We start from the raw sequence: 114,121 nt of genomic DNA, 5'->3' as shown, positions 1-114,121 counted from the left end.
GGGCGTTTATTCACGGCCGGGGCAGGGCACACAGTTCTATATGGCGCTGGCGGTCTGAGTCGGTTCAGGCCTCATCGTCCAGGCGTCGCCCCAACAGGCGCCGGCCGCGGGTAATCAGCTCGATCAACTGCACGGCACTGAGCGCATGGGCAAACAGCCAACCCTGCCCGAAAGTCACGCCTTCGCTGCTCAGGTAAGACGCCTGGGCTTCATGCTCGATGCCCTCGGCAATCACCTTGAGCTCTAACGCGTGGGCCATGCGGATAATATGCGGGGCCACACCGCTGCTGGCGGCATCGTGCCCCAAGGCGTCAATGAAGGCTTTGTCGATTTTCAAGCAGTCCACCGGCAAGGTTTGCAGGTAGGCGAGGCTGCAATAGCCCGTGCCGAAATCATCGATCAACACCTGATGCCCGACATCGCGCAGCGATTGCAGATTATCCCGGGCGACCAGGACATCGACCAATCCGCGTTCGGTCACTTCAAAGGCTATCTGGTGCGCCGACACCCGATGCAACGCCAGCAGGCGGGCGATCACTTCGCCGATACGTGGCACCATGACGTCGCACGCTGCCAGGTTCACCGAGATGTACAGCTGCGGATTGGCCCGCAGCAGCTGACCCAACTGGTCGAACAGGCGTTGCAGCACGAAGTCTGTGATCTGACGGATCTGCCCGGTGTTCTCTGCCATCGGAATGAACAGATCCGGGCTGGTGAGGGTGCCGTCCGGGCGCCGCCAGCGCAACAGGGCTTCAGCACCGACGCAATTGCGACTGCGCAGGTCGAAGATCGGCTGGTACAGCACCTGCAATTCCCCGCGCCGGATGGCCCCGTGCAGTTCGGCGTCCATCGATTGGCGCTGACGCGCCAGCAGGAATACCTGGAAACCAATCCCCAGGCCCAGCATCAGGCTGATGGGCAGCAACCACCAGGCGTTGGAGGGAATATTGAAACCATTGCGTTGAGCAATCAGCACCAGTTGATATTCCGGGCTGTCGGTCTGCATCCGATAGATCAGGCGGTTCTGCGTCACTTGCAATGCATTGCGGCTTTTCGAGGGCCAAGGCTCCGTGGGCGGCCAGTATTGATCGGTACCCAGCACCGGTATCGCCCGCTCGCCATGATCGAGCACTACAAGCAGGCTACTGCCGGGGGGCAGGTCGACCACGTCGGTCAGATGCCCGCGGGAAGTCGCAACGCGAAAATTGCCACGCCCCAGCATCAATGCAGCACGGTTTTCATCCGGCTCGGTGGTGGTATTGAGCCAGTAGCTGTAGGTCGGCCCCCGGATGTCAGGCGGTCGGATCACCGATAACCCGCTGCGGCGTGGACGATTGGAACAAACCCCGCTGCTATCGATATACGCCGCTTCGTAGACGAAACGGTAGTTGAAGCTGACCTGCTGCAACGTCGCGATCATGTCGTCGTCGCATCTGCGCAACGGCTGGTTTTGCAGATCGTCGAGGCTTTCGCGCAACTGTCCGAAAAGCTGCTCGAGTCGCTGCAGAAAGCGCTCGCCCTGAGCATTCATCTGGTCGCTTTCGCGCTGCTGGATTTGCTGCATCACCACGAACAGACTGGCGCCCAGCAATAGCACGGTACTCAGGACAGCCGCCATCATCGCCAGGAGAAACGGGCGATGGAGCCAGCTTTGCAGGGTTTCGCGGGCAGGCGTCATCATTGGTAATCCGAAAGTTACCAATGAGTTATAGCTTCTGATTTGGATTTAGCCCTGACCGTCGGACGGGCGTCATTATTTTGTCTGGTTGAGCACCTGCAGGATAGCCGCACTTTGCGCATCCGGCATGCCGTCGAACCGGGTCGGCCGGAAGCGCATCTGGAAGGCAGCGAGCACATGATGAGTGGCCACATCCCATTCGCCGGTGCGGGGCGTCGGGTAACCGAAACGGGCCAGCTCGGCCTGGAACCAACTGGCGTTCGGTACCTGCGCCGCGAAAACCGCCTGCTGGCGGATTACCGCCTGCTCGTCTGGCCAAATCCCCACCCCAGCTTGCGCCAGGCGCTTCCAGGGAAACAGCGGCCCAGGGTCAAGCTTGCGCATCGGGGCAATATCGCTATGCCCAATGATGTTGCGCGGGTTGATCCCATTACGCTGGGAGATGTCCTTGAGCAAGGCGATCAAGGCCTGGACCTGAGCTTCGCTGTAGGGATACCAGAGGCGCCCGGTGGGCGTATCGACGAAACCGGGATTGACGATCTCAATGCCGATGGAGCTGGAATTGAGCCAGGTCCGGCCATCCCATTCACTGTCTCCGGCGTGCCAGGCGCGCCGGCCTTCATCTACCAGCTTGTAGACGGTCGCGTTTTTATCATCGCCGATCAGGTAATGCGCACTGACTTCGCCGTGGGTGAGCAGAGCCAGGGACCGCTCCAGGGACGCGGAAGTGTAATGCAGCACCACGAACTGGATACGGTTGTCATGATTGACTGAAGGGTGGCTGGTATCGAGCCTGGGGCCGCTGGCGCAACCGGCCAGAACCAGTAAGAAGGCAATGAGCGAAAAAAATTTCATGGCAGGTGCATTACACGCTGGGGGTAATGCAACAGTGTAACGTATCGCGTTGCGATGATCTGGCTCGGATAACGGGATTCACAAAATGGAACAATTGCCTTCAGCCCCATTCCACTCGATTGCGCCCAGCATTTTTGGCTCTGTATAGCGCCTGATCGGCTCTTTTAAGCACCGAATCGCTGTGCTCCCCGCTTTTGAACGCGGTCATGCCCACAGACACGGTGATCGTGACCGGCTCACCCTTGAAGTGAAACGGGCAGGCCTCGATGGCTGCGCGCAGGGACTCGGCCAGTCTTGCTCCGGCCGCCAGCGGCGTGTCGGGCACCAGCAGGACAAATTCCTCACCGCCAAAGCGGGCGATAAAATCGCTGCCACGCAAACGTCTGCGCAGCACCGAAGCGATGATCTTCAGCACCCGATCACCTGCCAGGTGGCCGTAGTTATCGTTGATGCGCTTGAAGTGATCCAGATCGAGCATGGCCAGCAGCAGACTGTTGCCGTGCCGCTGCCATTGGGCAACTTCCTGTTCGAGACGCTCAGACCAGGCGGCGCGGTTAGGCAGCCCAGTGAGCGGATCGATAAGCGCTTTTTGCCGCTGCTCTTCAAGATTATCCCGGACAACCTGGGCATCCTGCTCCATCAGCGCGACGCGCTCGGCCAGGCTTTTGAGGCGAGCCGACACTTCCTGCTCGCGCTGATCGCGCTGCTTCTGGTGCTGGTCCATCGTGCCGAGCAGGCCTTCGAGGTGGTTCTCCAGCACTTGCTTGAGACCTTCCAGGTCATCAGCTTCCTGCACGCTGCTTTGCAAGCCATCCACCTGCTCGCGAATCTGCGTGTCCATTTCCCGGGAGGCCGACTGGTTATCGGCATGGTCTTCACTGGCTGCCCGTAAACTGCTCTGGAAGGACTCAAGCCGGTCATTGAGGCGCTGCAGGTACGCTTCGAATTCATGTTGGCCGGTGTCGGTAATTGCCAGCATGAGCACGGCAAGATCGTCGAGAATTGGCAGTAATTCATACCAGTTCAAGCCATTTTGCAGCCGTTCGCGCATGGCCTCGGCCTGGGGACGATGACGCTCGGGCAGGGTCAGGTCGCCCAGCAGGCCCAACAGGGTGTCTTCTATATGCCTGGCCACCGAACTGTAGGACGGCTCGGGTGAGTCGGGCAGTTCATAATGGTCGTCCTCCGGCTCAGACGCTGCCGGCTCGACCGCGGCCGAGGGTTCGACGGGCTCTTCCGGGAGGGGCAGCGACTCGTCCAACGCTTGCGGCGGCTCCTCGGGCATCAGCTCATCAGGGTTCCCAAGGGCGGGTACCGGCACCGCCTGTTCCGTGGGAATCGGCGCCGGCTCGGTTGCCTCCTCCTGCTCGGTAGCTTCATCTCGTTCCAGAGTCGGCTCGGCAGCTTCGGATACCGGTGACGGAGAGCGTTCTGGATCGGGATCGACCATTGGCGGAATGAACGCGACCGGTTCAGGCGCTTCATCGACCGTTGCCGCGGGTCCGGCTAACACTGCCGGGGCTGGAACTGGAGTTATGACAGGCGCAGCGTCAGTCGCTAACTGTGCCGGTGCCGGCGGTGTCGTTTCCAAAACCGGCACCGCGCTGCGCTGGGCAGGTTCGTGCGGCGGAGGCGCCGCTTCTTCCTGGCCGTGGCCACCAAACAACCGTTGCAGCAGGCCGGGACGATTCGGTTCAGTGGGCGCTTCCAGCACACTCAGCGCCTGGCCCTGCAAGCTGCTCAGTTCACTGAGCAGCAAAGGAATCTCCCGAGCCTGGTCCACCCGGTCTTCCAACTGCTTGGAAAACTTTTTCAAGGGCCGGCTGACTTCCTTTGGCAGCGGCAAGGTTTGCAACTGAGCGACCAGGGAAGTCAATGCGGCGCTCACCTGTTCGACCCGAGTCTCGCGACGCTGCTCGGAATCAAGCACAGCTTTTTCCAGGCGGGGCAAAAGAGCGGCGAGGGCGGCATCCATGTCATCGCTGCGTACCACTTCGCGCATTTCTTTCATGCACTGATCGACCGCCCGGTCAGTGCCTTCGGCGGCCAGCGTACTGCGCACCAGGCCGCGACGCAGCAAGTCGAGCCGAGCCGCCCAGCGGCGCTCGAGCTTTTCTTGCTGTTCGATGCTCTTGAAGTACTTCTCTCTCCAGCGTTCGGCTTCGTCGCTCATTCATGGGATCCGCGAGGGGCAGGACTCAGTGCGGGGAATGCATCCGCCGTGAGCGAACCCGGCAGACGAATTTCGACCGCGACAGGCAGGTGGTCGGAAATGGGGTGAGCCAGCACCTCGAACCGTTCGAGGGTCAAGGTGGGGCTCAGCAGAATATGGTCCAGACAGCGCTGGGGGCGCCAGCTGGGGAATGTGGCTTCGAGTTGTGGGGCGAGCAGCCCAAGATCACGTAACGGCGAATTTTGCAGCAAGTCGTTGGCATGGGTATTCATGTCGCCCATCAATACCTGGTGCTTGTAGTCACCAATCAGCTCGCGGATGTAGGCCAGTTGCATCGTTCGGGTACGAGCCCCAAGGGCCAGGTGCATCATGACCACGATCAACGCCTCTGGACCTTCGCCAAAGCGCGCCAGGATCGCTCCGCGCCCCTTGGGACCGGGTAACGGGTGGTCTTCTATCGCCCACGGCCGCAGGCGGCTCAACACACCATTGCTGTGCTGACCCAGGCGCCCGAGGTTGCGATTGAGTTGTTGGTACCAGTAGGGGAAAGCACCCAGTTGCGCCAGATGCTCCACCTGATTGACGTAGCCCGATCTCAGGCTCCCACCGTCAGCCTCTTGCAAGGCCACCAGGTCGAAATCTTTCAGCAGGTCGCCGATCTTCTGCAGGTTGACGGCGCGTCCGGTGTGCGGCAGCAGATGTTGCCAGCCACGGGTCAGGTAATGCCGGTAACGCTCTGTGCTGATGCCCACCTGAATATTGAAACTGAGCAGCCGCAGGCAGTTGTCGGCAGGCAGGCCCGTGGAGGCGATATGATGCTCATTGACCCGCGGTTCATGCAGGCCAACGACGCGTTCGGTGCTCCAGCGGGCCATGGTCAGCGCCGCGCTTAGTTAGCGGCGGCCTTGGTTGCCGCTCGTTCTTTGGCAATCAGTTGGTCGGCCAGCTCCAGCGCCTGGTTAGCACCACCGGCCGAACCGATATCAAAGCGGTATTTACCGTTGACGACCATGGTGGGTACGCCAGTGATCTCGTATTTCTTGGCAAGTTCTTTGGCTTTGTTGATCTGGCCCTTGATGGCGAAGGAGTTGAACGTCGCCAGAAACTTGTCCTTGTCCACACCTTGGGTGGCGAGGAATTCAGCCATTTCTTCAGGATCGGTCAGACGCTTCTTCTCAACCTGGATCTCATTGAACACTGCAGCGTGAACCTTGTGCTCGACGCCCATGGCTTCGAGGGTCAGGAACATCTGGCCGTGGGCGTCCCATGGGCCGCCGAACATGGCCGGAATGCGTACGAAGTTAACGTCCGAAGGCAGTTTCTCGACCCATGGGTTGATGACCGGCTCGAACGCGTAGCAATGCGGGCAGCCGTACCAGAACAGTTCCACCACTTCGATCTTGCCAGGCACGGCCACCGGAACGGGATTGCTCAATTCGACGTAAGGGGCTTTCGATTCCTCGGCGTTGGCTTGGGCGGCCATGCCGAACAGGCTGACAGCGGCGAGCGCGGCGCTGATGATCAGATTACGCATGCTTTACTCCTGGACAATGAGGTGACCTCGCGAGGCGTGTTTTTCAGACAGGCCGTGACGGGTTCAAGTTCGCTAGTGTAACGGTAGCGGCCACAAAAAAGGGCGGCCAAAGCCACCCTTTTGATGTTCGCATCGACAGATTAATCGAGCGTTAACGTTGCAAGAGATGTAAACCCTCACAACGCCCGGCCAACGGTCTTAGTGCAGGCCCTGAATGTAGCTGGCCACCGCCGCGATCTCTTCGTCGCTCAGCTTGCGGGCAATGGTGCGCATCATCGCCTCGCCATCATTGTTACGACCGTCTGCTTCCTTGCGGAAGTCAGTCAGCTGCTTGGCAATGTACTGAGCGTGCTGGCCCCCAAGGTGCGGGAAGCCGGCCGCTGCGTTACCTTTGCCGTCAGGCGAGTGGCAACCGGTGCAAGCTGGAAGCCCCTTTTCCAGGTTGCCTCCGCGAAACAGCGCTTCACCACGTGCGACCAGTTTTGGATCGGCGGCGCCAACGCTGCCCTTCTGGCTGGCGAAATAAGCCGCCATGTCCGCCAGGTCCTGATCGTTCAGGTTGGTCAGCAGGCCGGTCATTTCCAGCACGACACGCTTGCCGTCCTTGATGTCCTTCAACTGCTTGGTCAGGTAACGCTCGCCCTGGCCCGCCAGTTTCGGAAAGTTTGGTGCCATGCTGTTGCCATCCGGACCATGGCAGGCCCCACATACGGCGGCTTTCGCCTGGCCGGCGGCGGCATCGCCAGCGGCATGGGCTACGCCGGATATCCCCAATGTCAACAGCAGACTCACGATCAGTTTGTTCATCAGCTAATCCAACTACGGCTAAGGGTTAAAGAGTTATGGACCGGGTTTACTCGCTCATCCACTGGATGATGGCTCGGTAATCCTCGGCACTGCAGTCCATGCACAAACCACGCGGCGGCATCGCCTTGAAACCCTGGGTCACGTGTTGCACCAGCGTCTCCATACCTTTCGCCAACCTCGGCGTCCAAGCTTCCTGATCACCCTTGCGGGGTGCCATGGGGAGTTGGCCGGAATGACAGGCACCACAAACACGGTTGTACACAGCTTCCGGATCCTGTGTAGCCTGAGCGCTGTAAAGCGGCATCAAGACACCGGCAGCTAGCAGCCATTTCGTCATAAAACGACCTTTTCAGGGTTGAGAGCGAGCTGCGTTCTAGTGCGCAATTTCAGTCGGTCGCTCCCGTGAGCTTCATCCTACGCTGGGACAAAGCGCACACAAAATCTGCGGCATTATATACTGGCGTCACTGAAACGGAAACGACACAGCTTGCCGCGTCCATTCCCGACGCCACCCACATCGGAAATCCCATGCAACTGAAGAACCCCATCCTCGGCCTGTGCCAACAGTCCACCTTCATGCTCAGCGCCGCCAAAGTCGATCAATGCCCCGACGATGAAGGCTTTGAAGTGGCTTTCGCCGGGCGTTCCAACGCCGGTAAATCCAGCGCACTGAACACCCTGACCCATGCAAGCCTGGCACGCACCTCGAAAACTCCGGGCCGCACGCAGCTCTTGAACTTCTTCAAGCTAGACGATGAACGCCGTTTGGTCGACCTGCCCGGCTACGGCTACGCGAAAGTACCGATCCCGCTCAAACAACACTGGCAGCGCCATCTGGAAGCCTACCTGGGCAGCCGCGAGAGTTTGAAAGGCTTGATTCTGATGATGGACATCCGCCATCCGATGACCGACTTCGATCTGCTGATGCTCGACTGGACTGTCGCCAGCGGCATGCCGATGCACATCCTGCTGACCAAGGCAGACAAGCTCACCTACGGCGCAGCCAAGAACACCCTGCTCAAAGTGCAGTCGGAAATTCGCAAAGGGTGGGGCGAGACGATCACCATCCAGTTGTTCTCGGCGCCCAAGCGCATGGGCCTGGAAGAGGCCTACACTGTATTGGCCGACTGGATGGAATTGGCAGACAAGGGCAGCGAAGAGGCGGAATAAGCCAAATCGCGGGCAAAAAAAACCCCGGACTTCGTATGGGGAGGGGGAAGTTCGGGGTCCAAGTTCCGGACCGCTAGGGCGGGGTCCAGATATCTGCCAACACTTAACACAACATAGGAGCATTGAAGGGCTTCACCAGCCTTTCAGAAACTCTGAGTAGCAATTCACGGTTTTAGTTCAGATTATTTTTGGAAATAACCTTAGGAATTTTCCGAACTAATGAGGCCAGGATTCGATTTGGCGAGGGGATTTCCCTCGCCACAGGGCCAACCATATCCTCCCGACCCACACAGGTCCCCGCAATTTCAGCAGTTGAGACTCAGTGAGCCTCATCCCAGTTATTGCCCACGCCCACTTCCACCAGAAGCGGCACATCCAGCGTGGCGGCGGCGCTCATGTGCTGGCGAATTTCCTCGCGCACCTGGTCGACCAGATCCTCGCGCACCTCCAGCACCAATTCGTCGTGGACCTGCAGGATGACCTTGGCATCCAGCCCCGACGCAGTCAGCCAGCGATCCACCGCCACCATGGCTTTCTTGATGATATCTGCCGCTGTGCCCTGCATCGGCGCGTTGATGGCCGTGCGTTCTGCGCCTTTGCGCAAAGCAGGATTTTTCGCGTTGATATCCGGCAGGTACAACCGACGCCCGAAAATGGTCTCGACGTAACCTTGCTCAGCTGCCTGGGCGCGGGTGCGCTCCATGTAGGCCAGTACGCCTGGGTAGCGGGCAAAGTAGCGGTCGATGTAAGCCTGGGACTGCTTGCGATCCACACCGATCTGCTTGGCCAGACCGAAAGCACTCATGCCGTAGATCAGGCCGAAGTTGATCGCCTTGGCGCTGCGGCGCTGGTCATGAGTGACGGCGTCCAGCTCTACGCCGAAAACCTCGGCGGCGGTGGCCCGGTGCACATCCAGATTATTGCGGAAGGCGTGGAGCAGGCCTTCATCCTTGGCCAGATGCGCCATGATCCGCAGTTCAATCTGCGAGTAGTCCGCCGCCAGCAGCTTGTAGCCTTTCGGCGCAACGAATGCCTGACGAATCCTGCGGCCTTCGGCGGTGCGAATCGGAATGTTCTGCAGGTTGGGGTCGATCGAGGACAGTCGCCCGGTAGCGGCGACGGCTTGCTGATAATTGGTATGAACGCGGCCCGTGCGGCTGTTGATCTGCTCCGGCAGGCGGTCGGTGTAGGTGCTCTTGAGCTTGCTCAGCGAGCGGTACTGCATCAATACCTTGGGCAGCGGATAATCCTGCTCGGCCAGCTCGGCCAGCACCGCTTCGGCGGTAGACGCCTGGCCCTTGGCGGTTTTGCTGAGCACCGGTAAGCCAAGTTTTTCGTAGAGGATCACCCCCAGTTGCTTGGGTGAACCCAAGTTGAATTCCTCCCCGGCGATGGCAAATGCCTCGCGCTCCAGGGCCACCAGCTTCTCGCCCAACTCAACGCTCTGCACCCCCAGCAGGTTGGCATCGACCAGCGCACCCTGGCGCTCAATGCGTGCCAGGACCGGCATCAGCGGCATTTCGATTTCGTTGAGCACCTTGCCCAGACTTGGCGTGGCAGCCAGTTTTTCCTGCAAGGCCTGGTGCAGGCGGAAAGTCACGTCCGCATCTTCGGCGGCGTAAGGGCCGGCCAGTTCCAGGGCAATCTGGTCAAAGGTCAGCTGTTTGACGCCTTTGCCGGCGATGTCCTGGATATCGGTCTTGCTTTGTCCCAGGTACTTGAGCGCCAGGCTGTCCATGTCGTGACGGGTTGCTGTGGAGTCCAGTACGTAGGACTCAAGCATGGTATCGAAGGCAATGCCTTGCACAAGAATGCCGTTGTTTTGATCACCACCGATGGCGCAGTTGGCCAGGATGTTGGTTTCGAATTTGGCATGCTGGCCGACCTTGAGCTTGTTCGGGTTCTCCAGCAATGGCTTGAGCGCCTTGAGCACCGTGTCGCGATCCAGTTGCTCCGGCACGCCCATGTAGGAATGGGTCAAGGGAACGTAGGCCGCCTCAAAGGGCGCGACGGCAAACGACAACCCTACGAGTTGCGCATGCTGGGCGTCGTTACCATTGGTTTCGGTGACGAAAGCAAACAGCGGCGCCTGTTCAAGCTTGGCGAGCCAGGCGTCGAAACGTGCCTGGTCGAGAATGATCTCGTACTTGGCCTCAGCGGCGCCGGGTTGTTCGTCGGCAGCTTCGACGATCTCCTGACCGGCACGCTTGGCATCGCGCTGGTTTTCTTCGAACCAGCTCTTGAACTCCAGCAGGGTATACAGCTCGGCGAGTTTCTCGTGATCCGGCTGGCCCATTTGCAGGTCGTCGAGACCGACATCCAACGGCACGTCGGTCTTGATGGTCGCCAGTTCGTAGGAGAGGAGGGCCATTTCCTTGTGTTCTTCGAGTTTGGCGGCCAGGGTCTTGGCGCCACGAATCGGCAAGGTGGCGACGATGTCCAGTTGCGCATACAGCTCGGTCAGGCCGCCATTGACGCCCACCAGCAGGCCGGAGGCGGTCTTCGGCCCGATGCCCGGAACACCGGGGATGTTGTCGGAAGAATCGCCCATCAATGCCAGATAATCGATGATCTGCTCCGGAGCGACGCCAAACTTCTCCTTCACGCCAGCCACGTCCAGGGCGCTACCGGTCATGGTGTTGACCAAGGTAATGTGCCCGTCGACCAGTTGCGCCATGTCTTTGTCGCCGGTGGAGATCACCACCGGCCGGTCGGCTGCGGCGCTGCTACGGGCCAGGGTGCCGATCACGTCATCGGCTTCGACGTTGTCCACGCACAGCAGCGGGAAGCCCAGGGCCTTGACGCTGGCATGCAGCGGCTCAATCTGCACGCGCATGTCGTCGGGCATGCTGGGGCGGTTGGCCTTGTATTCGGCGTACAGCTCATCGCGAAAGGTCCCACCCTTGGCATCGAACACCACGGCGAACGGGCTGTCCGGATACTGCTTGCGCAGGCTCTTGAGCATGTTCAGCACGCCCTTGACCGCGCCTGTCGGCAGGCCTTTGGAGGTGGTCAACGGTGGTAGCGCGTGAAAGGCGCGATAAAGATAAGAAGAACCGTCCACCAGGACGAGGGGGGCTTGGCTCATGAGCAGGATCAACCTTTTCGGCGGGTCCGGGGCTAGAATAGCGGGACCGTTGACGACAAAGGGACAAGGTTATCATGCGTACACTAAATCGCCTGTTACTGGCTGGCTTGTTTGCAATCACCCCGCTGGCCGTCATGGCGGCGGACGACGCCCCCTCGGCGGACCCGGATGTCACCATCCGCACCGAAGGCGATAGAACCATTCAGGAGTACCGGCAAAACGGCTTTTTGTACGCGATCAAGGTCACGCCCAAAAACGGCAAGCCTTATTTCCTGGTCCGTGCCGATGGCAGCGACGGGAATTTCATCCGCTCGGATCAGCCGGATATGCTGATTCCATCGTGGAAAATCTTTGAGTGGTAATACCGCTCTCGACTTCAACCGGCGCTCACTGATGGGCGCCCGTACTGGCAGTTTTTAACCATGTCTGTGTTCACTCCCCTGGCTCGGCCCGAGCTGGAAACCTTTCTCGCCCCGTATGGGCTTGGCCGCCTGCTTGATTTCCAGGGGATCGCCGCCGGCAGCGAAAACACCAATTTTTTTATCAGCCTGGAGCAGGGTGAATTTGTCCTGACCCTGGTGGAACGCGGCCCGGTGCAGGAAATGCCGTTCTTCATCGAGCTGTTGGATGTGCTGCATGACGCCGACCTGCCGGTGCCTTACGCCTTGCGTACCACCGACGGCGTTGCGCTGCGAGAGCTGGCCGGCAAGCCGGCGCTGCTGCAACCGCGCCTGGCCGGCAAGCACATCAAGCAGGCCAACGCACAGCATTGCGCCCAGGTAGGGGAGTTACTGGCCCATCTGCACCTGGCGACCAAGGACAACATGATCAAGCGCAAGACTGATCGCGGCCTGGACTGGATGCAGGAGGAGGGCGCGAAGCTGTTGTCGCACCTGGATGCCGAACCCCGTCGGTTGCTAGAGGCTGCGCTGGATGAAATCGCCCAACAGAAGGTAAAAATTCTGGCGCTGCCCCGAGCCAACATCCACGCGGACCTGTTCCGCGACAATGCGATGTTCGAGGGCACACACCTGACCGGGCTGATCGACTTCTACAACGCCTGCTCCGGGCCAATGCTGTATGACGTTGCCATCGCCCTGAACGACTGGTGTTCGGATGACAACGGTGTGCTCGATGGCCCACGGACGCGGGCCTTGTTGGGGGCTTATGCGGCGCTGCGCCCATTCACGGCCGCCGAGGCCGAGTCATGGCCGACGATGCTGCGCGTGGCATGCGTGCGCTTCTGGCTGTCACGGTTGATCGCCGCCGAGTCTTTTGCCGGGCAGGATGTACTGATCCACGATCCGATGGAGTTTCAGCAGCGGTTGGCGCAGCGGCAGACGGTCAGTGCGATGTTGCCGTTCGCCCTCTGACGCAACTGAATGCCTCTGTGGCGAGGGAGCTTGCTCCCGCTGGGGTGCGCAGCAGCCCTAAGATTTTGCGGTCGCTGCGCAACCGAGCGGGAGCAAGCTCCCTCGCCACAGGGTTTGCGCTCGGCAGTTATAGCGACTCCAGGCACCCAGCCAAGTCATTCCCCAACTTCTCCAGCAACTGCTCATACCCTTGCGCCGTCGCAGGGGTATAGCCGCCCAGCGCATCCAGCTCCGCCAATTTCACCGGTAACCCGGCCACCAGGGTTTCGGCCAGGCGCGGGCGCAGGGGCGGTTCGCTGAAGACGCACGTCTTGCCCACGGCCTGCAAGCGATTGCGCATCGCCGCCACGTGTTGGGCGCCGGGCTGGACTTCGGTGGCCACGGCAAAAACTCCGGCGTGCTTGAGGCCGTAGTGGTCTTCGAAATAGTCGAACGCTTCGTGGAACACGAAATACGGCTTGCCCGCGACGCCGGCCAGACGGGTCTTCAAACGCGCATCCAGCGCATCGAGACGCTGGTTGAAACTCTTGAGGTTGCTTTGAAAGCGGCTGGCATTGGCCGGATCGGCCGCGCTCAGGTCGGCAGCCATCTTGGCGGCAATCACCCGGGCATTGGTTGGCGAGAGCCACAGATGGGCATCGATGGTGCCGGGGCGATGGTCGTGATCATGCTCATCGGCGTCATGCTCATCTTCGGCGTGGGAATGACTGTCCTGGGCGAAGTGACGCAACTTGAGCCCCGGCACGTCCTGCACCGCGACGGACGGCAACGTACGACCGTTCAGCACGCGCGGCAGGAAACTTTCCATGTCGGGGCCAATCCAGTAGAGCAAATCCACCGACTGCACCTTCCGTACGTCGGAAGGCCGCAGGGCGTAATGGTGAGGTGAAGCGCCGGGCGGCAGCAGGACCTCAGGAACCGCCACGCCGTCCTGCACCGCGGCGGCAATCAGTTGCAATGGCTTGATGCTGGTAAGCACTTTGACTTCGGCCTGGGCCGGGCCGATCAGCAGAAAACTGGCGACAAAAGCGACAAAGATCGAAAAATTTCGGGACACGATGACCACTCGAAGAGGCGAGAACGGGTAACATAATAACGTCTCTCACTAAAATCGTCGCTGCCCATGCCTATTACGCCCCTTGCCAGTCGTCCCCATGACCATTCTCACTGCGTGCACACCGCGCTGTCCGAGGCCGACGCCATCTGCGCGCGCCAAGGGTTGCGCCTGACCGCTTTGCGTCGACGCGTGCTGGAGCTGGTCTGGCAAAGCCACAAGCCGCTGGGCGCCTACGACATACTCGCGGTGCTCAGTGAGCAGGACGGCCGCCGCGCCGCGCCGCCCACGGTTTATCGGGCGCTGGATTTCCTGCTGGAAAACGGCCTGGTGCATCGCATCTCGTCGTTGAATGCCTTCGTTGGCTGCAATCATCCGGAACATGCGCACCAGGGCCAGTTCCTGATCTGTCGCGAATGCCACGCAGCCATCGAGCTGGAGCAGAAGTCCATCAGCGATGCCATCGTTGCCAGCGCCAAAGAAGTGGGTTTCGTGGTTGATACCCAGACCGTCGAAGTGGTCGGGCTCTGCTCCGGTTGCCAGGGGGCCTGATGAGCAATGCGTTGATCCGTCTCGAGCACGTAGGCGTGACGTTCGCCGGCCAGAGCGTGCTGGATAACATCCACCTGAGCGTCGAGCCGGGGCAGATCGTCACCCTGATCGGCCCCAACGGCGCCGGCAAGACGACCCTGGTGCGTGCCGTGCTGGGGTTGCTCAAACCCGACAGCGGCAGCGTCTGGCGCAAGCCGAAGCTGCGGGTCGGTTACATGCCGCAAAAGCTTCATGTGGACCCGACGCTGCCCCTGTCGGTCCTGCGCTTCTTGCGCCTGGTGCCTGGCGTGGATCGCGCACGGGCCCTGGCGGCGCTCAACGAAGTCGGTGCCGAACAGGTGATCGACAGTCCGGTACAAAGTGTTTCCGGCGGTGAGATGCAGCGCGTGTTGCTGGCTCGCGCCCTGCTGCGCGAACCCGAGTTGCTGGTGCTCGACGAGCCCGTGCAAGGGGTCGACGTGGCCGGTCAGGCCGAGCTGTACAGCCTGATCACCCGCCTGCGCGACCGTCACCGCTGCGGCGTGCTGATGGTTTCCCATGACCTTCACCTGGTCATGAGCACCACTGACCAGGTGGTCTGCCTCAATCGCCACGTCTGCTGTTCCGGGCATCCCGAGCAGGTCAGCGGCGATCCGGCATTCGTCGAACTGTTCGGAAAGAACGCACAAAGCCTGGCGATTTATCACCACCATCACGACCACGCCCATGACCTGCATGGTTCGGTGGTCAGCGACTCGTCTGTTACTACCCATGTTCATGGAGATGGCTGCAAGCATGGCTGATTTTCTGTTGTACGCCCTGCTCGCAGGCTTGGCCCTCGCGATGGTGGCCGGCCCCCTGGGCTCGTTCGTGGTCTGGCGGCGCATGGCCTATTTCGGCGATACCTTGTCCCACGCGGCCTTGCTGGGCGTGGCCCTGGGCTTTTTGCTGGACGTCAGCCCCGCAGTGGCGGTGACCGTCGGCTGCCTGTTGCTGGCGGTGCTGCTGGTGACGCTGCAACAGCGTCAACCGCTGGCGTCCGACACGCTGCTGGGCATTCTGGCGCCCAGCACCCTGTCTCTCGGGCTGGTGGTACTAAGCTTCATGCATGACGTGCGGATTGATCTGATGGCCTACCTGTTTGGCGATCTGCTTGCCATCAGCCCCATGGATCTTTCGTGGATCCTGGGTGGCAGCGCGGCCGTCCTGCTGCTGCTGGTAGCGCTCTGGCGCCCGTTGCTGGCGGTTACGGTGCATGAGGAACTGGCGCGGGTCGAAGGCTTGCCCGTGGTGGGTTTGCGGCTGGCGTTGATGCTGTTGATTGCGGTGGTCATTGCCGTGGCGATGAAAATCGTCGGTGTATTGCTGATTACTTCTTTGCTGATTATCCCGGCAGCCGCAGCACAGCGGCACGCCCGCTCCCCGGAGCAGATGGCCCTGGGCGCCAGCCTGCTGGGCATGCTCGCAGTATGCGGCGGGCTGGCGCTATCGTGGTTCAAGGACACCCCGGCCGGGCCGTCGATTGTGGTCAGCGCCGCCGCGCTATTTCTGCTGAGTTTTGTCCTGCCCCGCCGAGGGGTGTAGACTTGCTCGCTTTTTGCGCAAATAGAGAGTCGCAGGAATGAAGCCGTTCGCCTCCCGTTATCTGCTCCTTGTCGCATTTTCTCTGCTGCTGGGCGCCTGCCAGAGTTCGCCGCCAGTCGCCGAAGCCCCCGACACCCGGGGCCCGGCCCTTGCGCAGTTTGAACAGAGCCTGGCCGGCAATGAGCTGGCCACTGCTGAAGACCAACTGGCCGCCTTGCAGGCCCAGTCGCCGGAAGACCCGGCGCTGGAACCCTACCAACGGCAACTGGCCGAGGCGTATCTGCGCCGCAGCCAAATTGACCTGCAAAAAGGCGATGTAAACGCCGCCGCCACCGCCCTGAGCCGAGCCCGAGCCTTGATGCCCAAGGCGCCGGCGCTCTCCGGTGAGGTCAACAGCGCCATTGCCGAGGCCCGCAAGGTCGAGCTGGAAAAAGCCGAAGCCGCCCTCAAGGCCGCCGAAGCCAAACCGGTCGCCAAAGTGATCGACCCGAGTGCTGAAAGCACGACAGTTGCGCTGAATATCGGCGATATCCAGAAAATGCGTCGACAACTGGATGCCATTGCCGCCGACGTGGTGAATTTTCAATGTGACGTCAGCATCCAGGCGCCGCGCACCGACGATTATCCGTGGTTGGCGACTTTGCTGACCAAGCGGGTCAAGAAACTGGACCCGGGGTTTGATTTGAAACTGCAGAAGCAGATTCTGCGCAACGTGCCGGCGCAAATGGTGCTGACACCGCGCAATCCTTAAAAAACATCGCGAGCAAGCTCGCTCCCACAGTGGTTTTGTGTCGATCACAAAGCCTCATGTGGGAGCGAGCCTGCTCGCGATAGCGTCCTACCAACAAAAGCTCTTTCAGCCGCCCATCAAGCCGGAATCGCCTTGGCCTTAGGCTCCCGCGCCCACACCCGATGTTGGGCAATAGCGTCGAAGAATGCCGGGAACTGGCTGGCATCCGCGTCAGGAATCAGCCCCGCATCCGCCTCCAGCTTCAACAGCACCAGCAATTGCCGGGCCTCGCCGTTGAGCGCGATGGCTTTCAGGTGCTTGTAGGCTTCCAGTACGTAATGCAACGCCACACCGTCCGCACTCAAGGCTTTGATCGATTCCGCGCCACCTGGGACGAACACCGCATCAAAGGCAATGGACGGCATACCTTCCATGGACGCATCCACCGGCAGCTTTTGCCCAGCGGCTGTGGTGACCGGTGCGGAGGTTGGCCCCAGCACTTTGGCGTGAGCCCCCTTGGCTTCCAGGGCTTGCTTGAGCGCATCGATAATCGCTCCATCGACACCGTTGGCCACCAGCACAGCCACCTTACGGGTCTTGATGTCCCCGGACAGCAGGTTCGCCTGACTCAAGGCGGGGGATTGTTCCAACGAAGGTTTCGGTACGTCCACGGTGCAGGCGGTCGGTGCTGGCAGCCCGAGGTTTATTGCCACCCGCTCGGCCAACTTCAGATCAATGTTGGCGAGGATTTCATTGACCTGTCGTGCCCGAATGAACTCCCGCTCCACCTTGCCCAGTTCGAAACTGTAGGCGGCGATGATGTGTTCCTGCTCGTGGGGGCTCATGCTGTTGTAGAACAGCCGCGCTTGGGAAAAGTGATCGCCAAACGACTCGCTGCGTTGACGAATCTTGTGGGCATCAATGCGCTCTGGATAACTTTCGAAGCCGCCGTCCTGCGGGCCGGGCGGGGTTTCCTTCGGCCAGCCGCCATCGATGGAGTTCGGCTCGTAGGAAGCGCGGCCCTTGTCGATGGTGGTGCGGTGCATGGCGTCACGCTGGCCGTTATGCACCGGAGTAATCGCCCGGTTGATCGGCAGCTCATGAAAATTCGGCCCACCGAGTCGGCTGATTTGCGTATCGGTGTAGGAAAACAGCCGGCCTTGCAGCAGCGGATCATTGGTGAAATCGATGCCCGGCACGATATGCCCAGGGCAGAACGCGACTTGCTCGACCTCGGCAAAGAAGTTATCCGGGTTGCGGTTCAATACCATCTTGCCCAGGGGCGTGATAGGAACGAGCTCTTCGGGAATGAGCTTGGTGGGGTCGAGGAGGTCGAAGTCGAACTTATGCTCGTCTTCCTCGGGGACAATTTGTACGCCAAATTCCCATTCCGGGTAGTCCCCCATCTCGATCGATTCCCAAAGATCGCGACGGTGGTAGTCGGTATCTTTACCGGCGAGCTTCTGCGCTTCGTCCCACACCAGCGAACAGGTGCCGACTGTGGGGCGCCAGTGGAATTTGACGAAGCTGCTCCGGCCCTCGGCGTTGATCATGCGGAAGGTGTGTACGCCGAAACCCTGCATGGATCGCAGGCTTTTGGGAATGGCCCTGTCAGACATGGCCCAAATCACCATATGGGCCGACTCCGGCACCAGCGAGACAAAATCCCAGAAGGTGTCGTGGGCCGAACCGCCCGTGGGAATTTCATTGTGGGGTTCGGGTTTCACCGCATGGACGAAGTCTGGAAACTTCACCGCATCCTGGATGAAAAACACCGGCATGTTGTTGCCCACCAAGTCGAAGTTGCCTTCGTCGGTAAAGAACTTCACCGCAAAGCCCCGCACATCTCGCACGGTGTCGCCGGATCCTCGTGGACCTTGCACCGTGGAAAAACGCACAAATACCGGCGTTTTTTTGCTCGGATCCTGTAGGAAACCAGCCTTGGTCAGCGCCGAATGCGCTTCATAACTCTGAAAGTAGCCATGGGCACCGGTGCCGCGAGCGTGGACAATGCGCTCCGGAATGCGCTCATGGTCAAAGTGCGTGATCTTCTCACGCATGATGAAGTCTTCCAGCAATGAAGGCCCGCGCGCCCCGACTCGGAGGGTGTTCTGGTTGTCGGCAATCTTCACGCCCTGATTGGTGCGCAGCGCCTGCTCGGTGGCGTCGGAGCGAAACTGTTCCAGGCTTTCAAGCTTGGCGTTGGTGTTGCCGCGATCCAGCGTGTCGGTCCCGGCCAGTTGGCTTTCGGTGCCGGTGGGCTTGTTGGTACTCATCAGACATAACTCCTCGTTGCGATCCCCGCCGTGGCCAGGACTCTTGAGTTCGATGCCGCAGGCACGGTACCCGGGCATTTTCGAGTTGCTTAGTGAGTGACCGATACCGGTTCGCCGCGTTCCTTTTTTATGTCCTTTGATCGCCTTATTGCCAAATGGCTGGTTCAATCGCAAATAAATGCTAAGAACCTCTATACGGACAGGCTAAAATGCGCGCCCGGCTAACCGCTGATCCTTTTCCAACGCGCCCCACAAGGTTCGCTACGTGATCGAGTTTCAAAACGTCCATAAAACCTACCGGGTCGCCGGTAGGGATATCCCCGCCCTGCACCCGACCAGTCTGACGATTGAGAACGGTCAGGTCTTCGGCCTGATTGGCCATTCCGGTGCGGGAAAAAGTACCCTGTTGCGCCTGATCAATCGCCTGGAAGACTCCAGCGGCGGCAAGATCATCGTCGACGGCGAGGAAGTCACTGCCCTGGACGCCGGCGGCTTGCGGCGTTTCCGTCAGCAGGTCGGGATGATTTTCCAGCACTTCAATTTGCTGGCGTCCAAGACCGTGGCCGACAACGTGGCGCTGCCACTGACGCTGGCGGGTGAATTGTCCCGCAGCGAAATCGACCAGCGCGTCGCCGAATTGCTAGCGCGGGTGGGCTTGTCCGACCACGCCAAAAAATACCCGGCGCAGTTGTCCGGTGGCCAGAAGCAGCGCGTCGGCATCGCCCGCGCCCTGGCGACCAAGCCCAAGATCCTGCTATGCGACGAAGCCACCAGCGCACTGGACCCACAAACCACCGCATCGGTGTTGCAACTGCTGGCGGAAATCAACCGCGAGCTGAAGCTGACCATCGTGCTGATCACCCATGAAATGGACGTGATCCGCCGCGTCTGCGATGAAGTGGCGGTGATGGACGCCGGCGTGATCGTCGAGCAAGGACCCGTGGCCGAGGTCTTCTTGCATCCCAAGCACCCGACCACCAAGCGTTTCGTCCAGGAAGACGAGCAGATCGACGAAAGCGAACAGCGCGACGACTTTGCCCACGTACCAGGGCGCATCGTGCGTCTGACGTTCCAAGGCGAAGCGACCTACGCGCCATTGCTCGGCACCGTCGCCCGGGAAACCGGCGTGGACTACAGCATTCTGGCCGGTCGTATCGACCGCATCAAAGACACCCCCTACGGGCAACTGACCCTCGCCGTCACCGGCGGTGACATGGAGGCGGCATTCGCCCGCTTCACCGCGGCTGACGTCCACATGGAGGTGCTGCGCTGATGGAACTGTTGAATTCATTCTTCGCCAACATCGATTGGCTGGAAATCTGGCTGGCGACCGGCGACACCCTGCTGATGCTCTTTGGCTCGCTGCTTTTCACCGTGCTACTCGGCCTGCCGCTGGGCGTGTTGTTATTCCTCTGCAGCCCGCGCCAGTTGCTCGAAGCCCGCGGCGTTTATGCGCTGCTGTCGCTGATCGTCAACATCTTGCGCTCGCTGCCGTTCATCATCCTGTTGATCGTGATGATCCCGTTCACGGTATTGATCACCGGCACCTCCCTGGGCGTGGCCGGCGCGATTCCGCCACTGGTGGTCGGCGCAACACCGTTCTTCGCCCGCCTGGTGGAAACCGCCTTGCGCGAAGTCGATCGCGGCATCATCGAAGCGACCCAGGCCATGGGCGCGACCACGCGGCAGATCATCGTCAACGCCTTGCTGCCGGAAGCCCGTCCAGGCATTTTTGCCGCGATTACGGTGACAGCGATTACGCTGGTGTCCTACACGGCCATGGCCGGTGTGGTCGGTGCCGGTGGTTTGGGTGACCTGGCGATCCGTTTCGGTTACCAGCGCTTCCAGACCGATGTGATGGTGGTCACGGTGGTGTTGCTGCTGGTGCTGGTCCAGGTCTTGCAAACCGTGGGCGACAAACTGGTTGTGCATTTCTCTAGAAAGTAAGGCCTCGCGGCCAATAAACCATGAGCCGGCCATTCGCTGGCAGGCGCCAAGAGCGGGCGCCCCACAAGGAGTTAGCTGAATGAAAAAACTACTGGTTGCCTTCGCTGCCGCCGCAGCATTTTCCGCCCACGCCGCCGAGACCCTGACCGTCGCGGCGACGCCGGTGCCGCACGCGGAAATCCTCGAATTCGTCAAACCGGCCCTAGCCAAAGAAGGCGTCGACCTCAAGGTCAAAGTCTTCACCGACTACATCCAGCCGAACGTACAGGTCGCGGAAAAGCGCCTGGACGCCAACTTCTTCCAGCACCAGCCGTACCTGGATGAGTTCAACAAAGCCAAGGGCACCCACCTGGTGAGCGTGACCGGCGTGCACCTGGAACCTTTGGGCGCGTACTCCAGCAAGTTCAAGACACTGGCAGAAGTGCCAGGCGGTGCCAACGTGGTCATCCCTAACGACGCCACCAACGGCGGCCGTGCGCTGTTGCTGCTGGCGAAGCACGGGGTGATCACGCTGAAGGATTCCAACAACATCCTGTCGACGACCAAGGACATCACCGAGAACCCGAAAGACCTGAAGTTCCGTGAGCTGGAAGCCGCGACCATTCCACGGGTGCTGACTCAGGTAGATCTGGCGTTGATCAATACCAACTATGCGTTGGAGGCCAAGCTTGATCCGTCCAAGGATGCGTTGGTGATTGAAGGTAACGACTCGCCGTATGTGAATATTCTGGTTGCCCGTGAGGACGACAAGAACAGTGAGGCGATGAAGAAGCTGGCGGCAGCGCTGCATACGCCGGAAGTGAAGGCTTTTATTCTTGAGAAGTACAAAGGGGCGGTTTTGCCGGCGTTTTGAGCTGATCGGGTGGTAAAAAAAAACGGGGCTGCGCGGGAATGCAGGCCCGCTTTTTTGCTCGGAAATACGGCGTTACGGAAAGGCCCTCAAGATCATGGGCATTCATCAAACTTGATTGACATAGTGTTTGTTCCGCAATAATAATTGTCCCCAACGCATGAGGGTTTAACTCTCGTGCCTACCTTCCGAGGCCCGCTTGAGAGAAATCTCTGCGGGCTTTCGTGTTTCTATGACAAGGAGTCCGGTCACTATGACGCATTACGTCGCGTACCTGGATGAGTTCGGGCACGTCGGCCAGTACGTCTCACGCCACCATCCAAGGTACAAAACGCATCCCGCTTTCGGGTTTGCTGGTCTGATCCTTCCAGCTACCGAAATCCGCGAGTTCGCAATCTATTTCTACAAGCTAAAATGCCACCTCCTTGCGTTCGACCTTGCCAACGATAACCCCAAGAATCTGCCCGCCTATCAGTGGGAAAAGAAGGGCTCTCAGCTATACGCCCTCCGCAACGTCACCAAATATGAGCAACTCCGGCGCTCCACGTTCCGTCTCCTGAGCCACATTGAGAAAATCGGCGGTCACGTGTTCTACACAGGAGAGCACAAGACCACTGATCCTGGTGCCCATGACTCCACCGAGACGTTCAAACGGCAGCTTCTGCAGGCCGTGCGCAAAATAGACCGATTCTGCGTACAGAGCGGCTCAACCTTCATGTTGATGCTCGATGAACAACGCTGCGGTAACGAATGGCGGGAAACCAACGTGGAGGTCTGCACGCTGGCCATGTTCGAGGATGCCTCGCAAAAATGCAGGGCACTCATTGAGCCGCCAATTCAGGCCGAAAGCCATCTGTTCCAAACCATCCAGTGCGCCGACTGGATCTGCGGCCTTATCGGGCGCCTGACGGCCTTGTTGGTTGCCCCTGATGAATATCCGGAGCTGGAACCATTCGACAAATATTTTTCTGATCGTATCGCCAAAGTCACAATGCCAAGCAGCGGCCTGGAACATCAGAAGACCGCTGAGGTACCCGCCGAGCAGGCCGGAGAGACTATGCCCGATGCAGCTGGTGCCCTCGCAGGCGACTAATGTCCCTCATGTAAGGCCCATAGAGCGTTAGTAAAGCAAACCCGACACAAGATGTCGGGTTTGCTTTTCGGGAGGATATTTACCTGCTATCGCGGATCGACGTTATCCAACACCCGATTCGTCAGCAATGAACTCAATTCGATCAATTGCTGGATGCCGAGAAGGATATGACGGCGCGGTCCTTCCAGGTCAAAGGCCAGGTTGCTGACCGTCGCGTCGGCTGCCGCCAGGGTTTCGCTGAGGTTGGCGAGGAGGGATTCGTTGTCGGCGCTTTTTGCGACGGTGAAGAGTTGGCCCGGTTGGGACGCATCTTCGGACTTTTCCGGTTTGGGTAGCAGGTAGTAATCCAAGGTGCGTTTGGCGGCTTCGTCGTGTTTTTTGCCCTTGGATTTGCTGCGCGAGGCGGTATGGTACTAAGTCCTGTAAGTGAAGCCGTAACCCTCTAGCTACTAAACAAGGGGTGGCAGCTGTACGCAGGTTAGCGGGAGCTACGCAGCCTTTTTCAGAAATCACTTGCTCCCCAACCCCTATCAGCATTTGCCCATTGTTCAGACCGAATGAACCCTAGGATCTGCTTCATTGTTCTACAACCCTCATGATAAGTTCCCCGCCGCGACCTCTAATGAATAGAGGGCATTCAGGGAGTGAAGTGAGTGATCAAGTCTTTGTTGGTTGGGACATTGCTGGCAATGGCATCAGCATCGGCATCTGCGATGAGTTGCGATAACCCTAGAAACGCCTATGACAGGACATATTGCGCGTCGCTGAAAATGGTTCAGTCGGATCAGGAAATCAACGAGCAATACAAGAAGACGATGAGTGCTCTGAACCCGGAGCAAAAGAAAAAAGTGAAAGCCGCTCAAATCCAGTGGATCAAAATCCGTGACAACGCCTGTTCCAACGATGGCCTGCTCTACCTGGACTGTGCCAATGAGAAGACAGAGGCGCGTATCGTCATACTCAAGGCTGTCGAGCGCGAGTGCCGTGCTGCCGGTTGCGACGACGCTAAGCTGTCGCAAGTCGAGTAACCCGTAAACAATGAGCACGTCGGGCTTGCTCGTGCTCTTTCAAGATTACGCTCCATCCCTTTTGCACCCGTGACTCACTTGCGGGTCGGAATACCCAGGAAAAACCCGACCTAAAGCGTCGGGTTTTTCTCTGGCGGGTTTACCACTATCGCGGCTCAACGCCACGCTCGACCATGGCACGCCATGTCTGCACGCTGGGACGTTCCTGCATCCTGGCATGCCATGCGCGCAATGCGACACATTCTTCAGGAACGGTGAGCTGCACCAGCGAGGCGAAGATCATGCCGCCCAGCACCGCAATATCGGCCATCGAGAACTTGTCACCCGCTACAAAAGGCCGGTCTTTGAGCAGGTTGTCGAAATAGCGCATGCCTCTGATCGCCTTGTCGCCCATTCGGCCGCCCCATTCTGCATTCTGGTACAGCTCGACCTTTGGGCCCAGGCCCGGCGTTGCATGGTGGAAGTACATGCTGACCGCATCGAGAAACTCGATCTCGGCGCGCTTGGTCATCATGTGGATGAGGCCTTTTTCAACAGGTGTTTCGCCCGTCAGCGTCGGTTCGCCGACCAGGCTATCCAGGTATTGGGTAATCGCCGTGCACTCGGCAATCAGCGTCCCATCGCTCAGCTCCAGCACGGGCAGTGTCCCGGAGTAATTGAGGGCCAGGAACTCGGGTTGCTTATGTTCGCCGCTCCAGAGATTCACCGACACGAATTCGATTTTCGAGAGCAATCCCTTCTCCGCCAGCGCTATGCGCACTCGGGCGGGGTAAGGGCCGTTGAACCAATCGTAAATTTTCATCGTAGGAACGGTGTAAACATCAGCGCTCTGTTGTGAAGAAGTCATGATTCGGTTACCTGCCTGTCAATTGGTAGGTAAAAGATTGAGCTGGAGATCGGGCGCTGTCAACCCCCTACCTGACAATTGGCAGGTAAGCAAATCCGGGCGTAGAATCGCGACGACATGAGTGAATCGAATTTCGAAACGAGGCCAAAACGTGAACGAAAATGCTCGAGAAGCCATCTTGGCGGCAGCGAAATCCGCTGCACAACTGCACGGTTACAATGGGATAAATTTCCGTAACATTGCCGAAGAGGTGGGCATCAAGAACGCCAGCATTTATTACCACTTCCCGAGCAAGGCCGGCCTGGCCGCGGCGGTTGCTGAACGCTACTGGCAGGACACGCGGCGGGTGCTTGAAGGGATCCGGGCCGGCAATACCGATCCTAAGGAGTGCGTGCAGCTGTACGCCGCCATTTTTCGAACGTCGCTTCAGGACGGCAACAAGCTTTGTCTGTCCAGCTTCATGGCAGCCGAATACGAAGACCTTCCCGATGAGGTGTCGCGAGAGATCAGGACCTTTGTGGACGGTAACGTAACGTGGCTTGCCCAGGTATTGGCAGATGCCGGAACTGGCGGCACGCAAGAATGTGAACGCCGAGCCCTCGCTATTTACACCGCTGTGGCTGGTGCTCAGTTAATCGCGCGAACTCGGGCGGATGTGAGCCTGTTCGATGATTTGATATCGAGCTATCAGGAGGCGGGATTGATGCCTGCCTGATCCGGTAAAGCAGACGATGCGATTTGTCTGTAGGAATGGTTGGCGCTGCTTCGCAGCCCAGCGGGAACAAGCTCCCTCGCCACGGGGTTCGGTTTAATCGGGATATCGGGACTGTGGGTGTAATTCAGTTGTTCGCCTTACTGGCAGGGTGCCACAATCGCTCTCTTTCAGTTGCGTCACGATCAGGTGGATCACATGGACTGCCCAGGATCTCGGAATGACCAGGCTTTCTTCATAGCCGAGCAGGTGCGAACTGACCGACTGCAGCAACTGTTTCGCCAATCGGTTTCTGCGGTGTTCGGGAGCTACCTCGCTGCCATCATGCTGTGTTGGCTGTGCTGGGATCGCTTTGAACACAGCGTCATCTTTTGGTGGTTGGCCATCTTGACTGGCTCGACGCTGTTGCGCATTTCGTTGTTCGTTGCCTATGTTCGCAGCGACGAAAGCGAGCGCACCCCCCAACGCTGGGAGCGCAAATACTGGATCACACTGGTATTGTCCGCCAGCATCTGGGGAGGAGGCGCATTAGCGGTCATGCCGGCGGACGATCTGTTGTCCCAGGCATTGGTCATGCTTTTTACTGTCGGCATGTCCGTCAGCGCGGTGTCCTGCTACTCCGCCTACCGTGATATGACTCTCGTCTCCATTGGCCTGGTGCTGTTGCCGTGCACCGCCTGGCTGCTGTTTCAACCGTCGCCGATTCAAGTGGGCATCGCACTCTCGATTTTGGTGTTCGCAGCATTTGCCGCCCGCGCTACACACAAAATGTCCCAGGCACTGGAAACCGCTTTTCGACTCACCCGCGAAATGGAACAGGCCAACAGCATTTCAACTCGCGCAGCCCAAACCGATGAATTGACCGGCCTGAAGAGCCGTCGGGCTTTTTTCGAGCATGCCCAACAGCTCTACGACGAATGCAAGGCCAAGCGAGTAGGGTTGTGCGCCGTCATGCTGGACATGGATCACTTCAAGCACATCAACGACACCTACGGCCATCAGGTGGGGGATCAGGTTCTGCGCCAGATGGGGGCGGTCATCAGTTCGTCGTTTCGGGGAACGGATATTCATGGTCGGCTAGGCGGGGAAGAGTTCGCCATCCTGCTTCCGGACACTTCCATCGAAGTCGCTACCCAAATTGCAGAACAGCTCATCGATACGATTGCGGGTTTGATGATCGAGCCTGTTCACTGCATATCAGCCAGCCTCGGCGTCGCGTCGACGGAGGCTTGTAATAAGGACCTTCACAGCCTGATGAACGATGCGGACAAAGCTCTGTATCGAGCAAAGGCCTTGGGGCGTAATCGAGTGGCTGTTGCTTAGTCGGATTGGCTTACATCATCAGTTGGAATTTGATCGTGTCCACGCTCTGCATCACCTTCCAAAAGCGGAACGCGGAGCGTCCCTGGCGGCATTCCCACGCAGGAGCGTGGGAATGATCGAGAAGCCCATCATTCTACTTTGAACGCCCTTTCTCCGAAGGTCTGCAATTGCGCTGGCCCTGCTGATACCCCCTAGCACCTCCTTCCCCTTGAATCACTTCGCGGCCCACACGCTCTGTCGACACGGCGGCGCTTAAAAATAAATTTCCTTTCGGATCAACTGGTTAATTCAAATTCGGCAAATTTTCAAAAATTTATCTTGCGCGCAAACTATTTGTCCGTTAATTTTATCTCAACTGGTTAGCGCACAAACATTTAGCGCAAACCAAATCGATCAAACCAATCAGTAAGCGAGGAAACACCATGAACGTTCTCTATACCGCAGTCGCAACCTCCACCGGTGGCCGTGATGGCCGTGCTGTTTCCAGCGACAAGATTCTCGACGTGAAACTGGCCACACCAAAAGCCCTGGGCGGCGCCGGTGGTGAAGCCACCAACCCTGAGCAGTTGTTCGCCGCCGGTTACTCGGCCTGCTTCATCGGCGCATTGAAGTTTGTCGCCAGCCAAAGCAAACGCAGCATCCCTGCTGACGCCTCAATCACGGCACACGTCGGCATCGGCCAGATCCCTGGCGGTTTCGGTCTGGACATTGACCTGCACATCAATCTGCCGGGTCTGGATCAAGCCGATGCTCAAGCGCTGGTCGACGCGGCTCACCAGGTCTGCCCTTACTCCAACGCGACACGCGGCAACGTCGACGTCCGTTTGCACGTCACCGTCTAACTCACTTCCTCTACGAATAAAAAGGATCAGGACATGAACACTTTCAGCAAAACGCTCGTTGGCTCGCTTCTCGCACTGGCGCTCGGCAATGCATTCGCAACTTCATTTGTTCAACCTACGGTCGCTGAGGGCGGCTCGGATCGACTGATCGATAAACGTGTCGCCGAAGGCGGCTCGGACCGGCTGATCGATAAACGTGTCGCCGAAGGCGGCTCGGACCGGCTGATCGATAAACGTGTCGCCGAAGGCGGTTCGGATCGGCTGATCGAAAAACGTGTCGCCGAAGGTGGCTCGGACCGGCTGATTGATAAACGTGTAGCCGAAGGTGGCTCGGATCGCTTGATCGAAAACCGGGTAGGCTGAACAAACCCTTCAACGCTCCGAAAACGGGTCAAATCAACCCATGTTGCTTCCAAAAGAAAAAACGCCGCTTATCTCTCATGAGGAAGCGGCGTTTTTTTGCAACGTGTCATAGAGCCCTAAACGATGCTATCCACCACACCACCATCCACACGCAACGCCGCACCGGTGGTGGCCGAGGCCTGTTCCGAGCTGGCATAGATGATCATGTTGGCGACTTCCTCGACGCGCGCCGCACGCTGGATGATCGAGGTGCTGCGGTGCTGGTTGACGAAATCCGCCGCGACCTTTTCCAGGCTTTCCCCGCTACGCTCAACGTCTGCCTGGAGCATCTGGGCAACTCCTTCGGAAAGCGTCGGCCCAGGCAGTACCGAATTCACCGTAACGCCGGTGCCGGCGAGGCGCTTGGCCAGGCCGCGAGCAATGGACAGTTGGGCGGTTTTGGTAAAGCCGTAGTGGATCATGTCGGCGGGGATGTTCAGACCCGATTCCGACGAGACAAACACAATCCGCCCCCAACCGCGCTCGACCATGCCCGGCGCGTAGGCCCTGGAAACACGCACGCCCGACATCACGTTGGTTTCGAAAAAGCGCTGCCATTCGCTGTCCGGCGTTTCGAAAAAGTCTTCCTGTTTGAAAATGCCCAGGTTGTTGATGACGATATCGAAGCTTGGGTGCTTGGCGATCAGTGCCTGGCAGCCAGCCTCATGACTAAGGTCACCCACAAAGCCAGCGGCATTTGAAGCAAGGTCGCCCAACCGCTGCAACGCGTCCTCCACGCTGCTCTCGCTGCGACCATTGATGACCACGTGGGCGCCGGACTCGAGGAAGCCTTTGGCTGTGGCGAAACCAATGCCGCTGGAGGAGCCGGTGACTAAGACGTGGCGTCCGGTGAAGTCGATTTTCATGAGGGGACTCCTTGATTAATGAACCAGAGGAAGTGCGATATTTCTGAATGGAGGGTAGTCCGACGGATTTAGAGATGGCTTTGCCATTCAAACGTCACCGATATCGCAGGTTCTTAATCATGGACACGATTGAGGCTTTGCGCCTCCTCGTGATCAATCAGCCATCAGGAAGCCGACCACACCGCCAGCTCATAGCCATCCGGATCGATAAAGTGGAAACGTCGGCCACCGGGGAAAGAGAACACTTCACGGCTGATGATCGCCCCTGCGGCTTGGAGTCTGAGTTGGGTGCCTTCGAGGTCATCCGCGTACAGGATGATCAACGGACCGCCCGGGCGCACAGGTTCACCGGTCGTGAAGCCACCGGTCAGACGACCGTCGCTGAATTCGGTGTAGGTCGGGCCGTAGTCGACGAAACTCCAGCCGAATGCGCTCGCATAGAAGGCTTTGCTTCGGGCGATGTCGCTGACATTGAGCTCGATGTTATCGATCTGGCGGTCATTACCTCGAATGCCCATTGACGCGTCCTTGGCTGATTGGGGATAGGCGAGCTTAGGACATTCAGCCCGCACTGTGCTTGGAAAAATCGACCTCTGTGCCTGAAAGAATGTGTCAGCTTGGTTGGGGCTGCTGCGCAACCCAGCGGGAGCTAGCTCCCTCGCCACAGGGTGAGCCGTTCGGTTGGATATGTGTTGTCTGTCAGGCTCGCTCCCACAGTTTTTCCGGGTTGTTCACAGATATCGCATCCATCACAAATCCCCGTGGGAGCTGAGCTTGCTCGCGATAGCGGTGGGTCAGCTTGCACTGATGTTGAATGGGCCGCCGCCATCGCGAGCAAGCTCAGCTCCCACATGGGTTCTTGGGTGTTCGCATATCCTGCATTCACCACAAATCCCTGTGTCACTCATATGCAGCAACAGGCCTTCAGTACCACCGCGCCTCGCCTGGCGGGCGTTTTTTGAAGCGTTTCATGCTCCACATGTACTGGCTCGGGTAGGCGCGTACATAACGCTCCACAACCTGGCTCATGGCCGCGCAGGCGGTTTCGGTGTCGGTGCTGTACATGGCGTCCGGGGCGGCTTCGAGGATGACTTTGTAGCCGGAGCCGTCCGGCAGGCGCAGGGCGTGGAGGAATACGCCGACGGCCTTGCCGCCGGCGAGCATGTTCGGTACGAACTTGCTGGTCAGGGCCTGGGTGGCGAAGAAGGGTACGAAGATGCCGGCAGACTCGGCCGGTTCCGGGTCGGCGGGAATGCCCACTTGACCGCCCTTTCGGACCTCTTTGATGACGCTGAGGATACCTTCCTTAGTCGACGCCGCGACTTTGTTGCCCAGTTGCACGCGCTGTTTGCGCAGCAATTCATCCACCGCTTTAAGCTTGGGCGGACGGTAGAAAATGATCGGTTTGCACTGGCTGCAATAGAAGTGGTTGAGCACTTCCCAGTTGCCCAGGTGGCTGGTGATGCCCACCACGCCTTTGCCGGAAGCGAGCGCTTCTTTTAATACGTCCAGGCCTTCGACTTCCCGCACCAGGTCGATGGAACGCTGGGCCGGCCAGATCCAGGCGCAGGCGCTTTCGGTCAGGGATTTGCCGATGTCCTTGAGGCTTTGGCCCACCAGGCGTTCGCGCTCGGCCGGGTCCATCTCGGGGAAACACTTGGCGAGGTTGATCCGCACCACGTCGCGGGAACGATTGGGCAGCTTCCACATGAGCCAGCCAATGGCCGAACCCGACGCCTGCACCGCGCGCCAAGGCAGCAGCGCAAACAACCGCAGAGCGCCGACCAGCAAGGCGCCTTTCAACTTATCCACAGGTCACTCCTGAATTCATGGGCGTGTTGCGAGCCGGCTATTCTAACCGCCGTTTGCCAGCTCCGCGTAGCGGTCGCAGTCCTGGGTGTGGTCCATGACCATTCCCGAGGCCTGCATCAAGGCGTAACAAATGGTCGGCCCGACAAAGGTGAAGCCGGCTTTTTTCAGGCCCTTGCTCATCTGCACGGCCTGGGGCGTGATGGCCGGCACTTCGGAGCGGTCCTTGAAGTGGTTGATGACCGGCTTGCCGTCCACGAACGACCAGAGGAACGCCACCGGATCCTCCAGGGCCAGCCAGGCTTGGGCATTGCGCCGGGCCGCATTGAGCTTGAGGCGGTTGCGGATGATGCCGGGGTCGAGCATCAGCTCATCGATTTCTGCATCGCTCATCTGCGCCACGCGCTGCACGTCAAAGCCGAACAGCACTTGCCGGTAGCGCTCGCGTTTGCGCAAAACGGTGATCCAGGACAGCCCGGCCTGGAACCCTTCGAGCAAAAGCAACTCGAACAAACCCTGCGCATCGCGCAGCGGCGTGCCCCACTCCTGATCGTGATAAGCCATGTACAAAGGATCGTCAGAACACCAAAAGCAGCGTGGCATAAGGCTCCAGGGGGCGTGCGCACGAACGAATCGGGTATACTCCCGCTCTTTAAATCGCAGCCCAAGAAACAGGTGAATTTCGTGAGCCAGCCTACGCCAGCCGTGCGTACCTTCCAAGACTTGATCCTCGCCCTCCAGCAATACTGGGCCGAGCAAGGTTGCGTGGTACTTCAGCCCTACGATATGGAAGTAGGCGCCGGCACTTTCCACACTGCCACGTTTCTGCGTGCCATCGGCCCGGAAACCTGGAACGCCGCTTATGTGCAGCCCAGCCGCCGCCCGACTGACGGCCGCTACGGCGAAAACCCGAACCGTCTGCAGCACTACTACCAGTTCCAGGTGGTCCTGAAACCGAACCCGGAAAACTTCCAGGAGCTGTACTTGGGCTCGCTCAAGCACGTCGGCCTCGACCCGCTGGTGCACGACATTCGTTTCGTTGAAGACAACTGGGAATCGCCAACCCTGGGCGCCTGGGGCCTGGGCTGGGAAGTCTGGCTCAACGGCATGGAAGTGACCCAGTTCACGTATTTCCAGCAAGCGGGTGGCATCGAGTGCTACCCGGTGACCGGCGAAATCACCTATGGCCTGGAACGTCTGGCCATGTACCTGCAAGGCGTGGACTCGGTCTACGACCTGGTATGGGCCGACGGCCCGTTCGGCAAAGTGACCTACGGCGACGTGTTCCACCAGAACGAAGTGGAGCAATCGACCTACAACTTCGAACACGCCAACGTCGACAAGCTGTTCGAGTTGTTCGATTTCTATGAAAGCGAAGCCAAGCGCCTGATCGAACTGGACCAGCCGCTGCCGTTGCCGAGCTATGAAATGGTGTTGAAGGCGTCCCACACCTTCAACCTGCTGGACGCACGCCGGGCGATTTCCGTGACTGCGCGCCAGCAATACATCCTGCGTGTACGCACCCTGGCGCGTTCCGTTGCGCAAGCCTACCTGCTGGCCCGTGCCAAGCTGGGCTTCCCGATGGCGACCCCGGATTTGCGTGATGAAGTGTTGGCTAAGCTGGAGGCTGCACAATGAGTGCTCAAGATTTTCTGGTTGAACTGGGCACCGAAGAACTGCCACCCAAAGCCCTGAACACCCTGGCCGATGCGTTTCTGGCCGGTATCGAGAAGGGCCTGCAAGCCGCTGGCCTGAACTTCGAAGCCAAGCATGTCTACGCCGCGCCGCGTCGTTTGGCCGTGCTGATCACCGCCCTGGCGACCCAGCAGCCGGACCGCAGCATCAACCTCGACGGCCCGCCACGCCAGGCCGCGTTCGATGCCGACGGCAACCCAACCCAAGCCGCCCTCGGTTTCGCCAAGAAGTGTGGCGTGGACCTGAGCGAAATCGACCAGAGCGGTCCGAAGCTGCGCTATAGCCAGAGCATCAAGGGCAAGCCGACCGCCAGCCTGTTGCCGACCATCGTCGAAGATTCCCTGAACGACCTGCCGATTCCCAAGCGCATGCGCTGGGCCGCGCGCAAGGAAGAGTTCGTGCGTCCGACCCAATGGCTGGTGATGCTGCTCGGTGACCAAGTCATCGACTGCACGATCCTGGCCCAGAAGGCCGGTCGCGATTCCCGCGGTCACCGCTTCCATCATCCGCAGAGCGTGCGCATCACCTCGCCGGCCAATTACCTGGCCGACCTGCGTTCCGCCTACGTATTGGCTGACGCCAACGAGCGTCGCGAACTGATCAGCAAGCGCACCGAAGAGTTGGCCACCCAGCAGGAAGGCACCGCCATCGTGCCGCCAAGTCTGCTGGACGAAGTGACCGCGCTGGTGGAATGGCCAGTGCCGCTGGTGTGCTCGTTCGAGGAACGTTTCCTTGAAGTGCCGCAGGAAGCGCTTATCACCACCATGCAGGACAACCAGAAGTATTTCTGCCTGCTGGACGCCGAAGGCAAGTTACTGCCGCGCTTCATCACGGTCGCCAACATCGAAAGCAAGGACCCGCAGCAGATCATCGCCGGTAACGAGAAAGTCGTTCGCCCGCGCCTGACCGACGCCGAGTTCTTCTTCAAGCAGGACAAGAAACAACCGCTGGAAAGCTTCAACGAACGCCTGCAGAACGTGGTGTTCCAGGAAAAACTCGGCAGCGTCTATGACAAGGCCGAGCGCGTTTCGAAACTGGCTGCTTTCATCGCTCCACGCATTGGCGGCGACGCCCAGCGCGCGGCCCGTGCCGGCATCCTGTCCAAGTGCGACCTGTCCACCGAAATGGTCGGTGAGTTCCCGGAGATGCAAGGCGTTGCCGGTTACTACTACGCCCTCAACGACGGCGAGCCGCAAGACGTGGCCCTGGCGCTGAACGAGCAGTACATGCCCCGCGGTGCCGGCGCTGAACTGCCGACCACCCTGACCGGTGCGGCCGTGGCCATCGCCGACAAGCTCGACACCCTCGTCGGTATTTTCGGCATCGGCATGTTGCCTACCGGCAGCAAAGACCCGTACGCCCTGCGTCGCGCGGCACTGGGTGTGCTGCGGATCCTGATCGACAAGCAACTGGACCTGGACCTGAACGACGCCGTGGCGTTCGCCGTCAATGCGTTCGGCAGCAAGGTCAAGTCTGCCGGTCTGGCCGATGCGGTGCTGGAATTCATCTTCGACCGCCTGCGTGCGCGTTATGAAGACGAAGGCGTCGATGTCGCCACCTACCTGTCGGTGCGGGCCCTGAAGCCCGGTTCGGCCCTGGACTTCGACCAGCGCGTCCAAGCGGTGCAGGCTTTCCGCCAACTGCCGGAAGCGGCAGCGCTGGCGGCGGTGAACAAGCGGGTGTCGAATCTGCTGAGCAAGGCCGAGCCTACAATTTTCGCCGTACCTGAGGCGCGGTACTTTGATAACGCCGTGGAGTTCTCACTAAACTCGGCTATCCAGCAGGCGTCTACGTCCCTGCAACCGCTGATGGAAAAGCGCGAGTATGCCGAAGCGCTGGCACGCCTGGCAGCACTGCGCGATCCTGTCGATGCGTTCTTTGAAGCCGTGATGGTGAATGCGGACAACGAAGATGTTCGCAAGAATCGCTATGCACTGCTGGCGCGCCTGCGGGGCCTGTTCCTCAATATTGCCGACATTTCCATGCTGGGTTGAGGGGCTGCTGTTGAAACTGCTGATTCTCGATCGGGACGGAGTGATCAACCACGACTCCGACGCTTATATCAAATCGGTGGAGGAGTGGTTGCCGCTCCCCGGTTCGATCGAAGCCATCGCGCAGTTGAGCAAGGCCGGCTGGACGGTGGCGGTTGCCACCAACCAGTCGGGCATTGCCCGCGGTTACTACGACCTCGCGGTCCTTGAGGCCATGCATGAGCGCTTGCGCGCATTGGTGGCCGAGCAGGGCGGTGAAGTCGGGCTGATCGTCTACTGCCCGCACGGGCCGGACGAAGGTTGTGATTGCCGCAAGCCCAAGCCGGGCATGTTGAAAACCATTGCCGCTCACTACGATGTAACGCTGGCGGGAGTGTGGTTCGTCGGCGACAGCCTGGGTGACCTGGAGGCGGCCAAGGCCGTCGATTGTCAGCCCGTTTTGGTAAAGACCGGCAAAGGCGAGAAGACTCTGGGCAAGACCCTGCCGGTGGGCACCCTGATTTTTGAAGACTTGGCGGCGATTGCCGCTGAACTTATCCACAATTAGAGCTCCCAAGACATCCTGATCAAGGACTGTTCGGGAAGCGCTTAAACAGTCGGGCACTGCCCGCAACGGTAAATGCCGCTATGTCGATATTGCAGGCCATCAGAACCTTTCTCTTTTACCTGCTGCTGGGCACCAGTTCGTTGTTGTGGTGCACGTTGAGTTTTTTTGTAGCGCCTTTCATGTCGTTCAGGACGCGCTACCGTTTTATCAATGTGTACTGGTGCCGTTGCGCGCTGTGGCTGAGCAAGGTTTTTCTGGGGATACGGTATGAAGTAAAAGGCGCCGAAAACGTGCCTGAGCGGCCGTGCGTGATCCAGTCCAACCACCAGAGCACCTGGGAGACTTTCTTCCTTTCGGCTTACTTCGAGCCCCTGAGCCAAGTGCTCAAACGTGAGCTGCTGTTCGTACCTTTCTTCGGCTGGGCCATGGCAATGCTGCGCCCCATCGCCATTGACCGGGACAACCCCAAGGTTGCTCTCAAGCAAGTGGCGAAAAAAGGTGATGAGCTACTCAAGGACAAGGTTTGGGTTTTGATCTTTCCAGAAGGTACCCGTGTTCCCTACGGGACGATCGGCAAATTCTCCCGCAGTGGCAGCGCATTGGCGGTAAACGCTGACCTGCCGGTGCTGCCGATTGCACACAATGCCGGCAAGTTCTGGCCCAAGGGTGGCTGGCTCCGGACACCGGGCGTCATCACCGTGGTGATCGGCAAGCCCATGTATGCCGAAGGTAGCGGGCCCCGCGCCATTGCCGAGCTCAATGAACGCGTACAAACCTGGAACGAACAGACCCAACGGGAGATGGGTTCGCTTCCACCCGGTCCTGTCGCGGAAGTGCCCACGGAACAAGCCGCTGTTTGATATCTGTGGATAACCTGTGCACCGTTTTTTCGAAATTCGTAACTTTTCTGTTTTATGTCTTTGTTTTTAATACATATTTCATAAAAACATAAAAGCCGCCGACAGGTGCATAAGTTTTTTATAGCACCAAGATCGTCCGAAGGCTCGGGCCCCGTTCGGACGATCTTTACTCCGCCAACAACGGGAATCGCAGGCTGAACGTCGTGCCTTTGCCTACCACGCTATGGCATTCGATTTTCCCCTCATGATGGTCCACCACGGCCTTGACCATCGACAGTCCCAAGCCAATGCCATCCACACCGTGAGCCGAGGAAAACCGTCGATACTGGCTGAACAGGTCCGGTAGTTCTTCGGCGCTGATGCCCTTGCCCTGGTCGGCGACGTTGCAGGTCAACCAACCCGACGTGCAATGAACCTGCAGGGAAATGCAGGCGTCGGGCGGGCTGTACTTGATGGCATTTTCCAGCAGATTGAACAGGGCACGGGTCAGCAATGATTGATCCGCGCTCACCATCGCCTCTTCATCCTCTATTTCATGAATCAACTGGATGCGTTTTGCCTGGGCGATGGGCAGCGCCTGGTCAAGTACATCCAGGACCAACATGGCGAACAGCGTCGGTTGGAATTGATACGCCTCAGACTCGGCCTTGGCCAGTTGCACAAAGCCGTCGGTCAATTCCAAGGCGCGACGCACCTGCCGCTCGATCTGATCGAAGAGCGGATTATTCGCTCCGTTCTGATGCCGCTGCACATCCAGCAGGGCCAGGATCGCCGAGTGGGGCGCGCGCAAATCATGGGACAAAAAACGCAGCATGACGCTGCGCTGCTCTTCGGCTTCGCGCTCCGCGCTCAGGTCGATGAGGCTCAGTAACCAGCCTATCGGCGCCTCACCATCAACCGGCAATAGCGGGGCTCGTTCCAGACGCAGGCTGCGCTCCCGGCTGTCGCGAAACTCCACCAGGGGCAATGTGGATAATCGGTGAGGCACCCCGCGCTCCAGTCCTGGGTAACCCAGCTGCGCGAGATGCTCCAATACATCGCCCCCCGCCAAGCCATGGCCGAAGAGATCACGCGCTTTGCGGTTACCCAGCAATATCTTGCCTTGGGGATCGCTGATCATTGTTGCCACCGGCAGGTATTCGAGGCCATCGGCAATAAAGCGACGGGTGTCCCGGGTTCTCCCCATGGCTTGCTCCAGGGCCATGATCTGGCCCTGCAAGCGGTCGCTGCCCGTGTAGGGCGCACGACGCCGTTCGGGGAACACCTTGGGCTCCGCATCCAGGCGCGCCAGTTCCCAGCCAAAGTAGGCCAGCACCACGCTCAGCCGCCGCCAATTCCAGATCAGATAGCCAAACACGATGCCCAGCACGCTCGCCATGGGCGACCACCACCAACCTTCAGCCGCAAGTACGACACTGATCAGCAGGGCCATGCTCATGCCACCCACTGTCGTCCACAGCGCCAGGCGAGGGCGCAGCAATAGCAACCCCAGCACAACAGCGACCACAAACACCGACAACAACGCCGCTTCTGGCCCGTGGCGTGTTGGCTGGGTACTGAACGACAACAACGCGGTGAGCGGTAATAGAAGAAGACTTATCCACAACCATTCCCGTACCAATTGGCGAAACATGCGTTGGACTTGGGTCGGTTCACGGCTTTCACGACGACGCTGGTTGCTCATAAGCACCCTGACAGAACATAGGAACGGGGGATTTTTTTCATGGGGGGTCGCGTGTCGCACCAGCAGGCTGAAGACCAAAGACTATAGCGGACTCGATAGGTGGCGCGCTGCTACCTTTCCCTGCGCGTCATGAGCCGGTATTGTCACTGCCAGCGACAGGGGACCTGCAACCCGACAACTTATCGGCCCGCCGAGGTTACATCGGGCAAGTGGAATATTTGTTCAGATTGCAGGCCACCCTGATGATGTCCGTTACTCTCGAGATCAAGGAATCGCATCCCATGCGTGTCGCCATACTGGATGACGAACCGGCCGAGCTGCGCCGGGTGGAACAGACACTGCAACAAATCCCCGGCAGGGGCGAGCAAGCCTGGACCTTGCACAGTTTTGAGCGCGGCGAAGACCTGTTGCGGCAGCTGCGCCGGGAAACCTTCGACCTCTTGATCCTCGACTGGCAATTGCCCGACATCAGCGGGTTGTCGCTGCTGCGCTGGACGCGGGAGCACATGGACTCGCCCCCGGCCGCCATCATGCTCACCAGCCGCGACGGCGAGCACGATGTGGTCCAGGCCCTCAACGCCGGGGCCGACGACTACGTGAGCAAACCCTTCAGGCCTAACGAACTCAAGGCCCGGGTCACAGCCGTGTTGCGACGCCATAACCTGCAACGTGCTCCAGCCAGCGACGTGCTGGTATTCAACGACCTGGAATTCGACGACGCCGAACTGACCGTCACCCGCGCCGGTATCCCCATCAGCCTGACCGAACGGGAATACCGCCTGGCCCGCTGCCTGTTCGCCAACCTGGGCCGTCCACTGTCCCGGGAGTATTTCTACGAGCGCTTCTGGACCCACGAGGAAATGACCTCGTCGCGCCCGCTCGACACCCACATCTACCGTCTGCGCAACAAACTCGGGCTGACGGCGGATCGGGGTTGGCAGTTGCTGACGATTTATGGGTATGGGTATCGGTTGGAGAGTGTGGCGGCGGGGAGTGAAGCTTCGGTGGCGAGTTAGGGTTAGGGCCAACGGGCGAAAAAAAAGGCCAACGCATATGCGTTGGCCTTTTTCGTTGGCGCAGGGTGTGTGGATCAGAAATCCAGGTTAGACACCGCCAACGCATTGCTCTCGATGAAGTCACGACGAGGCTCGACCGCATCACCCATCAGGGTGTTGAAGATCTGGTCCGCGCCGATGGCGTCTTCGATGGTGACTTTCAGCATCCGGCGCGAGCCTGGGTCCATGGTGGTTTCCCACAGCTGGTCCGGGTTCATTTCACCCAGACCTTTATAGCGCTGGATGGTGTGGCGCTTGGTGCTTTCGGCCATCAGCCACTCAAGGGCTTCCTTGAACTCGGTAACGGCTTTCTTGCGCTCACCACGCTGGATGTACGCGCCTTCGTCCAGCAGGGTGCTCAGTTGCGCGCCCAGGGAGACGACAGTCTTGTAGTCGTTGCTGCCGAAGAAGTCGCGGTTGAAAGTGACGTAGTTGGACAGGCCGTGGGAGATCAGTTCGACCTCTGGCAGCCAGACGTTACGCTCACGGTCTTCACGCAGGCTGGCTTTGTACACCAGGCCAGACTTCTCTACGGTGCGCAGACGAACTTCGTACTGGGCCAGCCAATCCTGCATTGCAGCGTGATCGGAGAGCTGTTCCATGCTGACAGCCGGCAGGTAGATGAAGTGCTCGGTCAGCTCCTGTGGGTACAGGCGCGACAGGCGCTTGAGAGTCTTCATCACCAGGCGGAAGTCGTTGACCAGGCGCTCAAGGGCTTCGCCGGAAATGCCTGGGGCCTCTTCGTTCAGGTGCAGGCTCGCATCTTCCAGGGCCGACTGCGTCATGTACTCTTCCATGGCGTCGTCGTCTTTGATGTATTGCTCTTGCTTGCCTTTCTTGACCTTGTACAGCGGAGGCTGGGCGATATAGATGTAGCCGCGCTCGATCAGCTCCGGCAACTGACGGAAGAAGAACGTCAGCAACAGGGTGCGGATGTGCGAACCGTCGACGTCGGCGTCGGTCATGATGATGATGTTGTGATAACGCAGCTTGTCGATGTTGTACTCATCGCGGCCGATGCCACAGCCCAGCGCAGTGATGAGCGTGCCGACTTCCTGGGAGGAGATCATCTTGTCGAAGCGCGCCTTCTCGACGTTCAGGATCTTGCCCTTGAGCGGCAGGATGGCCTGGGTGCGGCGGTTGCGGCCCTGCTTGGCGGAACCGCCAGCAGAGTCACCTTCCACGAGGTACAGTTCGGACAAGGCAGGGTCTTTTTCCTGGCAGTCGGCCAGTTTGCCCGGCAAACCGGCGATGTCCAGCGCGCCTTTGCGGCGGGTCATCTCACGGGCCTTGCGCGCTGCTTCACGGGCACGGGCGGCGTCGATCATCTTGCCGACCACCAGCTTGGCTTCGTTGGGGTTTTCCAGCAGGAAGTCGGAGAAGTATTTGCCCATTTCCTGTTCGACTGCGGTCTTCACTTCGGAAGAAACCAGCTTGTCCTTGGTCTGGGAACTGAACTTCGGATCCGGCACTTTCACCGAAATGATCGCCGTCAGGCCTTCACGGGCATCGTCACCGGTGGTGGCGACTTTATGCTTCTTCGCCAGACCTTCCTGTTCGATGTAGTTGTTCAGGTTACGGGTCAGCGCCGAACGGAAACCCACCAGGTGAGTACCGCCATCGCGCTGTGGAATGTTGTTGGTGAAGCACAACAGGTTCTCGTTGAAGCTGTCGTTCCACTGCAGGGCGATTTCCACGCCGATGCCATCTTCGCGCTGGACGTTGAAGTGGAACACCTGGTTGACCGCAGTCTTGTTGGTGTTCAGGTATTCAACGAATGCACGCAGGCCCCCTTCGTACTTGAACAGCTCTTCCTTGCCGCTGCGCTCGTCCTTGAGGACGATACCGACACCGGAGTTGAGGAAGGACAGTTCACGAATCCGCTTGGCCAGGATGTCCCAGCTGAAGTGGATGTTCTTGAAGGTTTCGCTGGAAGCCTTGAAGTGAATCTGGGTGCCGGTGGTTTCGCTGTCGCCTACGATCGCCATTGGCGCCTGAGGCACACCGTGGACGTAGGTTTGTTCCCAGATCTTGCCACTGCGGCGAACGGTAAGAACAAGCTCTTCGGACAGTGCGTTCACGACCGATACACCTACGCCGTGCAGACCGCCGGAAACCTTGTAGGAGTTGTCATCGAACTTACCGCCGGCGTGCAGCACGGTCATGATGACCTCGGCTGCGGAAACGCCTTCTTCCTTGTGTACGTCTACCGGGATGCCACGACCGTTGTCACGAACAGTGATGGACTCATCCGGGTGGATGATGATGCTGATGTCATCGCAATGACCGGCGAGGGCTTCGTCGATGGAGTTGTCGACCACCTCGAACACCATGTGGTGCAGACCGCTGCCATCGTCGGTGTCACCAATGTACATACCGGGACGTTTGCGTACGGCATCCAGGCCTTTCAGCACTTTAATGCTCGTTGAGTCGTACGTATTTTCTTCGCTCAATGCCTTCACTCCCGATGGTCGTGGGTCTGGGTGATACGGCCCTGTTCCACGTGGAACAGAGCGACTGGCGTTTCCGTCTGCCAGCCTTCCCTCAATAATTCGTGATCTACACAGGTGATAAAAACCTGGCAGCGTAAGTCTTCCAGCAAGCGGCAGAGTGCGCGGCGGTGGGCTTCGTCCAATTCGGACGGCAAGTCATCCACCAGATAAATACACTGACCGCGTCGAGCCTGGCTGACCAAATGGCCTTGGGCAATACGCAATGCACACACCACCAACTTCTGCTGCCCCCGGGACAAGATGTCCGCGGCATTATGTGCGCCCAATCTAAGGCGCAAGTCAGCGCGTTGCGGTCCAGCCTGGGTATGGCCCATCTGCTGGTCCCGCTGCAGCGAGCCAGCCAGTACGGTGCTCAGTTCCCGGTCCTTGTCCCAGCCTCGGTAATAGCTGAGCGTCAGGCCCTCAAGCTCAACCAGTTCGCTCAAGGTCTGCTCGAAGACCGGTTTCAAGGCTTTGATGTAAGCGCGGCGGTATTCATCTATTTCAGCGCTGGCCTGGCACAGTTCCCTGTCCCAAACCGCTTGCGAAACGGCGTCAAGTGTACCATGCCGCAGCCAGGAATTTCGCTGGCGCAGCGCCTTCTGCAAGCGCTGCCAAGTGGCCATGAACCGCGGTTCCACGTGGAACACGCCCCAGTCGAGAAACTGTCGACGAATCTTCGGCGCGCCTTCCAGCAAACGGAAACTGTCCGGGTTGATCAACTGCAACGGCAGGATCTCCGCCAGTTGCGCGGCGCTGCGGGCATTCTGCCCATCGATGCGGATCTGGAATTCGCCTTGCCGGTCCCGTGATATCCCCAAGGCACTGTGACCGCCTTGCGCCAACTCCACCTGTCCGAACACGGTGCAGGCCAACTGATCGTATTGGATGACCGGTAACAGACGGGTGCTACGAAACGAACGAGCAAGCCCCAGCAGGTGAACAGCTTCCAGAACACTGGTTTTGCCGCTGCCGTTAGCGCCGTAAAGGATATTGATGCGGGGGGAAGGGGAGAAGGTCACCGGGTGCAGATTGCGCACCGCGGTGACCGAGACGCGACTTAAGGACATCTAGCTGATTACAGACGCATCGGCATGACAACGTAGGCCGAGTCGTCGTTATCGGATTCCTGCACCAGCGCACTGCTGTTGGAGTCCGACAGGATCAGACGCACTTGCTCAGTGGTCATCACGCCCAGTACGTCGAGCAGGTAGCTGACGTTGAAGCCGATTTCCAGAGAGCCGCCGTTGTATTCAACGCCCACTTCTTCTTCCGCCTCTTCCTGCTCCGGGTTGTTCGCCTGGATTTTCAGCTGACCGTTGGCCAATTGCAGACGAATGCCGCGGTACTTCTCGTTGGACAGGATCGCGGTACGGCTGAACGCCTCGCGCAGCGCCTGGCGGTCACCCAAGACCAGTTTGTCACCGCCTTTGGGCAGCACGCGCTCGTAGTCAGGGAATTTGCCGTCCACCAGCTTCGAGGTGAAGGTGAACTCACCCGTGGTGGCGCGGATATGGTGCTGGCCCAACACGATACTGACATTGCCGTCCGGCTCGGTCAGTAGGCGCGCGAGCTCCAGGATACCTTTGCGCGGGACGATGACTTGGTGGCGGTCTGGCTGACCGATATCGGCCTGCATCGAGCACATGGCCAGACGGTGACCGTCGGTGGCGACGGCGCGGATGATACCGGCGGACACTTCCAGGAGCATGCCGTTGAGGTAGTAACGCACGTCCTGCTGCGCCATGGCGAAGCTGGTGCGTTCGATCAAACGGCGCAATTTGCTTTGCTCGAGGCTGCAGGTCAGCGAGCCTGGGCCTTCTTCCACCGTCGGGAAGTCGTTGGCCGGCAGCGTCGACAAGGTGAAACGGCTGCGACCGGCCTTGACCACGAGCTTCTGCTCATCGACCTTGATGTCGATCAGCGCATCGTTGGGCAGGCTTTTGCAGATGTCCATCAGCTTGCGCGCCGGCACGGTGATGGAACCTGGATCGGCCGGTTCTTCAAGCTGTACACGACCGACCAGCTCGACTTCCAGGTCGGTACCGGTCAGCGACAATTGCTGGCCTTCGACAACCAGCAGCACGTTGGAAAGTACCGGCAAGGTCTGGCGGCGTTCGACGACGCCTGCGACCAGTTGCAGGGGTTTCAACAGGGCTTCGCGTTGAATGGTGAAATGCATGGTCTAGTCCCTTGCCTTAATAAGCTGCGCTGGTGGTCATCAAGTGGTCAGTGTTCGCAGCAGGTTCTTGTAGTCCTCGCGGATGTCCGCGTCGGATTCCTTAAGTTCGTTGATCTTACGACAGGCGTGCAACACCGTGGTGTGGTCGCGTCCGCCAAACACATCGCCAATTTCCGGCAGACTGTGGTTGGTCAGCTCCTTGGACAAGGCCATCGCCACCTGACGCGGGCGAGCCACCGAACGCGATCGGCGTTTGGACAGCAGGTCGGATATCTTGATTTTGTAGTATTCAGCGACAGTGCGCTGAATGTTATCCACAGAAACCAGCTTGTCCTGGAGCGCTAACAAATCCTTCAAGGACTCGCGAATCAACTCGATGGTGATGTCGCGGCCCATGAAGTGCGAATGAGCGATGACCCGCTTGAGGGCGCCTTCGAGCTCACGTACGTTCGAGCGGATACGTTGGGCAATGAAGAATGCGGCGTCGTGAGGCAGTTCGACCTTGGCCTGATCAGCCTTCTTCATCAGGATCGCCACCCGGGTTTCCAGCTCCGGCGGCTCGACGGCAACCGTCAGGCCCCAGCCAAAACGCGACTTGAGACGTTCTTCCAGACCTTCGATTTCTTTCGGGTAGCGGTCACTGGTAAGAATGACCTGCTGCCCGCCTTCAAGCAATGCGTTGAAGGTGTGGAAAAACTCTTCCTGGGAACGCTCCTTGCGGGCGAAGAACTGAATGTCGTCGATCAGCAAGGCGTCCACCGAACGGTAGAAGCGCTTGAACTCGTTGATCGCGTTCAGCTGCAGCGCCTTGACCATGTCGGCCACGAAACGCTCGGAATGCAGGTACACGACCTTGGCATTCGGGTTCTTCTTTAATAGGTGGTTACCCACCGCGTGCATCAAGTGGGTTTTACCCAAGCCTACGCCACCATAAAGGAAGAGCGGGTTGTAGCCATGCTTGGGGTTGTCCGCGACCTGCCAGGCTGCCGCTCGCGCCAGTTGGTTGGACTTGCCCTCAACGAAGTTCTCGAAGGTAAAGGTGCGGTTCAGGTAACTGGTGTGCTTGAGCGCGCCTTCGACCTGGACGGTGCGCTGTTCGGCGCGTACCGGAGCTTGTTGGGAGCTGGCGCCGGCCATTGGGTCGAAGCTGTCCCGCGAGGGCTCTTCGCTGACCTCGGCCACTTTTTGTGCATTACGCTTGCTGGGGGCCGGTGTGGGGGCCGGTGCGGCATGGTTAACCGGCGCCGCGACAGCCTGGGCCTGGGAGGCCGCAGCGGCCAACGGGGCGTTGGGGGCGGCGCGCGGCGCAGAGCTGCGTTTGCTGCCTATTAATAAGGACAGCGCAGGCGCCATGCCATTGCCATGCTCATCGAGCAGTTCCATGACCCGTCCCAGGTACTTTTCGTTGACCCAGTCAAGAACGAAACGGTTCGGTGCATAGACGCGCAACTCGTCGCCTTCGGCTTCGACCTGTAGCGGACGGATCCAAGTGTTGAATTGTTGGGCAGGCAGCTCATCGCGCAAAAGCTCCACGCACTGCTGCCAAAGTTCCACTGACACGGATATCCCCTAAGTTGAAAGCCGGTGAGGCAAAAACAAGCGGCCATTGTAGCGAGCGGACGCCCACTTATCCACATGCAGGTTGCTCATCCACCATGATTTATCAATGCCTTAACAACGAGCAAGACGACAGGCGGTCGGTGGATAAGCTCTGTGGATAACTGCCCGTGAGGTCGTTGCACAAGTGGGGGTTGAAGTCGGTGGATAACCTTCCTGTGGATAAGTAGCCATTCCACACACAGCTTATCCGACAGCGCAGCACAGGCTGAACACCGCTTTCCCCTGTAGTTGTCATTCTCTGTACATGGCGGACTACGAGGCCTAGGCATGGTTATCCACAGATAGGTGCCAGCCTTGCTTTTATAAGCTTTACAGAAAAGCTTTAAATAATTCCCTTCTTTTTAATTCTATATCTGGAGCCCTGCGATGAAGCCGCTATCCAGGCGCGATATCTATTTGAAGTAAACGCTGGTTGGAAATTGACCTAGAGGCTTGCTTTCTCTAGAATCCCCGGTCTCTTAAAACGGGGGCCATTCCGGCCCGTTGTGGACGAACCCAGGTAACACGACATGAAACGTACTTTCCAACCAAGCACTATCAAACGCGCTCGTACCCACGGTTTCCGTGCTCGCATGGCTACCAAGAACGGTCGTGCCGTCCTGTCGCGTCGTCGCGCCAAAGGTCGTGCGCGTCTGGCAGTTTGATAATCCGGCACTGGAGGTGAGTCAGGACTTCAGTCGGGAAAAGCGTCTGCTTACACCCCGGCATTTCAAGGCAGTCTTTGACTCCCCTACCGGCAAGGTTCCGGGGAAAAATCTCCTGCTCCTTGCGCGCAGCAACGATCTTGATCACCCCCGACTAGGGCTGGTTATCGGGAAAAAGAGCGTCAAGCTCTCCGTTCAGCGCAATCGCCTCAAACGTCTGATGCGCGAATCGTTTCGCCTGAACCAGGATTCTCTGGTCGGTTGGGACATTGTTATCGTCGCGCGCAAAGGTTTGGGTGACGTAGAAAACCCCGAATTGATTCAGCATTTCGGCAAACTCTGGAAGCGCTTGGCTCGTAACAAGCCAGTACCGCCAGCAGTCAACACCGAAACTGTAGGGGTAGACAGTCCCGATGCGTAAACTGGCACTCGTTCCGATCCAGTTTTATCGCTACGCCATTAGTCCCCTGATGGCCAGTCACTGTCGTTTCTACCCCAGTTGTTCTTGCTACGCGTATGAAGCCATAGAAAATCATGGCCTTCTGCGCGGTGGCTGGCTGACCTTTCGTCGTTTAGGTCGCTGTCATCCGTGGAATCCCGGCGGTTATGACCCGGTTCCGCCTATCCCTACCTCCCGTTCTTCTTCGATGGCCGAGTAATCATGGATATCAAACGCACGATCCTGATCGTCGCCCTGGCAATCGTGTCCTACGTAATGGTTCTTAAATGGAACCAGGACTATGGCCAGGCTGCCCTGCCGACTCAGAATGTTGCAGCCAGCAATACCGCACCGAGCTTGCCGGACACCACGACTGGCAATAGCACCGCCAGCAATGACGACATCCCGCGCGCGGCAAGCGATACCACTGCTCCTGCCGAAGCCCCTGTGGCTGCAAGCAAGGATCTGATCCAGATCAAGACGGACGTGCTTGAGCTGGCAATCGATCCACAAGGTGGTGACGTCGCTCAGTTGAAGCTGCCGTTGTATCCGCGCCGCCAGGACCATCCGGAAATTCCATTCCAGTTGTTCGATAACGGCAATGAGCGGACCTATCTGGCCCAAAGTGGTCTGATCGGCACCAACGGCCCGGATGCAAACCCGGCCGGCCGCCCGGTTTACTCCTCCGAGAAGAAGACTTATCAACTGGCTGACGGTCAGGACCAATTGGTCGTGGACCTGAAGTTCAGCAAGGACGGCGTCAATTACATCAAGCGTTTCACTTTGAAACGTGGCCTGTATGACGTGACCGTTTCCTACCTGATCGACAACCAGAGCGCACAGCCCTGGTCTGGTGCGATGTTCGCGCAGCTCAAGCGTGACGCCAGCGATGATCCTTCCTCCAGCACCGCCACCGGTACCGCGACTTACCTGGGCGCTGCCCTGTGGACAAGTTCGGAGCCGTACAAGAAAGTGTCCATGAAAGACATGGACAAGGCGCAGCTCAAGGAAACCGTACAAGGTGGTTGGGTTGCCTGGTTGCAGCACTATTTTGTAACCGCCTGGATCCCGCAGAAAGGCGAGAACAACGTCGTCCAGACGCGTAAAGACAGCAAAGGCAACTACATCGTCGGTTATACCGGCCCGGCATTGACCGCTGCACCAGGTGCAAAAGTCGAGACCAGCGCGATTCTGTATGCCGGTCCAAAAAGCCAAGCGGTGTTGAAAGAGTTGTCCCCAGGTCTGGAACTGACCGTGGACTACGGGTTCCTGTGGTTCATTGCCCAGCCAATCTTCTGGCTGCTGCAACATATCCACAGCATCGTCGGTAACTGGGGCTGGTCGATCATCTTCCTGACCATGCTGATCAAGGGGATCTTCTTCCCATTGTCGGCAGCCAGCTACAAATCCATGGCTCGCATGCGCGCAGTGGCACCGAAACTGGCCGCCCTGAAAGAACAACATGGCGATGACCGGCAGAAAATGTCCCAGGCCATGATGGAGCTGTACAAGAAAGAGAAGATCAACCCGTTGGGTGGTTGCTTGCCGATTCTTGTCCAAATGCCCGTGTTCCTGGCGCTGTACTGGGTGCTGCTGGAAAGCGTGGAGATGCGCCAGGCACCGTTCATGCTGTGGATTACCGACCTGTCGATCAAGGATCCGTTCTTCATCCTGCCGATCATCATGGGCGCGACCATGTTCATTCAGCAGCAGCTGAACCCAACGCCTCCGGACCCTATGCAGGCGAAGGTCATGAAGATGATGCCGATCATCTTCACCTTCTTCTTCCTGTGGTTCCCTGCGGGCCTGGTGCTGTACTGGGTTGTGAACAACGTGTTGTCGATTACCCAGCAGTGGTACATCACGCGTAAGATCGAAGCGGCTACGAAAAAAGCCGAGGCGTAACTTGCTCTGTGGATAACCACACAAAACGCCCCCTAGTGGGGCGTTTTGCTATCTGCCACTTTTGTCTGGATACCGGTTTATGAGCGCACCTCGTGAAACCATCGCCGCCGTTGCCACTGCCCAAGGTCGCGGCGGAGTCGGCATCGTCCGTATTTCGGGACCGTTGGCCAGCATCGCGGCCAAGGCCATCAGCGGTCGAGAACTCAAACCGCGGTTTGCTCACTACGGCCCTTTTTTCAGTGATGACCAGCAGGTGCTCGATGAAGGCCTGGCTTTGTATTTTCCTGGTCCCAACTCGTTCACCGGCGAAGATGTGCTGGAACTGCAAGGCCATGGTGGTCCGATCGTCCTGGACATGTTGCTCAAGCGTTGCCTCGAACTGGGGTGTCGTCTTGCGCGACCAGGCGAGTTCAGCGAACGCGCATTCCTCAACGACAAGCTCGACCTGGCCCAGGCCGAAGCCATTGCTGATCTGATCGAAGCCAGTTCCGCACAGGCCGCGCGCAATGCCTTGCGATCCCTGCAGGGCGCTTTTTCCCAGCGTGTGCATAACCTCACCGAACAACTGATTGGCCTGCGGATCTACGTCGAGGCCGCGATCGACTTTCCCGAGGAAGAGATCGACTTTCTCGCCGATGGTCACGTGCTCAGCATGCTCGACAAGGTCCGCGATGAGTTATCCACAGTACTGCGCGAAGCCGGGCAGGGTGCTTTGTTGCGCGATGGTATGACGGTGGTGATCGCCGGAAGGCCAAATGCCGGCAAATCCAGCCTCCTCAACGCCTTGGCAGGCCGTGAGGCCGCGATTGTCACAGAGATCGCCGGCACCACCCGGGATATTCTGCGCGAACATATCCACATCGATGGTATGCCCCTGCATGTGGTCGACACGGCCGGCCTGCGGGATACCGACGACCATGTGGAAAAAATCGGCGTGGAGCGTGCGCTCAAAGCCATCGGCGAGGCTGACCGCGTGTTGTTGGTGGTCGATGCCACGGCCCCGGAAGCGGATGATCCTTTCGCGTTGTGGCCAGAGTTTCTGGAAACCCGGCCTGACCCTTCGAAAGTCACGCTGATTCGAAACAAGGCCGACCTGACCGGGGAACCCGTGACCCTGGAGGTCAGCGCTGATGGCCACGTCACCATTAGCCTCAGTGCGAAATCCGCGGATATGGGACTGGAGTTGCTGCGCGAACATTTAAAGGCCTGCATGGGTTACGAGCAGACTTCGGAAAGCAGCTTCAGCGCCCGTCGTCGGCACCTTGAGGCGCTGCGCCATGCCAGCGCTGCGCTTGAGCACGGTCGCGCGCAACTGACCCTCGCTGGAGCCGGTGAGCTACTGGCCGAAGATTTACGTCAGGCCCAGCAATCTCTCGGGGAAATTACCGGGGCCTTCAGCTCTGATGACCTGCTTGGTCGCATCTTCTCCAGCTTCTGCATCGGTAAATAACCCATTCCTTAAGAACCCGGCTGCTATCGACCCTACAACGAGTCCATGCAGCCGGTTTTCTCCCTTTTCTAGAACGATTGCCCTGCATGGCGGCTTGCCTGTGGGCGGTGTCTGGATCAAAAGCCAATTTTCCTGTGGATTAAGCCCTGTGAATAACTGGGCCTGAGGTCAGTTGATAAACCCCCTTCAAAACTGAAGATAACCGCCTCTGTGGATAACCACCCCATTCATCCACAGGCTTACACCGGTTATCCAAGCCCCTCAGCCGTACCTGACCACAGGGTTTTGAATCTCTGTACATATTGAATATAAAGGCATTCAGAGCTTTATCCACAGAAATTAAGGTCAGTAAGAATAAACATAAAAACAAAGGTTTATAAATTTCTTTCTTTTTAATTTCTTTAACCTCGACTTCTCCACAGCTGGTTAAATTTTGTGCAAAGGGTTCTTTAGGAAAGGGGAAGTCCCTATACTTGCCGACCTGGCTCGAAAAACGCCCAAGGCCAGGCTCAAACCTATTTTCCGAATTACCTGAATTAAGCAGGCACGAGGTGCGTGGTGGATTTCCCTTCCCGTTTTGAAGTGATCGTCATCGGCGGCGGTCATGCCGGTACCGAGGCAGCACTTGCATCAGCACGCATGGGGGCTAAAACCCTGTTGCTGACGCATAACGTGGAAACCCTCGGCGCCATGAGCTGCAACCCCGCCATTGGTGGGATTGGCAAAAGCCATCTGGTCAAGGAAATCGATGCCCTCGGTGGCGCGATGGCCATGGCCACCGATAAAGGTGGTATTCAGTTTCGTGTATTGAACAGCCGTAAAGGCCCGGCCGTGCGGGCTACTCGTGCCCAGGCCGACCGTGTCCTGTACAAGGCCGCTGTCCGCGAAATCCTGGAAAACCAGCCGAACCTATGGATATTTCAACAGGCAGCCGATGACCTGATCGTCGAGCAGGACCAGGTGCGCGGTGTTGTGACCCAGATGGGCCTGCGCTTCTTCGCTGACTCCGTGGTGCTGACCACCGGGACCTTCCTCGGTGGACTTATCCACATCGGCATGCAGAACTATTCCGGCGGTCGCGCAGGTGATCCACCCTCAATCGCACTGGCCCAGCGCCTGCGTGAGTTGCCGTTGCGTGTCGGTCGCCTGAAAACCGGTACGCCACCGCGCATCGATGGCCGCTCTGTGGATTTCTCGGTGATGACCGAGCAGCCGGGCGATACGCCGATTCCGGTCATGTCGTTCATGGGCTCCAAAGCGCAGCACCCGAAACAGGTGAGCTGCTGGATCACCCATACCAACGCCCGCACTCACGAAATCATTGCTGCCAACCTGGATCGCTCGCCCATGTATTCCGGCGTGATCGAAGGTATCGGGCCGCGTTATTGCCCATCGATCGAAGACAAGATCCATCGGTTTGCCGACAAGGAAAGCCATCAGGTCTTCATCGAACCCGAAGGCCTGACGACGCACGAGCTGTACCCGAACGGGATTTCCACTTCCCTGCCGTTCGACGTGCAACTGCAGATCGTCCAATCGATTCGCGGCATGGAAAACGCCCACATCGTTCGTCCGGGCTATGCCATCGAATACGATTACTTCGACCCGCGGGACCTCAAGTACAGCCTGGAAACCAAAGTCATCGGCGGCCTGTTCTTTGCCGGACAAATCAACGGCACCACCGGTTACGAAGAGGCCGGTGCCCAAGGCCTGCTGGCTGGCGCCAACGCAGCGCTGCGCGCCCAGGGCAAAGACAGCTGGTGCCCGCGCCGCGATGAGGCGTATATCGGTGTGCTTGTGGATGATTTGATTACCCTGGGTACCCAGGAACCGTATCGGATGTTCACCTCCCGTGCCGAATATCGTCTGATCCTGCGTGAAGACAACGCTGACCTGCGCCTGACCGAGAAAGGTCGCGAGCTGGGGCTGGTCGATGACGTTCGCTGGGCCGCGTTCTGCAAGAAACGCGAGAGTATCGAGCTGGAAGAACAGCGCCTGAAAAGCACTTGGGTTCGTCCTGGTACCGAGCAGGGCGATGCCATCGCGACCAAATTCGGCACACCGCTGACCCACGAATACAACTTGCTCAACTTGTTGAGCCGCCCGGAAATCGATTATGCCGGGCTGGTGGAAGTGACCGGTCAGGGCGCGGAGGATCCGCAGGTGGCCGAGCAGGTCGAGATCAAGACCAAATACGCCGGTTACATCGACCGTCAGCAAGACGAAATCGCCCGTCTGCGCGCCAGTGAAGACACCAAACTGCCTGTGGATATCGATTACACCGGCATTTCCGGGTTGTCGAAGGAAATCCAGAGCAAGCTCGGTGCAACTCGTCCCGAGACCCTGGGCCAGGCTTCGCGCATTCCCGGTGTGACCCCGGCGGCCATTTCCCTGTTGATGATTCATTTGAAAAAACGCGGCGCGGGCCGTCAGTTGGAGCAAAGCGCTTGAGTTCGATGGTCACCTCGCAACACGCCGAAGAGTTATCCACAGGTGCCCGTCAGCTCGGCGTCAGCCTGACCGAAGCCCAGCACGCGCAGTTGCTGGGCTATCTGGCCCTGTTGATCAAATGGAACAAGGCCTACAACCTGACCGCGGTGCGCGATCCGGATGAAATGGTCTCGCGGCATCTGCTCGACAGCCTCAGCGTCATGTCCTTCATCGAAGACGGCCGCTGGCTCGATGTCGGCAGTGGCGGTGGCATGCCGGGTATCCCGCTGGCGATCCTGTTTCCTGGTTCGCAAGTGACCTGCCTGGACAGCAACGGCAAGAAAACCCGCTTCCTGACCCAGGTCAAACTCGAACTCAAACTGGATAACCTGCAAGTTATCCACAGCCGCGTCGAAGCGTTCCAGCCTGCCCAGCCTTTCAACGGGATCATCTCCCGGGCGTTCAGCAGCATGGAAAACTTCAGCAACTGGACTCGCCACCTGGGCGATGCCGATACGCGCTGGCTGGCAATGAAGGGCGTTCATCCGGCCGATGAGCTGGTAGCATTGCCGGCAGACTTCCACCTCGATAGCGAACACGCCCTGGCCGTACCCGGTTGCCAAGGCCAACGCCATCTGCTGATACTGCGCCGCACGGCATGATTGGGAATACAAGCAACAATGGCTAAGGTATTCGCGATAGCGAACCAGAAGGGTGGTGTGGGTAAAACCACCACCTGCATCAACCTCGCAGCATCCCTGGTCGCGACCAAGCGCCGGGTGTTGCTGATCGATCTCGATCCACAGGGCAACGCCACCATGGGTAGCGGTGTGGATAAACATGGCTTGGAAAACTCCATTTACGATGTCCTGATCGGCGAATGCGATCTGGGCCAGGCCATGCATTTCTCCGAACACGGCGGTTATCAACTGCTGCCGGCCAACCGTGACCTGACGGCGGCCGAAGTGGTTCTGCTGGAAATGCAGATGAAGGAAAGCCGCCTGCGCAGCGCCTTGGCGCCGATTCGGGAAAATTACGATTACATCCTGATCGACTGCCCACCGTCGCTTTCGATGCTGACTCTCAACGCCCTGGTGGCCGCTGATGGGGTGATTATTCCCATGCAGTGCGAGTACTTTGCCCTCGAAGGGTTGAGCGACCTTGTGGATAACATCAAGCGCATTGCCGAACTGCTGAACCCGGAGCTGAAAGTCGAGGGCCTGCTGCGGACCATGTATGACCCGCGCCTGAGCCTGATGAACGACGTATCGGCCCAGCTCAAGGAACACTTCGGCGAGCAGCTCTACGATACGGTCATTCCGCGTAACATCCGTTTGGCCGAAGCGCCGAGCTACGGCATGCCGGCCCTGGCCTACGACAAACAATCCCGAGGCGCGCTGGCCTACCTGGCCCTGGCGGGCGAGATGGTTCGCCGCCAGCGCCGAAACCCACGCACCGCTGCTGCCCAGCCAACTTAAGGAAACCCCATGGCCGTCAAGAAACGAGGTCTCGGACGTGGACTGGATGCACTGCTCAGTGGCCCCACTGTCAGTTCGCTGGAAGAGCAGGCCGTACAAGTCGATCAGCGCGAGCTGCAACACTTGCCCCTGGACCTGATCCAGCGCGGCAAGTATCAGCCGCGTCGGGACATGGATCCGCAGGCACTGGAAGAGCTGGCCCAGTCGATCAAGAGCCAGGGCGTGATGCAGCCGATCGTGGTTCGGCCGATCGCCAACGGGCGCTTCGAGATCATCGCCGGCGAACGCCGCTGGCGTGCCAGCCAGCAGGCGGGTCAGGAAACCATTCCGGCGATGGTCCGCGATGTACCGGATGAAACCGCCATCGCCATGGCGCTGATCGAGAATATCCAGCGCGAAGACCTCAACCCGATCGAAGAGGCTGTGGCCCTGCAGCGTTTGCAGCAGGAGTTCCAGCTGACTCAACAGCAGGTCGCCGAGGCGGTGGGCAAGTCCCGCGTGACCGTGGCCAACCTGTTGCGCCTGATTGCCTTGCCGGAAGTCATCAAGACCATGCTGTCCCATGGTGATCTGGAAATGGGGCATGCCCGGGCGTTGCTCGGTTTGCCGGAAAATCAACAGGTTGAAGGGGCGCGACATGTTGTCGCACGAGGCCTGACTGTGCGCCAAACCGAGGCACTGGTTCGTCAGTGGCTCAGTGGTAAACCGGCACCTGTCGAAGCACCGAAAACCGATCCGGATATCGCACGCCTGGAACAGCGCCTGGCCGAGCGCCTAGGCTCTGCGGTGCAGATTCGCCACGGCAAGAAGGGCAAAGGGCAATTGGTGATCGGTTATAACTCCCTCGATGAGCTGCAAGGTGTCCTTGCGCACATTCGCTGAAACAATTGCTCTTGTAGCGCGCAGTCGGAAATCACTACCTGGCAGTTGAATAGGGGCAGAACCGCCCCTATACTCTGCGCGCATTTTGTCGGCACAAATTATGCCAAGTTATTGAATTATGGCGGCCGATCATTGGAGAGCAAAAGCGATGGAAACACGCACGCCAAACCGCTTGCCGTTCCATCGTCTGGCTGTTTTCCCGGTGTTGATGACCCAATTCGTCGTTGTACTGATCGCTGCTTTGGCGCTCTGGCAATGGAAGGGAGTCGTCGCCGGATACTCAGGGCTTTGCGGAGGCCTGATAGCCTTGCTTCCCAATATTTATTTCGCTCACAGGGCATTTCGGTTTTCCGGCGCCCGAGCAGCCCAAGCCATCGTCCGGTCTTTTTATGCCGGTGAGGCGGGGAAACTGATTTTGACGGCAGTGCTGTTTGCATTGACGTTCGCAGGTGTGAAGCCACTGGCGCCGCTGGCTGTATTCAGCGTCTTCGTGCTGACCCAACTGGTTAGCTGGTTCGCTCCCCTGCTAATGAGAACAAGACTTTCGAGACCTTAGGGCGTTTGAGGCAACCATGGCAGAGACAACCGCTTCGGGCTATATCCAGCACCACTTGCAGAACCTGACCTTCGGGCAGCTACCCAATGGCGGCTGGGGCTTTGCTCACACCGCAGCAGAAGCCAAGGAAATGGGCTTCTGGGCCTTCCACGTCGATACGCTCGGCTGGTCGGTCGCACTGGGTCTGATCTTCGTGCTTCTTTTCCGCATGGCGGCGAAGAAGGCGACTTCCGGTCAGCCTGGTGCACTGCAGAACTTCGTTGAAGTATTGGTCGAATTCGTCGATGGCAGCGTGAAAGACAGCTTCCATGGCCGTAGCCCGGTGATCGCACCGCTGGCACTGACCATCTTCGTCTGGGTGTTCCTGATGAACGCCATCGACCTGGTACCGGTCGACTGGATTCCTCAGCTGGCCATCCTGATCTCCGGCGATTCGCACATCCCGTTCCGCGCCGTGTCGACTACCGACCCGAACGCGACCCTGGGCATGGCGTTCTCGGTTTTCGCACTGATCATTTTCTATAGCATCAAGGTCAAGGGCATCGGCGGCTTCATCGGCGAACTGACCCTGCACCCGTTCGGCAGCAAGAACATTCTCGTTCAGGCCCTGCTGATCCCGGTGAACTTCCTTCTGGAGTTCGTGACCCTGATCGCCAAACCGATCTCCCTGGCCCTGCGTCTGTTCGGCAACATGTATGCCGGCGAGCTGGTGTTCATCCTGATCGCCGTGATGTTCGGCAGCGGTCTGCTCTGGCTCAGCGGCCTGGGTGTAGTTCTGCAGTGGGCGTGGGCTGTGTTCCACATCCTGATCATCACCCTGCAGGCGTTCATCTTCATGATGCTGACCATCGTCTACCTGTCGATGGCGCACGAAGAAAACCATTAAGGCCAGTCTCGACTAGTCTGATGTCCTTCCCGGTCACACGGGAAGGGGCCCGAACGGGCTTGATGAAACGATTTGTTTTACCGCTTTAATCTAAAAAACCTAAACCATACGACGTAAAAGTCGGGAGGAAAGATGGAAACTGTAGTTGGTCTAACCGCTATCGCTGTTGCACTGTTGATCGGCCTGGGCGCACTGGGTACCGCAATTGGTTTCGGCCTGCTGGGCGGCAAGTTCCTGGAAGGCGCCGCGCGTCAGCCAGAAATGGTTCCAATGCTGCAAGTTAAAATGTTCATCGTGGCTGGTCTGCTCGACGCCGTGACCATGATCGGTGTTGGTATCGCTCTGTTCTTCACCTTTGCGAACCCGTTCGTTGGTCAAATCGCTGGCTAATTACTCGGATGTCTCGAGTAGATTGGTGTGATGGACAACGTAACTGCGAGGTGTTGGCGTGAACATTAATGCGACCCTGATTGGCCAGTCCGTTGCGTTCCTGATTTTTGTACTGTTCTGCATGAAGTTCGTATGGCCTCCGGTCATTGCGGCATTGCACGAACGTCAAAAGAAGATCGCGGATGGTCTGGACGCTGCCAGCCGTGCAGCTCGCGACCTGGAGTTGGCCCATGAGAAAGTGGGTCAGCAACTGCGCGAAGCGAAAGCTCAGGCAGCTGAAATCATCGAGCAAGCCAAGAAACGCGGTACCCAGATTGTCGACGAAGCCCGTGAACAGGCTCGCGTCGAAGCTGACCGTGTGAAGGCTCAGGCTCAAGCCGAGATCGAACAGGAACTGAACAGTGTCAAAGACGCCCTGCGTGCCCAAGTGGGTGCCCTGGCTGTTGGCGGTGCTTCGAAGATCCTGGGTGCCACAATCGATCAAAACGCGCACGCAGAGCTGGTAAACAAACTGGCTGCTGAAATTTAAGCGAGGGCGATCATGGCAGAACTGACCACGTTGGCCCGACCTTACGCTAAGGCGGCCTTCGAGCACGCTCAGGCCCACCAGCAACTGGCCAATTGGTCAGCCATGCTCGGCCTGGCAGCAGCGGTGTCGCAAGACGACACCATGCAGCGCGTGCTCAAGGCCCCGCGACTGACGAGCGCAGAAAAGGCCGCCACGTTCATTGACGTGTGCGGCGACAAGTTCGATGCCAAGGCACAGAATTTCATTCACGTCGTTGCCGAAAACGACCGTCTCCCGCTTCTGCCGGAGATCGCCGCATTGTTCGACCTGTACAAGGCTGAGCAAGAGAAGTCGGTAGACGTGGAAGTGACCAGTGCTTTTGCATTGAACCAAGAACAGCAAGACAAACTCGCCAAGGTTCTCAGTGCACGACTCAACCGGGAAGTGCGTCTGGACGTTACGGAAGACCCTGCCTTGATTGGTGGTGTCGTTATCCGCGCCGGTGACCTGGTTATCGATGGCTCGATTCGCGGCAAAATCGCGAAACTTGCCGAAGCATTGAAATCTTGAGTTTGAAGGGGCAGCAGAGCAATGCAGCAACTCAATCCTTCCGAAATAAGTGAAATTATCAAGGGCCGCATCGACAAGCTCGATGTGACCTCCCAAGCCCGTAACGAAGGCACTGTCGTCAGCGTATCTGACGGCATCGTGCGGATTCACGGTCTGGCCGACGTCATGTACGGCGAGATGATCGAGTTTCCGGGCGGCGTCTACGGTATGGCCCTCAACCTGGAGCAAGACTCTGTAGGTGCCGTGGTATTGGGCGCGTACACGTCTCTGGCTGAAGGCATGAGCGCCAAGTGCACCGGCCGCATCCTCGAAGTTCCGGTTGGTAAGGAACTGCTGGGTCGCGTAGTCGACGCACTGGGTAACCCAGTTGACGGCAAAGGTCCGCTGAACAACACCGAGACCGATGCGGTCGAGAAAGTTGCTCCAGGCGTGATCTGGCGTAAGTCGGTAGACCAGCCTGTACAGACTGGCTACAAGGCTGTCGATGCCATGATCCCTGTCGGCCGTGGCCAGCGTGAGCTGATCATCGGTGACCGTCAGATCGGTAAAACCGCTCTGGCGATCGACGCGATCATCAACCAGAAGAACAGCGGCATTTTCTGCGTCTACGTGGCAATCGGTCAGAAGCAATCGACCATCGCCAACGTGGTTCGCAAGCTGGAAGAAAACGGCGCCCTGGCCAACACGATCATCGTGGCTGCCAGTGCTTCGGAATCTCCTGCGCTGCAGTTCCTGGCACCGTACTCCGGTTGCACCATGGGCGAATACTTCCGCGACCGCGGTGAAGACGCGCTGATCGTTTATGACGATCTGTCCAAGCAGGCAGTGGCTTACCGCCAGATCTCCCTGCTGCTGCGCCGTCCACCAGGCCGTGAAGCTTACCCAGGCGACGTGTTCTATCTCCACTCCCGTCTGCTGGAGCGCGCATCCCGCGTTTCGGAAGAGTACGTAGAGAAGTTCACCAACGGCGCAGTGACCGGCAAAACCGGTTCCCTGACCGCACTGCCGATCATCGAAACCCAGGCTGGCGACGTTTCCGCGTTCGTTCCGACCAACGTGATTTCCATCACCGACGGTCAGATCTTCCTGGAATCGGCCATGTTCAACTCCGGGATCCGTCCTGCTGTGAACGCCGGTGTTTCGGTATCCCGTGTGGGTGGTGCCGCTCAGACCAAGATCATCAAGAAGCTCTCCGGTGGTATCCGTACCGCTCTGGCTCAGTACCGTGAACTGGCGGCATTCGCCCAATTCGCGTCTGACCTGGACGAAGCGACCCGTAAGCAACTTGAGCATGGTCAGCGCGTTACCGAGCTGATGAAGCAGAAGCAATACGCTCCGATGTCGATCGCTGACATGGCGTTGTCGCTGTATGCCGCTGAACGTGGGTTCCTGACTGACGTCGAAATCGCCAAGGTCGGCAGCTTTGAACAAGCGCTGATTGCTTACTTCAACCGCGATCACGCCGATTTGATGGCGAAGATCAACGTGAAGGGTGACTTCAATGACGAAATCGACGCTGGCATGAAAGCCGGTATCGAGAAGTTCAAGGCCACCCAAACCTGGTAAGCCGCAGCGGGAGTCGCAAGGCTCCCGCTTGCTAACCTGATAGGTGTTACATGGCAGGCGCAAAAGAGATTCGCAGTAAGATTGCGAGCATCAAAAGCACGCAAAAGATTACCAGCGCCATGGAAAAAGTGGCGGTCAGCAAAATGCGCAAGGCACAAATGCGCATGGCTGCTAGCCGTCCCTACGCGGAGCGCATCCGCCAGGTAATTGGTCATCTGGCCAACGCCAACCCGGAATATCGCCACCCGTTCATGATCGACCGCGCCATCAAGCGCGTCGGTTACGTTGTGGTGAGCAGTGACCGTGGTCTGTGCGGTGGCTTGAACACCAACCTGTTCAAGGCCCTGGTCAAGGACATGGCTGTAAACCGTGAACAAGGCGTCGAGATCGATCTGTGCGTGATTGGTAGCAAGGGTGCGGCTTTTTTCCGCAACTTCGGCGGTAACGTCGTCGCTGCTATCAGCCACCTGGGTGAAGAGCCGTCGATCAATGATCTGATCGGCAGCGTCAAGGTGATGCTGGATGCTTACCTGGAAGGCCGTATTGACCGCCTGTCCGTGGTATCCAACAAATTCATCAACACCATGACGCAACAGCCTACCGTGGAGCAGTTGATTCCGCTGGTGGCGACCCCGGAACAGGAACTCAAGCACCACTGGGACTACCTCTACGAACCGGATGCCAAAGAGCTGCTTGACGGCTTGATGGTCCGCTACGTGGAATCGCAGGTTTACCAGGCGGTGGTCGAGAACAACGCAGCTGAACAAGCGGCGCGGATGATCGCGATGAAGAACGCTACCGACAACGCCGGTGATCTGATCAGTGATTTGCAACTGATCTACAACAAGGCGCGTCAGGCTGCGATCACCCAAGAGATCTCGGAAATCGTCGGCGGCGCTGCCGCGGTTTAACGGTTCAAATATTCAGAGGATCCAGCTATGAGTAGCGGACGTATCGTTCAAATCATCGGCGCCGTTATCGACGTGGAATTTCCACGCGACAGCGTACCGAGCATCTACAACGCGCTGAAAGTACAAGGCGCGGAAACCACTCTGGAAGTTCAGCAGCAGCTGGGCGACGGCGTGGTACGTACCATTGCGATGGGCTCCACCGAAGGCTTGAAGCGCGGTCTGGATGTTGTCGACTCTGGCGCAGCCATCTCCGTACCGGTCGGTAAAGCGACCCTGGGCCGGATCATGGACGTACTGGGCAACCCGATCGACGAAGCAGGTCCGATCGCCACCGAAGAGCGCTGGGGCATTCACCGTCCTGCGCCATCCTTCGCTGAACAGGCAGGCGGCAACGACCTGCTGGAAACCGGCATCAAGGTTATCGACCTGGTTTGCCCGTTCGCCAAGGGCGGTAAAGTCGGTCTGTTCGGTGGTGCCGGTGTCGGCAAGACCGTAAACATGATGGAACTGATCCGTAACATCGCCATCGAGCACAGCGGTTATTCCGTGTTCGCCGGTGTGGGTGAGCGTACTCGTGAGGGTAACGACTTCTACCACGAGATGAAGGACTCCAACGTTCTGGACAAAGTGGCACTGGTTTACGGTCAGATGAACGAGCCGCCGGGAAACCGTCTGCGCGTAGCCCTGACTGGCCTGACCATGGCCGAGAAGTTCCGTGACGAAGGTAACGACGTACTGTTGTTCGTCGACAACATCTACCGTTACACCCTGGCCGGTACTGAAGTATCCGCACTGCTGGGCCGTATGCCTTCGGCAGTAGGTTACCAGCCGACCCTGGCTGAAGAGATGGGCGTGCTGCAAGAGCGCATCACTTCGACCAAGGAAGGTTCGATCACCTCGATCCAGGCGGTATACGTACCGGCGGACGACTTGACCGACCCGTCGCCAGCGACCACCTTCGCCCACTTGGACGCCACCGTCGTTCTGTCCCGTGACATCGCTTCCCTGGGTATCTACCCAGCGGTAGACCCACTGGACTCGACTTCGCGTCAGCTGGACCCGAACGTGATCGGCCAGGAGCACTACGACACCGCTCGCGGCGTTCAGTACGTGCTGCAGCGCTACAAAGAGCTGAAGGACATCATTGCGATCCTGGGTATGGACGAGCTGTCGGAAACCGACAAGCAGTTGGTATCCCGCGCTCGTAAGATCCAGCGCTTCTTGTCGCAGCCGTTCTTCGTGGCTGAAGTCTTCACCGGTGCCTCGGGTAAATACGTTTCCCTGAAAGACACCATTGCTGGCTTCAAAGGCATCCTCAACGGTGACTACGACCACCTGCCAGAACAAGCGTTCTACATGGTCGGCGGCATCGAAGAAGCGATCGAGAAAGCCAAGAAACTGTAATCCCGGCGCCCGGCAACGGGCGCTAATTTAGGTTGAGGCAATCAGATGGCTATGACAGTCCATTGCGATATCGTCAGTGCGGAAGGGGAAATTTTCTCCGGTCTGGTCGAGATGGTGGTTGCGCATGGTGAGCTGGGCGATCTTGGTATCGCTCTGGGTCACGCACCGCTGATCACTAATCTGAAACCAGGTCCGATCCGCTTGATCAAGCAGGGCGGGGAATCCGAGGTGTATTACATCTCCGGTGGTTTCCTCGAGGTTCAGCCGAACATGGTCAAGGTCCTTGCCGACACCGTGCAACGTGCTGCCGACCTGGACGAAGCCTCCGCTCAGGAAGCCGTCAAGGCTGCTGAGAAGGCCTTGCATGAGCGCGGCGCCGAGTTCGATTACGGCTCTGCTGCTGCACGTCTGGCCGAGGCCGCAGCCCAGCTGCGCACCGTCCAGCAGATCCGCAAGAAGTTCGGCGGCTAAGCCGTCTGCTTTCTGTGCGATTGATTAAAAAGGGTAGCCTCGGCTACCCTTTTTTTCTTTTCCCGACACTCATCATCTGGTCGCAGCCGCTGACCACCCAGGATTGGTAGCCAGTCATGTCTCTCGAAATCGTTATCCTCGCGGCGGGTCAAGGCACTCGCATGCGTTCGGCGCTGCCCAAGGTATTGCACCCGGTAGCCGGCAACTCCATGCTCGGTCATGTTATCCACAGCGCCCGGCAACTTGATCCACAGCGCATTCACGTGGTGATCGGCCATGGGGCGGATGCTGTGCGTGAGCGCTTGGCGGCGGATGACCTTAATTTTGTCCTGCAGGATAAACAACTGGGGACCGGCCACGCGGTGGCCCAGGCGGTGCCATTTATTACCGCCGATACGGTACTGATTCTCTACGGCGACGTGCCGCTGATCGAAGTCGATACCTTGCAGCGCCTGCTCAAGCATGCTGCTCCACAGCAATTGGGCCTGCTGACCGTCGAGCTGGATGACCCCACTGGTTACGGCCGCATTGTGCGCAACGCCGACGGCCAGGTGACAGCGATTGTCGAGCAAAAGGACGCCAACGAAGCCCAGCGCGCGATCACCGAAGGCAACACCGGCATTCTTGCCGTACCGGCTGAACGCCTGGGCGACTGGATGAGTCGTTTGTCGAACAACAATGCCCAGGGCGAGTACTACCTGACCGACGTGATTGCCATGGCGGTCAGCGACGGGCTGGTGGTCGCCACTGAGCAGCCGCTGGATGCCATGGAAGTGCAGGGCGCCAACGATCGCCGGCAACTGGCCGAACTGGAGCGTCACTATCAATTGCGCGCCGCCCGCCGCCTGATGGCTCAGGGCGTGACCCTGCGCGACCCGGCCCGTTTCGATGTGCGCGGTGAAGTCAGCGTCGGCCGCGATGTGGTCATCGACATCAACGTTATCCTTGAAGGCAAGGTCATCATCGAAGACGACGTGGTCATCGGCCCGAACTGTGTGATCAAGGACAGCACCCTGCGAAAAGGCGTGGTGATCAAAGCCAACAGTCACCTCGATGGCGCCGTCATGGGCGAAGGCAGCGACGCGGGCCCATTTGCTCGCCTGCGTCCGGGTACCGTGCTGGAAGCCCGAGCCCATGTGGGTAACTTCGTCGAGCTCAAGAATGCCCACATGGGCGAAGGCGCCAAGGCCGGTCACCTGACCTATCTGGGTGACGCTGAAATCGGCGCACGCACGAACATTGGTGCCGGTACCATCACCTGTAATTACGATGGCGCCAATAAGTATCAGACGACTATTGGTGAGGACGTGTTCATTGGCTCCAATAATTCGCTGGTTGCACCGGTGACCATCGGTGATGGATCAAACACTGCAGCAGGTTCAACCATCAATCAGGATGTGGATAAGTCTCAACTGGCTGTGGCCCGTGCGCGGCAGCGCAACATCGATGGCTGGAAGCGCCCAGTCAAAATCCAGAAAACCTGAGTTATCCACAACTCCTGTCGCCGCCATCGCGAGCAGGCTCGCTCCCACACTGAATTCTCGGCTGACACGGGCCCCCGTGGACGCTGCAATCAATGTGGGAGCGAGCCTGTTCGCGATGGCGTTCATGTTCACCCAGTTTCTGAATTTTTCTGCTCTTGTCTTGACGACATGCTTCCAATAGGTTTTGATTACTTACGTTATCTTTCGAATCGAAACTTATCCTTATGTCCAAGCGCAACACACCACAGCGCCGCCACAACATACTTGCCTTGCTTCAAGAGCAGGGCGAAGTCAGTGTTGATGAGTTGGCCAAGCGCTTCGAAACCTCGGAAGTTACGATTCGCAAGGATCTCGCCGCGTTGGAAACCAATGGTTTGCTGCTGCGTCGTTACGGTGGTGCGGTCCCCATGCCGCAGGAACTGGTCGCCGATAACGGGCAAGCCGTCTCCAAATACAAACAAGCCATTGCACGGGCCGCGGTGAAGCGGGTCCGCGAACATGCGCGGATTATCATCGACAGTGGCAGCACCACTGCGGCAATGATTCCTCAGCTCGGACTGCAGCCGGGGTTGGTGGTGATGACCAATTCCCTGCATGTCGCCAGTGCCCTGAGCGAGCTGGAGCATGAACCGGTGCTGTTGATGACCGGCGGTACCTGGGATCCTCATTCCGAGTCGTTCCAGGGCCAAGTCGCGGAGCAGGTCCTGCGCTCCTACGATTTCGACCAGTTGTTTATCGGCGCCGACGGCATCGATCTGGTCCGAGGCACCACCACCTTTAACGAACTGTTGGGCCTGAGCCGTGTGATGGCTGAGGTTGCCCGCGAAGTGATCGTGATGGTGGAGGCCGACAAGATCGGCCGAAAAATTCCCAACCTGGAACTGCCGTGGAGCAGCGTCCATACCCTCATTACCGATGATCGCCTGCCCGTGGAGGCCCGCGATCAGATTCAGGCCCGTGGAATCAATGTGATCTGCGCGTCTGCCAGCCAGGAGAAATAGCATGTGTGGAATTGTCGGCGCCGTTGCTGAACGCAACATCACTGCAATCTTGCTCGAAGGCCTCAAGCGCCTCGAATACCGTGGTTATGACAGTGCCGGTGTGGCGGTGTTTACCAACGACGAGAAGCTTGAGCGCATGCGACGCCCAGGTAAGGTCAGTGAGCTGGAGCAAGCGCTGGACGCTGAGCCGCTGGTGGGGCGCCTGGGCATCGCCCACACCCGCTGGGCCACTCACGGTGCGCCGTGCGAGCGTAACGCCCACCCGCATTTCTCCGACAATCTGGCGGTTGTGCACAACGGTATTATCGAGAATCACGAAGCGCTGCGTGAGCAACTCAAGGCACTCGGCTATGTGTTCACCTCCGACACTGACACCGAAGTCATTGCCCACCTGCTCAATCACAAGCTCAAGGAACTGATGGACTTGACTGCGGCGCTCAAGGCCACCGTCAAGGAATTGCATGGCGCCTATGGCTTGGCGGTGATCAGTGCCGAGCAGCCGGATCGACTGGTTGCTGCCCGCAGCGGCAGCCCGTTGGTGATCGGTCTGGGCCTTGGGGAAAACTTCCTGGCTTCCGATCAACTGGCGCTGCGTCAGGTCACTGACCGCTTCATGTACCTGGAAGAGGGCGATATCGCCGAAATTCGCCGCGACAGCGTGCAGATCTGGGACATCGACGGCAAAGCCGTGGAGCGCGAGACCGTTCAATACCGTGACGGCGCCGAAGCCGCCGACAAGGGCGAGTTCCGGCACTTCATGCTCAAGGAGATCCACGAACAACCGGCCGTGGTGCAACGCACCCTGGAAGGCCGCATGAGCCAGAGCCAGGTGCTGGTCCAGGCGTTCGGGCCACAGGCCGCCGAGCTGTTCGCCAAGGTTCGCAACGTGCAGATCGTTGCCTGTGGCACCAGCTACCACGCCGGTATGGTTGCTCGTTACTGGTTGGAAGAGTTGGCCGGTATTCCGTGCCAGGTCGAAGTCGCCAGCGAATTCCGTTACCGCAAAGTGGTGGTGCAACCCGACACCCTGTTCGTCACCATTTCCCAGTCCGGTGAAACCGCCGACACCTTGGCCGCCCTGCGTAACGCCAAGGAGCTGGGTTTCCTCGCCAGCCTGGCGATCTGCAATGTGGGCATCAGCTCGTTGGTGCGCGAATCCGACCTGACCCTGCTGACCCAGGCTGGCCGTGAAATCGGTGTGGCGTCGACCAAGGCGTTCACCACGCAGTTGGTGGGCCTGCTTTTGCTGACCCTGTCTCTGGGACAGGTGCGCGGGACCTTGGGCGAGGGTGTCGAGGCAACATTGGTGGAAGAACTGCGCCGCCTGCCGACCCGTCTGGGCGAAGCCCTGGCGATGGACAGCACCGTGGAAAAAATCGCCGAGTTGTTCGCCGAGAAGAACCACACCCTGTTCCTGGGACGTGGCGCGCAATTCCCAGTGGCGATGGAAGGCGCCCTGAAGCTCAAGGAAATTTCCTATATCCACGCTGAAGCCTATCCTGCCGGTGAACTCAAGCACGGCCCGCTGGCCCTGGTGGACAACGATATGCCCGTGGTCACCGTGGCGCCGAACAACGAGCTGCTGGAAAAGCTCAAGTCCAACCTGCAGGAAGTTCGCGCCCGTGGCGGCCAGCTGGTTGTCTTTGCTGATGAGAAGGCCGGCATGACCAATGGTGAAGGTACTCACGTGGTGCACATGCCGCACATCCACGACATCCTGTCGCCGATCCTCTACACGATCCCGCTGCAGTTGTTGTCGTACTATGTCGCCGTACTCAAGGGCACTGACGTCGACCAGCCACGAAACCTGGCCAAGTCCGTGACAGTGGAGTAAGCCTTGGCCGCCGGGGTCGCGGAGGTGGTTTCGTCTCCTCTGCACCCTGGCGTCACCGGTTGCTGCCATCCAGAACCCGGATCCTGAGCGGCACCGCTGATCGCCGCTCGTCTGATCGTCACCCCCGCATTTCTCCTCATGAGCGTAAACATGAGGCCACGTCTTCCCTCTCTCACCGATTCAACGAATATCCGCGTTGACAAAAATTATTTTAGGTGACGATAATCGGTCAAGTCGTACGACAACGTATGACATAAAATAATAAAATCGACGCAGGCCCTGCTATGCCATTCGCTCCGACGGCTCATCAGCATCGCTCTCTGCCCATTCTGCATAACCGTAGAAGGGCACATCTCTTCTCGCTTATGCATCCCAGCCAAGCGGGCCATGGCTGTCTAGAAAGCCATACTTGTTCGACTCAACCAAATTCCTTGCATCGTTCGCTTCCCGCTGCGCCCCAGTACGGCATTGCCACTGCGCGCGGGTTGGCAATACGCCCGATTCATCCTCGCGACACCCATACCCAACTCCCTACCAACACCTTCTACGGCAGCATCTCTGGAGAACAATAATGAGAAAAACACTATGCGCCTCTCTCGTCGCTTCCTTCTTGAGCCTCACCGCCGGAGCGGCCGTTGCCGCTGATGCGAGCGACTGGCCGACACGTCCGGTGCAGGTGGTGGTCATTGCCAACGCCGGCGGCGATACCGACTTCAACGCACGGATGATGGCCAAGTACTTCACCAAGCTGACCGGTAAGTCCATGGTCGTCACCAACATGGCCGGCGGGGGCGGCACCATCGCTGCCGACGCGGTCAAGAGCGCGGCGCCAGATGGCAACACCATTCTGTTCACCCACACCGGTCAGATGATCGTTAACGAAGTGGCAGGGTTGTCCGAAGATCGCTTCGATGCATTCGATGTCTCCTGCATCGCTGGCGTCGATAAAGGCGCTGTGTTCGTCTCCGCCAAAAGCTCGGGCATCGACACCCTCGATCAGTTGATTTCACAGGCCAAGGCCAAGCCAGGCACCATCACCTACGGCACCGAGATGGGTAACTTCTCGCACCTGCAAGGCTTGATGTTCGAGAAGCTCGCCGGCGTCAAACTGAAGATGGTCGACAGCGGCACCGTTTCGGAAAAAGTGGTGGCCTTGCTGGGCAAGCGCATTGACCTGGGTGCTATCAGCTATGGTTCGGTTCAGGACTACATTGCCAGCGGCAAGATGACCGCTCTGGGGCAGCCTAACGCAGAGCGCAACCCGCTGCTGGGTGACGTCAAGACGTTCAAGGAGCAAGGCGTGGACCTGGTCCTGGACAAGCCTTACATCGTCGCTTTCCCGAAAGGCACAGACCCGGCCATCGTCAAGAAAATGGCTGACACCATGAAGAAAATCACCGAAGAACCTGAATACGCTGAAGAGCTCAAGAAGTCCTTCAAGCAGCCTGTCAGCTTCCAGGGCACCGAAGAAGCCATTGCTACGCTGACCAAGACCCGTGACGACTTCATGCAGTTCAAGGACGAAATGCGTAAAGCCAAGTAAATCCTGGGAAACAGGATGGGGCGCTTACCGTATTGGCCAGCGCCCCTTTGCTCGGCCCTTCAAGTGAAAGAGGATCCTGTATGGATACCTACAAAAGAAATGAATTGTTCGCCGGCCTGGCGATGCTCGGTGCTGGTGTGGCGTACATGTTGTTGACCGCGAATCTGCCGCGTCGCGGTTTTGTCGACGCCGCTTTTGTGCCCTGGATTCTTTCCGGCGCGCTGTGCCTGTTGGGCGTGTTGCAGTTGCTGGCCTGGAGAAAACTGCCTCAGCAACGTGCCGAGCCTGTCGAGCCGGCCGAAGCCGCTGAATCGATCGATTACCCGACGGTTATCAAATCCATCGCCCTGGTGACGCTCTTCACCGCGCTGCTGGAAGTTGTCGGTTTCGTGATCATGACCACGCTTTACCTCTACGCCCAATTCATCGTGTTGACCCCCGCGGATCAGAAGGTCAAGCACGGGCTGTATGCCGTGATCGCGGTCGTTTCAGCAGCGTTGATTTTTGTGATCTTCCGTGAGGGCTTCGATTTGATGCTGCCCACCGGTCTATTGGATTTCTAGGGGACGGTGATGATTGAGCTCCTGCAACAAGGCTTCGGTGCCGTATTCTCGCCCTACGTATTTGTCCTGATCACCCTCGGCGTTGCAGTGGGGATCGTCTTTGGTGCGGTGCCCGGCCTTTCGGCCACCATGGCCATCGCCCTGTGCTTGCCGCTGACCTATTCGATGGGCCCGGCCACGGGTCTGTCACTGCTGGTTGCTCTGTTTGTCGGCGCCACCTCGGGGGGGCTGATTTCAGCGATATTGCTCAACATACCGGGCACGCCGGCCTCCATCGCCACGACGTTCGATGGTTCGCCGATGATGAAAAAGGGCCTGGGCGTCAAAGCCCTGGGCATTGGCGTGGTGTTCTCGTTCCTGGGCACGATTTTCAGCATTGCGGCGTTGATGTTTATCGCCCCGATCCTGGCGGACGTGGCCTTGAGTTTCGGTCCTCATGAATATTTCTCCATTGCCGTTTTTTCGCTGACCCTGATTGCCACACTGTCCACCGGTTCGCTGGTCAAAGGGCTGTTCGCCGGCGCCTTGGGCTTTGCCTTTTCAACCGTCGGGATCGCCCCGGTCGACGCCATTCGGCGTTTCACGTTCGACCTGCCGAGTCTTAACGGTGGCTTCGCCATGCTTACCGTCATGATCGGCATGTTTGCGGTCTCCGAAGTGCTGAAATTCGCCGAGAGCGCCCGCTCAAGCCACCGTGCCAAGCCACAGAACATCAGCATGAAGGGCGTGAAAGGGTTTGGTTTTTCCATCAAGGAGTTCATCAGCCAATTGCCGAACGCGACCCGCTCGGCGTTCATCGGCCTGGGCATCGGGATCCTGCCGGGCATCGGCGCTGGTACCTCGAACATTGTTTCCTACATCGCGGCAAAAAAGCGCTCAAAGCACCCTGAAGAATTCGGTAAAGGCTCCATCGAGGGCGTGGTTGCCAGTGAAACCGCGAACAACGCCGGTATTGGCGGTGCGATGATCCCGCTGCTGACCCTGGGTATTCCCGGAGACACCACCACGGCGGTGATGCTTGGCGGCTTCATGATTCACGGCATCCAGCCTGGCCCGCTGTTGTTCATCAGTCAGGGATCGCTGGTCTACACCATCTTTGCCGCGCTGATTCTGGCTTCGTTGCTGATGTTGGTGCTGGAGTTCTACGGACTGCGCATCTTCATCAAGTTGCTGGCGGTGCCCAAGCACATTCTGTTGCCGATCATCCTGGTGCTCTGCGTAGTCGGTGCGTTCGGCCTCAACAGCCGCATCTTCGACGTCTGGGCGGTGCTGCTGTTCGGCCTGATGGGCTATGGCTTCGTCAAAGGTGGACTGCCGATTGCGCCGTTCATCATTGGCTTCATCCTCGGCCCTATGGCTGAAACCAACCTGCGGCGCGGTCTGATGCTCTCGGATGGCAACTTCAGTGGTTTCCTCACCACGCCGATCTCGGCGGTCTTCCTGGCCCTCGCAGCGGCGTCTGTCTCCTGGCACCTGGTGACGGTGATCCGTCACAAGAAAAGTGCCGCCATTGAGCTGATGCGCAGCTAGTTCATCTCAATCGGTCGCTTCCACTGCTGCAACGCACGATGTGCGCTGCAGCAGCCGAATTCAAACGCCCGGAGACAGTCATGCAAAACCCCAATTCTCTCTCTTCGGCCGATCTCGACCCGATGGCCTGGGACACGTTGATCCAAAGCGTCGAGCAAGTGGTCGGCGCGGCGGGGCTGGTGCGTGATCCTGAACTTATGCACAGCTACCTGACTGACTGGCGTAACGCTTACCAAGGCCGGGCCGCACTGGTGGTGCGCCCGGCCACAACCGAAGAAGTGGCGGCGGTGGTGCGGCTTTGCCATGACGCTGGGGTTGCCTTGGTGCCGCAGGGCGGAAATACCGGGTTGTGTGGCGGCTCGATCCCGGATTCGTCTGGTCGTCAGGTGGTGCTGTCGTTGACCCGGATGAAGCGCATCCGCGAAATCGACCTGGCCAATGAAACCATAACGGTCGAGGCCGGGGTGATTCTGCAGCAGTTGCAAGAAGCCGCCAGCCAGGCCGGTCGCTTGTTCCCGCTGTCACTGGGGGCCGAAGGCAGTTGCACGGTGGGCGGCAATCTGGCCACCAATGCCGGCGGCACGGCCGTGCTGCGTTACGGCAACATGCGCGAGCTGACCCTTGGGCTTGAGGTGGTATTGCCGGATGGACGTGTCTGGCACGGCTTGCGAGGTTTGCGCAAAGACAACACCGGCTACGACCTCAAGCATCTATTCATTGGCTCGGAAGGTACGCTTGGGATTATCACGGCGGCGGTACTCAAGTTGTTTCCGGCCACCCATAGCACGGCCACCGCTTGGGTCGCACTGCCCACGCCGCAGGCCGCGGTGGACCTGATCGGGCATGTTCGCAGCCTGTGCGCCGACCGTCTGACGGGCTTTGAGATGATGTCGCGCCAGAGCCTGGAGTTCGTCCTGGATCATGTGGCCGGTTGCAGTGACCCCTTGCAAGGGCCGCACCCGTGGTACGCCCTGATCGAATTGCGCGACACGGTGCCCGACGCACCTTTGGACCTGTTGCTTGAAAGTGGCCTGGGCCATGCATTTGAGACCGGGTGGGTGATTGATGCCGTGATCGCCAGCAACCAGACTCAGGCTGCGGCATTGTGGGCTCTGCGCGAAGGTATTTCCGAGGCGCAGAATCATGAAGGTCCAAGTCTCAAGCATGACATCAGCGTGCCCGTCAGCCAGATTCCGGCGTTCATCGAGCGTACCGATAGCGCCTTGCAACAGGCGTTTCCCGGCGTACGCATTGTTTCCTACGGTCACATGGGTGATGGCAACCTGCACTACAACATCAGCAAGCCGCTGAGCCATGCCGATGCCCCGTTCAAGGCCCAGGAGCAAGCGATCATGCAGGTCATCTACCAGATGACGAGCGCTTTCAATGGCAGCATCAGTGCCGAACATGGCCTGGGGCAAGCCAAGCCGGACGCGGCGGCTCATTTCAAGGATCCGCTGGAGATCGAGTTGATGCGTGCCATCAAGCACACGCTGGATCCGACCGGGTTGATGAACCCCGGCAAGGTGTTTGCCACCGGGCTGGAGTGATCGATCCTGCCTCTGCTAGCCTGCCTCAATCATGGCAGGCCGTCGGCCTTTACGGCCACTCTGCCGCTTTCAGACACTGGACATGGAACGGCTGAATGACTCAGATAAGCACCAAAGATCGCGTGCGCATCAAGAAAGTCGAAGTGCTCTCGGACAACTGGTACGTGCTGCGCAAAACCACCTACGACTACCTCGGCCGCGATGGCCAGTGGCGCGAACTGGCCCGCGAGACCTACGATCGGGGCAACGGCGCGACCATCCTGCTGTACAGCAAGGCCAAGCAAACCGTGGTGCTGACCCGGCAGTTCCGCTTCCCGGCCTTCGTCAATGACCACGATGGTCTGTTGATCGAAACCTGTGCCGGCCTGCTGGATAACGACGACCCGCACACCTGCATCCGCAAGGAAACCCAAGAGGAAACCGGCTATATCGTCCAGGATGTACGCAAGGTGTTCGAGGCATTCATGAGCCCAGGGTCGGTGACAGAACGCCTGCATTTTTTCGTCGGCGAATACTTCGACGAAGATAAACAGCATGAGGGCGGCGGACTGGAAGCCGAGGGCGAGGAGATCGAAGTGTTGGAGATGTCTCTCGACAAGGCGCTGGGCATGATCGAAACCGGGGATATCTGCGACGGCAAGACCATCATGCTGTTGCAGTACGCCAAGCTGCATCGGTTGCTGGATTAGCCTGCTTCATTGATCAATTCAGCCCAGGACGATGTAAGGCGCAGCGTAGGTCATTGGCTGCGCGATGTCATTCAACTGGACTGGGCGTCACTGTCTTCCTGGACGAGGTTCAGGTAATCCGAGGGTTCTGTCTGCTCCGGCAGTTCGGTCACGACACTGAAGTCACTGATTTCGATGGCGCCCACCCCGTGCCCCAGCAGATGGAAAGAGAAAGCCTTGCGGGGTTGCGGGTTATCGAAACGGATATTCATCACCAGCGGCTGTTCGGGCGTCACCGCCACTTCCGTCGGCAGGTCGATCGCTACATCCTGCTCGAACTCTTTGGCCTTGAGGGAAATATAGGCCGCATTGTCCGGACCCAGGGCGCGGATGGTCAGGCTGACGCGGGTCTGTGAGCCCTTGGGCATCTCCAGGTATTGGGCACCGATCAGGTTGTCGGTCCAGTCGTTGGTGATTTGGGCCGGAAGCGGGATTTGATCGGCGCTACCAAACTGATAATGCTGGTTGAGCGGTGTATGGAGCAGGGTGCGGTCCAGGGCCGTGGCCCGCGCGCTGATCAACCTGGCCCGTTGACCGCTGTATTGCCCGCCGTAAGTGGCGCGCTCCGTGATGAAACCTTCGCTGGTGTAATAGCGGCAGCGCTGCAGGAAATCGCATTCGGTGAAAGTGCTCTTGCCATCGTGGTAGCGCAGCTTGCCATTGGTGAACGACATGATTTCCCGGCCCGTTGCGTATTCCCGGAACAACGAGCGACCGGACAATGACTTGGGCACTTTGAAACCGAAGTAATCGAGGACCGAGGCGCTCAGGTCCACATGACCGTAGACCCCCGACTTGACCCGGGGCAATGGCTCCGGCGCCAATGTCAGGTTGAAACCCCAGGATGACGCCAGGCGTACATCGTCGATGCCGTGGGATTCGTCCGAGGTGATGATCACCAGGGTGTCTTTCAGCACGCCTTGGCGTTCCAGCCCCGACATGAAGCTGTCCAGTGCGTCATCCAGGTAACCGACGGCCGCCTGCTTGGTGGTGTCGTAGCGTTGCAGGTAGTCATCCGGCGCTGAGTAGGGCTGGTGCGTGCCCACCGTCAGCAGCGTAAGCATCCAGGGCTTCTTTGCCTTTTGCAGTTGCCCGACGTAATCCAGCGCGCCCTCGAAGAATGTCTTGTCGTCCTTGCCCCAAGGGAATTCCAGGTAGGCAGGTTTGGTGAACCAGTCCATGCCCAGGGTGGTGTCGAAGCCGATGTGCGGCATGATCCGGTCCTTGGCCATGAACCGCAGGCCCGCACCTTGCAGGAAGTGCGTGGAGAACCCGTTGCGGCGCAACTGGGCCGGCAGGCAGGCCTGGTTGCGCCGGCTCAGGTTCAACATCTCGACGCCTTTGGGCGTGCCGTCGTCGAATTTGTCGTAGTCGCCACACAGCATCGAATACAGGCCACGAATGGTCTGATGATTGTGCAGGACGTAATCGGGTGTATTCATGCCGCGCTTGGCCCAGGCACTGAGGTGCGGCATCAGGTCCTCCTGATAGCTGCTTTTCAGGGCCTGACGGTTGACGCCCACGTAGGCGCCGGGAACGCCTTCCAGGGTGATGATCAGGACGTTGCGGGCCCGGCCCGGTGCAGGCAGGATTTTCTGGCCTTCAAGATCGAGCCGGGTAAGACCCTCCATGGGCGGGGCTTGAACCACTGTGTCATCTTCAAGCCATAGCTGGGTTCGATCCTGCCCGGCGGCAACGGCCGCCGTGACGAGTTGGTGGGGAAGATTGAACAGGTTCCATTGGTCTGCCTCACTGGGTCGCCAGGTTTGCACCACACTGTGGCTCAGCAAAAGCACTACCGGCAGCGCCCAGGCGTGGCGCGGCAAGCGAGGCGCCATATACAACCGGCGGGGCCATTGGACGATCAGCCAGACCATCAACGCAACCAGTTGCACCCCTGCCAGCCAGGGATGGGCGAAGCCGCCGCTGGTGGAGTTTTCGACGAATTGCGGGTCGGTCAGGTAATGCAGGTCCGATGGGGTGGGCATGCGCCCGACAGCACTGACCAGTTCGATGCTGGCCAGCGTCAGCATGCTCCAGATCAGCAAAATGGGTAATGCCACCCACCAGGGACGACGGTAAAGCAGCACGATCAGCAACCCGCCCATGCCCAGGTCAGACAGATAGCCCAGCGGATCGGACCATCCCAGCGAGAGGCGCAGGCCCATTGGGATGATTAATACACATCCGGCCAGGGCGATGAGGGGGGCAAGGGGGTGCGTGAAGCCGCGGTAAAAAACATTCACAAAAAGGGGCCTTCCGATGGACGCCAGTCAGGCACGCATCTTGTGGACACGGGCTTGCGAGCAAGCCCGTGTCCACAAGACCTACGCCATGGTTCGAGTCATTAAATTGTCATGAAAGTATGCTCGATGGTACCAAGCATAGTCGCAATTGACCGGGTCGATGTGCCGATGCCCGATCGCGTTGCGCTGTGGTTCGCTGGCGCAGCCCCCTACAATGGCGGTGCGGCGCTGATTTGAGGTGCGCACCCAACTTGTATCAAGGTTTCTCATTGGGGGATGAATGGACAGGTTTCAGGAAATGCAGGTTTTTGTCGCCGTGGCCCAGGACTCCGGTTTCTCGGCGGCTGCGCGACGCCTGGGCCTGTCGGCGGCCAGCGTCACACGCGCCGTGGCGGCGTTGGAGCAGCGTATCGGTACGCCCTTGCTGGTGCGCACCACCCGCAACGTATACCTGAGCGAAGCGGGCCAGCGCTTTCTCGAGGACTGCCGCCGAATTCTGTCGGATTTGCAGGAAGCCGAGGATTCAGCGGTCGGCAGTCACGCCCAGCCCCGCGGGCAATTGACGATTACCGCCCCGGTGCTGTTTGGTCAGTTGTTTGTCACGCCGGTGCTGGTCGATTACCTGCAGCAATTCCCCGAGGTCGGCATCAATGCCTTATTGCTGGACCGTATAGTCAGCATGGTCGAGGAGGGCATCGACATTGCCATACGCATTGGCGAGTTGCCCGACAGCAGTCAGCACGCCGTGCGTGTGGGTGAAGTACGACGGGTGGTTTGCGGTTCCCCTGATCTCTTCGCTCGCCATGGCCGACCCGCACACCCGCAGGATCTGGAGCACATGCCGGTAGTCGCCTCATCGGCCACCGGTCAGATCAGAAACTGGACGTTCATCGACGCAGGGCAACCGCTCTCTGTGCGACCCGCGCCCAGACTGGTGGTCACGGCCAACCAGGCCGCAATCACGGCTGCCTGTCAGGGGTTGGGGTTGACTCGGGTCTTGTCTTATCAGGTGGCGGGCAACGTTGCCAACGGGGAACTGGAGATCGTTCTGGCTGACTTCGAACTGCCGCCCCTGCCGATCCATGTGGTGTACCAAGGTGGACGCAAAGCGCCGGCGCGAGTACGCAGTTTTGTTGACTTTACCGTCCGTGCATTGCGTGAGCACCCGGACTTGAAAGGCTGAGACATTGTTTCGCTGTTTGAAACAATGGATTGCATATTCGGGTGATTCTCTAGTCTTCAGTCGAAGCGGAAGATGACCCCATCGACGCCGTTCTGCTGATGGCGTCACTTGCAACGGAGTCGACCATGAATCCCATCAAGCTTTATCACTTTCCGCTTTCCGGCCACGCGCATCGCGTTCAGTTGATGCTTTCCTTGCTCGGGTTGCCCGTCGAGGTGGTTTTTGTTGACCTGGCCAAAGGCGAACAAAAACAGGCAGATTTCCTGGCCATTAATGCCTTTGGCCAAGTCCCGGTCATTGACGATGACGGTATGGTGCTGGCCGATTCCAACGCCATCCTGGTGTACCTGGCAAGCAAGTATGGCAAGGGCCACTGGCTGCCAACGGATCCGGTCGGCGTCGCCCGGGTGCAGCGCTGGTTGTCGGTGGCGGCCGGGCCGCTCCATGCGGGGCCGGCCGCGGCGCGATTGATTACGGTATTCGGCGCGCCTTACAACGCAGAGGAGGTGATCGCCCGTTCCCACAGCCTGCTCAAGGTCATTGATCAACACTTGAGCAGCAGCGCGTATCTGACAGGTGACGTTGCGACGATTGCCGATGTTGCCGGCTACAGCTACATCGCCCATGCCCCGGAGGGCAATGTGTCGCTGGAAGACTACCCCCACGTACGTGCATGGCTGGGGCGGATCGAGGCCTTGCCCGGGTTCGTCGGTATGCCGCGTACGGTTGCCGGGTTGCAACAGCACGTCTGAAATGCACTGAGCCGCCTTGAGGCGAGGGGATTTATCCACTCGCCTCATCGGCGAGTGTTACGCGTAGGAAAGCGCCTTTTGCTCCAGCAACGCCTCATAGAGTTGCAGCCATTTGCGGCCCATCTCCTCGGAGGTGAACAACTGCCGGTAACGCTCTTCGGCCCTGATGCCCATTTCCCTGGCCTGTGCCGGGTTGTCCCACAGGGTACGCATCGCTTCCCGGAAAGCTTCCGGGTTGCTGGGGGGCACCACCAGGCCGGTTTCATTGTGGATATTGATGTAGCTGGTGCCGGTGCCGATCTCGCTGGAAATCATCGGTTTACCATACATCGCGCCTTCGAGCAGGGAGATGCCAAACGCTTCAGAGCGCAGGTGTGAAGGGAACACGATGGCGTAGCTCAGCTCCAGCAATGCCACCTTGTCTTCATCGCCCAGGCGTCCGAGGAAGTGCAGGTTGCGCAGGCCCAGCGCCTGTGCCTGGGCATGCAGTTCTTTCTCCAGCGGGCCTGCACCGACGATGACCACCGGATAATCCACGCCTTTGAGGGCGTCGAGCAGAATGTGCAGGCCCTTGTAATAACGCATCACCCCCACGAACAGAAAGAAGCGCTCGCCCAGTTTCGCCTTCCACTGTGCGATGCGTTCAGCGTCACGCTGTGGATAACTGGCTTTGTTCAAGCCATAGGTAATGACCTGGGTCTTATCGCGGTACTCCTTGAGCACGTCGCTGGTATGCACATAGTTAGGTGATGCCGCGACGATGCGATCCGCGCCGTTCAAGAAGCGTCGCATCAGGGGGCGATACAGTTTCAGCAGGTGCCGCTGACGCACGATGTCCGAATGGTAGGTGACCACATAGGGTTTTTTCAGTGCGCTGCAAAAATGCACCAGGTCCATGAATGGCCAGGGGAAGTGGTAGTTGATTACGTCTGCTTCGGCAGCCAGCTCGCGGAATTTCTTGAAAACACTGTAGGAAAACCCGGTGGAGGCCAGTTGGAAGTCCATCCGGGCCTGATGAACCTTATGCTGTCGGATGCTGATCGGACCCGGCGCCGGATCGTTGCTCAGCGTCAGCACGGTGTTATCGATGCCCAATCGGTCACTGCTGTCGCACAGCTGGAAAATAACCTGTTCGATGCCGCCCATGGAGTCAGGCAGATAGGTTTTGTAAAAGTGCAGGACTCGCATTCAACCTCCCAGAACCTGGCGATACGCCTGGGCGGTCACCTTTGCACACCGTTGCCAGGAAAAAAGCGCTGCTTGTTGCAACCCGGCTTCACGACACGCCTGCCAATGCAGGCGATCTTCGATCAACCGGCCCATGGCTTCGCGCATGCCTTGGGGATCGTCGGGGTCGCAATAATTGCCGGCCGCCCCGGCCACTTCCGGCATCGCCGAGCAGCGGGTGGTAATCACCGGGGTGCCGCTGGCCATGGCTTCGAGCACCGGCAGGCCAAAGCCTTCATAGCGCGACGGAAAAATCAGTGCACGTGCCCCTGCCAATAGCTGGGCAACCTGTTCGTCGGGCAAGTAGCCCGCGAGACAAACATGACCTCCGGCCAGGGCATTTTTCAACTCGTCGCTGAGTTGTGCGCGCTGCCATCCGCTCATTCCTACGATGAACAAAGGGAAAGTCTGACGGACGGATTCGGGTAGCCTGGCGTGGGCGCGCAGGGCCAGCGACAGGTTCTTGCGTGGCTCCAGGGTGCCGACACACAGAAAATATCGGCCCGCTTCCAGCCCATGGGCTTTGAGAACCCCATCGATGGCTTCGGGTTCGCGTGGATGGAAGCGTGCAGCAGCCCCCAGCGGGGCGACTCTCAAGCGTTCCGCGCAAAGGCCGAAGTGTTCTCGGGCTTCATCGGCGATGAACTGCGAGTCCGTCAGAATCAGCTGCGACTGCTCTACCGCACGGCTGAGCCGACGCTCGATTTCCCTCAGTCGTGCCGGTGGTTGCGTCTCGGGGTAGCGCAGGTGCGTCAGGTCATGCAGCGTCATCACCGTCGGCCCTTCGAAGGCCAGGGGCCACAAGCTCGGTTCGTGATACAGGTCGATGGCGCGAGAACGGCCCTGATCGAAGCGTTTCTGCTCCAGCCAGCGCCGCGCCCGATAGGCCCCCGGTACCTGGCGCAGCAAAGGTGTAAGCCGCGAGTAACCAGGCGTGGCCGCTTGCGGCAACTGCGAGCTCCAGCCCCAGCCATGGAACAATGACAGCTGTACATCCGGCTCCTGGGCCAGGGCAGTGGCCAGTTCCGCCACGTATTGGCCGATGCCTGTGCGTGGCGCCTGGAGGATCCGGGCGTTCAGAGCTATTCGCATGCTGTTTCCCTGTCGAGGATCACTTCATCAATGTGTCGCTCGATTCGCTCCACCAATTGCGCACTGGCCTGGCGCCAGCTCAGCCATTGCCATTGATCGAGGGGACGACTGGCCGGGAAAACCCCGCTGTTTTCCATGCCGGTCACCAGGTCTGCCAGGCTCTGGGGATCTTCGAGATTGAAATAGGCCATGAATTCACCGCCGATTTCCCGAAATACCTCAATGTCGCTGCCCATCGCCGGCAAGCCGCGCTGCATGGCCTCCACCAGCGGCAGACCAAAGCCTTCAACGTAGGAGGGGAACACCAGCGCAGTGGCATGTTGGTAAGCGTGTTCCAGGCTATGGTCCGAAAGATTGTTGAACATAAACAGGCGGCTGTTGAGTTGCGGGTGACGCCTTATGCGCTCGATCAAGTCCTCACATTTCCAGCCTATTTTTCCGACGATGCATAACCTTGCCTTTGAGCCGGCAGCCCAGGCGCGTTCGAACGCATCGAGCAGGTAAGCGTGGTTCTTGCGTGGTTCGATGGTGCTGACCATCAGGAACACTGGCTCGGGCTGCGTGAATACTCGCAGCAGTTTGCTGTCGATGGCGCTGGTGGCATCCACCAAATCCAGTTCGCTGCCCAAGTGGAAATAGTCGAACCAACGTTCACGTACCTGTTGCTCGCCAATACGCCGTACCATTTCCTCGCGAAGCTGGTCTCGGATGGTGGTGGAGATCGCGATGTAGCCATCGGCGGTGCGGGCGATCCAGTCGAACCAATGGTTGAACACCTTGACCAGCCCGGCGTCGCAGAACTGTGGATGGGTCAGGGGAATCAGGTCGTAGACCACCGAGATGATCCCGACGCCCTCACGCTTGAGCTTTTCGGCCAAGGGGAAGAAGCCTGAGTGCCAGGAGGAGTCGAGCAACACCAGTTGGTCACCGGCTCTATGCTCCAGCGGTACGCTACGTGTCGGGACTTGCTGGCGTTTGAGGAGGCGATCGAGTACTCGGATCGGAATGCTCAGGCACCCCAGAGCGAACAACCGGCAGCCGACGTACAACAGGCGACGAGCCCAAACTGACTGGTTGAATGGGCGTCGCCGCTCGAGGGTCCGCTGTCTGAGCCATAACAGGTTGGCGAACTGTTCCAGCCCTGCTCGCAAGCCGACCAGATCCAGCCCCTTTGTGGGCAGAGGAGCCAGACTTTTAACTTCGTACAACTTACCTTGCAGCATCACCACGGGAATGCATTCGCACTCCTGATTTATGGTCGGCAGCTCGCGGATAACGTTGCGCACCACCCGCTGGATTCCGGAATTGTCATTCGGATGATCGTACACATAGGTGCAGTCCACCAGCAGGCGGGTCATGGCAACTCCTTTTGCGTCAGTTCCTCGGCCGCTGGTAATGCGGTGCGCTGGATGCTGGTACGGGCCTGGAGCCACGAACAGCCAACGAAATCTTCCTGGCGATTGTTGATGACGTGGAACACCAGCCCGTAGTCGCGCCATTCGAAGTTGCGGTCCAAGTGCGAGTCCAGTCGGGAAAGGCTCAGCGCGACGGAGTAATTGCCCTTGCCCAGGCGCATGTCAAAACTGAAACGGAAGGTGACGTGCTCGCCGGCCTTGAGGTCGGTCACGGCTTTATCCTGGCGATGGGTGTTGATGCCGTACATGGGCTGGCCGAGGCGGTCCTTGATCAGGAAACCCAGCACCAGCCGCTCGATGTCCTGGCGGATTTCGACCCGCACCTGCAACACCATCGGTTGGCCGATTTCGGCCACTTCCACCGGCTGGCCCTGACTGTTCAACAGCTGTACATCAACAATGCCGGCCTCGCCGGTGCCGGAGATGGTACGTACCTGGCCGTTGGCGAGCATTTCCTGGCGGACGATCTGGCCCTCGCGCTGGGCCAGCATTGCGTTGTAATAATCCATCACCTCTTCCGGCTTGCCGCGCATGGCCATGCGCCCGTGCTCCAGCAGGATGGCGGTGTCGCAGATCGACTGAATCGCCGAGCGGTCGTGGGACACGATCAGCAGCGTCGTACCGGCCTTGCGAAAACTGCGGATGCGCTCAAAGCTTTTATGCTGGAAGTAGGCGTCACCCACCGACAGGGCTTCATCGACGATCAGGATATCCGGGCGGCGGGCCGTGGCGACGCTGAAGGCCAGGCGCATTTGCATGCCACTGGAATAGGTGCGTACCGGCTGGTCGATGGCCGCGCCGATTTCGGCAAAACCTTCGATCTGCGGCATCAATGATTCGATTTCCTCCACCTGCATGCCCAGCAACTGCCCGGCCATGAAAGCGTTCTGGCGGCCGGTGAAGTCCGGGTGGAACCCCATGCCCAGCTCCAGCAACGCCGCGACGCGGCCACGCAATTGAATGTGGCCACAGGTGGGTTGGGTGGTGCCGGTGATCATTTTGAGCAACGTGCTTTTGCCCGCGCCGTTGACTCCGACGATGCCGACGGCTTCACCGGGCTGGATCTCGAAATCGACGCCCTGCAAGACCCAGTGCAATTGATGACGTGGGCGGGAAAAGGGAATCAGCCATTCGAACAACCGGCTCCAGCGGTTCGGATACTGCTTGTAGGCCTTGCCCAGGCCACTGACGCGTAAATGCCCCATCAGAGTTCATCCACCATTTCACCGCCGCGGCGTCGAAACATCCGCAAACCGGTGAAGCACATCAGTAGGCCGATGACCAACAGCGGTGTCAGCGAACTCCAGACCGGCCACTGGTTGTAGAGAAACAGATTCTGGTAACTCTGCATTAGCGCTGTCATGGGGTTGAGGGCCAGCAGTTGCTGGATCGACGGTGGAAGGATGGTCATCGGGTACACAATGGGCGTCAGCCAGAACCAGAATTGCAGGCAAATGCCGAACAGTTGCCCGACATCGCGAAAGAACACATTGAGAATTCCCAGCAACATGCCCAGCCCGGCGGCGAACATCACCTGCAGGGCCAGCAATGGCACCAGCGCCAGCAACGTCATCCCCGGCCAGCGGCCGGTGATCAACAGGAAACCGAGAAAAAGGCCGAGGATGATCGCGAAGTTGATCCCGGCGTTGAACAGCACAATCACCGGCAGGCAGATCCTGGGAAAGCTGATCTTCTTCAGCAGATTGGCGTTTTCCAGAAACATGCCCTGACTGCGGGTCGTGATCTCGGCGAAGAACCCCCAGGTCAGCAGCCCGGCGCAGAGGTAGACGCTGTAGGCCATGCCATCGTCCACCCCCGGCAGGCGGGCGCGCATGATGTGGGAAAAAATCACGGTGTAGACGAGGATCATCGACAGCGGGTTGAGCACGGTCCACAACGCGCCGAACAAAGAGTTGCGATAGCGCGCCTGGAATTCGCGCTTGACGCTGCCGAGGACAAAACCGCGGTAGCTCCACAGTGCACGGTGCAAGGTCAGCAACATCAGACGGCCCTGCCGTAGTGATCCTCGAAGCGCACGATGTCATCTTCTCCCAGGTACTCACCGCTCTGGACTTCGATGATCACCAGGTCGATGACGCCGGGGTTCTCCAGCCGATGGCGGTGCCCGGCGGGGATGAACGTCGATTCGTTCTTGGCCACCAGATGAGCTTCAGAGCCATTGTTGGTGACCTTGGCCATGCCTTCGACGACCACCCAATGTTCGTTGCGGTGATGATGCATTTGCAGGGACAGCGCTGCGCCTGGCTTGACCACGATGCGCTTGATCTTGAAGCGCGGGCCCTGTTCCAGCACGGTGTAGCTACCCCATGGACGGCTGACCGTGCGATGCAGGCGATAGGATTCGTGTTCCTTGTCCTTGAGCTGGCGCGCGACGCGGCGTACATCCTGGGCCCGGTCGGAATGGGCGACGAGGATGGCGTCGGCGGTATCGATGATGATCAGGTTTTCCACACCGAGCGCGGCCACCAACCGTCCCTCACTCTGGACATAGTTGTTCTGGCTGTCGATGAACAACGCCTCACCGCTGACGCGGTTGTTCTGTGCATCGGCGGGCACCAGATCGGCGACGGCACTCCAGGAGCCGATGTCGCTCCAATCGAATGCGGCAGGGACCACCACCACATTACTGGAGCGCTCCATCAAGGCGTAGTCGATGGAGATGTCCGGCATTTCGGAAAAATGCGCGGCGGACAGTTCCTGTTGCACGCAACCTGATGTCTCCACGGCCGTGCTCGCGGCTATGCAGGCGCGAGCCTGTTCCAGCAACGCCGGGGCGTGGTTCTGCAATTCCGCCAACAGGGTTTTGACTGAAAAACAGAACATGCCCGAGTTCCACAGGAAACGGCCGCTTTCCAGATAGTGTGTTGCGGTTTGCCGGTCGGGTTTTTCGACGAAGCGTACGACCTTGGCAGCGCCCTGGGTATCCAGGGGTTTGCCCCGTTCTATATAGCCGAAGCCGGTTTCCGGTGTCGTGGGCAGTACGCCGAAGGTCACCAGGTAACCGCTTTTGGCCAGTTGCGTGGCATGCTCCACGCTAGCCTTGAAGGCCGCCTCGTTCTGGATCAGGTGGTCTGCGGGCATCACCATCAGGATGGCATCGTCACCGTGCAGTGCTTGCACCGCGAGCGTCGCCGTGGCGATGGCCGGCGCGGTGTTGCGGCCTGTCGGTTCAAGTACGAAATGGCCGCGGTGGCGTGCCAGATGTGCGCTTTGGTAGTGGTCGCGGCTCTGAAAGTAATACTCGCGATTGGTCACGGTAACGATGTCGCCGCGGCCGTCGAACAACCCGGCGGCGCGGCGGTAGGTCTTGCTCAGCAGCGACTGGCCGTCAGGCAGGATCATGAAGGGTTTGGGATGGCCCTCGCGGGACATCGGCCACAACCTCGTTCCGGCACCGCCGGAGAGAATCATGGGAATCAGCATGGCCTACTCCTTGGCGACGCGTTTCATGTCCGCATCCATCATCATGCGGATCAGGGTGTCGAGGTCGGTCCGGGGTTTCCAGCCAAGAACCCGTTGGGCCTTGGCCGGGTTGCCGAGCAACACGTCCACCTCAGCCGGGCGGAAAAACGCCGGGTCGATCTTCACGAAGTCACGGTAGTCCAGGCCCACATGCTCGAAGGCGATCCTGCACATCTCACGCACAGTGGTGGTCACGCCTGTGGCAACCACGTAATCGTCGGGTTTGTCCTGTTGCAACATCAGCCACATGGCTTCGACATAATCGCCGGCAAAGCCCCAGTCGCGCTTGGTGTCGATATTGCCCAGGCGTAACTCCTGCTGTTTGCCTTGCTTGATGCGCGCAGCGGCGTCGGTGACCTTGCGCGTCACGAATTCGATGCCGCGCAGGGGCGATTCATGATTGAAAAGAATGCCGCTGCTGGCGTGCAGACCGAAGCTTTCGCGGTAATTGACGGTGATCCAGTGGCCGTACAGTTTCGCCACGCCATAGGGGCTGCGTGGGTAGAACGGGGTGTGCTCATCCTGCTGCTCGGCCTGGATAAGGCCAAACATTTCGCTGGTGGACGCTTGGTAGAAACGGGTTTGAGGGCTGAACTGGCGAATGCCTTCGAGCAGGTGGGTCACCCCGAGGCCATCGACGATTCCCGTGGTCACCGGCTGGTTCCAGGAAGCGGCGACGAAACTCTGCGCGGCCAGGTTATACACCTCGTCCGGCGCTGACTTGATCACGGCGCGTTGTACCGAGCAGGCATCGGCCATGTCGCCGTCCAGGTAAACAATGTCGTTCTCGATCCCGGTCTCGCGTAGCCGCCAGCGCGAATCGCTGCTTCGCCGGGCCACCAGGCCATGGACTTTGTAACCCTTGTCGAGCAGCAACTTGGCCAGATACGCGCCGTCCTGGCCGGTGATCCCTGTGATCAATGCACTTTTCATTCTTGTTGTACCCGTATCTCCCAGTCGGACAGGATCGCCCGCAAGGATTGTTGTGTTGTTGTTTCAGGCGTCCATCCCGTGGCCTGGCGTAGCTTGGCAGGGCTACCGCAGACGCGACGCTGTTCTGCGCGGCGAAGACGCGCAGGGTCCTGGATCAATTGCACATCGACCTGGGCGATGTCGCCCAATTGTTCGATCAGGCTGCGAATGCTTTGCTCGTGACCCGAGCAGATGTTGTAGGTCTGCCCAGGCGCGCCGTGTTCCAGCAACGCCAGGTAGGCTGAAATCACATCGCCTACGTCAAGAAAGTCGCGGGTGACATCGATATCGCCCACTTGCAACTGGGCCGATTGCAGGCCCAGCTTGATGCGGCTGATCTGCCGGGCCGCGCTGGCGATGACGAAGCTGTCTTTCTGACCGGTGCCGATGTGGTTGAAAGGGCGGGCTACCAGTACCGGCCAGCCTTCGCTCATGCCCCATTGCAGGCTCAGCAGTTCGGCTGACAGCTTGCTGACGGCATAGGGGTTGCGCGGGGCAGGGGCGTGCAGTTCGGTAATGGGGAGCTGGGTTTCATTGACCTGGCCATACACATCACCAGAGCTGACATACAGAAATGTTCCGGTGAACCCCCGGGCCTTGAGGGCCTGGAGAAGATTCAAGGTGCCAAGCAGGTTGATTTGCAGGGTGCGGGCCGGATCGCGAAAGGCTTCGGGAACGAATGTCTGGCCTGCCAGGTGGATCACGGCATCGGGGATCTCGGGCCAGAGACCTTCCAGGGATCTACCGTCTGTCAGGTCATAACGGCTTGGGACGGACATCACCTGCCAACTGGAATTGGGGGCATCCAGGCGAGATTTGATGTGGCGTCCTACGAAACCGCCGAGGCCTGTTACGAACAGACGTTTTTTCAAGCACCAGCCCTCTCGATGCAAACTTCGTCTGGTGCGGATCTGAGTAGGATATTTCCGTAAGTTCGGAGAAACCCAGTTGAAAGTCAGCCCAGATGAAGCGTTTGTTGTAGTTGTTTGGTTGCCAATCTGTGCCAATTTCGAAGCAATTTCAACCATGTAAATCGTGACCGGTCAGTTCTCATATTTATAGCCGGTTTATTCTCATTCGCCTGTTCACGAACCCTTGGTTGATGTGGTTAGAATGCCCCTTGTCACGATCCCTGCGATGTCGATTTCAAGTCGAACCACGGGGCAAGGGCCACTAAAAACAAGAACGAGACGGGTACGCAGACAATCGACGAGCAACGGCCTCCTGGCCGGGCCGGTTCGTGAGTCGACCGTCATGAGGTGGAGTCGCCGGGATGGCCGCTCCATGATGGGATGCCATGAATTTCATTCTTTACTCGGACGTAAACGATCACTCCATCAGCCAGAGCCTCGGCCGCCCTGAGTACAGTTATTACTTCGTGCTCAAGGCTTATCGCCCCGTGCTGGAAAGCCTGGGCCGGGTGCATGTGGTGTCATCGGTCGCCGAGGTCGATCCGCTCTATCAAACGTTGCAGCAGGCGGGGCAGGACTGTCTGTTTCTCTCGTTTTCACCTCCCCACAAGACGCCCGTCGATCTGCTATGCCCCATGGTCTGCGTGGTGGCCTGGGAATTCGATTCGATTCCGGCCGAGCACTGGGACGACGACCTGCGCCATGACTGGAGCCGCACGCTGGCGCGCCATGGCCGGGTGATTACCCTGTCCAGCCACACGGCCGAGGCGATCCGTCGTACGTTGGGCGAGGATTTCCCGGTGCTGGTCTTGCCCACGCCACTGTGGGAACGCTTCGCTGCGGTTCGTGAGCAATATCCCATCACACCGGTCAATCCGGGCACGGTCTTGCAGATCAAGGGCTGCATCATCGACAGCCGTCCCCTTGGGCTGTCGGCAGATGGCTTGATCGCTCCGCTTGCCGAAGGGGCATCGGGGAGGGCGTCCAGCGAACCTACGGCCCTGACGTGGCGGCGCCGCGCTTTCATCTCCCGGCATTACCTGCGCGAAGTGCTGCGCGCCTTGACCGCAAAGGCTACCCAAGGGCCGTTGTGGCTGATCAAGCACAATCTGTTGTGCTGGTATCGCGAAGCGGTTCGCGACCTGGTGCCAGTGCCGGTGCGCATTTTGGTGAGCCGACTGATGAGAGGCCCGACGCGGCCTATGCCAGGTGTCGTCGAGTCCACTCCAGAGTCGGTGTCACCGGAACATCCCCAAGCGGTGCTGCCGGATACCCATCGGGTGGTGGAAACCCAAGTCAGCGGGGTGGTCTATGTCAGCGTGTTCAACCCCGATGACGGTCGCAAGAACTGGCATCACTTGATCACGGCATTTTGTTGGGCGCTGCGGGACGTCGAGGACGCCACGCTGGTGCTGAAAATGACCCAGAACGACCTGTCGACCTACTACGTCGAGTTGCTCACGCTGCTGTCCCAGCTATCGCCGTTCAGCTGTCGGGTAGTGGTGATGCATGGCTATCTGGAGGACGAGCAATTCGCCCGGTTGTACGGTGCGGCGAGTTTTTACGTCAATGCTTCGCGCTGCGAAGGCTTGTGCCTGCCGCTGATGGAGTTCATGTCTTGCGCGCGCCCGGCCATCGCGCCGGACCACACGGCGATGCGTGACTACATCGATAGCGAGGTGGCCTTTATCGTCAAATCCAGCCATGAACCCACCATCTGGCCGGAAGATTCGCGCATTTTGTACCGCACCCTGCGCCATCGGCCCGACTGGGGATCGCTGAAACTTGCTTACCAACAGAGCTACGCCATGGCCCGGCATCAGCCGCAGGCCTACCAGGCCATGGCGGTGGCGGCGAATGAGCGCATGCGTCGCTATTGCGGTTTTACCCCGGTGCAGCAGCGCCTGGTGGATTTCCTGGCCCCGCAAGGCCGTGCCGAGAATGCGCCGCTGCTGGCCCAGGTGGGCTCCACATCATGCTGATCATCGTTTATTCGGAAACCAATCAGAGCAACATTCTGGCGAACCTCGGCAAACCCGAATACAGCTATTACTTCGTGCTCAAGGAGTTTCGCCCGGTACTGGAGCGGCTGGGACACGTCATTGAAGTGACCCGGCCGGAAGAAGAAGTCGATCAGCTATATGCCGATTGCCTGGGGCGCGGCGAGGATTGTGTCTTCCTGTCCTTTTCCCCGCCCCATCGCACAGATGCCCACTACGCCTGCCCGACGATTCCCGTCTTCGCCTGGGAGTTCAGCACCATTCCAACCGAAAGCTGGCAGGGTGAGCCGCGGCACGACTGGCGAGTGGTCCTTGGCGCGACCGGCATGGCGATTACCCATTCCAGCTTCACCGTCCACGCCGTGCGGGAGGTAATGGGGGCGGACTTCCCCATCGTTGCCATTGCCGCTCCGGTATGGGACCGGTTTTACGCGCGCGGTGCGGTGCTGGCCCAGCGACCTACGGTCGATCACATGCGCCTGCAGTTGCGCGGGCTGTTGATCGACAGCCGCACCGTCGACCTGCGGCCCTACGGCCCGCCAGCGCACCAGGCCGGTACGGCGCTGGTTTTTGATGCGCCGGCCCAGGATTGCGAGCTGCTTCTGGACGGAGTGGTGTATACGTCGGTCTTCAACCCTTACGATGGACGCAAGAACTGGAAGGACATGATAAGCGCATTTTGCGCGACGTTCCGCGACGTTCCTGACGCAACGCTGGTACTCAAGCTGACCCACCACGACGTCACCGCCGCTCTCAACGACATGCTGCACCATGTCTACAAGAACCAGTCATACCGTTGCCGCATCGTGCTGATCCACGGTTACCTGGCGGACGCGGACTACGAGCGGTTGGTGGAGGCCACTCGCTATGTGGTCAACTGCTCTTACGGCGAAGGCCAATGCTTGCCCCTGATGGAGTTCATGTCCTGCGGCCGGCCGGCGATTGCCCCCGTGAACACGGCGATGGCCGATTACATCGACCACGACAATGCCTTCGTCGTCGAGTGCACCGAGGAACTGACTGCCTGGCCCCACGACCCGCGTGCAGCGTTTCGAACCCTGCGCTATGTCACCGATTGGGACTCGCTGTGCTCGGCCTATCGCGCCAGCTACGACGTGGCCAAAAACGACCCCGAGCGTTATCGCCGCATGTCGGCCCATGCCGTGCGCAGTCTGGAAACGTTCTGCAGCCAGGCCAACGCCGAGCAGCGTCTGCGGGTGTTTTTTGAACAGGTATTGGAGCGTCGCCGGAACGCGCAGCAGCCATGATCGGGCGGTTGCTGGCGTGGCTCAGGCCGCCCGTCGTACCTGCCGCGCCGCCATCGACTGGCGCCGTGTCGCCCCGTGACGTGGGCCTCTACGATGCAATGCTCGACGGCTGGTTTCTCAACGACAGCGGCGAGCTGCTCAAAGGCTTTGCTATCACCGCCCAGGACACCTTGTTGGACGTTGGTTGCGGGGAGGGCGTGGCGACCTTGTTTGCAGTACGCCAAGGCGCTTCAGTGATTTTTACCGACAGCGAGCACGACAAGGTGCGCAGCCTGGCCCGTCAGGTCGAGGCCCAGACCCGCGCGCCGTTTCTGGGTCTGGTCAGCAATAGCCTGCCGCTGCCGCTGGCCGATGGCTGCGCTGACAAAATCGTGTGCATGGAAGTGCTCGAGCATGTCGACCAACCCGAGCCGTTCTTGGCCGAACTGGTGCGCATGGGCCGGCCAGGGGCGCAGTACCTGCTCAGCGTGCCGGCCCCGGTGGGCGAGCATTTACAGCAGGGCATCGCACCGCCGGGTTACTTCCAGTCTCCCAACCATGTGCAGATTTTCAGTGCCGAACGATTCGCTGCATTGGTGGAGGACGCGGGGCTGGTCATCGAGCATCGCCAGGCCAGCGGCTTTTTCTGGGTCATGGGCATGATTTTTTTCTGGGCCAGTGAACGCGCGGCCGGACGAGCCCTCGAGGGGGCGGTGCGTGACCGGATCCAGGCACCTTACCCGCCGCTGATGGAGAGCTGGGCGACTCTCTGGCAGGGCGTGCTGACACGACCCGATGGCCTGGCGATCAAGCAGGTCCTCGATCAATTCATGCCCAAGAGCCAGGTCATCATTGCCCGCAAACCTGATCCTGCCACCCGGAGCTCAGCATGAGCAGCAAGCGAATCATGGACATCGAGTTGTTGCGCGCCGTTGCGGTGATGGGTGTGCTGTTCCATCACGTACAAGGCATGCCGTTTCCCGGCGGATGGCCGCGTCTGTCGGCTCTTTCCGGTAGCTTCCAACTATGGTGGGGCGTGGATCTGTTCTTCGCGATATCGGGCTTTGTCATTGGCCGCAGTCTGATCCCGCAACTGCGCGGTTGTGACAATTCTCGGCAGTTCTGGGCCACCGCCCGCGAATTCTGGATTCGCCGGGCGTTTCGCCTGCTGCCGTCGGCGTGGCTCTGGTTGCTGCTGATGCTGCTGGCTGCGTTGTTTTTTAATCGTTCCGGTGCGTTTGGCAGTGTGCAAGCCAACGTACAGGCGACCCTGGCCGGTTTTCTGCAATTCGCCAATTTGCGTTTTGCTGATGCATTCATGCGGTATGAATATGGTGCGAGCTTTGTTTACTGGACGCTCTCGCTGGAAGAGCAGTTCTATTTGATTCTGCCGCTGCTGGTGTTCGTCTCGCGCCGGTATCTGGTCTGGGTGTTGCTGGCGGTGGTGCTGGTACAGTTTTTCACCTGGCGTGCGGTATGGCTCTCGGTGATCCGCACCGACGCCCTGGCCCTCGGCGTGCTGCTGTCGATCTGGAGCTTGCGGCACGGGTACGGGCGGTTCGAGCCCAAGTGGCTGCGCTGGCCCGGAGCGGGGATGTTGCTGATCGTCGTTTTGGGGGGCGTGATGGCGTGGATTGCCACTGAGCACTTCAATCTGTCGTTCTACCGTCTTGGGGTCATCGCGCTGCTCAGTGCCGTGCTGGTATGGGTGGCCTCCTATGACCGGGACTATCTGCTGCCGCGCAGCCCGTTGAAAACCGCGTTGACCTGGGTTGGCAGCCGCTCCTACGGGATCTATCTGATCCACATCCCGGTGTTTTTCCTGCTGCGCGAGCTGTGGTTTCGTTTCGCCCCGTTGGGGTCGCCGGACGTGGCGAGTGATCCTTGGCTGGCCCTTGCCTGTGCCTTGACGCTGATCGGGCTGTTGAGCGAACTCAACTACCGGATGGTTGAAATGCCCATGCGCCAGCGCGGAGCTCAACTGGTTGAACGCCTGCGTGCCGCCCGTCCCGTCCTTCCCGTCTCTGGAGCCCCTTCATGCTGAGCCTTTTGAAGAAACTCACCACGGGTACGCCCGCGCCCGCAACGCCAGCGGCCGACAAGGTCGATCCCTATATGCTCGGGCTGCACGATGCGATGCTCAGCGGCTGGTTCAATCAGCAAACCGGAGAGCTGTTCAGCGGTTTTCCGGTTGCGCCTGAGGACACATTGCTGGACGTTGGCTGCGGCGACGGTGGCAACGTGCATTTTTGTGGCATGCGCGGGGCGAAGATCATCATCGCCGACATCGACGCGGCCAAGGTCGAGGCCACCCGCCAGCGCTTGAGCGACACTCCGGCGCGTGACGTCGAATGCCATGTGACCGACTGCAACCCGCTGCCCATTGCCGATGGGACGGTCACTCGCGTGGTGTCCACGGAAGTCATTGAGCATGTCGACGACCCGGCGCAGTTTCTCGCCGAGCTGGTCCGGGTCGGCCGGCCCGGCGCGCTGTACCTGTTGAGCGTGCCGCACCCCAGCTCCGAAGATCTGCAAAAAGACATCGCCGCGCCGGAGTATTTCCAGAAGCCCAACCACATTCGCATCATCAATGAAGAGCAGTTCAAGGCGATGGTCAGCGAGGCCGGGCTGGAGGTGTTGAGCCACAGCCAGTACGGTTTCTACTGGTCGATGTGGATGCTGTTGTTCTGGGAAGCGAAAGTCGATTTCAGCAATGCCGACCACCCGTTGCTCAACCATTGGGCAGACACCTGGCAAGCGGTGCTCAATTCGCCACGCGGCGCGCAGATCAAGCAGGCGCTGGACGCGGTGGTGGCCAAGAGTCAGGTGATTATTGCGCGTAAGCCTGAATGACAGGGACTGAGGATGAATTCATTTGTGGCAGGTGCGGGAGGGGTTAATCTGCCAGCCTTTTTTGGGGTGGTGAAATTCCATGGCGTTTCTTTTTCGGCTATCGCTGACCCTTGCCGCATTGCTTTTAAGCGGCTGTGAACAGTCCCCGCCACCGGCTCTCGATCAACAACTCTATGTCTGGCAGCGCCAGTGGACGCCGGCCCACGTGCTGGCGCTCCAACAAAGCCATAAGGATTTTTCCAGCCTGCGCATTCTTGCCTTGCAGGCCTTTCCCCAGGCCGGCTGGAGCCGCGCGCGGATCGATGCGCAACTGCTCAAGGCTGACGGTCGACCGCTGATCGCAGTGATACGCCTGGACGGTCAGCTCAAATTTCTGGATCAGGACGATGTGATCGCGCAGATCCAGCAGCTGCTGAGCGACTGGCAAGCGCAAGGCCTGGCTCCAGTAGGGATCGAGATCGACCACGACGCCGGTAGTGCGCGACTGCCTGCCTATGGCGCATTTTTGAACCGCTTGCGGCAAGCCCTGCCCGCCACGCTGGGGCTGAGCATCACGGCATTACCTGCCTGGCTCGACAGCCCTGCGTTGCCAGGGCTGCTGCGGACGGTGGACAGCAGCGTGTTGCAGGTCCATGCGGTCAGTGATCCCCGGCAGGGGCTGTTCGACCCGAAACAGGCTTTGCGCTGGGCCGAACGCTGGAGCGGTGTTACCACGCGACCGTTCTATCTGGCCCTGCCAGCCTACGGCATGGCGCTGTTGACTCAGGACAGTGGTGTGCCGGTGGTTGAAAGTGAAGTGCCGATCGATCAAGGCGGCGAGCGTCGTGAGCTGCTGGCCGACCCGCAGCAAGTGGCCGGGCTGGTGGCAGAACTGCGGGCCGAACCGCCGACACATCTGGCCGGGCTGATCTGGTTTCGCCTGCCGCTGGCGGATGACCGACGTGCCTGGAGCTTGACCACCCTCGGTGCCGTTGCGCGGGGGGAACGCCTGGACAGTCGGTTGGCCTTGCGTGTGCGTGAACAGGACGGGCTTTACGATATTGCGTTGGTTAACCAGGGCAATCTCGACAGTCCCTGGCCGCAACGCCTGACCTTGGTCGTTGGTGCCTGCGACGGTGCCGATGCGCTGGCGGGGTACACGTTGCAACAAACTCCCGGACTGCTTACCTTCACCCGCATTCAGGAAGGCCGCCTGGCCGCCGGCGCCCAGCGTGCCGTTGGCTGGGCGCGCTGTACGAAAATTGACCAAGGAGGTTTCAATGTCCACCCGTAAGTGGCCCAGTCGTCTGCTCTGTCTGAGCCTCAGCCTGCCGTTGGGCCAGGTGCTGGCCTGCGGACCGGATTTCCCGATGCGCCTGCTGGATAACCGCAGCCAATCGCTGGCGGATTTGCCCGAAGGCAGCTTTCGCTTCGAGATCAGTCGCCTCGGCCACGCCATAGCCGGGCTCAAGTCGGCCACCGATGCGACGGCCAACCCGGATCAGCGTTATGGTGATGTGCCTGCCTACGTCGAACAACGCAACAAGGCCGAACGGCTTGGCCTGACCCCGCCGCAGCAAGCGGTGGTGGAGCGGGTGCGGGCGCTGACCGACGTTCAGCAGGTCACCACCGAAGCGGCGAATCTGCCTGCCGAACTGCGGTTGTACGCGATCGGCGCGACAGCCTTCAACGCCGGCGAGCATGCGCTGGCGGTCGATTCGTTCCGTCAGTTGCTCGCGTTGCCGGCGCACGAGCGCCGGTTGCGCAGCACATGGGCCGCGTATTCCCTGGGACGAGCCTTGTTCGCCATGAGCAGCGAGGCGGGCAACGGTGAACCGGCCGTATTGCTGGAGCAGGCTCAAGAGGCGTTCCGTCAGGCTCGTCAGTTGAGCATCAGTGGTTTCAGTGACCCGTTGGAGCTGGGTGTCGCCAGCCTCGGCGAAGAAGCCCGGGTTGCCTACACCCGTGACGATTGGAACAGTGCCATTGAACTCTACGCCAGCCAGAACCGGCTGGGCTCCGAGGTCGGCTACAGTTCGTTGAAACAATTGGTCGGTGATCTGAGCGAGCTGCCGGACGAGCAGTTGATGCGCCAGCTCAAAGGCAAAGCAGTGCAGCAACTGCTCACCGCTTCGTTGCTCAGCCGTATCGGTTGGTCATTCGGTGAGCAACCGGCCGGCGAGAAGCGGCTGGTCAAGTTGCTGCAAGCCAGCACCCGTGACAGTCTCGATAATGCCGATCGTCTGGCGGCGGTGAATTATCAGCAAGGCGATTATGTCGCCGCCAAGGCGTTCCTGGAAAAGGCTGGGGATAGCGGGCTGGCCTGGTGGCTGCGGGCCAAACTGGCGGTGCGCGAGGGTGACAAAGGCGCCGCGGCGGCGGCCTATGCCAAAGCCGCCCAGGCGTTTCCCAAAGACGAGTCGTGGGGCGAGCGACGCACGCCGGATTGGAATTACGAGTCCGTGCAACCCAAGTGCCGGGTCGAAGGCGAAAGCGCGATCCTGGCCTTGCAACGGGGCGATTACCTTCAAGCCTTCGATCAGCTCTACCGTAGCCAGAGCATTTATTGGTATGACGCCGCTACGGTCGCTGAGCGGGTGCTGACCGTCGACGAACTCAAGCAGTACGTCGATGCTCAAGTCCCGGCGGTGCCGCCGTTGAGCCAGCAGGATCGCGACAATTACGTGCAACTGCCGGTGGCCGCGAACCTGCGCAATCTGCTGGGGCGTCGCTTGCTGCGAGAAGGACGCTACGACGAGGCGCCGGACTACTTCGACAACGTCGAGCTTCAGAACCAGGCCCGAGCGTATGGGCAGTTGCGCCAGGAGGCCGAGTCCAGGTGGTGGCCCACTCGACGGGCCGAGGCGTATTTCAATGCGTCCTGGTTCGCGCGTACCCACGGTATGGAACTGCTCGGTTACGAGATGGCGCCGGACTACGCCACCTTTGGCGGCAACTATAGCCTTGAACCCGCCGACCTGAAGGTTGGACCGCTGATCAGCGAAGGCGAGTGGCAACGTCAGCAGGCCAGCGCCGCGCAACCGGACGCGCGTTATCATTACCGTTTTGTCGCCACGGCGTTGGCGAGCCAGGCGGCCGATAACCTGCCCCATACCAGCCATGCGTTTGCGGCGGTGCTGTGCGCCGCGGTGGGGTACAACTCCAGCCTGGCGGAGCAACGTGCGTTGTATCAACGTTATGTGCAGCACGGCCCTTACGTGGAGTGGGCCTGGGATTTTGGCCGCCACTGCCCTTATCCTGATTTTGGCAACGCGGACAAACGCTACGTGACCCAGGCGCTGGAGCCGATTCGTTCGGTGTTGCGGCCCTATAAGGTTTGGCTGCAAATAGCCGGTGGCCTGCTGGTGGTGGCGCTGGGGCTGGGATTGATCAGCCGTCGCCAGCGCAAGGCCCGGATTTCGGCTCGTTAAGCTTTGTAGACATCCAGATACGCGGGGAGCAAGCCTTGCTCCCCGCGTGTTGTGGATAAGTTCACGCATTACATCTGTGTCGCCATCCCTTCGACATTCATCGCCGCCTGGCGCAAGGCTTCCGAGCGGGTAGGGTGCGGATGGCAAATCAGCGCGATGTCCTGGGCTGAGGCGCTGAACTCCATGGCGACGCAGTATTCCCCGATCATCTCGCTGACGCTTGGCCCCACCAGGTGTACGCCGAGGATTTCATCGGTCCGTTCATCGGCCAGTACTTTGGCGAAACCTTCGGTCTCGTGGTTGATCTTCGCCCGGCTGTTGGCCGTGAACGGAAACTTCCCGACCTTGTAGGCGCGGCCTTCAGCCTTGAGCTGTTCTTCGGTCTTGCCGACGCTGGCCAGTTCTGGACGGGTGTAGATAACGTTGGGGATCAGGTCATAGTTGACCTCGCCGGCCTTGCCGACGATCTGTTCGATGCAGGCCATGGCCTCGTCTTCCGCCTTGTGGGCCAGCATCGGACCGGATGTCACGTCGCCGATCACCCACACGCCGGGCGCTTCGGTGCGGTGGCCCTTGTTGGCGAGCAGGCCGCGTTTGTCGGTGCTGAGGCCGACGTTCTCAAGCCCCAGCCCCTGGGTATACGGCCGACGGCCAATGGCGACCAGCACATAATCTGCATCCAAGAGCTGCGTCTCGCCGCCCGCTGCAGGCTCAACCTGCAATTGCACGCCGCTGGCCGAAGACGTGGCGCCGGTGACTTTGGAACTCAGTTTGAACTGGATGCCTTGTTTGCCCAGGGCCCGTTGCAAGGTCTTGCCGGCCTCGCCATCCACGCCAGGACAGACGCGATCGAGGTATTCCACCACCGTGACCTCAGCGCCCAGGCGCCGCCAGACCGAACCCAATTCGAGGCCGATGACGCCTGCGCCGATCACCACCAGATGACGCGGCACTTCACTCAAGGACAATGCACCGGTGGAGTCGAGGATGCGCTGGTTATCGATCGCCACACCCGGCAGGGGAGTGGGCTCGGAACCGGTGGCGATGACGATGTCCTTGGCGCTCAGTGTGGTCTTGCCGCCGTCTTCACCAGTGACCGTCACTTTGCCGGGCCCGTCGATGTGGCCCCAGCCCTTGATCCATTCGACCTTGTTCTTGCGAAACAGGAACTCGATACCCTTGGTCAGGCCTGCCACGCTCTCGTCCTTCTGCTTCATCATTTGAGCGAGGTTGAGGGTGGGGCTGACTTCGATGCCCAGATTGGCGAATGGCGTTCCCATGGCCGCTTCGTACAGCTCCGAGGCGTGGAGCAATGCTTTGGAGGGCATGCAACCGACGTTCAGGCAGGTGCCGCCCAAGGTGGCTCGGCCCTCGACACAGGCGGCCTTCAAGCCCAACTGTCCGGCGCGAATCGCCGCGTTATACCCACCGGGGCCACCGCCCAGAATGATCACGTCGTAGTTGCTCATGGCGCTTCTCCCGCTCTGCTTGAGAAAAATTATGATCGTAATATGTGCGTTCTCGAATATCTCGGTCAAGGGCCAGGGTCGAGAATTTGCGAGAAGGTGCTCAAACATAAATTTCACAAGAGTCGTTATAAGGTAACGATATGTAACAGAGCCGCGTCGGGGTGGTATGCAAATCGATCTTGATGTCGAGGGGGCAGAGGTAGCCCAGTTGCCGCGGTTCCAGCAGGCGCTCTTTCAGGGGCGTCGCTTGAGGCGGATCGCCTTCGGGTTGGGTGGCGTAGCGAGCCTGGGTCTGGTGGTGGCGTTTTTCATCGGGTTGTTCTCGCCGCAGTCGATGTGGCCGCCGCTGCTGGTCAGTCAAAGTGCCGGAGTATGGGTGCTGGTGGCGGGTCTGCAATCGGCCTGGTGGATCACCCAGTGGCGGGGCATGGCGCTGATGCCGGTTATGGATATCCCGGTTTCTGAAACCCCGCCAGTGGATGACCATGGCTGGTATGAGCGCCTGCTGGATCGACTCAGTCTCCGTTGGATCGCCCTGCTCAAGCACATCGGCGGCCCCACATTGTGGCTGCTCGGTTGGGCACTCCTGGTGCTGTTCAGTCTGGAGCAAACCTGGAACCTGGAATTACCTGCGACCGAGCTCGGCGTGTCGGCCAGTGTGGGAGCGGTGCTCTCTTTGCTGCTGGCGTTCGGGTTGTTGGTGTTGGAGCGTCAGTGGGTCCAGCAATCCCCTCAGCAATGGCCGGAGGCCCAGGCGCTGGCTCAGCTGACCCGGGTGGCGATTGTCGTACTGGTGCTGGGCGCCTTGTGCGTGCTGTTCGCCGCACAAACGTCCATCTGGCCAGTGCGCCTGGCCGTGCTGATGGGGGTGCTGCCGGCTCTGGTGGCGGCGGAATTGTTACTGCGCGCATTGCTGTCGTTGTTCAGCCCGCGCCGGGATTCCCAAGAGCCATCATTGCTGGGCCGAAGTGTGATCGCCGAGTTGCTGCGCTGGCCACCACGGCCGTTGTCGGCGCTGCAACATGAGCTGCACAGCCATTTCGGGGTCGACTTGCGTCAGATCTGGGCGTTCAGCTACATGCGTCGCGCCTTTTTGCCGGTGGTGGCGCTAGTGTCCTTGGTGGGGTGGCTGCTGACTGGTGTGCATGAGGTTCCGTTGCAAGGGCGGGGCATCTACGAGCGCTTTGGTAAACCGGTGGAAGTATTCGGCCCTGGCCTGCAAGTCGGCTTGCCGTGGCCGTTGGGCAGGGTGTTGAACGTCGAGAACGGCGTCGTGCATGAACTGGCCACCAGCGTCGGCGGCAACCGGATAGTTACCGAGGCTGATTCAGTGGAAGGACCGGCACCCGCGGCTGCCAATCGATTGTGGGACGCCAGTCATGTGAACGAAAAATCCCAAGTCATTGCCAGCCGCCGAGCCGACCAGCAGAGCTTCCAGATCGTCAACATGGACGTGCGTTTCGTCTATCGCATCGGCCTCACCGACGCGGCGGCACTGGCGGCCACCTACAACAGTGCCGATGTGCCCGCGCTGATCGGCAGCACCGCCAGCCGCGTTCTGGTGCATGAGTTCGCCTCGCGGACGCTCGATGGTTTGCTGGGTGTCGATCGGGTCAGTCTGGCGGATGAAATCGGCCGTGCCGTACAGGCCGACTTGCAGAGGCTCGACAGCGGTGTGGAAATTCTGGCAACGGTGGTCGAAGCGATTCATCCGCCGGCCGGCGCCGCCAATGCCTATCACGGCGTGCAAGCGGCGCAGATTGGCGCCCAGGCCCTGATCGCCCGGGAGCGTGGCGCCGCAGCGCAGCAGACTAACCAAGCGCAGATGCACGTCAGCATCGTCCATGACCAGGCTCAAGCCACCGCCCGAGAAATCAATGCGACCGCCCAAGCCGCCGACTTGCGCTTCAACGCCGAACGCCAAGCCTACGCAACGGCTGGCCATGCTTTTGTGCTGGAGCAATATCTCAGCCAGCTAAGCCAGGGACTTGGCAATGCAAAGCTGCTGATTCTCGATCATCGCCTGGGGGCTGGGAGCAACGCGCCCACCCTCGATTTGCGTACGTTCACGCTGCCGGCGGATCCCGCCTCGCCGCCTAACCCTGTCCAGCCAGGAGCTGCCCATTGAGCCAGTCTTCTTCACATGATCACCATGATCATCCCGGTCACGCTCATGCCGGCCACCACCATCACCATGGGCATCATCACCATCATGACGATCCACATGTGGCCGGCCCGTTTCCTTGGGGCCGGATGGGCTGGGCGGCGCTGCTGGTGGCGTTTGCTATCGCTGCCGCCAGCCTGGTGCAAGTGCGCTCGGGAGAGGCGACGGTCATTACCCGTTTCGGCAATCCGGCGCGGGTGCTGCTGCAACCGGGTCTGAACTGGCGCTGGCCGGCACCGTTCGAAGCGGCGATCCCGGTGGACCTGCGATTACGCACCACCTCCAGCGGGCTGCAGGACGTGGGTACCCGCGACGGATTGCGGATCATTGTTCAGGCCTACGTGGCGTGGCAGGTGCAGGGTGACCCGCAAAACGTTCAGCGCTTTATGCGTGCGGTGCAGAATCAACCGGATGAAGCTGCACGGCAGATTCGCACGTTCGTTGGTTCAGCCTTGGAAACCACCGCCGCCAGTTTTGATTTGGCCAGCCTGGTCAACACCGATGCCAGCCAAGTGCGCATCGCCGATTTCGAAGCTCAGTTGCGGCAGCAGATTGATCAACAATTGCTCAGCACCTACGGCGTCCGGGTGCTGCAAGTGGGCATCGAGCGCTTGACCTTACCGTCGGTGACGCTGACTGCGACGGTGGATCGCATGCGCGCTGAGCGTGAAACCATTGCTACTCAGCGCACCGCCATTGGCAAGCGTGAAGCGGCGCAGATTCGTTCTGCCGCAGAGCGTGATGCGAGGATTCTTCAGGCTGATGCAAAGGTAAAAGCCGCCGAGATCGAGGCGCAGTCCCGTGTTGAAGCTGCCGGGATCTATAGGAAGGCATACGCCGGGTCCCCCCAGCTCTACAATCTTCTGCGCTCGCTGGACACCTTGGGAACAATTGTTTCCCCGGGTACGAAACTGATTTTGCGCACCGATGCCGCACCGTTTCGCGCCTTGGTAGAGGGCCCACCATCCGTGGAACGCATAGATGGAACACGACCATGAGTTGGGTTCCACGTGGAACAAATGCGTCCAGTCCGTGGATTCAGGCCGGACGGCTAGCCTTTCTGGCGCTCTATGCTGTCACGGTTTTAGCCGCGCTGGCCTGGACATTTTCAAATGTGCGACAGATTGATCCGCAGAGTCGTGCAGTGATCCTGCGTTTCGGCGCCCTGGATCGAGTCCAGAATGCCGGCCTTTTGCTTGCTTGGCCTCGTCCGGTGGAACACGTGATCTTGCTGCCGGCGGCGGATCGGGTCCTGGAGCGGCGGGTGGAAAACCTGCGGCGTTCGGATGCGGCTTTGCAGGCTGACCGCGTCGCCAGTTTTGCCTCACCGGTCAGCGATGCGCTGGCCGGTTCTGGCTATCTATTGACCGGTGACGCGGGAGTGGTGCAGTTGGATGTGCGGGTGTTCTACAAAGTCAGCGAGCCCTATGCCTTCGTTGTACAGGGCGAGCATGTGTTGCCGGCGCTGGACCGGTTGGTCACCCGCAGCGCCATAAGCCTTACTGCAGCTCGGGACCTGGATACGATTCTCGTGGCTCGTCCCGAATTGATCGGCCGCGATAACCAGGCGGCCGAGCGCCGTGAACGCTTGCGCAGTGATCTGCTCCAGGGCATCAATCGACGCTTGGCCGATCTTGCCGCGACAGGGCAGGGGCTAGGGATCGAGGTGGTGCGCGTCGATGTGCAATCGAGCCTCCCGGGCCCTGCGGTGAGTGCGTTCAATGCGGTACTGACCGCTAGCCAGCAGGCGGACCAAGCCGTGGCGAACGCCCGCACCGAAGCCGAGAAACTGACCCAGACCGCCCGCGAGGACGCCGACCGTGCCCTTCAGATTGCCCATGCTCAGGCCAGTGAACGGCTCGCCAAAGCCTCGGCTGACATCGCTACGGTCCTCAGCCTGGCGAAGACTCAGGAGAGCGATCCTCAGATGTTGCTACGCCTTTATCGCGAACGTATACCCGGCATTCTTCGCCAGGCCGGTTCGGTGACAACGGTCGATCCGCAAGACGATTCCCGCCTGATCATTCAGGGAGCTGAGCAATGAACGCCGAAACCCTCACCGCGTCCATGTTGTCTTCCAGCGAACAGCGTACGGTTGCGCGGCAACTGACGCTGGCGATGATTGCCCTCGGTCTGCTCGCGTTGGGTCTGGTATGGCGCGGGTGGGCGCCGGAGCAGAACGCTGTCAGCCAACTACTGTGGGGGGCGGCCTCCGTGTTGGTGGCTGTACCGGTGATGCGTTCAGCCTGGTATAGCTTGCGATATCCGAGCCTGCATGGCGTCACCGATCAACTGATTGCCCTGGCCATGCTCGGCGCTTGGGCCACGGGGGATTTGCTGACGGCTGCGCTGTTGCCGATCATCATGACCTTCGGTCACGTGCTGGAGGAGCGCAGCGTCCTCGGTTCCCAGGAAGCCATCGATGCCCTCGCTCAACTGACCCGAAGCCAGGGGCGCAAGGTTCAGGCCGACGGCTCGATAATCGAAGTCGACAACGCCACGCTCCGGCCCGGCGATGTGGTGGAAGTGCGCGCCGGTGATCGGGTGCCGGTAGATGGCCGGGTCCTGTCTGGCCAGGCCAGTCTCGACACCGCGCCCATTACGGGTGAGGCGGTGCCGTTGGAGGCGGTGGTGGGCACTGAGGTCTTTGGGGGCGCGATCAACCTCGATGGCCTGCTACGCCTGGAAGTGACTCGCACGGGGGATGAGTCGACGCTGGGCAGAGTCATTGCCCTGATGCAAAACGCCGAGCGTTCCAAACCGCCCATCACCCGGTTGCTTGAACGGTACGCCGCCAGCTATCTGGTGCTGGTGTTGCTGTTGGCGGCGGTGACCTGGTTCGTTGCAAACGACGCCCAGGCGATGCTGGCGGTGTTGGTAGCAGCGTGTCCTTGCGCACTGGTCCTGTCAGCTCCGGCGACGGCGGTTGCCGGCATCGCGGTCGCGGCGCGGCACGGGATCCTGATCCGTAGTGCGGCCTTCCTGGAGGAACTGGCGGACCTGACCTCGCTGGTCGTCGACAAAACGGGCACGCTCACCCACGGCATCCTTCGCCTGCAATCCATCGACAGCGTCCGCGAGCATGAATCCTTTCTGCTGCCATTGGCCGCCAGCCTCGGTTCGGCCAGCAGCCATCCGGTCAGTCGTGCGTTGGCTGGGTTGGTGGCGCCGGAAAAATATCTGCCGCTGACCGAAATCCACGAACACCAAGGGTTGGGTGTGGTGGCGATGACCGACCAAGGGGAGGCGGCTCTTGGTCGGGCCGAGTTGTTCGCCCGGTTGGGGATCGAGACTTCGCCGATCCCTGACCATGACGGACCTATTGCCGGCCTGGCCTTGGGTGGAACGTTCATCGCCTGGCTGTTGTTGGCCGACAGCACCAAGCCGGAAGCGCGCCAGGCCATGGCTGAGTTGCGGGCGCTGGGCCTGGGGCGCCAGTTGTTGCTGACCGGGGACCGCCAGAGCGTAGCCAACAGACTGGCGCGGGAAATCGGTATTGGCGAAGTGCAGGCTCACGCTTTGCCTGAAGACAAACTTAAACGGGTCATGGCCGAGATCGACCACGGCTTGCGACCCATGGTGGTGGGGGATGGCATCAATGATTCCCTGGCGCTCAAGGCCGGAGTAGTGGGCATAGCGATGGGGGCGGGTGGCTCGGACATCGCGCTTGCGTCGGCGGACATTGTATTGATCGGCAGTGACCTGCGCCGCCTCGGCACCTGCGTGCGCCTGAGTCGTCGATGCAGGCGCACGTTGCAGGTCAACGTGATCATCGGGTTGGGCTGGACGCTGGCGATCATCGCTTTCGCCGCATTCGGTTGGCTTGGCGCGGCTGGGGCGATGATCGCGGCATTGCTGCATAACGTGAGCACGTTGCTGGTCTTGGGCAATGCCGGGCGTCTTTTGCGGTTTCAGGAACCGTTGTTGAAAATCGAGACCCTCGACCAAAGGGGAATTTCGGCGAACTGTAGGCCATACTCATAGTCAGCTACGCAGAGGGTGTACCCCTTCAGGGAGTTACTGGTTAGAACAGTAGATGTGGAAGGCGATAGAAAAAGGCTATAAATTCGATAGCCTGCTATTTTTCTAGGATGGTCTACCCTCATTTCAGTCGTCTGAAACAAGGGGGATATCTCATGCTCGCGCAACTTCCACCGGCCTTACAGAATCTGCATTTACCGCTTCGGCTGCGGCTCTGGGACGGCCATGAGTTTACGTTGGGTGCCGACCCCAGCGTCACGATCGTGGTCAAGGACCCACAAATGGTCGCGCAATTCACCCACCCCAGTCTGAACGCGCTGGGTGCGGCGTTTGTAGAAGGCAAGCTGGAACTCGAAGGTTCGATCAATGAAGTCATTCGCGTCTGTGATGAACTGAGTCAGGCGCTGATGGAAGACGATGGCGCGAATCAACCCGTGCGTTCAGTTCATGACAAGGAAACCGACGCCAAGGCGATTTCCTATCATTACGACCTTTCCAACGCGTTCTATCAGCTGTGGCTCGACAGCGACATGGCTTATTCCTGTGCCTATTTCGAGACCGGTAGCGAAACCCTCGAACAAGCCCAGCAAGCCAAATTCCGCCATCTGTGTCGCAAACTGCGTCTGCAACCCGGTGATTATCTGCTGGATGTGGGGTGCGGATGGGGTGGTTTGGCCCGTTACGCTGCCCGGGAATTCGGCGCCAGGGTCTTCGGCATTACCCTCAGCCAGGCGCAACTGACCCTCGCTCGGGAACGGGTCAAGGCGCAGGGGTTGGAGGATCAAGTGGAGTTGCAGTTGCTCGACTATCGGGACCTGCCCCAGGACGGTCGCTTCGACAAGGTGGTCAGCGTCGGCATGTTCGAGCATGTCGGTCATGCCAATCTCCAGCAGTACTGCAAAACGCTTTTCGGCGCGGTTCGCGAGGGTGGCTTGGTGATGAACCATGGCATCACCGCCAAGCACACTGATGGCCGCCCGGTCGGACGTGGCGCGGGCGAGTTCATTGAGAAGTATGTGTTCCCCAATGGCGAGCTGCCGCACCTGTCGATGATTTCCGCCCAGATCAGCGAAGCGGGGTTGGAGATTGTCGATGTGGAAAGCCTGCGCATGCATTACGCCCGCACGCTCGATCATTGGAGTGAGCGGCTGGAAGACAACCTTGAGGCCGCCGCCAAAGAAGTGCCGGAGCAAGCGCTGCGGATCTGGCGGCTTTATCTGGCCGGATGCGCCTACGCATTCGCCAAGGGGTGGATCAACCTGCACCAGATCCTGGCGGTGAAGACGCACGCCGATGGCAGCCATGAATTGCCCTGGACTCGCGACGACATCTATACCCCTTGATCAGATGTGTGCCACTTAGAGTATCGGGGAAATAAGCCGGGCGATCCGCATGCCGATCTTCTGCAGGCGGTGGGTCTCCCGGCTTTCCTGTTTGTCTATTTCCAGCGCTTGGGCGAAGTCGTCCTCGAGCATCTGCTCGACCTGAGTGGCGAACGAAATATCCACGGTCAGTAGCATCACCTCGAAGTTGAGCCGGAACGAACGATTGTCCAGGTTGGCGCTGCCGATGGCGCTGATTTCCCGGTCAATCAGCACGACTTTCTGGTGCAGGAAGCCCGGCTCATAACGAAACACCCGCACGCCGGCCCGTACGGCTTCGAATGCGTACAGGCTCGACGCCGCGTAAACGACCTTATGGTCCGGGCGTGAGGGCAGCAAGATGCGCACGTCTACCCCGCGCAATACCGCCAGGCGCAACGCAGCGAATACCGCTTCATCAGGAATGAAGTACGGCGTGGTGATCCAGATACGTTCGCTGGCCGCATGGATCGCTTCGACAAAAAACAGTGAACAGGTTTCGTACGCGTCGGCCGGGCCGCTGGCCAGTAACTGGCAGAGCACGCCATCATCCGGGTACGCGTCCGGCAGGATGAGCGGCGGCAATGAGCGGGCCGCCCAGAACCAGTCTTCAGCAAACGACTCTTGCATGCTCGCCACGACGGGCCCGCGTACTTCCACATGGGTATCGCGCCATGGCGCCAAGGGCGGTTTTTCACCCATGTACTCATCGCCCACGTTATGGCCGCCAACGAAACCCAAGACGCCGTCCACCGCGACGATTTTGCGATGGTTGCGAAAATTGACCTGGAATCGGTTGAGCCAGCCGCTACGGGTGGCGAAGGCTTTGACATGGACCCCGCCATCACGCAAAGCCTGGACGTAGCGGTGGGGCAGGGAATGGCTGCCAATGCGGTCATACAGCAGATACACCGCAACACCTTCGGCGGCTTTCTTCAGGAGCAGCGTTTTCAGACGTTGACCGAGGCGGTCGTCGTGGATGATGAAAAACTGAATCAGCACGGCTTCCCGGGCACTCTCAATGGCCTCGAAAATCGCCTCGAATGTGGCGAAGCCATTGATGAGCAAGCGCACCTGGTTGTTCGCCAGGCACGGCGTGCGGCCCAGCTTGGGCATCGCCCGTAACGAGGCGTAGGCCTCAGAGGCGCGGGCGGCGAGGGCTTCTTCGACCCATGGCCGCCAGTTCAGCTCGGAAACCGCTTTGCGCATTTCTTCGTTGGCTTGCCGGCGCGCCTTGATATAGCCGTCGAACGTGCTCCGGCCGAAAACCAGGTAGGGAATCAATGTCAGGTAGGGGATAAATACCAACGACAGGGCCCAGGCGATGGAACCCTGAGCGGTACGCACCGTAAGCACCGCGTGAACGGCGGCGATGGAACCCAGAGTGTGAAGCAGTGCGATCAGGTAACCGAAAACATGCGGGCCGAAGTAATCCATGGGGCAGCCTTGCTCCTGAAGTTTCAATGCTTAACAGACCATGTTCCACGACGGATGTCGCTAATTAATTCACTCCTGCCGAGCCTGAACCGAAGCCTGTGGGAGACGTCTAACGGCCACCTGTCCTCTGGAGTGCTTGTGATGAAAGTTTGTCTGCTGGGTTTGGCCCTGACGATTGGTTTGTCGGTTTCTGTGGCGGCTCAGGCGCAGATGCTTCAACCAGGGTTGTGGGAACTGACTACAAGCAATATGAAGGTCGACAACCAGAATCTGCCGGACCTGCAACTGATTCTTGGCCAACTGCAAAACCAGATCACCCCGGAGCAACGGGCGATGCTGGAAAAGCAGGGCATCACCATGGGTGGCAAGGGTATTCGCGTATGCCTGACCCCGGAGCAGGTCCAGACCAATGACATTCCGCTGCAAGACCCGCAATCGGGGTGCAAGCAGCAGATCACCGAGCGCACCGGCAATCAGTGGAAGTTTCGTTTCAGTTGTCCGAAAGCCCAAGGCAATGGGGTGGCAACATTCCAGAGTGATCGGGAATTCACTACGGCGGTGAACGGCACATTCAATGCCACCGGCATCCAGCAGAACGGCAGCCTGGACACTCGCGCCGTGTGGCTGGGGCAGGATTGCGGGACGGTCAAGCCGAGGGCTTGAATCCAGCTCTGGCGTACATGACCTGGTTGATCTGTGGCAGCAAGGCTCGTGCGCGTCGCGAGCAAGCTTTGCTCCCACGAAAGTTCGTTCAAGGACGCTTGCAAATCATGGCCGGCGCAACGCGTCGTACAACGTATTCAGGTTGTACTCGAACAGCCCGATGAAGGTACTGGCCGGCCCGCTGGCCGCCAGCGCATCGGAGTATAGCGTGCCGCCGATGTGCGCACCGCTTTCAGCCGCTATCTGCTTGAGCAGGCGCGCGTCCTTGATGTTCTCCATGAACACGGCTTTTACTTTCGCTTGGCGTATCTGGGTAATCAGCGCCGCGACATCGGCGGCCGAGGGCTCCCGTTCAGTTGACAGCCCCTGGGGCGCGATGAACTCGATGCCATAGGCCTGTCCCAGGTAGCCGAAGGCATCGTGGGACGTCACGATCCTGCGATTGCCCGGTGGCAAGGCACCAAGCTTGGCCTTGGCATCGGCGAGCAGCGCATAGATCTTTTTCAGATACGCCTGGCTGTTACGTTCGTAGTCGGCCTGGTGGGCCGGGTCGGCGGCCTCCAGCGCCTTGGTGATGTTCCTGACGTACAGCTCGGCGTTTGCCAGGTTATGCCAGGCATGCGGGTCGGGGACGGTCTCGCCCGCTTCATCCAGCGAACGAGGAATAACGCCGCGACTGGCGCTGATCACCGGTGCGCTGGTTTCGGTGCTGGTGACCAGGCGATCCAGCCACGGTTCAAAACCCAGACCATTCTTGATGATCAGTTTGGCGCTGAGCAACGCCTTGGCGTCGTCTGGCGTGGGTTCGTAAGTGTGAGCATCCGCGTCCGGCCCCACCAGGTTGGTGATCTGGATATGCTCGCCGCCGACCTCTTGGGTCATGTCGGCAAGGATGCTGAAGCTGGTCACCACTTGGAGCTTTTCGGCGGCAGACGTGGATAAGGACAGCATCAGACTGAACAGCACGAGCAGAACGCGCATCGGGAAACACCTCATTGGGATGTGAGTAAAGGCGGGCGACGCAGCAAACCGTGCACCGGACCGAACACTACGGACAGCAGATACAACGCGCCCGCCACCAGTACGATGGCCGGCCCGCTGGGTAGCGAGAAGTGGAATGACAACAGCAGTCCGAGCCACACCGACACACATCCAAGCAGCGCCGCGACTCCCATCAGAACCGGCAAACGGCGGCTCCAGAATCGTGAAGCGGCAGCCGGCAACATCATCAAACCGACCACCATCAGTGCACCGATGGCCTGGAAGCCGATGACCAGATTCAGCACGACCAAGGTCAGAAATACGCCATGGGCCAGTGGGCCCAGCCGGCTGACGGTTTGCAGGAAAAGAGGGTCCAGGGTGTCGAGCAACAGCGGTCGGTAAATCAGCGCCATCGCGAGCAGGCTGACCCCCGAAACCCAGAGCATGCCGGTAAGTGTCGGGCCATCTACCGCCAGCGCGGAGCCGAACAACAGGTGCAGCAAGTCCAGGCGTTTGCCGGCCATACCAAGAATCAACACACCGGCGGCCAGGGAAATGGGATAGATCGCCGCAAGGCTGGCGTCTTCCCGCAGACCGGTGCGACGGGTAATCCAGGCTGCCAGCCCGGCCATGCTCAAGCCTGCACCGAGTCCGCCCAGCGTCAGGGCTGGCAGGCTCAGCCCGGCGAACCAGAAACCCAGTGCGGCTCCGGGCAAGATGCCATGAGCGACGGCGTCGCCTATCAGGCTCATGCGTCGCAGAATCAAAAACACCCCAAGCGGTGCCGTGCTGCACGCCAATACCAGCCCGCCCAGCAGTGCCCGGCGCATGAAGACAAATTCCTGAAAGGGTTGCCAGAGGTGGGTGGCCGCGAGCATCAGGCCACCTGCGTGAGGGGTTGTTGGGTAATCAAATCGACACTGCGGCCCAGCGTGCAACCGGCCTGGCTGACCAATAGTGTATGAGGAATATGTTGGCGAACCGCAGCGAGATCATGACAAACCACCACCAGGGTGCGGCCTTCGGCATGCCAGCCGTGAAGGTGTTTCCACAGTAGCGCCTGGCCTTGTTCGTCGAGGGCGGCGTGGGGTTCGTCGAGCAACAGCAGGGGCGCTTCGGCCAGACTCAAACGGGCGAGAAGGGCGCGTTGCAACTCGCCTCCCGACAACGCCATTAACGAGCGATGCTCCAGGCCATCCAACGCCCAGTCTTGCAGTACGGCTTTCAAGCGATGGCGGCGCATCGCTGGCGTGTGTCTGCTCCCCCAGGATCCCGCCGCCACCAGCTCTTGCAAGCTGATTGGAAATTGCCGATCCAGATGTTGCTGTTGCGCCAGAAACGAGACGCTGCCGCGACGTGGAACATCCAGCACGACTTTGCCGGATAGGGGTTTTTGCAGGCCCGCCAGCACTTTCAGCAGGCTGCTTTTGCCCGCACCGTTGGCTCCGACGATGGCCGTCAGGCTTCCCGCCGGCCGCTCTATGTTCAACGGGGGTGTGAGGGGGTGGCCCGGGGCGCCCCAGCGCAATGACTGGCAACGAATCACAGTGCCTCCCTGACCCAACGGCTTTGTGCCACAGCGTCATGGGCATGCAAACTTTCGGCGTGCACCACTCGCACATCGAGGCTGGCGATATCGGGGGATCGCCTCAAAGCCATGCTCAGCCGCCGCGCGGCGTCTTCACAGAACATTAGGTTTTGACCATTGGCGAGGGCGAAGGCTTGTTCGTCTGCCCGTTTCACGGCGGTTTGTACGGCCGTGCCCAGGGCTGCTTCGGCTTCGTTGATGAGCGACAGCAGCGGCAATTCGTCGACGTCGCTGTTCAGTCTCAGCTTCACCGTGGCCGTGCTGCGTTGACTGTGAGGCGTGGCGAGGATGCCTTTTGATGAGCCTAGCCAGGCCAGGACTCCGGCGTGCTCGAGCGCTTTATTGGCAAAGTCGTCTACAAATTGCTGCTGGATTAACTGACGCGCGAGCGCGGCCGAGCAAGGGCAGGTGGACGAGTAGGCAATCTGAATGGTCAGTTCCACGTGGAACACATCATTTTTCAGGTGGGCCTCGATGCTGACCGGATAGCGCTTCCAGCCAGCCAGTGGGCTGACTAGCGCAGGGCGCTTGAACAGTAGATCGGTACAAATGCTCAGCGAGGCGGCGTCGGACAGACCGGCGTGACTGTCGAGGAATTGCTGGAGGATTCGGCGTAACAGCATGGGAGACAGCGCTGTGCTTTCGAGCAGCTCCAGCGCCAGGTACAAGCGTGACATATGGATGCCTCGGGCTTCACCGTCGTCAAGGCTGACACCGGCATCAGCGATCGCGTTAAGACGCTGACCGTCGATCAATACGGGTACCGCGATGCCGCACATGCCGACCCAGTCAAGGGGCAAGGCCTGGCGCGAAGCCTGCGCGGCAACGTCCGGCAGAGTGAACGCATTCATATTCAAGGTCCGTCATAGGTACACAACAAACGTTATACTATAACAGTGTGTTCGACGAGCACTAGTTCATGAACGCAGTTTCATTTTGCTGGGTGTGAGGGCTTTTCGTACCGTTCCACGTGAAACATCAGCGTGGTGCGTCCTGGCAACCGCTTATGCGTCCGCATATAAATTTCCCAGTGCTTCCACCCGAGCTCGAGAAACGATTGATTGTCGTCCAGCCGACGCGCCGACTGTATCCCACCCAGGTCTCTCCGTCAGAAGCTATTCCGGTAAAGAACGTCAGCTGGCCATAGCGGCTAGTGGTTTGTGCCCAATAGCGGCGGCCATTTACTTCAAATCCACGGAGATACAGGGTGTTTCCGGCCGTCATGACGCTGTAAGCATTACCTTGCCCATCGACACAGGCCAGTAAATTCGCGCTGCGAGTGCAGTTTGCCAACATAGGGCTCTGGGCTGAAGCACCTAGCGCCAATAGCAGCATCGGGCTTGCGAATACGAATTTAAGAAAACTGCGCATGTTTTTACTTCAGACCGGTTGAGCCGAGAGGCTGGTTAAATGTTGTTGTTATGCTATAACATTAAAAAGGCTTAGACCTTGAACCGAACCCAAGCCTGAAGAAAAGAGCCGCGACATGCATTCAACCGCATCAGCGCGGCCCGCCCGATGAGGATATACCTGGTGCCCAATCGTCTCCCTGTAACCGTGCTGTCCGGATTTCTCGGCGCCGGTAAAAGCACACTGCTCAATTACGTCCTGCGCAATCGCGACAACCTGCGCGTCGCGGTGATCGTCAACGATATGAGCGAGATCAACATCGATGGCAGCGAAGTCCAGCGAGATGTCACCCTAAGCCGGTCTGAAGAGAAGCTGGTGGAGATGAGTAACGGCTGCATTTGCTGCACGTTGCGTGAAGACCTGCTGGAAGAAGTCGGCCAGCTCGCCAGGGAAGGCCGTTTCGACTATCTGCTGATCGAGTCCACGGGGATTTCCGAACCCTTGCCGGTGGCGGAAACCTTCACTTTTCGTGATGAACAAGGCCGCAGCCTGGCCGATGTGGCACGGCTGGACACGATGGTAACGGTGGTCGATGGGGTCAATTTCCTGCTGGATTTCCAGGCGGCCGAAAGCCTCGCTTCACGCGGCGAAACCCTGGGGGAGGAGGATGAGCGTTCCATTACTGATCTGTTGATTGAGCAGATCGAGTTCGCCGATGTGATTCTGATCAGCAAAATCGACCTGATTGGCCGTCACGAACGGGAGGAGTTGATCGCGATTCTGGAACGGCTCAACGCCCAGGCGCAGATCATTCCCATGGTCATGGGCCAAGTACCGCTGGAAAAGATCCTCGACACAGGCCTTTTCGACTTCGAGCGCGCGGCTCAAGCACCGGGCTGGCTGCAGGAGCTGCGCGGTGAGCACGTGCCGGAAACCGAAGAATACGGCATCGCTTCGGCAGCTTACCGGGCGCGCCGGCCGTTTCATCCCCAGCGTTTTTTCAGTTTTATCGACAGTCCGTGGACCAATGGCAAGCTCCTGCGCTCCAAGGGCTTCTTCTGGCTGGCCAGCAAACATGAGGAAGCGGGCAGTTGGTCCCAGGCCGGCGGCTTGATGCGACATGGATTCGCCGGGCGCTGGTGGCGGTTCGTGCCGAAAAGCCAATGGCCGCAAGATGAGGAAAGCAGCGCAGCCATCCTGAAAAACTGGCTTCCCACCACCGGTGATTGCCGGCAGGAGCTGGTATTCATCGGCCAGAATATCGACTTCACGCAACTGACCGCCGAGCTGGATGCTTGTCTGCTCAGTGACGCGGAAATGGCCCTGGGTGTCGACAGTTGGCGTTTGCTGCCGGATCCGTTCGGCCCTTGGCATGACGAGGCCGCAGCGTGATGCTGGCGCCCAGTCCGAAGCGGGAAGTGCCGGTACGCCAGGTTCAGGGCGATACCCCGCGGATCCTGACGCAAATTCTGGACGACGATACCAACCTGGCGGTCTGGCAACGTCAACTGCCGGCGCACATCAGTGATTTTGCGGCAATGGTGCTTTCCATGGATCAGCCTCTGGCCGAATCGCGGGTGCTCGACCTGCCGCACGAGGACGCGCAACCGGCACTGAACGGCCTCGCCGCAGGCTTTGGCGATCTGCACGGCTATGAAGGCTTCATCACCGATGTCTCCTGGCTGGTCAGTGCGTTTGCCTGCCTGCTGGGCGCCAAACGTGTCGGCCTGCGCCTGCGAACGCTGGACAAGGCCATGTGCCCGCGTTTTCACGTCGACCATGTGCCGGTACGGCTGATCACCACGTACGCCGGTGTAGGCAGCCAGTGGCTAAAGGAAGGTGTGATGGATCGTCGATGTCTGGGGCAACCTGACGCTGAACCGGGTGACCCGCATGCGGTTCAGCAGTTTGCCTGTGGCGATGTGGCGCTGCTCAAAGGCGAGAAGTGGCATGGTAATGAGGGCATGGGCCTGATCCATCGCTCGCCGCAGCTGGCGCCGGGGGAGCGGCGATTGATCCTGACTCTGGACTGGCTCGCTTAAGGTTTGAGCCAGTTGCCCTGACTTTGTCCTTCACAGAACGGCTGCAAATAGGCCACATCGCTGGCTACGCCGTAATAGTGAATATCCTGGCGGTAGGGCATATTGGCGACCTGGGCATTGCTGCAGATGCCAAACGCGCCGCCAGGGCATTGATCGACGTACTGTACCTCGACTTTTTGTCCGGCAAGGTTTGGCTGGCAGAAGCCGTCGGCGAACAGTTTCTGCGGAATATTGCGGTTCTGCTGGCAGACTTTTACATCGAGCCGTTCTGCCTGGCTATGCACGACACAAGCCTGGGCCAGCGCCTGGTTCGACGTCAGCGCCAATAAAAAACAGCCAATCAACCGCATGTTCACCTCCCTCGAAAGCCGCCGATTATGTTGCAGAACATTCCCACCCACGTCATCGCAGGCCCTTTGGGGGCTGGCAAGACCAGCCTGATCAAGCAATTGCTGGCGCAGCGCCCGGCGAATGAGCGCTGGGCGGTGCTGATCAACGAGTTTGGTCAAATCGGCCTGGACGCGGCGTTGCTGACCCAGACTGCCGATGGTATCGCACTGGGCGAAGTGGCCGGGGGCTGTTTGTGTTGCGTCAACGGCGCGCCATTTCAGATCGGCCTCGCTCGTTTACTGCGCAAGGCGCGCCCGGATCGACTGTTTATCGAGCCCTCCGGCCTGGGCCATCCGGCGCAGTTGATGCGGCAACTGAACGAAACGCCATGGCTCGGCGTGCTGGCGGTTCAGCCTTGCGTGTTGGTGCTCGATGCCCGAGCGATGGCGGATGGCACGCCGTTGCCCGACGCGCAGCGGCAAACTCTGGCCGATGCAGGGTTGGTGGTGCTGAACAAATCCGAGCACCTGAGCGAAACCGAACGCCTGGGCATCATTGCGCAACTGCCGGAGATTGCCTTGTACTGGACCCGACAGGCTGTGATGCCGATCGATCGACTGCCAGGTCTTGCGGCTCGCGGAAGCGGGGCTGTGGCTAACGTGAATCTACCCAAGGACGTGGGACAGATGCCGGCCGTCTGGACCGACCCGACATCGCCCATCTGCCTGTATCAGCAACAGGAAGGCGGCTGGAGTATTGGCTGGCGCTGGCATCCGAGTCAGCGACTGGACACGGCGACGTTGACGCGCTGGCTGCAAGGCTGGGGCTGGAAGCGGGCGAAGATGGTTATCCACAGCGCCGATGGCTGGGTTTCAGCCAATGGGCTGGAGGGCGCGACGCTGCGGTGGCAGGCCAGCGAGTGGCGCCAGGACTCACGAATCGAATTGATTTTTGATGAGCCTCAAGACGTGGCAGCGCTGCAAGCCGGCCTGGCGAACTGTCGGTGCCCGTGAGTCAGCCTTGCTTCAAGGCTTCCACTTGTTGTGTTCCTGGCGCCACTGACTCAACTCGATGACTTCGGCCCTGGGCCTGGTCTGGACCGGTTCGATCGGTGTCGGCGCTGACTCTTCGAACGGCATGGGATAAGGCGCCAGCTCGATTTGCGCGCTGTGGGCCCCGAACTGGGTAATGGTGCCCGAATGGCGCGATTCACCCGTAACGGTGAATTCGAAGTTATAGATACGGGCCAGGCGCCGGCGTCCGCTGGCGTCTTTGACGAACCCAATCTTTTTCAGCGCCACGTTGCCGTCCAGCAGCTCGATCTTGAGGTTGGCGCAATGTTGCATGACCCTCGCCAACGCTCGTTCGCGCAAACCATGGTTGTGCCACAGCCAGGCGCCGGCGGTAGCCAACAGCATCAGCACGAAAATATTTCCAAGGGTCAGCATGAACGAAGTGCTCCTACAAGTTGCTGTCAGCTTAACTGTGTCCCCGGTCTGTCGTACAGGTTGCGTTTAGTCGCATACTGCGCGGCTTGAATTTCATTCGTTTTACGGAAACATCCCGCATGAAACGTACCCCTCATCTGCTTGCCATCCAGTCCCATGTGGTCTTCGGTCACGCCGGTAACAGCGCTTCAGTCTTTCCGATGCAACGGGTGGGGGTGAACGTGTGGCCGCTCAACACCGTACAATTTTCCAATCACACTCAGTACGGACAGTGGACCGGCGACGTGCTTGCCTCTGAGCAGATACCGGCATTGGTAGAGGGGATCGCCGCAATCGGCGAGCTGGGCAATTGTGACGCGGTGTTGTCCGGTTACCTGGGCAGCGCCGCCCAAGGGCAGGCGATTCTGGCGGGCGTGGCGCGAATCAAGGCGTGCAATCCCAAGGCAATTTATTTGTGTGATCCGGTCATGGGGCATCCGGAGAAGGGTTGCATCGTGGCGCCCGAGGTGAGCGATTTTCTCCTGGAGGAAGCGGCTGGTGTGGCGGACATCATGTGCCCGAACCAGCTGGAGCTGGACAGTTTTTCGGGACGCAAGGCGCAGTCGCTGCTGGACTGCCTGGCCATGGCTCGCGCGCTCCTGACCCGCGGACCCAAAGCGATACTCGTCAAACACCTGGCCTATCCGGGCAAGCCCGAGGACAGCTTCGAAATGTTGTTGGTAACCGCCGACGGTAGCTGGCACCTGCGTCGTCCATTACTCGCATTCCCTCGTCAGCCGGTGGGGGTGGGAGACTTGACCTCGGGGCTGTTCCTGGCGCGAGTGGTGCTGGGAGACAGCCTGGTGGCGGCGCTCGAATTCACTGCCGCAGCCGTACATGAAGTACTGCTGGAAACCCAGGCGTGTGCCAGTTACGAGCTGGAACTGGTACGCGCCCAGGACCGGATCACCCATCCGAGGGTAAGGTTCGAAGCTGTACCGATCAGCCTCTGATCAACGCGAATCCCTGTGGGTGCGAGCCGGGCGGAGCTGTTAAGGGCCGTCGGCTTTGATTTCCTGATAGCGCCTCTCCAGCTCCTGGCGAATTTGCCGACGC

At 59.5% G+C, this 114,121-nt stretch carries 106 protein-coding genes and 1 pseudogene (2 of these 107 only partly in view); 67 read left to right on the top strand and 40 right to left on the bottom strand.

Going from position 1 to position 114,121, the window contains the following annotated elements:
- A protein-coding gene (locus GKKCFE_RS26175; RefSeq protein WP_047229792.1) for an ATP-binding protein crosses the window boundary here: on the top strand, positions 1-58 show its end. The gene continues 1,733 nt to the left of window position 1, outside the view; the window shows 58 of its 1,791 coding nt (coding positions 1,734-1,791); the start codon falls outside the window, past its left edge; it ends in the stop codon at positions 56-58.
- Between the two features lie 6 nt (positions 59-64).
- On the opposite strand, the gene GKKCFE_RS26170 is transcribed toward GKKCFE_RS26175, so the two are convergent.
- The 7 genes from GKKCFE_RS26170 to GKKCFE_RS26140 form a co-directional block, all read right to left on the bottom strand.
- Positions 65-1,678, bottom strand: a complete 1,614-nt coding sequence (locus GKKCFE_RS26170) for an EAL domain-containing protein (protein WP_076386507.1) — start codon at positions 1,676-1,678, stop codon at positions 65-67.
- A gap of 75 nt (positions 1,679-1,753) precedes the next feature.
- Positions 1,754-2,533, bottom strand: a complete 780-nt coding sequence (locus GKKCFE_RS26165) for an N-acetylmuramoyl-L-alanine amidase (RefSeq protein WP_188252220.1) — start codon at positions 2,531-2,533, stop codon at positions 1,754-1,756.
- A 100-nt stretch (positions 2,534-2,633) separates the two neighbouring features.
- Positions 2,634-4,706 carry a diguanylate cyclase gene (locus tag GKKCFE_RS26160; RefSeq protein ID WP_445577290.1) on the bottom strand — a complete coding sequence of 691 codons (2,073 nt, stop codon included), beginning with the start codon at positions 4,704-4,706 and terminating at the stop codon, positions 2,634-2,636.
- A complete protein-coding gene (locus tag GKKCFE_RS26155; RefSeq protein WP_047229789.1) occupies positions 4,703-5,581 on the bottom strand; it encodes an endonuclease/exonuclease/phosphatase family protein in 879 nt (292 codons plus the stop codon). Before GKKCFE_RS26155 ends, GKKCFE_RS26160 begins: the two co-directional genes overlap by 4 nt.
- A gap of 14 nt (positions 5,582-5,595) precedes the next feature.
- The gene (locus GKKCFE_RS26150) at positions 5,596-6,240 is read right to left on the bottom strand and encodes a thiol:disulfide interchange protein DsbA/DsbL (protein WP_047229788.1); all 645 of its coding nucleotides are present in this window, start codon (positions 6,238-6,240) and stop codon (positions 5,596-5,598) included.
- A gap of 198 nt (positions 6,241-6,438) precedes the next feature.
- Positions 6,439-7,047 (bottom strand): c-type cytochrome, encoded by a 609-nt coding sequence (locus GKKCFE_RS26145; RefSeq protein ID WP_047229787.1) that lies wholly within the window; start codon positions 7,045-7,047, stop codon positions 6,439-6,441.
- A 46-nt stretch (positions 7,048-7,093) separates the two neighbouring features.
- Positions 7,094-7,384 (bottom strand): c-type cytochrome, encoded by a 291-nt coding sequence (locus GKKCFE_RS26140; protein WP_003196231.1) that lies wholly within the window; start codon positions 7,382-7,384, stop codon positions 7,094-7,096.
- A gap of 191 nt (positions 7,385-7,575) precedes the next feature.
- On the opposite strand from GKKCFE_RS26140, the gene yihA reads away from it, so the two are divergent.
- Entirely contained in the window at positions 7,576-8,217 is a 642-nt protein-coding gene (gene yihA / locus GKKCFE_RS26135; RefSeq protein WP_445577289.1) for a ribosome biogenesis GTP-binding protein YihA/YsxC, read from the top strand.
- 319 nt (positions 8,218-8,536) lie between these two features.
- On the opposite strand, the gene polA is transcribed toward yihA, so the two are convergent.
- Positions 8,537-11,305, bottom strand: coding sequence for a DNA polymerase I (gene polA / locus GKKCFE_RS26130; RefSeq protein ID WP_076383148.1), 2,769 nt, complete (start codon positions 11,303-11,305; stop codon positions 8,537-8,539).
- Between the two features lie 74 nt (positions 11,306-11,379).
- Here polA and GKKCFE_RS26125 point away from each other — a divergent pair, with 74 nt between their 5' ends.
- Both GKKCFE_RS26125 and GKKCFE_RS26120 read left to right on the top strand, forming a co-directional pair.
- Entirely contained in the window at positions 11,380-11,667 is a 288-nt protein-coding gene (locus GKKCFE_RS26125; protein ID WP_047229784.1) for a DUF2782 domain-containing protein, read from the top strand.
- Positions 11,668-11,727: 60 nt separating this feature from the next.
- Positions 11,728-12,678: a homoserine kinase gene (locus GKKCFE_RS26120; protein WP_445577288.1), complete on the top strand. Its 951-nt coding sequence runs from the start codon at positions 11,728-11,730 to the stop codon at positions 12,676-12,678.
- 127 nt (positions 12,679-12,805) lie between these two features.
- Here GKKCFE_RS26120 and znuA read toward each other — a convergent pair whose 3' ends face one another.
- Positions 12,806-13,735 (bottom strand): zinc ABC transporter substrate-binding protein ZnuA, encoded by a 930-nt coding sequence (gene znuA, locus GKKCFE_RS26115; protein ID WP_445577287.1) that lies wholly within the window; start codon positions 13,733-13,735, stop codon positions 12,806-12,808.
- A gap of 66 nt (positions 13,736-13,801) precedes the next feature.
- Between znuA and zur the strand changes: the two genes are divergently transcribed.
- Genes zur through GKKCFE_RS26095 form a run of 4 tightly spaced genes read left to right on the top strand, consistent with a single transcriptional unit; the run spans position 13,802 to position 16,598 of the window.
- Entirely contained in the window at positions 13,802-14,284 is a 483-nt protein-coding gene (zur, locus tag GKKCFE_RS26110; RefSeq protein ID WP_047229782.1) for a zinc uptake transcriptional repressor Zur, read from the top strand.
- On the top strand, positions 14,284-15,066 hold the full coding sequence (gene znuC, locus GKKCFE_RS26105; protein WP_047229781.1) for a zinc ABC transporter ATP-binding protein ZnuC: 783 nt from the start codon (positions 14,284-14,286) through the stop codon (positions 15,064-15,066). The genes zur and znuC overlap by 1 nt, the downstream gene beginning before the upstream one ends.
- A complete protein-coding gene (gene znuB / locus GKKCFE_RS26100) occupies positions 15,059-15,847 on the top strand; it encodes a zinc ABC transporter permease subunit ZnuB (RefSeq protein ID WP_047229780.1) in 789 nt (262 codons plus the stop codon). Before znuC ends, znuB begins: the two co-directional genes overlap by 8 nt.
- Positions 15,848-15,884: 37 nt before the next feature.
- A complete protein-coding gene (locus tag GKKCFE_RS26095; protein ID WP_047229779.1) occupies positions 15,885-16,598 on the top strand; it encodes a PA5502 family lipoprotein in 714 nt (237 codons plus the stop codon).
- Positions 16,599-16,714: 116 nt separating this feature from the next.
- On the opposite strand, the gene katE is transcribed toward GKKCFE_RS26095, so the two are convergent.
- Entirely contained in the window at positions 16,715-18,853 is a 2,139-nt protein-coding gene (katE, locus tag GKKCFE_RS26090; RefSeq protein WP_047229778.1) for a catalase HPII, read from the bottom strand.
- Between the two features lie 265 nt (positions 18,854-19,118).
- On the opposite strand from katE, the gene GKKCFE_RS26085 reads away from it, so the two are divergent.
- The 4 genes from GKKCFE_RS26085 (at position 19,119) to GKKCFE_RS26070 (ending at position 22,743) form a co-directional block, all read left to right on the top strand.
- On the top strand, positions 19,119-20,126 hold the full coding sequence (locus GKKCFE_RS26085; RefSeq protein WP_047229777.1) for a methionine ABC transporter ATP-binding protein: 1,008 nt from the start codon (positions 19,119-19,121) through the stop codon (positions 20,124-20,126).
- Positions 20,126-20,800, top strand: coding sequence for a methionine ABC transporter permease (locus GKKCFE_RS26080; protein ID WP_047229776.1), 675 nt, complete (start codon positions 20,126-20,128; stop codon positions 20,798-20,800). The genes GKKCFE_RS26085 and GKKCFE_RS26080 overlap by 1 nt, the downstream gene beginning before the upstream one ends.
- A 79-nt stretch (positions 20,801-20,879) precedes the next feature.
- Positions 20,880-21,653, top strand: coding sequence for a MetQ/NlpA family ABC transporter substrate-binding protein (locus tag GKKCFE_RS26075; protein ID WP_188252215.1), 774 nt, complete (start codon positions 20,880-20,882; stop codon positions 21,651-21,653).
- A 250-nt stretch (positions 21,654-21,903) separates the two neighbouring features.
- Entirely contained in the window at positions 21,904-22,743 is an 840-nt protein-coding gene (locus GKKCFE_RS26070; RefSeq protein WP_445577286.1) for a DUF3800 domain-containing protein, read from the top strand.
- Between the two features lie 86 nt (positions 22,744-22,829).
- Here the strand turns inward: GKKCFE_RS26070 and GKKCFE_RS26065 are convergent.
- Positions 22,830-23,141, bottom strand: a pseudogene (locus tag GKKCFE_RS26065) (DUF6124 family protein); the annotation flags it as partial.
- Positions 23,142-23,396: 255 nt separating this feature from the next.
- On the opposite strand from GKKCFE_RS26065, the gene GKKCFE_RS26060 reads away from it, so the two are divergent.
- Entirely contained in the window at positions 23,397-23,771 is a 375-nt protein-coding gene (locus tag GKKCFE_RS26060; protein WP_080962942.1) for a lysozyme inhibitor LprI family protein, read from the top strand.
- Between the two features lie 145 nt (positions 23,772-23,916).
- Here the strand turns inward: GKKCFE_RS26060 and GKKCFE_RS26055 are convergent, their stop codons facing one another.
- The gene (locus GKKCFE_RS26055) at positions 23,917-24,618 is read right to left on the bottom strand and encodes a glutathione S-transferase (RefSeq protein WP_410479117.1); all 702 of its coding nucleotides are present in this window, start codon (positions 24,616-24,618) and stop codon (positions 23,917-23,919) included.
- A 151-nt stretch (positions 24,619-24,769) separates the two neighbouring features.
- Between GKKCFE_RS26055 and GKKCFE_RS26050 the strand changes: the two genes are divergently transcribed.
- The 4 genes from GKKCFE_RS26050 to GKKCFE_RS26035 all read left to right on the top strand — a co-directional run bounded on the left by GKKCFE_RS26050 (position 24,770) and on the right by GKKCFE_RS26035 (position 27,858).
- Complete coding sequence (locus GKKCFE_RS26050) at positions 24,770-25,333, top strand: TetR/AcrR family transcriptional regulator (RefSeq protein ID WP_047230116.1); 564 nt, start codon at positions 24,770-24,772, stop codon at positions 25,331-25,333.
- A gap of 195 nt (positions 25,334-25,528) precedes the next feature.
- Positions 25,529-26,653, top strand: a complete 1,125-nt coding sequence (locus GKKCFE_RS26045; protein WP_047230115.1) for a GGDEF domain-containing protein — start codon at positions 25,529-25,531, stop codon at positions 26,651-26,653.
- Between the two features lie 422 nt (positions 26,654-27,075).
- Positions 27,076-27,495, top strand: coding sequence for an organic hydroperoxide resistance protein (locus GKKCFE_RS26040; protein WP_003196182.1), 420 nt, complete (start codon positions 27,076-27,078; stop codon positions 27,493-27,495).
- Positions 27,496-27,528: 33 nt separating this feature from the next.
- Positions 27,529-27,858 (top strand): hypothetical protein, encoded by a 330-nt coding sequence (locus GKKCFE_RS26035; RefSeq protein ID WP_445577285.1) that lies wholly within the window; start codon positions 27,529-27,531, stop codon positions 27,856-27,858.
- A gap of 116 nt (positions 27,859-27,974) precedes the next feature.
- On the opposite strand, the gene GKKCFE_RS26030 is transcribed toward GKKCFE_RS26035, so the two are convergent.
- From GKKCFE_RS26030 to tag, 4 genes are all read right to left on the bottom strand, one after another.
- Positions 27,975-28,763 (bottom strand): SDR family NAD(P)-dependent oxidoreductase, encoded by a 789-nt coding sequence (locus GKKCFE_RS26030; RefSeq protein ID WP_076383157.1) that lies wholly within the window; start codon positions 28,761-28,763, stop codon positions 27,975-27,977.
- Positions 28,764-28,927: 164 nt separating this feature from the next.
- A complete protein-coding gene (locus GKKCFE_RS26025; protein WP_139048704.1) occupies positions 28,928-29,281 on the bottom strand; it encodes a VOC family protein in 354 nt (117 codons plus the stop codon).
- Positions 29,282-29,687: 406 nt separating this feature from the next.
- Complete coding sequence (locus GKKCFE_RS26020; protein WP_188252212.1) at positions 29,688-30,575, bottom strand: lysophospholipid acyltransferase; 888 nt, start codon at positions 30,573-30,575, stop codon at positions 29,688-29,690.
- A gap of 42 nt (positions 30,576-30,617) precedes the next feature.
- A complete protein-coding gene (gene tag, locus GKKCFE_RS26015; protein WP_076383159.1) occupies positions 30,618-31,175 on the bottom strand; it encodes a DNA-3-methyladenine glycosylase I in 558 nt (185 codons plus the stop codon).
- 81 nt (positions 31,176-31,256) lie between these two features.
- Here tag and glyQ point away from each other — a divergent pair, with 81 nt between their 5' ends.
- The 4 genes from glyQ (at position 31,257) to GKKCFE_RS25995 (ending at position 35,665) form a co-directional block, all read left to right on the top strand.
- Positions 31,257-32,210 (top strand): glycine--tRNA ligase subunit alpha, encoded by a 954-nt coding sequence (glyQ, locus tag GKKCFE_RS26010; RefSeq protein WP_022641565.1) that lies wholly within the window; start codon positions 31,257-31,259, stop codon positions 32,208-32,210.
- Positions 32,207-34,261 (top strand): glycine--tRNA ligase subunit beta, encoded by a 2,055-nt coding sequence (gene glyS / locus GKKCFE_RS26005; RefSeq protein ID WP_445577284.1) that lies wholly within the window; start codon positions 32,207-32,209, stop codon positions 34,259-34,261. Before glyQ ends, glyS begins: the two co-directional genes overlap by 4 nt.
- A 4-nt stretch (positions 34,262-34,265) precedes the next feature.
- Positions 34,266-34,805: a D-glycero-beta-D-manno-heptose 1,7-bisphosphate 7-phosphatase gene (gene gmhB, locus GKKCFE_RS26000; RefSeq protein ID WP_171061292.1), complete on the top strand. Its 540-nt coding sequence runs from the start codon at positions 34,266-34,268 to the stop codon at positions 34,803-34,805.
- 80 nt (positions 34,806-34,885) lie between these two features.
- Entirely contained in the window at positions 34,886-35,665 is a 780-nt protein-coding gene (locus GKKCFE_RS25995; protein WP_047230107.1) for a lysophospholipid acyltransferase family protein, read from the top strand.
- Between the two features lie 166 nt (positions 35,666-35,831).
- On the opposite strand, the gene GKKCFE_RS25990 is transcribed toward GKKCFE_RS25995, so the two are convergent.
- Positions 35,832-37,349, bottom strand: a complete 1,518-nt coding sequence (locus tag GKKCFE_RS25990; protein ID WP_107323178.1) for a sensor histidine kinase — start codon at positions 37,347-37,349, stop codon at positions 35,832-35,834.
- Between the two features lie 281 nt (positions 37,350-37,630).
- Here GKKCFE_RS25990 and GKKCFE_RS25985 point away from each other — a divergent pair, with 281 nt between their 5' ends.
- On the top strand, positions 37,631-38,365 hold the full coding sequence (locus GKKCFE_RS25985) for a response regulator transcription factor (protein WP_076386511.1): 735 nt from the start codon (positions 37,631-37,633) through the stop codon (positions 38,363-38,365).
- Positions 38,366-38,439: 74 nt separating this feature from the next.
- On the opposite strand, the gene gyrB is transcribed toward GKKCFE_RS25985, so the two are convergent.
- The 4 genes from gyrB to dnaA are packed head-to-tail and all read right to left on the bottom strand — an operon-like array spanning position 38,440 to position 44,638.
- Positions 38,440-40,857 (bottom strand): DNA topoisomerase (ATP-hydrolyzing) subunit B, encoded by a 2,418-nt coding sequence (gene gyrB, locus GKKCFE_RS25980; RefSeq protein WP_047230120.1) that lies wholly within the window; start codon positions 40,855-40,857, stop codon positions 38,440-38,442.
- A gap of 5 nt (positions 40,858-40,862) precedes the next feature.
- The gene (gene recF, locus GKKCFE_RS25975; RefSeq protein ID WP_047230105.1) at positions 40,863-41,966 is read right to left on the bottom strand and encodes a DNA replication/repair protein RecF; all 1,104 of its coding nucleotides are present in this window, start codon (positions 41,964-41,966) and stop codon (positions 40,863-40,865) included.
- Positions 41,967-41,974: 8 nt separating this feature from the next.
- Positions 41,975-43,078, bottom strand: a complete 1,104-nt coding sequence (gene dnaN, locus GKKCFE_RS25970; protein ID WP_007903001.1) for a DNA polymerase III subunit beta — start codon at positions 43,076-43,078, stop codon at positions 41,975-41,977.
- Between the two features lie 39 nt (positions 43,079-43,117).
- Positions 43,118-44,638, bottom strand: coding sequence for a chromosomal replication initiator protein DnaA (gene dnaA / locus GKKCFE_RS25965; RefSeq protein WP_047230104.1), 1,521 nt, complete (start codon positions 44,636-44,638; stop codon positions 43,118-43,120).
- 569 nt (positions 44,639-45,207) lie between these two features.
- On the opposite strand from dnaA, the gene rpmH reads away from it, so the two are divergent.
- The 26 genes from rpmH to nudK all read left to right on the top strand — a co-directional run bounded on the left by rpmH (position 45,208) and on the right by nudK (position 71,382).
- Complete coding sequence (gene rpmH, locus GKKCFE_RS25960; protein ID WP_003213577.1) at positions 45,208-45,342, top strand: 50S ribosomal protein L34; 135 nt, start codon at positions 45,208-45,210, stop codon at positions 45,340-45,342.
- Positions 45,343-45,358: 16 nt separating this feature from the next.
- Positions 45,359-45,763, top strand: a complete 405-nt coding sequence (rnpA, locus tag GKKCFE_RS25955) for a ribonuclease P protein component (protein ID WP_445578074.1) — start codon at positions 45,359-45,361, stop codon at positions 45,761-45,763.
- Positions 45,756-46,001 carry a membrane protein insertion efficiency factor YidD gene (gene yidD / locus GKKCFE_RS25950; RefSeq protein ID WP_010465488.1) on the top strand — a complete coding sequence of 82 codons (246 nt, stop codon included), beginning with the start codon at positions 45,756-45,758 and terminating at the stop codon, positions 45,999-46,001. The genes rnpA and yidD overlap by 8 nt, the downstream gene beginning before the upstream one ends.
- A gap of 2 nt (positions 46,002-46,003) precedes the next feature.
- On the top strand, positions 46,004-47,686 hold the full coding sequence (gene yidC / locus GKKCFE_RS25945) for a membrane protein insertase YidC (protein ID WP_417695570.1): 1,683 nt from the start codon (positions 46,004-46,006) through the stop codon (positions 47,684-47,686).
- 79 nt (positions 47,687-47,765) lie between these two features.
- On the top strand, positions 47,766-49,136 hold the full coding sequence (gene mnmE / locus GKKCFE_RS25940) for a tRNA uridine-5-carboxymethylaminomethyl(34) synthesis GTPase MnmE (RefSeq protein ID WP_445577283.1): 1,371 nt from the start codon (positions 47,766-47,768) through the stop codon (positions 49,134-49,136).
- Between the two features lie 558 nt (positions 49,137-49,694).
- Positions 49,695-51,587, top strand: coding sequence for a tRNA uridine-5-carboxymethylaminomethyl(34) synthesis enzyme MnmG (gene mnmG, locus GKKCFE_RS25935; RefSeq protein ID WP_047230101.1), 1,893 nt, complete (start codon positions 49,695-49,697; stop codon positions 51,585-51,587).
- 5 nt (positions 51,588-51,592) lie between these two features.
- On the top strand, positions 51,593-52,228 hold the full coding sequence (rsmG, locus tag GKKCFE_RS25930) for a 16S rRNA (guanine(527)-N(7))-methyltransferase RsmG (RefSeq protein ID WP_171061291.1): 636 nt from the start codon (positions 51,593-51,595) through the stop codon (positions 52,226-52,228).
- An 18-nt stretch (positions 52,229-52,246) separates the two neighbouring features.
- Positions 52,247-53,044 (top strand): ParA family protein, encoded by a 798-nt coding sequence (locus tag GKKCFE_RS25925; RefSeq protein WP_003187199.1) that lies wholly within the window; start codon positions 52,247-52,249, stop codon positions 53,042-53,044.
- A 9-nt stretch (positions 53,045-53,053) separates the two neighbouring features.
- The gene (locus GKKCFE_RS25920; protein ID WP_003207098.1) at positions 53,054-53,926 is read left to right on the top strand and encodes a ParB/RepB/Spo0J family partition protein; all 873 of its coding nucleotides are present in this window, start codon (positions 53,054-53,056) and stop codon (positions 53,924-53,926) included.
- Positions 53,927-54,074: 148 nt separating this feature from the next.
- Positions 54,075-54,482, top strand: a complete 408-nt coding sequence (locus tag GKKCFE_RS25915) for a F0F1 ATP synthase subunit I (protein ID WP_047230099.1) — start codon at positions 54,075-54,077, stop codon at positions 54,480-54,482.
- Between the two features lie 16 nt (positions 54,483-54,498).
- Complete coding sequence (gene atpB / locus GKKCFE_RS25910; RefSeq protein WP_047230098.1) at positions 54,499-55,368, top strand: F0F1 ATP synthase subunit A; 870 nt, start codon at positions 54,499-54,501, stop codon at positions 55,366-55,368.
- 132 nt (positions 55,369-55,500) lie between these two features.
- Positions 55,501-55,758 (top strand): F0F1 ATP synthase subunit C, encoded by a 258-nt coding sequence (atpE, locus tag GKKCFE_RS25905; protein WP_003097235.1) that lies wholly within the window; start codon positions 55,501-55,503, stop codon positions 55,756-55,758.
- A gap of 58 nt (positions 55,759-55,816) precedes the next feature.
- Positions 55,817-56,287: a F0F1 ATP synthase subunit B gene (locus GKKCFE_RS25900; RefSeq protein ID WP_047230097.1), complete on the top strand. Its 471-nt coding sequence runs from the start codon at positions 55,817-55,819 to the stop codon at positions 56,285-56,287.
- Positions 56,288-56,299: 12 nt separating this feature from the next.
- Positions 56,300-56,836 carry a F0F1 ATP synthase subunit delta gene (locus GKKCFE_RS25895; RefSeq protein ID WP_047230096.1) on the top strand — a complete coding sequence of 179 codons (537 nt, stop codon included), beginning with the start codon at positions 56,300-56,302 and terminating at the stop codon, positions 56,834-56,836.
- A gap of 21 nt (positions 56,837-56,857) precedes the next feature.
- On the top strand, positions 56,858-58,402 hold the full coding sequence (gene atpA, locus GKKCFE_RS25890) for a F0F1 ATP synthase subunit alpha (RefSeq protein ID WP_025216279.1): 1,545 nt from the start codon (positions 56,858-56,860) through the stop codon (positions 58,400-58,402).
- A gap of 50 nt (positions 58,403-58,452) precedes the next feature.
- Positions 58,453-59,313: a F0F1 ATP synthase subunit gamma gene (gene atpG, locus GKKCFE_RS25885; protein WP_003207090.1), complete on the top strand. Its 861-nt coding sequence runs from the start codon at positions 58,453-58,455 to the stop codon at positions 59,311-59,313.
- 27 nt (positions 59,314-59,340) lie between these two features.
- Entirely contained in the window at positions 59,341-60,717 is a 1,377-nt protein-coding gene (atpD, locus tag GKKCFE_RS25880) for a F0F1 ATP synthase subunit beta (RefSeq protein WP_047230095.1), read from the top strand.
- Positions 60,718-60,762: 45 nt separating this feature from the next.
- On the top strand, positions 60,763-61,188 hold the full coding sequence (locus GKKCFE_RS25875; RefSeq protein WP_047230094.1) for a F0F1 ATP synthase subunit epsilon: 426 nt from the start codon (positions 60,763-60,765) through the stop codon (positions 61,186-61,188).
- Positions 61,189-61,304: 116 nt separating this feature from the next.
- Positions 61,305-62,672, top strand: a complete 1,368-nt coding sequence (glmU, locus tag GKKCFE_RS25870; protein ID WP_445577282.1) for a bifunctional UDP-N-acetylglucosamine diphosphorylase/glucosamine-1-phosphate N-acetyltransferase GlmU — start codon at positions 61,305-61,307, stop codon at positions 62,670-62,672.
- Between the two features lie 224 nt (positions 62,673-62,896).
- A complete protein-coding gene (locus GKKCFE_RS25865) occupies positions 62,897-63,673 on the top strand; it encodes a DeoR/GlpR family DNA-binding transcription regulator (protein ID WP_107323172.1) in 777 nt (258 codons plus the stop codon).
- Position 63,674: 1 nt separating this feature from the next.
- Positions 63,675-65,507: a glutamine--fructose-6-phosphate transaminase (isomerizing) gene (glmS, locus tag GKKCFE_RS25860; protein WP_445577281.1), complete on the top strand. Its 1,833-nt coding sequence runs from the start codon at positions 63,675-63,677 to the stop codon at positions 65,505-65,507.
- Positions 65,508-66,078: 571 nt separating this feature from the next.
- A complete protein-coding gene (locus tag GKKCFE_RS25855; RefSeq protein ID WP_076383165.1) occupies positions 66,079-67,050 on the top strand; it encodes a tripartite tricarboxylate transporter substrate binding protein in 972 nt (323 codons plus the stop codon).
- Between the two features lie 80 nt (positions 67,051-67,130).
- Positions 67,131-67,613: a tripartite tricarboxylate transporter TctB family protein gene (locus GKKCFE_RS25850; protein WP_107323169.1), complete on the top strand. Its 483-nt coding sequence runs from the start codon at positions 67,131-67,133 to the stop codon at positions 67,611-67,613.
- Between the two features lie 9 nt (positions 67,614-67,622).
- The gene (locus tag GKKCFE_RS25845) at positions 67,623-69,143 is read left to right on the top strand and encodes a tripartite tricarboxylate transporter permease (protein WP_047226654.1); all 1,521 of its coding nucleotides are present in this window, start codon (positions 67,623-67,625) and stop codon (positions 69,141-69,143) included.
- Positions 69,144-69,265: 122 nt separating this feature from the next.
- Entirely contained in the window at positions 69,266-70,693 is a 1,428-nt protein-coding gene (locus tag GKKCFE_RS25840; RefSeq protein WP_445578073.1) for an FAD-binding oxidoreductase, read from the top strand.
- A gap of 95 nt (positions 70,694-70,788) precedes the next feature.
- On the top strand, positions 70,789-71,382 hold the full coding sequence (nudK, locus tag GKKCFE_RS25835) for a GDP-mannose pyrophosphatase NudK (protein WP_139048699.1): 594 nt from the start codon (positions 70,789-70,791) through the stop codon (positions 71,380-71,382).
- Positions 71,383-71,453: 71 nt separating this feature from the next.
- Here the strand turns inward: nudK and GKKCFE_RS25830 are convergent, their stop codons facing one another.
- Positions 71,454-73,667, bottom strand: coding sequence for an LTA synthase family protein (locus GKKCFE_RS25830; RefSeq protein WP_445577280.1), 2,214 nt, complete (start codon positions 73,665-73,667; stop codon positions 71,454-71,456).
- Positions 73,668-73,947: 280 nt separating this feature from the next.
- On the opposite strand from GKKCFE_RS25830, the gene GKKCFE_RS25825 reads away from it, so the two are divergent.
- Positions 73,948-74,850: a LysR family transcriptional regulator gene (locus tag GKKCFE_RS25825; RefSeq protein ID WP_445577279.1), complete on the top strand. Its 903-nt coding sequence runs from the start codon at positions 73,948-73,950 to the stop codon at positions 74,848-74,850.
- Between the two features lie 125 nt (positions 74,851-74,975).
- Complete coding sequence (locus GKKCFE_RS25820) at positions 74,976-75,602, top strand: glutathione S-transferase family protein (protein ID WP_076383171.1); 627 nt, start codon at positions 74,976-74,978, stop codon at positions 75,600-75,602.
- Between the two features lie 57 nt (positions 75,603-75,659).
- Here the strand turns inward: GKKCFE_RS25820 and GKKCFE_RS25815 are convergent, their stop codons facing one another.
- From GKKCFE_RS25815 to GKKCFE_RS25780, 8 genes are read right to left on the bottom strand one after another with little or no spacing between them, the layout of a single operon-like run.
- A complete protein-coding gene (locus GKKCFE_RS25815) occupies positions 75,660-76,790 on the bottom strand; it encodes a glycosyltransferase family 4 protein (RefSeq protein ID WP_076383172.1) in 1,131 nt (376 codons plus the stop codon).
- Entirely contained in the window at positions 76,791-77,921 is a 1,131-nt protein-coding gene (locus GKKCFE_RS25810) for a glycosyltransferase family 4 protein (RefSeq protein WP_316912391.1), read from the bottom strand. It abuts the gene before it with no gap.
- Positions 77,912-79,279 (bottom strand): glycosyltransferase family 4 protein, encoded by a 1,368-nt coding sequence (locus GKKCFE_RS25805; protein ID WP_139048695.1) that lies wholly within the window; start codon positions 79,277-79,279, stop codon positions 77,912-77,914. The genes GKKCFE_RS25810 and GKKCFE_RS25805 overlap by 10 nt, the downstream gene beginning before the upstream one ends.
- Positions 79,276-80,541: an ABC transporter ATP-binding protein gene (locus tag GKKCFE_RS25800; RefSeq protein WP_188251908.1), complete on the bottom strand. Its 1,266-nt coding sequence runs from the start codon at positions 80,539-80,541 to the stop codon at positions 79,276-79,278. The genes GKKCFE_RS25805 and GKKCFE_RS25800 overlap by 4 nt, the downstream gene beginning before the upstream one ends.
- Positions 80,541-81,338 carry an ABC transporter permease gene (locus GKKCFE_RS25795; RefSeq protein WP_188251907.1) on the bottom strand — a complete coding sequence of 266 codons (798 nt, stop codon included), beginning with the start codon at positions 81,336-81,338 and terminating at the stop codon, positions 80,541-80,543. The genes GKKCFE_RS25800 and GKKCFE_RS25795 overlap by 1 nt, the downstream gene beginning before the upstream one ends.
- On the bottom strand, positions 81,338-82,780 hold the full coding sequence (locus GKKCFE_RS25790; protein WP_445577278.1) for a mannose-1-phosphate guanylyltransferase/mannose-6-phosphate isomerase: 1,443 nt from the start codon (positions 82,778-82,780) through the stop codon (positions 81,338-81,340). Before GKKCFE_RS25790 ends, GKKCFE_RS25795 begins: the two co-directional genes overlap by 1 nt.
- Before the next feature lie 3 nt (positions 82,781-82,783).
- The gene (gmd, locus tag GKKCFE_RS25785; RefSeq protein WP_047226665.1) at positions 82,784-83,752 is read right to left on the bottom strand and encodes a GDP-mannose 4,6-dehydratase; all 969 of its coding nucleotides are present in this window, start codon (positions 83,750-83,752) and stop codon (positions 82,784-82,786) included.
- Positions 83,749-84,663 (bottom strand): GDP-mannose 4,6-dehydratase, encoded by a 915-nt coding sequence (locus tag GKKCFE_RS25780; RefSeq protein WP_047226666.1) that lies wholly within the window; start codon positions 84,661-84,663, stop codon positions 83,749-83,751. The genes gmd and GKKCFE_RS25780 overlap by 4 nt, the downstream gene beginning before the upstream one ends.
- 425 nt (positions 84,664-85,088) lie before the next feature.
- Between GKKCFE_RS25780 and GKKCFE_RS25775 the strand changes: the two genes are divergently transcribed.
- The 7 genes from GKKCFE_RS25775 to GKKCFE_RS25745 all read left to right on the top strand — a co-directional run bounded on the left by GKKCFE_RS25775 (position 85,089) and on the right by GKKCFE_RS25745 (position 94,212).
- Positions 85,089-86,684, top strand: a complete 1,596-nt coding sequence (locus GKKCFE_RS25775; protein WP_445577277.1) for a glycosyltransferase — start codon at positions 85,089-85,091, stop codon at positions 86,682-86,684.
- Positions 86,678-87,970 carry a glycosyltransferase gene (locus tag GKKCFE_RS25770; RefSeq protein ID WP_107323165.1) on the top strand — a complete coding sequence of 431 codons (1,293 nt, stop codon included), beginning with the start codon at positions 86,678-86,680 and terminating at the stop codon, positions 87,968-87,970. Before GKKCFE_RS25775 ends, GKKCFE_RS25770 begins: the two co-directional genes overlap by 7 nt.
- Positions 87,967-88,842, top strand: coding sequence for a class I SAM-dependent methyltransferase (locus GKKCFE_RS25765; RefSeq protein WP_139048690.1), 876 nt, complete (start codon positions 87,967-87,969; stop codon positions 88,840-88,842). Before GKKCFE_RS25770 ends, GKKCFE_RS25765 begins: the two co-directional genes overlap by 4 nt.
- Positions 88,839-89,993, top strand: coding sequence for an acyltransferase family protein (locus GKKCFE_RS25760; protein WP_139048689.1), 1,155 nt, complete (start codon positions 88,839-88,841; stop codon positions 89,991-89,993). The genes GKKCFE_RS25765 and GKKCFE_RS25760 overlap by 4 nt, the downstream gene beginning before the upstream one ends.
- Positions 89,987-90,802 (top strand): class I SAM-dependent methyltransferase, encoded by an 816-nt coding sequence (locus tag GKKCFE_RS25755; RefSeq protein ID WP_445577276.1) that lies wholly within the window; start codon positions 89,987-89,989, stop codon positions 90,800-90,802. Before GKKCFE_RS25760 ends, GKKCFE_RS25755 begins: the two co-directional genes overlap by 7 nt.
- Positions 90,803-90,881: 79 nt before the next feature.
- Positions 90,882-92,075 (top strand): DUF3142 domain-containing protein, encoded by a 1,194-nt coding sequence (locus GKKCFE_RS25750; RefSeq protein WP_445577275.1) that lies wholly within the window; start codon positions 90,882-90,884, stop codon positions 92,073-92,075.
- The gene (locus tag GKKCFE_RS25745; protein WP_445577274.1) at positions 92,062-94,212 is read left to right on the top strand and encodes a hypothetical protein; all 2,151 of its coding nucleotides are present in this window, start codon (positions 92,062-92,064) and stop codon (positions 94,210-94,212) included. Before GKKCFE_RS25750 ends, GKKCFE_RS25745 begins: the two co-directional genes overlap by 14 nt.
- Positions 94,213-94,280: 68 nt before the next feature.
- Here GKKCFE_RS25745 and lpdA read toward each other — a convergent pair whose 3' ends face one another.
- Positions 94,281-95,681 (bottom strand): dihydrolipoyl dehydrogenase, encoded by a 1,401-nt coding sequence (gene lpdA, locus GKKCFE_RS25740; RefSeq protein WP_445577273.1) that lies wholly within the window; start codon positions 95,679-95,681, stop codon positions 94,281-94,283.
- 166 nt (positions 95,682-95,847) lie between these two features.
- Between lpdA and hflK (GKKCFE_RS25735) the strand changes: the two genes are divergently transcribed.
- The 5 genes from hflK (GKKCFE_RS25735) to cfaB all read left to right on the top strand — a co-directional run bounded on the left by hflK (GKKCFE_RS25735) (position 95,848) and on the right by cfaB (position 103,169).
- Positions 95,848-97,809 carry a protease modulator HflK gene (gene hflK / locus GKKCFE_RS25735; RefSeq protein WP_445577272.1) on the top strand — a complete coding sequence of 654 codons (1,962 nt, stop codon included), beginning with the start codon at positions 95,848-95,850 and terminating at the stop codon, positions 97,807-97,809.
- Complete coding sequence (hflC, locus tag GKKCFE_RS25730) at positions 97,806-98,843, top strand: protease modulator HflC (protein WP_445577271.1); 1,038 nt, start codon at positions 97,806-97,808, stop codon at positions 98,841-98,843. Before hflK (GKKCFE_RS25735) ends, hflC begins: the two co-directional genes overlap by 4 nt.
- Complete coding sequence (gene hflK / locus GKKCFE_RS25725) at positions 98,840-99,889, top strand: protease modulator HflK (RefSeq protein WP_445577270.1); 1,050 nt, start codon at positions 98,840-98,842, stop codon at positions 99,887-99,889. The genes hflC and hflK (GKKCFE_RS25725) overlap by 4 nt, the downstream gene beginning before the upstream one ends.
- A complete protein-coding gene (locus GKKCFE_RS25720) occupies positions 99,886-101,829 on the top strand; it encodes a cation-translocating P-type ATPase (protein ID WP_445577269.1) in 1,944 nt (647 codons plus the stop codon). The genes hflK (GKKCFE_RS25725) and GKKCFE_RS25720 overlap by 4 nt, the downstream gene beginning before the upstream one ends.
- A gap of 152 nt (positions 101,830-101,981) precedes the next feature.
- Complete coding sequence (cfaB, locus tag GKKCFE_RS25715; RefSeq protein ID WP_047226679.1) at positions 101,982-103,169, top strand: C17 cyclopropane fatty acid synthase CfaB; 1,188 nt, start codon at positions 101,982-101,984, stop codon at positions 103,167-103,169.
- A 15-nt stretch (positions 103,170-103,184) separates the two neighbouring features.
- Here cfaB and cls read toward each other — a convergent pair whose 3' ends face one another.
- Positions 103,185-104,624, bottom strand: a complete 1,440-nt coding sequence (gene cls / locus GKKCFE_RS25710; RefSeq protein ID WP_445577268.1) for a cardiolipin synthase — start codon at positions 104,622-104,624, stop codon at positions 103,185-103,187.
- Between the two features lie 141 nt (positions 104,625-104,765).
- Here cls and GKKCFE_RS25705 point away from each other — a divergent pair, with 141 nt between their 5' ends.
- Positions 104,766-105,287, top strand: coding sequence for a DUF3617 domain-containing protein (locus GKKCFE_RS25705; RefSeq protein ID WP_047226681.1), 522 nt, complete (start codon positions 104,766-104,768; stop codon positions 105,285-105,287).
- A gap of 105 nt (positions 105,288-105,392) precedes the next feature.
- Here the strand turns inward: GKKCFE_RS25705 and GKKCFE_RS25700 are convergent, their stop codons facing one another.
- From GKKCFE_RS25700 to GKKCFE_RS25680, 5 genes are all read right to left on the bottom strand, one after another.
- Positions 105,393-106,268, bottom strand: a complete 876-nt coding sequence (locus GKKCFE_RS25700) for a metal ABC transporter substrate-binding protein (RefSeq protein ID WP_445577267.1) — start codon at positions 106,266-106,268, stop codon at positions 105,393-105,395.
- An 11-nt stretch (positions 106,269-106,279) separates the two neighbouring features.
- A complete protein-coding gene (locus GKKCFE_RS25695; RefSeq protein WP_339491098.1) occupies positions 106,280-107,146 on the bottom strand; it encodes a metal ABC transporter permease in 867 nt (288 codons plus the stop codon).
- Positions 107,146-107,814, bottom strand: coding sequence for a metal ABC transporter ATP-binding protein (locus tag GKKCFE_RS25690; protein ID WP_047226684.1), 669 nt, complete (start codon positions 107,812-107,814; stop codon positions 107,146-107,148). Before GKKCFE_RS25690 ends, GKKCFE_RS25695 begins: the two co-directional genes overlap by 1 nt.
- Positions 107,811-108,707, bottom strand: coding sequence for a GTP cyclohydrolase FolE2 (gene folE2 / locus GKKCFE_RS25685; protein WP_445577266.1), 897 nt, complete (start codon positions 108,705-108,707; stop codon positions 107,811-107,813). Before folE2 ends, GKKCFE_RS25690 begins: the two co-directional genes overlap by 4 nt.
- Before the next feature lie 127 nt (positions 108,708-108,834).
- A complete protein-coding gene (locus GKKCFE_RS25680) occupies positions 108,835-109,227 on the bottom strand; it encodes a glutamine synthetase (protein WP_445577265.1) in 393 nt (130 codons plus the stop codon).
- Positions 109,228-109,389: 162 nt separating this feature from the next.
- Here GKKCFE_RS25680 and zigA point away from each other — a divergent pair, with 162 nt between their 5' ends.
- Positions 109,390-110,598, top strand: a complete 1,209-nt coding sequence (zigA, locus tag GKKCFE_RS25675) for a zinc metallochaperone GTPase ZigA (protein WP_445577264.1) — start codon at positions 109,390-109,392, stop codon at positions 110,596-110,598.
- Positions 110,598-111,248, top strand: coding sequence for a DUF1826 domain-containing protein (locus GKKCFE_RS25670; protein WP_445577263.1), 651 nt, complete (start codon positions 110,598-110,600; stop codon positions 111,246-111,248). Before zigA ends, GKKCFE_RS25670 begins: the two co-directional genes overlap by 1 nt.
- Here the strand turns inward: GKKCFE_RS25670 and GKKCFE_RS25665 are convergent.
- Positions 111,245-111,598: an NADH:ubiquinone oxidoreductase gene (locus GKKCFE_RS25665; RefSeq protein ID WP_445577262.1), complete on the bottom strand. Its 354-nt coding sequence runs from the start codon at positions 111,596-111,598 to the stop codon at positions 111,245-111,247. The two genes, GKKCFE_RS25670 and GKKCFE_RS25665, sit on opposite strands and share 4 nt — an antisense overlap.
- Before the next feature lie 27 nt (positions 111,599-111,625).
- Here GKKCFE_RS25665 and GKKCFE_RS25660 point away from each other — a divergent pair, with 27 nt between their 5' ends.
- Positions 111,626-112,591, top strand: coding sequence for a CobW family GTP-binding protein (locus GKKCFE_RS25660; protein ID WP_445577261.1), 966 nt, complete (start codon positions 111,626-111,628; stop codon positions 112,589-112,591).
- A 12-nt stretch (positions 112,592-112,603) separates the two neighbouring features.
- Here GKKCFE_RS25660 and GKKCFE_RS25655 read toward each other — a convergent pair whose 3' ends face one another.
- Positions 112,604-113,026, bottom strand: a complete 423-nt coding sequence (locus tag GKKCFE_RS25655) for a DUF3301 domain-containing protein (RefSeq protein WP_047226690.1) — start codon at positions 113,024-113,026, stop codon at positions 112,604-112,606.
- A 119-nt stretch (positions 113,027-113,145) separates the two neighbouring features.
- Here GKKCFE_RS25655 and pdxY point away from each other — a divergent pair, with 119 nt between their 5' ends.
- A complete protein-coding gene (gene pdxY, locus GKKCFE_RS25650; RefSeq protein ID WP_047226691.1) occupies positions 113,146-114,018 on the top strand; it encodes a pyridoxal kinase PdxY in 873 nt (290 codons plus the stop codon).
- Between the two features lie 39 nt (positions 114,019-114,057).
- Here the strand turns inward: pdxY and GKKCFE_RS25645 are convergent, their stop codons facing one another.
- Positions 114,058-114,121 carry the 3' end of an acyl-CoA thioesterase gene (locus tag GKKCFE_RS25645; RefSeq protein ID WP_047226692.1) on the bottom strand. 422 nt of this gene lie beyond the right edge of the window, so only the last 64 of its 486 coding nucleotides appear in the window; the start codon falls outside the window, past its right edge — the gene reads right to left on this strand; the stop codon is at positions 114,058-114,060.

The sequence above is a fragment of the Pseudomonas sp. E141 genome, from assembly GCF_052659885.1.
This window is presented reverse-complemented; position numbering and strand designations above follow the sequence as displayed.

Coding starts and splice junctions, on each gene's coding strand:
- gmd (WP_047226665.1), bottom strand. CDS start 83,752: ATGAAAAGTGCATTGATCACAGGGATCACCGGCCAGGACGGCGCGTAT.
- GKKCFE_RS26040 (WP_003196182.1), top strand. CDS start 27,076: ATGAACGTTCTCTATACCGCAGTCGCAACCTCCACCGGTGGCCGTGAT.
- atpB (WP_047230098.1), top strand. CDS start 54,499: ATGGCAGAGACAACCGCTTCGGGCTATATCCAGCACCACTTGCAGAAC.
- nudK (WP_139048699.1), top strand. CDS start 70,789: ATGACTCAGATAAGCACCAAAGATCGCGTGCGCATCAAGAAAGTCGAA.
- GKKCFE_RS25825 (WP_445577279.1), top strand. CDS start 73,948: ATGGACAGGTTTCAGGAAATGCAGGTTTTTGTCGCCGTGGCCCAGGAC.
- GKKCFE_RS26120 (WP_445577288.1), top strand. CDS start 11,728: ATGTCTGTGTTCACTCCCCTGGCTCGGCCCGAGCTGGAAACCTTTCTC.
- znuB (WP_047229780.1), top strand. CDS start 15,059: ATGGCTGATTTTCTGTTGTACGCCCTGCTCGCAGGCTTGGCCCTCGCG.
- GKKCFE_RS26165 (WP_188252220.1), bottom strand. CDS start 2,533: ATGAAATTTTTTTCGCTCATTGCCTTCTTACTGGTTCTGGCCGGTTGC.
- rpmH (WP_003213577.1), top strand. CDS start 45,208: ATGAAACGTACTTTCCAACCAAGCACTATCAAACGCGCTCGTACCCAC.
- katE (WP_047229778.1), bottom strand. CDS start 18,853: ATGAGTACCAACAAGCCCACCGGCACCGAAAGCCAACTGGCCGGGACC.
- GKKCFE_RS25800 (WP_188251908.1), bottom strand. CDS start 80,541: ATGGGGCATTTACGCGTCAGTGGCCTGGGCAAGGCCTACAAGCAGTAT.
- GKKCFE_RS25775 (WP_445577277.1), top strand. CDS start 85,089: ATGAATTTCATTCTTTACTCGGACGTAAACGATCACTCCATCAGCCAG.
- GKKCFE_RS26125 (WP_047229784.1), top strand. CDS start 11,380: ATGCGTACACTAAATCGCCTGTTACTGGCTGGCTTGTTTGCAATCACC.
- GKKCFE_RS25665 (WP_445577262.1), bottom strand. CDS start 111,598: ATGCGGTTGATTGGCTGTTTTTTATTGGCGCTGACGTCGAACCAGGCG.
- GKKCFE_RS25695 (WP_339491098.1), bottom strand. CDS start 107,146: ATGCTCGCGGCCACCCACCTCTGGCAACCCTTTCAGGAATTTGTCTTC.
- GKKCFE_RS26030 (WP_076383157.1), bottom strand. CDS start 28,763: ATGAAAATCGACTTCACCGGACGCCACGTCTTAGTCACCGGCTCCTCC.
- GKKCFE_RS26055 (WP_410479117.1), bottom strand. CDS start 24,618: ATGACTTCTTCACAACAGAGCGCTGATGTTTACACCGTTCCTACGATG.
- dnaN (WP_007903001.1), bottom strand. CDS start 43,078: ATGCATTTCACCATTCAACGCGAAGCCCTGTTGAAACCCCTGCAACTG.
- GKKCFE_RS26160 (WP_445577290.1), bottom strand. CDS start 4,706: ATGAGCGACGAAGCCGAACGCTGGAGAGAGAAGTACTTCAAGAGCATC.
- GKKCFE_RS26150 (WP_047229788.1), bottom strand. CDS start 6,240: ATGCGTAATCTGATCATCAGCGCCGCGCTCGCCGCTGTCAGCCTGTTC.
- glyS (WP_445577284.1), top strand. CDS start 32,207: ATGAGTGCTCAAGATTTTCTGGTTGAACTGGGCACCGAAGAACTGCCA.
- pdxY (WP_047226691.1), top strand. CDS start 113,146: ATGAAACGTACCCCTCATCTGCTTGCCATCCAGTCCCATGTGGTCTTC.
- GKKCFE_RS26170 (WP_076386507.1), bottom strand. CDS start 1,678: ATGACGCCTGCCCGCGAAACCCTGCAAAGCTGGCTCCATCGCCCGTTT.
- GKKCFE_RS25820 (WP_076383171.1), top strand. CDS start 74,976: ATGAATCCCATCAAGCTTTATCACTTTCCGCTTTCCGGCCACGCGCAT.
- GKKCFE_RS25700 (WP_445577267.1), bottom strand. CDS start 106,268: ATGCGCGTTCTGCTCGTGCTGTTCAGTCTGATGCTGTCCTTATCCACG.
- GKKCFE_RS25865 (WP_107323172.1), top strand. CDS start 62,897: ATGTCCAAGCGCAACACACCACAGCGCCGCCACAACATACTTGCCTTG.
- GKKCFE_RS25840 (WP_445578073.1), top strand. CDS start 69,266: ATGGCCTGGGACACGTTGATCCAAAGCGTCGAGCAAGTGGTCGGCGCG.
- atpA (WP_025216279.1), top strand. CDS start 56,858: ATGCAGCAACTCAATCCTTCCGAAATAAGTGAAATTATCAAGGGCCGC.
- mnmE (WP_445577283.1), top strand. CDS start 47,766: ATGAGCGCACCTCGTGAAACCATCGCCGCCGTTGCCACTGCCCAAGGT.
- GKKCFE_RS25810 (WP_316912391.1), bottom strand. CDS start 77,921: ATGCGAATAGCTCTGAACGCCCGGATCCTCCAGGCGCCACGCACAGGC.
- GKKCFE_RS25760 (WP_139048689.1), top strand. CDS start 88,839: ATGAGCAGCAAGCGAATCATGGACATCGAGTTGTTGCGCGCCGTTGCG.
- GKKCFE_RS25765 (WP_139048690.1), top strand. CDS start 87,967: ATGATCGGGCGGTTGCTGGCGTGGCTCAGGCCGCCCGTCGTACCTGCC.
- GKKCFE_RS26025 (WP_139048704.1), bottom strand. CDS start 29,281: ATGGGCATTCGAGGTAATGACCGCCAGATCGATAACATCGAGCTCAAT.
- GKKCFE_RS26070 (WP_445577286.1), top strand. CDS start 21,904: ATGACGCATTACGTCGCGTACCTGGATGAGTTCGGGCACGTCGGCCAG.
- polA (WP_076383148.1), bottom strand. CDS start 11,305: ATGAGCCAAGCCCCCCTCGTCCTGGTGGACGGTTCTTCTTATCTTTAT.
- GKKCFE_RS26095 (WP_047229779.1), top strand. CDS start 15,885: ATGAAGCCGTTCGCCTCCCGTTATCTGCTCCTTGTCGCATTTTCTCTG.
- GKKCFE_RS25815 (WP_076383172.1), bottom strand. CDS start 76,790: ATGCGAGTCCTGCACTTTTACAAAACCTATCTGCCTGACTCCATGGGC.
- recF (WP_047230105.1), bottom strand. CDS start 41,966: ATGTCCTTAAGTCGCGTCTCGGTCACCGCGGTGCGCAATCTGCACCCG.
- tag (WP_076383159.1), bottom strand. CDS start 31,175: ATGCCACGCTGCTTTTGGTGTTCTGACGATCCTTTGTACATGGCTTAT.
- GKKCFE_RS25750 (WP_445577275.1), top strand. CDS start 90,882: ATGGCGTTTCTTTTTCGGCTATCGCTGACCCTTGCCGCATTGCTTTTA.
- GKKCFE_RS25915 (WP_047230099.1), top strand. CDS start 54,075: ATGGAAACACGCACGCCAAACCGCTTGCCGTTCCATCGTCTGGCTGTT.
- lpdA (WP_445577273.1), bottom strand. CDS start 95,681: ATGAGCAACTACGACGTGATCATTCTGGGCGGTGGCCCCGGTGGGTAT.
- GKKCFE_RS25895 (WP_047230096.1), top strand. CDS start 56,300: ATGGCAGAACTGACCACGTTGGCCCGACCTTACGCTAAGGCGGCCTTC.
- yihA (WP_445577289.1), top strand. CDS start 7,576: ATGCAACTGAAGAACCCCATCCTCGGCCTGTGCCAACAGTCCACCTTC.
- GKKCFE_RS25770 (WP_107323165.1), top strand. CDS start 86,678: ATGCTGATCATCGTTTATTCGGAAACCAATCAGAGCAACATTCTGGCG.
- GKKCFE_RS26140 (WP_003196231.1), bottom strand. CDS start 7,384: ATGACGAAATGGCTGCTAGCTGCCGGTGTCTTGATGCCGCTTTACAGC.
- GKKCFE_RS25855 (WP_076383165.1), top strand. CDS start 66,079: ATGAGAAAAACACTATGCGCCTCTCTCGTCGCTTCCTTCTTGAGCCTC.
- GKKCFE_RS25745 (WP_445577274.1), top strand. CDS start 92,062: ATGTCCACCCGTAAGTGGCCCAGTCGTCTGCTCTGTCTGAGCCTCAGC.
- GKKCFE_RS25845 (WP_047226654.1), top strand. CDS start 67,623: ATGATTGAGCTCCTGCAACAAGGCTTCGGTGCCGTATTCTCGCCCTAC.
- GKKCFE_RS25795 (WP_188251907.1), bottom strand. CDS start 81,338: ATGTTGCTGACCTTGCACCGTGCACTGTGGAGCTACCGCGGTTTTGTC.
- GKKCFE_RS26075 (WP_188252215.1), top strand. CDS start 20,880: ATGAAAAAACTACTGGTTGCCTTCGCTGCCGCCGCAGCATTTTCCGCC.
- GKKCFE_RS25705 (WP_047226681.1), top strand. CDS start 104,766: ATGAAAGTTTGTCTGCTGGGTTTGGCCCTGACGATTGGTTTGTCGGTT.
- GKKCFE_RS25755 (WP_445577276.1), top strand. CDS start 89,987: ATGCTGAGCCTTTTGAAGAAACTCACCACGGGTACGCCCGCGCCCGCA.
- atpE (WP_003097235.1), top strand. CDS start 55,501: ATGGAAACTGTAGTTGGTCTAACCGCTATCGCTGTTGCACTGTTGATC.
- glmU (WP_445577282.1), top strand. CDS start 61,305: ATGTCTCTCGAAATCGTTATCCTCGCGGCGGGTCAAGGCACTCGCATG.
- GKKCFE_RS26145 (WP_047229787.1), bottom strand. CDS start 7,047: ATGAACAAACTGATCGTGAGTCTGCTGTTGACATTGGGGATATCCGGC.
- GKKCFE_RS26155 (WP_047229789.1), bottom strand. CDS start 5,581: ATGGCCCGCTGGAGCACCGAACGCGTCGTTGGCCTGCATGAACCGCGG.
- GKKCFE_RS25660 (WP_445577261.1), top strand. CDS start 111,626: ATGTTGCAGAACATTCCCACCCACGTCATCGCAGGCCCTTTGGGGGCT.
- yidC (WP_417695570.1), top strand. CDS start 46,004: ATGGATATCAAACGCACGATCCTGATCGTCGCCCTGGCAATCGTGTCC.
- hflK (WP_445577272.1), top strand. CDS start 95,848: ATGCAAATCGATCTTGATGTCGAGGGGGCAGAGGTAGCCCAGTTGCCG.
- cls (WP_445577268.1), bottom strand. CDS start 104,624: ATGGATTACTTCGGCCCGCATGTTTTCGGTTACCTGATCGCACTGCTT.
- GKKCFE_RS26045 (WP_047230115.1), top strand. CDS start 25,529: ATGGACTGCCCAGGATCTCGGAATGACCAGGCTTTCTTCATAGCCGAG.
- rsmG (WP_171061291.1), top strand. CDS start 51,593: ATGGTCACCTCGCAACACGCCGAAGAGTTATCCACAGGTGCCCGTCAG.
- folE2 (WP_445577266.1), bottom strand. CDS start 108,707: ATGAATGCGTTCACTCTGCCGGACGTTGCCGCGCAGGCTTCGCGCCAG.
- GKKCFE_RS25995 (WP_047230107.1), top strand. CDS start 34,886: ATGTCGATATTGCAGGCCATCAGAACCTTTCTCTTTTACCTGCTGCTG.
- yidD (WP_010465488.1), top strand. CDS start 45,756: ATGCGTAAACTGGCACTCGTTCCGATCCAGTTTTATCGCTACGCCATT.
- cfaB (WP_047226679.1), top strand. CDS start 101,982: ATGCTCGCGCAACTTCCACCGGCCTTACAGAATCTGCATTTACCGCTT.
- GKKCFE_RS25920 (WP_003207098.1), top strand. CDS start 53,054: ATGGCCGTCAAGAAACGAGGTCTCGGACGTGGACTGGATGCACTGCTC.
- zur (WP_047229782.1), top strand. CDS start 13,802: ATGCCTATTACGCCCCTTGCCAGTCGTCCCCATGACCATTCTCACTGC.
- znuC (WP_047229781.1), top strand. CDS start 14,284: ATGAGCAATGCGTTGATCCGTCTCGAGCACGTAGGCGTGACGTTCGCC.
- hflK (WP_445577270.1), top strand. CDS start 98,840: ATGAGTTGGGTTCCACGTGGAACAAATGCGTCCAGTCCGTGGATTCAG.
- GKKCFE_RS26035 (WP_445577285.1), top strand. CDS start 27,529: ATGAACACTTTCAGCAAAACGCTCGTTGGCTCGCTTCTCGCACTGGCG.
- GKKCFE_RS25670 (WP_445577263.1), top strand. CDS start 110,598: ATGCTGGCGCCCAGTCCGAAGCGGGAAGTGCCGGTACGCCAGGTTCAG.
- GKKCFE_RS25990 (WP_107323178.1), bottom strand. CDS start 37,349: ATGAGCAACCAGCGTCGTCGTGAAAGCCGTGAACCGACCCAAGTCCAA.
- GKKCFE_RS25680 (WP_445577265.1), bottom strand. CDS start 109,227: ATGCGCAGTTTTCTTAAATTCGTATTCGCAAGCCCGATGCTGCTATTG.
- atpD (WP_047230095.1), top strand. CDS start 59,341: ATGAGTAGCGGACGTATCGTTCAAATCATCGGCGCCGTTATCGACGTG.
- glmS (WP_445577281.1), top strand. CDS start 63,675: ATGTGTGGAATTGTCGGCGCCGTTGCTGAACGCAACATCACTGCAATC.
- GKKCFE_RS25655 (WP_047226690.1), bottom strand. CDS start 113,026: ATGCTGACCCTTGGAAATATTTTCGTGCTGATGCTGTTGGCTACCGCC.
- GKKCFE_RS26080 (WP_047229776.1), top strand. CDS start 20,126: ATGGAACTGTTGAATTCATTCTTCGCCAACATCGATTGGCTGGAAATC.
- GKKCFE_RS25850 (WP_107323169.1), top strand. CDS start 67,131: ATGGATACCTACAAAAGAAATGAATTGTTCGCCGGCCTGGCGATGCTC.
- GKKCFE_RS25805 (WP_139048695.1), bottom strand. CDS start 79,279: ATGACCCGCCTGCTGGTGGACTGCACCTATGTGTACGATCATCCGAAT.
- GKKCFE_RS25790 (WP_445577278.1), bottom strand. CDS start 82,780: ATGCTGATTCCCATGATTCTCTCCGGCGGTGCCGGAACGAGGTTGTGG.
- GKKCFE_RS25875 (WP_047230094.1), top strand. CDS start 60,763: ATGGCTATGACAGTCCATTGCGATATCGTCAGTGCGGAAGGGGAAATT.
- GKKCFE_RS25720 (WP_445577269.1), top strand. CDS start 99,886: ATGAACGCCGAAACCCTCACCGCGTCCATGTTGTCTTCCAGCGAACAG.
- GKKCFE_RS25925 (WP_003187199.1), top strand. CDS start 52,247: ATGGCTAAGGTATTCGCGATAGCGAACCAGAAGGGTGGTGTGGGTAAA.
- atpG (WP_003207090.1), top strand. CDS start 58,453: ATGGCAGGCGCAAAAGAGATTCGCAGTAAGATTGCGAGCATCAAAAGC.
- GKKCFE_RS25985 (WP_076386511.1), top strand. CDS start 37,631: ATGCGTGTCGCCATACTGGATGACGAACCGGCCGAGCTGCGCCGGGTG.